Origin of the sequence: Brevibacillus composti (assembly GCF_016406105.1) — a bacterium.
Classification (GTDB): Bacteria; Bacillota; Bacilli; order Brevibacillales; family Brevibacillaceae; genus Brevibacillus; species Brevibacillus composti.
The window spans coordinates 2,777,501-2,890,538 of record NZ_CP066308.1 but is presented as its reverse complement, the minus strand read 5'-3'; the positions used below and the strand labels follow the sequence as shown (position 1 = coordinate 2,890,538).

Here is a 113,038-nt window from a genome sequence, read left to right as displayed (position 1 = left end):
CTCTCCTGTCTCAGATGCGGCCGCAAAGAAAAAGCCGCCCGTTATCTGCAAGAGGAAGGAAGCGTCTGCGAGTGCGGAGGCTTTCTGCGCCCGGATGTGGTGCTGTTTGGCGAATCGCTGCCGGAAGCGGCGTTTGAGCAGGCGGTGGCATGGACGGAGCCCGCGGAGCTGTTTCTTGTACTGGGATCGTCGCTGGCGGTAAGTCCGGCCAACTGGTTCCCGCAGCAGGCCAAAGAGCGCGGCGCAACCTTGGTGATCGTCAACAGGGAGCCCACGATGCTGGATCATCTGGCCGATTTGGTGATTCAAGACCGATTGATTGGAGATGTATTAAAAAATTTACCTCTTGATTTTTGATGGTGTTTTTACTAGAATATTTTTTGTAAAAGCGCCGATGATGGTTTTGACCTCATTCACAGCTTGCTTGCCCCTATAGTTAAACGGTATAACAGATCACTCGTAATGATCAGTTCGTGGTTCGATTCCGCGTGGGGGCATCGTAATTGCGTTGTATCAACGTTTTCAGCCGTTTGGCCCTCGTTGAATGTAGCGTACACTTTGCCGGAAATGTACGGTGTGATCAGGCGGATGGTCCGAGAATGATCCGTACACAATGCGTCTCTATTCGTTGTTACTGCGGCAACGGAAAGGGGCGTTTTTGTTTTGGCGTTAAAGGGAAAACGAAAGCTGTTACGTACGTTCGCGGATACTGCTCGCGTCTCGTATTCATGGGACGAGCTGTATCGACTCTACCGGAGGGCAAAAGAGGCGGAGGGGCTGGCAGAGCGAACGCTTGCCCTGCGCGACAAGTATCATCGTTACTTTCTCGAATTTCTCGACTTGAAATATCCGGGGCTTTCACCGCAAGAGGTGACGGCGGATGTCATTCGCGGATGGGTTCGCTACATGCAATCAGAGCGGAGACAGTACGAGGGGAACGAGCGAATACCGGACCGGATGAAAACAGTGGGGCTCTCGCCTGGCGCGATCAACACCTATTTACGCCACCATAAGGTATTCTTTAGTTTCATGGTTTCGGAGGGGTATATCTCCGAGAACCCGTTCAAAAAGGTTCGGCTCGTCAAAGAAGAAAAGGACACGGTTGAATCGTTTACGGTCGAACAAATTGAAAAGCTATTGAAACAACCGGACAAGCGGACGTACAACGGATTCAGGGACTACTGCGCGATGCTCACGTTTTTGGATACCGGTATTAGACTCGTCGAACTTATCAACCTACGCATAGAGGACGTAGATTTCACGAACTGCTCACTATATATTCGCGCCTCAAACTCTAAGAACAACGTCGGCCGGACTGTTCCGTTCTCGGCCCGTACCAAAAAGGAGCTGCAAAGCCTGCTGGCGGAGGTACGCGAGCTCAATGCGGAGTATTTGTTTACGACCGTCTACGGGAATAAGCTTGATCCCACGCGCATAAGGGCGGCCATTAAGGAGTACGGGCGGACTGGGAATATCGCAACCGTTCGCGTTACGCCGCATACTTTCCGGCATACCTTCGCCAAGTTTTACATTTTGAACGGCGGTGATCCGTACTCATTGCAAAAACTGCTCGGTCATCACGATATGACGATGGTTCGCCGGTATGTTCAAATGAACGACATGGACATACGGAGACAGCACGATAAATATAGTCCGATCAATTTCCTACGCTAGTCCTTCGGGGGCTGGCGTTTTCTTTTGTTATAACGCTTTAGTCCGATAAAGCGCGGGAGGCCTGCGCGATCCCGTCCGGACGAGAGAGCGCGAGTATATTCGTGGTTTAACGTGGTAAAGTAACGGTGAGCGACCGTCTGCCTGGTGAACGAATCCGGACGGTATAGGCGATTTCATCCGCTGCACGCTCGCGGCGCGTACACCCTCCGAAAACTCAGGGGGTCCCGTATCATAAACGTTTATTTGCGAAACGATCCGACCAAATGTTACGCCAGCATAACATATCGCGCCTGCTGTCGTTTCATAACTCGTTATCATATTCAACGTTTCATAATAACGTAATTGACCGTTTGTGATACGATTGGTATAATATGGTCATACGACAATGAAACGGAGTGAACCGGTATGAAGCTCGGCTATGCTCGTGTATCAACGCAGGACCAATCGCTCGACCTACAGATCGACGCGCTAAAGGCCGCTGGCTGCGACGAGATTTACCGCGAGAAGGTTAGCGGAATGAAAGATGACCGGCCGGAATTGGAACGCCTGTTGGCCTACGCGCGCCCAGGTGATACGCTCGTCATCTACAAGCTGGATCGGTTGGGCCGGAGCACCAAACGGCTGCTTGAGTTGGCGGAGGAACTGGATCGGCGCGGCATAGAACTCGTATCTATTCGCGATCAGATCGACACGTCTACAGCGGTCGGAAAGGCCATGTTTCGGATGCTCATGGTATTGGCGGAGATGGAACGGGACATCATCGTAGAGCGCACGAGAGCGGGCCTGGAGGCGGCGAGAGCACGTGGCAGGAAGGGCGGTCGACCGGTTAAGTACGGCGAGGGGAACGCGAAGCTGGCGCACGCTATCGAGTTGTACCGCGCCAAGGAAAAGACCGTGCCGGATATCGAGCGGATAACTGGCGTTAGCAAGGCAACGTTATATCGCGCGTTGAAGAAGGCGGGGGCGTCCCAATGAGGGCGCTCTTTTTCGTGACCCGGCATCCCCCCACGGCACCCCCTCGAAACACCGTCGGCAGGCCCCCGAAAAATCCGCGCAATATTTTTAAACTCGGGGCTCGGTCGGCTTAACACTAGATGACGACACACTAGTGAAGCTGATACGGCTCGCGCAGATGATCAGTAAAGGAAAGACCGTGGACATGTTGAATAAACCATTGAGGTGATTCTCATGTTCTGGAAACGTTTCTTGAATAAGAAACCGAAAGGCTATATAAGGTGTTTGGGACTGGAGGAATGGTGGCTGTCACTAACTGAGGAGCAGAGAGAGGATTGTCGTTGTGTTTTTGAATATGAAGTTAATGGTGGTAAGGAGAACGTTGATATTAGGGAGATCGCTGCAACTTCAATGACGAGGCAAGGCTTACTTAGAATTTTTGCGTCGGGGGTTATGAATCTCGAATTCAAACTCCAATTGTTAGATTTCGCGGAGCGAGAAGCGGTATCGGCCTCTGATATTGTCGAGCTTCATTACATTTACATGACTCGCTGGAAGTTGTACAAGAGACTTTGGTCGCAAAATTCGTCTTGGTTTGAACATTTAGAAACATACTTGAAAAAAGACATTTCCATTCACGATGATTTTTATGAGGGATTGAAAAAGGAAGGATGGAAGGCGCTTCCCAACTATCCAGCATTTAAGGAGTTGGCCTTGCTCTACGAGAGGACGGGTCGCTATCGGGAGGCAATAAAGAACGTTGAGGAGGCCATGGCAAAGAACGTAAAGGAAGAAACATCATTTGAGAGACGCTTGAAGAGATTAACGCGACTAGAAACCGGAGGGTGAAAACTTAAAATAGCCGTCCCATTTACAAGGGAGCGGCTTTATTTTTTGTCCGGAGTGTATTCGAAAAACTCTGCGGGGGTTATCTTCAAACCGTTACATATCGCGTCGAGGGTATCGTAGTCGATGCGCTTGGTCGCGGAGGATGCGAGAGACGTAATTGTATTCCTACTCACACCGGTAAGTTCAACGACTTCTTTATTGGAAAGACCGCGTTCCTTCATAATCTCGCCAAGACGGCACCGAATCGCCATAAAAATTTCCTCCCAAAACTTGCACAACATGTTGACATCATGTGCAGCGAGGGGTATTATAAAATCATGCACAAGATGTTGACATGGTGAAATGTTGAATTGTTAACACGATTATACCTCAAATCCCCCAAATTCTCAATGATTGAAGGAGGAATCCACACATGAAGCAAGGCCCGCAATGGATCACTACCTTTTCCGAACTCATCATCGCGATCTCCGCCCTGGTAGAATCGATAAGGAGCGTGATCCATCCGTGAGCGCGCCGCAACTCCCCGACATCTCCACGCTCTCAACCGTCGACGCCATCGCTTTTTACACGCGCCAGGTATCGGAAGTCTTCGCGATCCGCCCCGGCACTCCCGGTCGATCTGAAAGGCTGGCCGCGCTGTTCGAATGGAAACGTGCGCTTCACGAACGCATCGAACGCGAACGAGCCGAGAGGGGGACCGCCCTATGACGCAGTTCCCGCGAATCAAGCTCCGCCTGTCCGACGACTACGAGCGCGAGTTCGGCCCCGACCGTTTTCCCGGCTACCTCATCGCGCCAGACATCGCGGCCTATCTCGTTGACGGCGAGGAGCTTGCGTTCCTGACCGTCGACCCAACGAACGAGCCAGGCCTTTACATCGCCACCTCCGGCCATTCTTACGGAGGGTTGACGGATGACCCCGAAGACATTCCGCGCGTGGTGGGCAAGTTACGCTCGATGTCCGCCTGGGACTTTTACGAGCGGTTCTTTCTACGCACGGCCGAGGCCGCCGACTTCGATTTTATCGTGCTGATCCGATGAACCGGCCGCCCTAGCCGGGGAGGACCCGCGAGCAAATAATACGGAACATTCCGAAAAAGGGGAGGAAAAGTTATGCCATTTATCGCCTATAATTTCGCAAGACACAAACGGAGGGGGATCGTTGTCGACCGCGCCCTCAAATATCAAGTCATGTTTCAGCGCACAATCGTCGGCTGGCTGAACGTGTATTTCGTTGACCACCCGGACCGCCCCCGCGTCACGCTCTCGCCGCAGGAGTTTCACGCGATCCTGCCGGAAGTGAGTCCGCGCGTCACCACCGGATGCTGCGAAGTCGGCCTCGAAACGTTGCACGAGCTCGGTTTTTCGGTCGACGGGCTGGCGGAGGTGGCCGTATGAACGTCAAGGCTCGTTTGTGGCGTCAAATGCCGCTGCGCATGAAACTCCGCCTTATGCTGGCCGTCATTGTCGCGCAAGAATCGAAACAGGGGGTATCCCAATGAACGCTGTTGCACTTGACCAATTCACCGCCATGGAGCGCGCCCGCGCCTGGGCATCGCACCACAATCTGACCGTCTACAAAACCGCCTACAAGGTCGGCCAGTACGGCCCGTACCTCGAACTCCACTTCGTCACACCGCAGGTCGCCGAACGCCACTCGGCCCTCATCGCGCAACTGTCCGCCGAGATCGGCCTGCCCGTCACCTACGCGACCGAACCGAAGCCCACGCACATGTCCGAAATGCTCGCGTCGATCCTGCCACCAATCTGGAACGTGAGCAAATCGCACTCGTTGCATAAGGACGCAGGCCAGTTCGTCGTAAAAGCGTTCGGCGCCGCCAAAATTCCGCGCGAGGAGATCGAGGTCGTCCGGACCAAGTTCGCCGAGATGACCGGCTATACGCTTGTGATCCGTGAGGCGTAAGTGACGCCGCCCGATGATCCGGGTTCCGGCGCGCCAACGCCAGGAACGAACGCCAACGGGGAGGGCATTTCGGAGCCTCTCGTACCTTTGCCGGGCGCCAAACCGGTGAGGGAACGCCTTGCGAGGGGCTTCCGTTTTGTCTTACGCTTATTTATACGAACGTGCGTGCGGGAGGTTTCGGAAATTTTTTTTTCGGGGCTGGCGTTATTTTTTTTGCGGACAGATATATAAATTCGAAAAAAATAACGGGATGGTGTACCAGTTTTTTAATTCCAGGGAGTAATCAGTCTATAGAAACCGAAAAGCCCCTCAGGACAGCAGCCTGAGGAGCACCTCGACCAGTAGCGCCGCCCATACAGCACTATCGAGGCGGATGACAATCGTAGTTGTGTAGTTGTTTGTTTGTTTGTTTCATGGGCAATCCTCCTCTCCGCGCGTAACTTAGTCGTTACGGCCTTAGGCGCTGGCGGTAACCAAGTATCAGCGGGAAATTCGGACTATTCAAGATTTTACCATATGGAGGTGACCACGTAAATGACGGAATCGCTGTACGTCCTGTTTTTCCGTAACAAAATGAAGCGTACGTATCCAACTCGCAAGCAAGCGTTAATGGCCCGCGATAACATGGCGAAGGACTACGTTATATCCGAACTGCGCATCTTCCCGAGCCAGGCGGAGTTCGACGAGACGGTCCGGCGAGAGATCGCCAAATACGCAATTCGCGCGTACGTGCCGAAAGGGAGGGCGCAGTGTGACCGAACATAACCTCGTATCCATCGAAACGCAGTCGGAATATTCCGTCACAACCGGACGCCGTGAAACGCGCATCTTCGTCAAGATGTACGTGGACGCGGTACACTCCGGACTACTCGCGGACATTGGCGACGAGAACTGGCGGACGCTCTGCGTGATCGCGGCGTTCATGGACGAGCGCGGCGAGTGCTATCCGACGCAAGAGTTGATCGCGCACAGGCTCGGAGTATCCCTGCAGACAGCGGCGGCGCGGATCAAGTCGCTGCTCGCGTACAGGTGGCGGGGACGGCCGTTGGTGCACGCGACGAAGGGGAGGGAGGACGGGAGTCAGCGGTTCGATAACACGCGGTATACGGTGCTGCCGGTCAGTCAGCTAGCGATATTTAGTGGGGAGGCGGAAGCCATGTCAAGCGGAGCCGACACGGGTCGATCCGTATATGGCTCTCCTTGACACTAACAATAACCATCTTTAAACAAGAGCCATCTTTAAACTAGATAAAAGATATCGCTCACTGTCGTTCGCGAGGTCAGTCATTAATAAGGATACGATCACGCGACAAGATGTACGCGAAGAAAGGGGAGGTAATGATGGATGTGCAAGCCAAGCAGGAAGCCGCGCTCTCCAACGATCTACAAGTAATCACGGCTGAGATCAACGCCTACAAGAGAGTCGCGGGCGAGGCTATATTCGAGATTGGGAGGCGATTAAAGAAAGTCAGAGACGCCAAGACCGATTCTGACTGTATTGAGGATCGCATGCTCGCGCAGCAACGGGAGTCAACGGGCGGATGGATAAAATGGCTAGAGGAGCATGTCGATTTTGACAGAACACAGGCACATCGATTTATCGCGGTCTTCGAGGGGTTGGGCGATGTTGGCACGTACCAACACCACGGTCTCCGCGCCCTCTACGAGATCGCCACACTCTCACCAGAAGACCGCGAACGCCCGCACGTAATCCCGTCCACCGGCGAAGTCAAAACGGTCGACGAGATGACCGTCCGCGAGCTCCGCGAAGTCAAGGCGGAGTTGAAGCGCGAGAGGGAGGCGCGACAGAGGGCGGAAGAATCCGCGCAAGTCCTTCGCGATACTCTCGAATCGATAGCGGAACAGCCGCAGCCGATCCGCGAGGTGCGTACGGGAACGGAGATATGTCACTCTTCGGGATCATCACGGTGAATCGAATTGTACATGTTGAAGAAATCGGCCTCTTCGTACTCTACGAGCCTCATAATTTCAGAGATGTCTGTGATCCCTAATGCAGTAGCAATCCGCCCAATGTGGTCGAGGCTTACTCGTTCATTGTAGCCGCGGCATAGGTTTGTTATTGCGTTTGGTCGTAATCCAGTCATTTGAGCGAGTTCTTTTTGTTTTATTCCTCGACGTTTTAAAACGTCCTTTAGATAAATCTCGACAACGTAGATGGTCGGTTTGTCGTAAGGATCGGATTCCGTTGCGCTTTTTACTGCGTCAGCACCAATAGCTGAAAACAGGCTTATCTTACTCATGTTATCGCTCCATCCATTCCGTGTTTAAGAGTAGAATACATCAAACGTAAAAATATCGCAAATAAGATATTTACAAAAATATCGCTTATGCGTTATTATTGGTTTTGGAAAGAGATTCCCCATTTGGAGGCGATCAGCCATGTGAACGGAAGTGATCGGTCGGACGAGCTAAAGGCAAGCAAAAATAAACGATATGGGAGAGATGTTGAAATGAGTAGCCATAATCAAGCGAGTCCATTTTCACCTCTATTAAAAGCAATGCAACGCTTGGAGACCGAACGAAATTTCGTCACTGCCAGGGCAGAGCATTTGGGTTTAGATACAACGAGGTATGATACGTATGATCTGCTACTTACTACGATGATTGCGGCAGCGGCTCAATACACACACCAATTGATCGCGTTCAGGTGTATGGCTGAAATTAGCCCTGACGACGAAGATGCTTTTAGCAAAAGACTTCAAGAGTTCTATCGCGCATCTCACAACATCCAGCACAAGATGTTAATGATGAAGGAAATAGCCGAAAGGTTGACAGACTCCCGTTTAAAGAGGAGATTAATTTCCCGAGCGGACTCTTTCGATAAAGCCCAACTCGCCATTTTCCAAGTCGATGCTAAACTAAGGCAGGGGCGGAAAGCTAACTTAATGAGATTACTAACGAAAGCACAAAAGGCTTACGATGATTTTATTGACTTACGTCAGGAGTTGAACGAGAAATTGCAAGCGGAAAAAATAGAAATTCTTGCCTCGTAAAACGAAAAAAAACCACGCCGTAAGCTGGCGGGCTGGCGGCGTGCTCCTACGGTAAATAAACGATTGTACGACGATTATATCACGAATTAGGACGGAGGAGTTGCGGGAAATGGACGAACAAAAGGAAACGCGGATTTTCTATAAAACGTACGTTGACGCGATACATTCCGGACTCATCGCGGACATGGGCGCGGAGAGGTGGCAAACCCTCTGCGTCCTGGCCGCCTACATGGACGAAAATGGCGAGTGCTATCCGTCGATGGAGTCGATAGCGGCAAGGCTAGGGATCACGCGGGAAAGCGCTAGTCGCCGCGTCAGTCGACTTGTTAAATACAGGTGGAATGGAAAGCCGATAGTCAGCGTGCGGAGGCGGAGAGAACCGGGTCCCGGAACGTGGGCAAATAACGTGTATACCATCGCGCCCGAATCTGAGCTGCAATTCGGGAATAAGGAACGAAACAGTAGCTAAACGTCACGAGGTAAGCGTCACGTGGTTACTAGTCACGTTAACAAGAACCATCTTTAAACAAGAGCCATTATAACGAGAACCATAGCCATTATAACGAGAACCATACTGATATCGCTCATTACGGCATAAATGCCTTCACTCGCGAACGCTCCTCATAAATAAAAGAGTATACGCGAGAAAGGAATTGCGCGGTAAAGGATATACGATATGTTATTCGCGTAGAAGAATGAAACCAATAACCATGATAGCCGGGCGACGTCGGCGTCACATGGCTACGAAGGAGGTCGTGGCTTGAATAAACAAGCGATTCAACACGCAGGGCTCACCGCCATCGCCCGCCGGGGCTTCCCGAACCACAAGCGCGCACACTACCGCAAGCACTCGGAAACGCCGCTCGCCTCCCGCATCGGACTCGTCCGCCAGATAACGGATGACCTCGCCGGGGAAGAGTGGGCGCAGCTCGAACACGTTAAGGCAGAGGATCGGTGGGAACGAGTCACGGACAAGCCGCTTCTTGCGGTCAGCACGTCGGCTCATACGCTCATTGACGGTCGCCCCTCAGTCCCGTCCCTGCTCGACCACCTGGCGGACTACATACTGGCGGAGGATCACGCGCGCGGCCTCAAACAAACGAGGGTGCCGGACGAATACGCGGCGGAGGAGCGGCCGTACATCGGGTCAGGCGCCGCCGACTTTGTGGTCTTGCGCCATTACGGGCACTTACGGATCGGGCCGCGTAATCGCCGCCGGGTTAAGCGTTGCGAAGGCTGTGAATGGTTTTTCCTTGATAGAAGTCGGAACAATATGGGGAAAACGTGTAGCGATGAATGCGCCCGATACCGAGATAAGATACGGAAGCGAATCCAGCGAACGGGCGATCCGCGCACAAGGCGGGACCAGGAGCGCCATATGCTCGAATACCCGTTCTATAGTCCGGTGGAACTGCGGGAGATTCCGCACTATTCGGAAACGCCGACGAAGGACGCGAAGATGGAGCGCGGCAAGAGGAACGGGTGGCGGGCGCTGAAATGGGTTCCGGAGTCGGAGTACGAGGGCAAACGACATAGGCCGCGAGCCAGGGGGATGTGGCGGGAGGCGGAGGAGCCGGGCAAGATCGTAACGTACAATGTCCGGGACGTGACGGCGGAATGGATGCGGGCGCGGGAATGGCAGAACTATCGCAATCATCGCCACAGTCTGGACAACCATGCTATATAGGTGGGGAAGGGCTACACAGGCTATTTATTTTGCCTATGTAGTCGCAGAAAAAAGAAAAAATCAAGACGGAGGGAGAAGGATGGTTATTGACCGTGAAATTGTGATCAAGTTGCGGGCTTTAGAGAGAATGACGCAAGAACAGTTTGCGAGCAAGATCGGAGTGCATCACTCGATGATTAGCGGGATTGAGAGGAACAGGAAGGACGTCAGCCGTGGCCTGGCAATTCGGATAGTAGCCGCGTTTGGACTCACACCCGAGCGCATACGAGAAATCCGGGAACTTCCCGCTTAGTTTATTTTTGACTCAATTATAGTTTTTGGCAATAAAAACCCATCATCATTTTACGTCAAACGAGGTGAAAAAGTCAAGAGATGAACAACGCCCTTTGGCGCCTGGACCCGGACTATCTCGCTGCCTACACCGAAGACACCGGCATTATGGCGCGAATCCGCCGCTACTACAGCGACATTGAGCCAATGGCCCGGTATTACCGCGCAGGCAAGCGGATCGCGGTCCAGTATCGCGTACCAAATCAGAGGAAGCGGTCGATGCGCCGGATACTCGGCGTGGATGTTGCACGCGAATAGTCCGAAACGTATACGCAAACAAGCAATTTTGGCGGTTTAGAGGCGCGGGGATACGTTCCCTTTCCCGTCTATCGGATGCCTTCGGAAACGAGGCGGAAATAGGGCGAAATCGACGTTTTGCGTACCAAATACACACCTAAAAAGGAGAGGTTAGAGTGAGCCAGCAAGTAGCCGAACGAGCACCGTCGTTTGAGGAACGCGCCACCGGAAGGGTACGCGTATCGACGTGGGACCAACCGGACTACTTCCCGGAGATCGAGTCGACCGGATTCGTAAGTCCGCGCCATGAGCCGAAACAGCCGCCAGCCAACGGCCAGCGCTGCGGAAAGATGAAATGGTTCAACGACGCGAAGGGATTCGGCTTTACCGTATGTGGCGTATTCGTCCATGCGCGAAACGTAATCAGCGGAGAGCTCCGTTCCGGCTCGCGTATCTGCTTTGACGTGAAGGAAGGCGGCAAGAGTCCGGAAGCCGTCAACGTGAAGGTGATCCGATGAAGCAGGCGCGCGCACTACTAGCGGAGGCACAACGTCTATACACGATGGTTAACGATGACGAACGGTTACGCAACGAGTTCCCGCGTCAGTCCGGCATGATCGCGGATACCTTCCGTGATTACGAGGACGAGTTTCGCAAGCGCTGGCACCGTCTCAAACCGGCCAGGCCGGAGAGGAAGCCGGACGTCACCGGTCACATGCCGCGAGTTTCTTACGATGACTCCGGGAGCCGGGAACGGCTGCTTTGCGCCCGGTATCTCTCTATCGCAGCCGACCTCCGCATTGCAACGGTGATCCTGCGCGGGGCCGTCCGGTACGGTAACGATGTGACCATCGACATAAAGCGGGCGGAAATCCGCCAGGCCGTCCGCCAGTTGGCGGGGTTGATTCGCGATGGGATTTCGGGGCCGGTCGATGAGCCGGAGATGCGTACGGTTGTGGCGCTGATTTAATACTGAAACAAAATCAATTTTTGGAGGAGATTCTATATGGCAAAAACTATTCAACAAATTCGCTCGCACATTGATAAGGCACGTATCGCTGAATCGCTCACAGCCTCGGAGGCGTTGGAACGGAAAAGAAAGGTCCAAGCCGAAATGGGCGAAATTATGAGGAATCGCGAGTTGTCAGAAATTGGAAGAACTAAAGCCGTGGCCGCGTTAAAACAAAAACACGGGATCGAGTTTTTGCAGGACGCATACAAACTGAAACAAGTATATATGGAGGAGCTGAGAAAAGCTAAAGAAGGCGCTGACGCAATCGTATACGCAAAAGCTAAGAAGCCCGATGCCGTAAAGTTGGAGAGGTTCGAGGACGAGTTAAAGGCATTAAAGACCGAGCTGATGCTTACCAGTCGCGCAGAAACAGCCAAACAGAAAGTCGAAGCGTTTATTCAAAAACATGTGAAATCAGCAGACGATAGATATTTCGCATTTCGCGTTCGTGACGAGTTCCAGCAAATCGCCTCCCCTATCTTGGAATCGGCAGGAACAGAAAGTGCGAAATACAGGGCGATCCTCGGCGATATGTTTGAACGACTAGATCAAATTTCTCTGAGTGATGACGCGAGGGAAGCAAGACAAATTTTGGATCTCGCTGATTCGATGATCGAAAGGGGCTCTCTCTTTTCCGGATTAGTAGTTGAAAGCATGACGGAAACTCTGGGAAGGGAATACGCCAGCTATTTGAACAAGCCGGAAGAATTTTTCGCTGACAAACCGGATTTGAAGCCGGATGACTACGTTCATCCAGAAGATACTCCACAAGCTAAAGCAGCCAGAGCGGCGGAGGAGCAACGCGAAAAAGAGCAGCGCGAGTTTGCCGAAAGATGGCGTAGTATGACTCGCACTATCGAACAATTGAGAGCAGGAAGTCAGGCGTCGGAGTAATCCGGCGTCTTTATTCATTTCACTTTCCGAGGAGGAGAAACAGTGAGAATTTGTACGATTGATAATAAAACCTTTATTGATAGCGACACAGTAGTAGTAGAAATGACTACTGGAATTGACCTGGAGACTGTTTCTGTAGACGGCGAGAGGTTAAACGTCGGTCAATTAGCAGCGATGCACGATCAAGCATTAAAAACGAAGAATCCAGAGGACGCAGCCAGATACGTCAAAATGAAGCAAAGGTATCTCGATTATGTCCATATACGCGATGTACTCGGTAATCGATACGAATAGGTCTGAGCGTCGTCCAAACGGGCGGCGCTTTACTTTTTTACGGAGGCGAACGAATGGAAATCGCACTGATACCGGCCGCATTCTTCGCGGGCATGATGGCCGGATTTTTAATGGCGGCCACCGTGGGCGTGACGTTATGGAACCGACTGAGGGAGGGTGAATGATGGCGTTCGAATCAATCGAAGATATTCGGGCTAGGACGGAGGAACTGAGGCAACGGGTCGCGGCCGCTCGGATCGCGGAAGGGAAGCCGCCGGAGCCTCCGGAGAATTTCGTACCCATTCCGCTCGGCATCATCCTGGCCGAAGAGTTGGCCCCGTTCTACAAGATCGCGGTGCAGTATGCGGCCGTTATCGCTGCCGGATCGCTAGTTCGCGTGGACACTTCAAGATTAGAGAAGTACCGGGAGACGGCGAAGCTGGCGAGCATGAGCGTCGGGGTTAACGTCGGGCTGATCGGTAGTAGCGTGAAGAGAGCCCTGCATACGATGGACAAAATCAACGAGGCTATCGAGGAAGGACGCGAGGATGAGATCGACACCAGGCGGGAAATGCGGATGCTTAACCACTTTGTCCGGAATATAAACCGGTCGCCGTGGAAGGACGGAATCAACCACAAGAGCGAGGAGCCACCATACGTCCAAGAAGCCGCGATAAAAGCGGAGGTCGAACGCTTAAAAAACGATCCCGAAGCGTACCAAGCGTTACTAGACGCCGCATGGCGTCGTTACCGCGAGATTGAACACCTGATATAAGGAGAGATGGGTATGACAAAACGACGATCCGACGTGGGGCGTGGACTAACCGACCAGCAACGGCGGGCGGCGCAGTTGCTCGTAGCGAATGAGTTTTGCGAACTGTCCGAGGGCAAAAAAATGACCAAAGACCAACTAGCCGAAGAAATTGGCATCGCAAAATCGACGCTGTACGAGTGGATGAAGAACCCGGAGTTCAATGAATACCACCGCATGGTATCGCGCGATAAGCTCCACGCCTATAGCAGCGAAGTCGATTCGGCTCTGCTGAAACTCATCCGTATGCCGGAACCCAGGATCAAAGCTATCGAGTTGTGGTACAAGCTCCAAGGCGAAATTACCGAGCGCCATCTGTACGAAAATGAGAGCGAATCGAAGTTACCGCGTAAGTCCGACGCGGAGATCGCGGCCGAGATTCGGAAATTGGCCGAAATGGTGAACGGGGAGGAGTGACGGTGAGTGCCGATATCAACCAACTCATCGCGGCTGCAAGTGCGGAGCTCGACCGCCTAGACAGCTCTTTGAACGGAATGGCGGAGTTTCAGCCGTCGGACTTCCGAAATCTCCGCAAGCTGGCGGCCTACCTAAAACGCCAGGATGACGAAAACCTTTCGCTATATGGGCAGAAGCTAGCCGAAGTCTATCGAGGAGCCGAACGGCTGGCAGCATTGCGGAAACAGTACCCGGAGCATGCTCGGCCTGTACGGAAGGTTCGCGAGTCGATATTGAAGGCGTTGCTTGCGATTGGCCGGGCGGACGAGCGGATTGAAGCGGATGTCTATCGAAAGGCAGGTGAAAAATATGGCATACGATTTAACGGCCCGGCTAAAGTTGATCGATAACATGACCGCGCCGACGAAACGTGCAACTTCACAAATAAACAAAATGGATCAATCTTTAAGCCAGTTGAGTAGGATGCTTGCAAAGACTACGGATATTCAAGACCTTACTGGAAAATCTACGGAAGCTCTGAAAAAGTCATTTCTAACTACAGACAATACTGTGGGCCTCTTGAAGCGTTCAATGACAGCTTTCCGTGATACCACCGGTAGCTTACGAGGGGAGTTCAACCGGTTCTCATCAGCGAATAGGAACGTAAGCAATTCATTTGACGGGATCGCGGGTGGCGCGGCAAGGGCTAAAGGGGCCGTCCTCGGGCTGAAATCGGCCATCGGCGGGGTTGTCGGATTGGCGGCGGGCTACGGGCTGTATCGCGCGACTGATTCTTTCCTGACGGCCACTATCGGCGGGGCCGCCCGTATGGAGACCGATAAAATCACGCTAGAGGCGCTTGTTAACGATCAGAAAAAAGCGGCCGACCTCTTCGATATGCTCTACAAGAAGGGGCTGGCGAGTACCTTGTCGGAATCCGACTACCTTACGATGGGGAAAGCGTACTTGCCGCTGACAAAGGACCTCAAGCATATCGATAAACTCACCGATATTTCCGAACGACTGGCGCTTTCAAAACCGTTGCAGGGCGCAGAAGGGGCGGCCTATGCCTTAAGGGAAGCCCTCTCTGACGACCTTGTGAGTATCCAGGACCGTTTCGATATCCCTCGCAATTTGTTAAAGAAAGCCTTCAAGGGAGCTGACACGCTAGAGAAAAAGATCACTGCGCTCGATAAAGTCCTCAATGACATGGGGTATACGCAACAATTTGTGACACGAGTCAATAAGACTGCGAATGCTCAATGGGACATGTTCAAAAGCAACGTCTCTGCTTCTCTCGCCAAGATGGGAACGGGAGCCCTGGAGGAAATCAAGACGTTACTTATTGACGCGAACAAGTGGCTGGAAGGGCCGGGATTCAGGTCCTTTACTGAACGTGGCGCGAGACTATTGGCAGGAGGATTTGACGGATTACTAACGTCCGCAGAGAAAGCCTGGGACTACCTTGACCGTCACTTCTTCTCCAATTCCACGTTTAACAGTCTGCCGGATATTCATGCTAAAGTGGCCTTTATCATCGAAGACCTTACGAAGTCCTTCTCGGAGTGGTACGACCGGAAGGGTAACGAGCAACTCGAAAAAGCGACGGGACGAGTTACGAAGACAATCCTCGACGGACTGGAAACAGTGGCTCCGGAAATGGGAAAAGCCGGACTCAGAATTGGCAGTCAGATTGCATCGTCGATGATCTCCGGATTTCTCGACGGCATGAAGGAAAATCCAATCGGTCAAGCGATTCTGCACGGGATGCCAGCGCTTAATTCGGTCGCATTGACGAAGGATTACGTGAGCGAAGGCTACAAGAAGGCGTATGACTTCCTCAACAAGCAGAAGCCGGTCATGCACGGCCCGCCGATGCCTGCGAAGTTTGGCGCGTTACTCGTACCCGCTCCGCTCACGTTGTCGGTTCCGGACGAAGAAGGGCCAGAAAAACCGTTCTACCATGGGATTGAGTATGTGCCTAGGGATGGCGTAAAAGCGAGACTTCACAAAGGCGAACGCGTCTTGACCGCGCAAGAAAACCGGGAGTATTCGGGCGGCGGTGGTCGTGGCGGTGCTCCCACTGTTAACGTTACGGTGAACGGCTTGACCGTTAGAGAAGAAGCGGACATCCAGCGTATTGCGTACCGACTGGCCCGCGAACTCCAAGGAGCGCTCGCATGACAGGGAGGATGAGTAGGATGACACGACTCGAAGGCAGCGGGGTTAGCCAACTGAAACAAATGATCGCCAGGATCGGATACAACAGATTTGACCGCCTGGAACTCGCCACCGTCGTCTCCCCGCCGCCCGACCTCCGCATCCGTATCGACAACATGGCGCTAGACCTCGAAGCGGACGATCTCGTAGTGGCCGAACACCTGACGCGGCACAAACGCATCGTAACGATCACGCATGAGGAACTGGCGGAGCGCGACCTCGGAGACAAGATCGAACGCGACGGACTCGATACGGACGATATGGTCGAGGGCAATCCGATCACGGAATACCGCCACGCCTACGTTGAACTCACGTTCGAGGACGTACTCAAGCCGGGCGACCGCGTGATCGTGGCGTCCATGAACGATGGGCAGGCGTACCTCATATTGGATCGCGTAGTGATGTACCGTCAGTAACAACGAACCCCGACCGGCTCAATGCTGGCGGGGTCTTTTTTTGTGCAAAAACGGATGGGCCACCGGTTGAATGATCGGTACATGTTCCGCTTGAATGTACGCTACACTTTGCGTAAAATGAACGTTGAGGAACGAAATAAATCGCGTAGTATCAACGTTTAGGTATCGTATTGTTAACGGGCATCACTCGTAATGATCAGTTCGTGGTTCGATTCCGCGTGGGGGCATCGTCTGGAAACCTTGAGAAATCAAGGTTTTTTGTCATTTCTGGAGAAGGAAAAGAGGTAGCGTTCCGATCAGAATCGAATGGAGTAGGGAACGCTTCGAGGGGTGGGACTGCGCTTGTGCCAATAATGAAAAACTCATTCGAACAGGGCTATTTCGATTGGAAGAGAAGAAAGAGCTAAGAGAAACAGGGGGGATACCTATGGACAGTATCCGTTACGTTGCATTTATTGATATTCTGGGATTCAAGGCTCTTGTAGAAAAATTTCAAGGCAGGTCGGACGAGTTGGGGCAAATGATGAAAGAGCTGTTTACGTCCGCCATTCTGGCCGCCATGACAGGAGAATCTGTACATATCCGGAAGCATCCCGACCCACGTACTTTGCCAACAGACGTGATGTATTACCAGTTCTCCGACTCTGTCATTTTCTATACCAGAGACGATACCTCCGCATCATTGGAGAAGATCGTCAAAGTTCTATGCCTGTTGTTTGCGCGGGCGAGCCTGATCGGATTCCCCTTGCGCGGCGGCCTGGTAAAAGGTGAGATCCACGCAGATCCCCCGATTATTCTGGGCAGAGCTGTCAACAAAGCCTACGAGCTGGAAGGCAAACAAAACTGGTCCGGGTTGATCGTCGATGACTCGTGCTTCGCCGGGCCGGAAGAACAACAAACAAAAAACGGGCTGCTCCAGCAAAAATGGATGGTGAAAACGACGGTCCCCATAAAGGGAGAACCATACGGAGCAGAGATGCATGTGATTAACTGGGCCGAGTTCGTAGGGTTGCGTCTCTCTTCTATGGAAGAGTTTCAAGCGAATTTGACGAAATACGTGGGCCACCCAAAAACAGAGGCAGAAAAAGAGAAGATTGCCAACACCATTTCGTTTCTCAAAGCCTATATCGGGTCCAGTCTATTGCCCTCCTTTCTCTTGCCCGCGATCCTGCGGGAACCGTAATCCGCCGACCCGCAAAACGTCCCATCTGCCATCTGCCCCCGCCACGCCGTGTCCCGGCGAGCGGAGGCTTTTTATTTTTACGCACACTGGACAGGGTGCCCATAATGGTAAAATTTTCGCGTTAGTGGTAATATTAGGGAAAAAGAAGGGGGACTTTCATCATGAAAAAGGGAACCGTCCTTTCTCTGGTATTCTTCTTCCTGCTGGCCGGCTGCGGCGGCAGCTATGAAACGGAAAAGAAGCTCGCGGTCGAGTACGTCAATGTGTTTCTGCGGGGCGATGATGCCGAAGCGAAAAAGGAATTCGTGGAGAAGCATGTGCAAGCCGAGATGCAGGCGTTTATGCACCTGGCGATTGGAATGAACGGCGACCTGTCATAGGTGATCAGCGATCCGGAAGCGGTGGCGGCAGAAAAAGTAAAAGAGGGCGTGGCAGTGCTGTTGCGCGGAAAAAATGGCGAGGGAACCGTCAGGGAGCAGATCGTTTTCTTCCTGGACGGCAAAGTCGTCGTAGCGCCGGGCGATGAGCCCGATAACGATTTGTTTACAGAACTGCGGGCGCATTTTGATTAATCGCCGGATGAAAACAGCGTCAATCAGTAACCATGGACAATCGTTTGCCCCCAAAAGCATCGTCAGAGAAACCCTTGCGGTCAATCGATGAGGCGGTTGGGGGTACTTTTTTCCCAAAAAAAAGCCTGACCGTATCAGGGGTCAGGTGAAAAATGAAAGAACGTCTATTTATGTATCGTCAATCCGCTAGGACTTTTTTACTTTTTCTTGCCCTTCTTTTTAACAAAAGAAAAACAATCAATAAAGATGAAAAAATCAAGAGGACGAGTTCCTATTTTTGATAGTCACTTCTGTTTTGTTCTTAAATTTTTGTATGATCAAGGATTCAATTCCAACATTTTCTATGCTACAATTCACTCATCCAATCATCCTATGTTTGGAGGTGTGATCATGACGTTAAAACAGCCGGCCCGCATGTCGCTGGCGGAACAGGTCGCCCATCAGATGGACAGCATGATCCGCACGGGCAAGTGGCCGGTCGGTACGCGCATCCCGCCTGAGCCGGAATTGGTCAATCAGTTGGGAGTCAGCCGCAACACGGTTCGCGAAGCCGTGCGGGCACTGGTGCATACAGGCATGCTGGAGACGAGGCAGGGGGACGGCACGTATGTCTCCTCGTCCAGCGACTTGGGGGCAGCTTTGCAGCGCAGATGCAAGCGCTCCAATATCGTCGAGACGTTGGAGGTCAGGTCTGCGCTGGAGCAGGAGGCCGCACGCCTGGCCGCGCTGAGGCGGACCGAAGAAGATGTGGAGGAGATGCTTCGCTGGCTGAGAGCGAGCGATGCGGCCGAGACAATCGAACAGTACATCGACGCGGACATGAAGCTGCACCAGTCGATTATCAGAGCGGCGGACAACAGCATTCTGACGGAACTCTACGAGCATATGACAGAAGCGATCCACCGATCCATCGGGGAGACTGTGGAGCGGATGATTTTTTCACCGGCTTCCGAGCGATTTGTGGCGCATAAGAAAATCCATAAAGAGATGGTCGAAGCGATCATCGACCGCGAGCCGGAAGCTGCGACGCAGGCCGTCCGGGCACATATCGAGGCCTCCCAGCAGGCCATGCTCCGGCAAGAGCAGGGGGGATCGGCATGAATCACTTGAAAGCGGCCGTCTATGCAAACGAGCGCGGGCGCGTATGGCTCTTGGTGCTGGGCATCTATCTCATGGCCGCCAATTTGCGGGCCCCGCTGACGGCCGTGGGGCCGATCGTGGGCCAGATTCGCGATGACACCGGCATCACCAATACGGTAGCCGGGATGCTGACGACTTTGCCCTTGCTGGCTTTTGCCCTGCTCTCGCCGATTGCCCCCAAGATATCGCGGCGCTTCGGCATCGAGCAGACGCTCTTTTTCAGTGCGCTGCTGCTGTTCACCGGGATTTTGCTCAGGGCCTTCCACCCGGTCTGGATGCTTTTCCTGGGCACGGCCATGCTGGGCTTTGCTATCGCGCTTGGAAATGTGCTGATCCCCAGCTTGATCAAGCGGGATTTTCCCTTAAAGGTCGGGCTGATGACGGGTGTTTACTCGATGTCGATGAACATGTGGGCGGCGATTGCATCCGGCGTCAGCATACCGATCGCGGAGAGCTTTTCACTCGGCTGGCGAGGCTCTCTCACCTTCTGGGCGGGCCTGAGCTTGATCGCGCTGCTGGTCTGGATACCGCAGCTTGCGGGAGGCAAAAAGGATGCCGGAGCCCCCGCGAACAGCCCTGCAGTCAGGCGGGGAGGCTCTCTGTGGAGATCCCCGCTGGCCTGGAAGGTCACGTTGTTTATGGGACTGCAATCGCTGGTCTTTTACGTCGGCATCACCTGGATTCCGCAAATTCTGCAATACATCGGCGTCAGTCCGTCTGCCTCCGGCTGGCTGCTCTTCCTGATGCAAATCTTCAGTGTGCCGGGCAGTTTTCTGGCCCCGGTGCTGGCTGGACGCTCTTCGGATCAGCGCATGCTCGTCGCGGTTACCACGGGCCTGATGTTTACCGGATATGCCGGGCTGCTCATGGGCAATACGGTGCTTTTGCCGCTGTGGATGATCTGCATCGGGATCTCGCTGGGCAGCGCGTTTTCACTTGCGGTCATGTTCTTTGCTTTGCGCACCCGGACCACGCATGAGGCGGCCGAACTGTCGGGCATGGCCCAGTCCATCGGGTATCTGCTGGCTGCTTTTGGGCCGACGTTCTTCGGTTTTATCCGCGACGTGACCCAAGGGTGGACGACGCCGATCCTGATCGTGCTGCTGGTCTCCGTAACCCTGATGATCGTTGGATGGAGTACCGGCAAGAATGTGTACGTTTCATCTGCTGAAGAAAAAAACGTCGCCAGCTAGCGGCGTCGTTGGACCCGTCGGCTCCCGCTTCTCTATGCGGTCAGCCGCCGCCGTGGAAAAAAAGAGCAGGGTTTCGCCTTTTAAACGCCCGAATCGCATGCGATGCGATCAGGTGCAACGGCGAGACCCTGCTTTTTCTGCAGGCCGCTTATTCCGGCAAAGGAATTGGCAGTTCCAGTCGTCGGCTGCCATCCTTGGCACTCACTTCGAACAGGACGAGGGTGAGCGTCGAGTTGGGCTGATCTTTCTTCACCTGGACCGTGAATTCAAAATGGCCCCATTCGGGAGCGCCAGCCGACGTGTTGACGACTCCCTGCGCCAGCTCATTATGGCCGTCTTCGACCACATACTGGAACACGGCTTCAAAGACGCGCGCTTTTCCTTTGACTGAATAGGTATCTTCCTTCTCTTTTTTAACCGTGACCTCCTGGAAAATCTCATTTCCGTACACGGAGGCGGGATCGCCCGGTTTTTCCGCGGACGGCTCCGCCGGCGCAGCGGGCTGTGCGTTTCCTGTTTGGGGGGGCTGCGGTGTTGGAGCCGGCTGCTCCGCGGCGGGCGGCTGTTCCGGCGTCGGCTGTGCGCCGTTCGACGGAGTTTCTGCAGGCGAAGAGCAGCCCTGCAGCCATACGGCCAAAAGCAGGATCGGAATAAATTTCTTCATCATGTACCTCCATTGTTGATCGGATTGAAAGTGCTGTTATAGAGAGGGACGATGCAGACAACCTCTGTGTTACAAAAGCGTGGTTCGCTTCTTTTTTCCAGGAGGCAGCCGATCGCCTGCGTGGTGGCAAAAAATGGCTTCTGGGACATAAAAAAATAGCCCCCGCAGAGGGAGCCAATGACTTCGCCGTCCTCATTATAGCATAGCGTTCCGTCAGGGGAAATCAGACGGACCAGCATGTTCCGACTGTGAATATGCTGTTTTAGTTATCCGGCGTGCGATCCAGGAAAAGGCGGGTTACGCGCGTGGCGTCTCCCTTTTCGATTTCCGCCGGCGTTGCTTTTTCCTCCAGCGGGTCATGTGTATTCATGCCCGGAGCGATGGACGGTTTCTTCTCCTTCCGGTTCTCGGTTTGCATGAGCCAGGCTCCTTCCTTTTTCCTTAGAATGGCATGAACCGCACCGGGTTATGCGAGTATCGGCCCTCTCCCCCTTAGTAACCATCGGGATAGCGCCGGCCGTCCCCAATAAACAAAGTTCGCACCCAGACGTATAGCTGCAAGGGTATCGATGGAAAGACGATGGCCAGCGTCCCTTCCTTCAGGCCGGGCAGATCGAGCGGGGATTGGATGATGTAGGGAACCCCCGCTTGATCCAGTAGATGTTTGTACGCATGTGCGTCCGGCCAGCTCACTTCATAATAAAATGATTTTTCCATGTCGGCGGCTTTTTCCAAGAACCGACCCCCCTTTTGCAAATGTTCGCTTCTGACAGTGTAACGGACGGCATTGAGATAAAAATAGATCAACGCGCCCAATTTTGCGTTTTCAGGCGAATATGCTAAAAAGAAAGAAGGAATGAATTTTTCCGACAGGGAATTGTTTCGGGGAAATGTCGAGAAGGAGGGACGTATCCATGTCGCGGATCCATTTGCATTTTGATATGCACATCGGCCGACAGAAGCCGGAGAGCATTACCAATAGAGAGACATCCTGTCCCTTCTGCAAGCGGGATGAGCTGACGGGGATTCTCGAGAAGCGAGGGGAGATCATCTGGCTGAAGAACAAATATCCCGTCCTGCAGGCTGCCAGCCAGACGGTATTGATCGAAACAGATCAGTGCGACAGCGATCTCTCTGAATACCCGAAGGCTCATCTCCATTCGCTGTTTGCCTTTGGCTTTGAAAAATGGCTGGAGATGGAGAGGAGCGGCTCGTTTCGTTCCGTGATGTTTTTCAAAAATCATGGTCCGTATTCCGGAGGGAGTATCCGCCACCCGCATATGCAGATCGTCGGATTGGACCATGTGGATTGTCATCAGGATGTGAGAGCATCCGATTTCGAAGGGATCCTGATCGACCAGGCTGACGGAGTGGTCTGCAATCTGTCCACGAAGCCGCGTGTTGGTTTCTTTGAATACAATGTGATCATGCCGGAGGAAGGGAATCTGTCTCAACTGGCGGATTACACGCAGATCGTGACGCACTGGATCCTGAACCATGTCAATCGCCGCCATCAGAGCTACAATTTGTTCTTCTATCGCTGGGACGGGCAGATCATTGTCAAAATCGTCCCGCGCTTCGTCGCTTCTCCGCTCTATATCGGCTACGGCATCCCCCAGGTTGGCAATAATCTGGAGGAGGTCGTCCGGGAGTTTCGCCACCGTTATTTTTCATAAGAGAGGAAGATTCCGGCATGACGAGCTATACTTTTTTCTCGAGATCAGCGCTGACCGAAAAAGAACTGCGGGACATTCAAGAGTTGGCGAAAATATGCAATGAACACGAGCAAATCGACTTGAAGCTGAATCTGGACATGCTGACAGACCGTCCGGGAAAGGATGCGGACGATTTCCTCTGCTATGCCGGGGACAAACTGGTGGGCTTTGGCGCTCTCTTCGTCTTTCATCGGGAAGAGGCGGAGGTGAGCGGCATGGTGCACCCGGAGTACCGCCGGCAAGGGATATTTCGCCGCTTGCAAGCCATGATGGAGGAGGAGTGCCGCTCCCGCAACATACCGCAGCTCTTGTTTATCGTGCAGCGCGGTGCCGTTTCCGGCAAAAACTACATGGAATGCATCCGCGCTACCTACCGTTTCTCGGAATACTGGATGGAGTGGACAGGGGAGGCCGAGGCGTCTGTGCAGCCGACCGACGGAGTGCGGATCCGCCCAGCGGTCCCGGAGGACAAAGAGAGATTGATCCAATTGGATGTGGAAGGCTTTGGCCTGGAGGAGGCGCGTGTGCGGGAAATGTTCCCGCGCCTGGAGCAGGAGCCCGGACGGACCACGTATCTGATCGAAACAGACGGCCTTCCCCCCATCGGCAAAATGAGCCTGTCGAGGCAAAAGGATCACGCATTCATCTACGGGTTTACGGTCGAACCGGCACAGCAGGGGAAAGGCTATGGCCGGGCGGCGCTGGGAAAGGCGATTCAGCTGCTCCGGCAGGAAGGCTATGCGCGGATCGTCTTGGAGGTGGCCACCGAAAACAGCAAGGCTCTCGGGCTGTATGAATCCTGCGGTTTTCGCGTCAAATCCGCCAATGACTACTACCAGCACCTCTTGTAAACCCTCCGTTGCACTCGCCGCATGGCATGCGAGAGGCGCACGTGCTACCATAGGGACATGTGAATCACTGATACAAGGAGGGAACCCAGATGAAACTGTTGTCCATCGAACCGACGCCCAGTCCCAATGTCATGAAGCTGAATGTGGACGAGCGTTTGCCTGATGGGGTTCAACGTGTTTACGACAAAAAGTCGGAGGGGCAGGTGCCGGAGCTGGTGAGACAGCTGCTGGCCATCGAAGGCGTGACTTCCATTTTTCATACGGCCGATTTTTACGCGCTGGAGCGAAAGCCCCAGGCAGATTGGCAGCAAATCCTGGCCCAGGCCAGCGAAGTGTTTGGAGAAGGAGCGGCGTCGGCTATCCCGGCTTGGGCAGGAGAAGGCGCGGAAGAAGGCTGGGGAGAGGCGCAGGTCTATCTCCAGATGTTCCGCGGCATCCCGATGCAGGTAAAAGTGACAATGGGCACGGAGCAGATTCGGGCTGCTTTGCCGGAGCGTTTTGGCGCAGCGGCGGTCAAAGCGGGCTCGGCCTCGCCCAATGTGATCATGGAGCGAAAATGGGTCGAGCAGGGCGTTCGCTACGGGGATCTGCGCGAAATTGGCGAGGAAGTGGCCAGTGAGGTAGACGCCGCTTATCCGCAGGATCGGCTGGAGGAGCTGATCGAGCAGGCGCTTCAGCTCCAGGTAGGGGAGGAGCCGGTACGCGAGGAGCGGACCCGCCAAGAGGTAACCCTGGAGATGCTGGATGAACCTGATTGGCAAAAGCGGTATGCCGCCCTGGAGAAAATGGAGCCGACCGAATCGGACCTGCCCGTCTTGAAAAAGGCGCTGCGCGATCAAAAGGGGTCGATTCGCCGCTTGGCGGTCGTGTACCTGGGGATGGTCGGCGGGGATGAGGTGTTTCCGCTCCTGTACGAGGCACTCCGCGACCCCTCGGTATCGGTGCGGCGAACGGCCGGGGACACCCTGTCCGATCTGGGAGATCCGCGAGCCATCGGGGCGATGTGCGAAGCGTTGAAGGACAGCAATAAGCTGGTTCGTTGGAGAGCGGCCCGCTTCCTCTACGAGGTGGGGGATGAGACCGCGCTGGAAGCCCTCCGAAACGCGCAGGATGACCCCGAGTTCGAGGTGAGGCTGCAGATCCAGATGGCCATCGAGCGGATCGAGCGCGGCGAAGCGGCGAGTGGCACGGTCTGGCAGCAGATGACGAGGAGAAACGAAAAAAGAGACGGGTAAACCCGTCGGATGACGGGGCAGGGCCCCTGTTCATGATCGGAGCTTCCGGTGATGGGCAGGGGTTTTGTCATGCTGTCTCGGGCCATAATAACAGTAGCTTTCTGGAAACAGATTGAAGCAGACTCAGCGTCCAAACAGAAGCAGGGGAAGGCAAAAATTGGTAGTATGGGTATAAAAATAGACAGAGTTCAATAATGGTTGACTTCTACCTTGTCCATCCCTTATCCTATAGGATGATTCAAGCGATTACACGTGAGTACACATTGGAATACGTAAGGGAGATTGTTATGACATCGAACCATTTTGACGTCGTCATCGTCGGCGGGGGGCTCGCTGGTCTGTCTGCCGCAGCCTATCTGTCGGCTCATGGAAAAAAGGTAGCCGTGCTTGAGCGTGGAGCCCTCGGCGGCCGCGCCGTTACGCTGAAAATCAAGGGCTTTCACTTCAACTTTGGTGCGCATGCCATCTATGGACGAGACACCTCTGTCTTGAAAACCTTTGAAAAAGAGCTGGGTCTGCATATCGACTGGCAGGATTTCAATCCGAACAAGGCCCGCTATGATTTGGGCGATGATCTGACAGCGGTCCCCGCCAATGTACAGGGCTTGTTCCGCACCAAGCTGGTCAAGGGTTTTGACAAGGTGCTGTTTACCTTTGAGATTCTGAAAACCATGCTGAAGATGGAGACCGGCCATCCCCATCTGTCGATTCAAAAGTGGATGGAGAAGCAGAATATCAGCGAGGACGTCCAGGAAATGATGCTCACCCTCGCCTCTTCCAACTTCTTCACGCGTGAACCGGAACGGATTCCCTCCGATGTCTTTTTCGCCTACTATCGCCGGATTTTCACGACCAACAAGCCGGTGGCCTACATCGGGGGAGGCTGGCAAGCGCTGATCGACGAATTCGTCCGGGTCATCGAAGCCAATAACGGGACCGTCCTGACCAAGACCAAAGTAGAGTCGTTCCGCGTAGAGGATGCGAAAGTCGTGGCTGCCGTCACCGCAGAGGCCGAGTACACCGGCGATGAGTTCATCAGCTGCATCCCGCCCAAAGAGATGGTCAAAGCGTTTAAGGATACCAAACTGGAGCATGCGATTGCCCAGTACGCCAGCTATGATCCGACCGTGGTGGTCGTCTACGACGTCGGATTGAAAGAGCGTCTTGACGTTCCGTATACCTATATTTACGACAAGCATAACAATATTTTTATCACCGACATCTCCTATTACGACAAGAGCTGCGTGCCGGAAGGCGGTCAGCTGCTGCAGGCGACAGCCTATCTCCGTCAGTCCGAAGTAGGCGACAAGGAGATGATCGACAAGCGCAAAGAAGAAATCGAACAGCTGTATGACAAGCACTTTGCCGGTTGGCGGGAACAGCTGGTGGTGCCGCGGGTTTCCACGCGGGCGATCGTTCAGGAAATCAAATGGACGATGAACCAGGGGCCGATGCCGATCAGCCTGCCGGATTACCGCAATCTCTTCTTCGCAGGAGACTGGTGCGAGGGACAAGGCCAATTGTCCGAGCTCTCCTTCTCCAGCGCATACGAAGTGAGCAAGCTGGTTCTGAGCAAATAAATATCGGGACATCGGAGAGAACAAAGGCGCTTTTCCGCTCAGCGGGAAAGCGCCTGTTTACGCCGAAAAACCATTTTGACACATGGAGCGGAGGATGCTATGTTGAAAATGTCCGTAGCCTGAGAAAAGGAGCTGTCAACGTGGACATGCCACCCACTCGTCTGTCAAGGAACAAAAAAGCAGTATTGATCGGTTTGGGAATTCTCTGGTACGGTCTTTTCAACTACATAACGGATTACATACCGGTGGGTGACAGCAGCTTGCGCCCAGCCGTCGTTATCCTGACGGTATTCGGTGCGTATTTTGGTCCGTTTTCCGGCTTTTTGATCGGTTTGGCCGGTACGTTTCTAAGCGATCTCCTATCCGGTCAAGTTTGGTGGATCTGGATTTTGGCAAATGGCGTGATCGGCCTTTTTTCCGGGTTTATTTCCTGTCATGACGGATTTGATCTGGGCAGGGGTCAGGTAGCCCCGATCCATTACGTCTGGCTGGCAATCTGGGGGATCGCAGGCAACCTGCTGGGGCTCGTGATGGCAGCCGTGGTCGATCTGATCAGCGGAACGCCGGGCGTAACCCTCATGGGTTGGGCCATCATCCCGGCGGTGGTCAACTGCTTTTGGATTGTCAGCACGGGGATTCCGATCGTGGCCTTGATTGCAAAACGGCAGAAAGAAGCCGTTGAAAGGGAATGATCGAAAAGCCTGTCTCGCCGGACAGGCTTTTTTATGTTCATACCGATACCACTGCGAACATACTGCTGCTTATGTGCGTGCTTATTTGGCGTACCGCTCGTAGACCATCTTTCCGATTTGCGCCATCGCCTCATTGGCTGTCACGATCTCCAGCTCTCTCGACAGGAGGCAAATAGTCACGGCCCGATCGGCTACGTACAAGATCCCGGTGTCATGCGCCGTCCGGGTGACCGTACCTGTCTTGTTCGCCAGCTCCCATTTGGGCAGCATGCCGATCAAATCGCCGTCCGGGTCGGGCAGCAGGTACGGGATGCGGTCGCGATGCTGCTGCTTTTTGAGGATCCCCATCATCTGGAGGCAGCTGTTGTAGGAAATGATGCTGCCGCTGGCCAGAGCGCGGAGATGGCTGCCCATATCGGCGGCGGTCACTTCGTTGTATCCCTCCAAATCGGCGGGGACGATCATCAGTTTATTGTAGAACTGGCTGTTGCTCATGCCCGTCTTTTCCATCACCGTCCGGATCGCGTCGGTTCCGACCAATTCGATGAGGAGGTTCGTCGCCGTGTTGTCGCTCTGGATAATCATCAGTGTGGCCAGGTCGTAGACGCTCCACTCCGTGCCGGGGGTCATATGCTGCAAGATTCCGGATCCGCCGACCTGATCCTCATGCCGCAGGGGGATGCGCTCCTCCAGCGAGAATTTCCCCGCGTAGGCCTCGGCAAACACGGCCGTCATGATCGGCACCTTGATCAGACTGGCCGCAAAAAAACGCTGATCAGCATTGATTTCCAACACTTCCCTGGTCGTCAGGTCCTCCAGGTACACGCCCCATTGTCCGCCGCTTTTCGCCAGCAATGCCTCTATCGATTCTTTCAAAGATGCGAGCAAATGGCTCACTCCATTCCGCATGGATTTCAGTAGACAAAATTTTCCCAAGATAATATTATTTAATCATGCATCCAAGAATCAAGAAAAAAAGTTTCAAGAGGGGGGTTTTTATGAAAGCGCTTCACAAACTGTCGCTCTGTTTCGTCTTGCTCGGCAGCCTGTCCCTGGCTGGCTGCGGAGGGCAGCAAGCCAACCAGCCAACGGAGCAAAAACCGGCGGAAGCACCGGCCGCACCGCAGGAACAGGCTTCCAGTCAAGAGATGAGAATCAACCTGAATACAGGTGATCCGAGCACGCTCGATCCGGGTCTTGCCGAGGATATTCCATCCATGTCGATCGCTCGCGCCGCTTTTGACGGCCTCCTGCGACTAGATGTAGACGGCACGATCAAGGAGTCGGTTGCGGAAACATACGAAGTATCCGCTGACGGTTTGACCTACACCTTCCACCTTCGCGACACCAAATGGTCGAATGGCGACCCGGTCACGGCGCATGATTTCGAATATGCCTGGAAGCGCGTGCTGAACCCGGAGACGGCCTCCGGCTATGCTTATCAGCTGTACTTCCTCAAGAACGGTGAAGCATATAATGCCAACAAGGCAACGGCTGACGACGTCGGGGTGAAGGCGACTGACGACAAGACGCTGGTGGTAACGCTGGAAAATCCGGCTCCCTTCTTCCCGGAGCTGGTCTCTACGGTCACCTACTTCCCGGTGAACAAAAAAGTGGTGGAAGCCAACAAAGACTGGGCAAACAGCCCGGAGACCTACGTCGGCAACGGTCCGTTTGTGCTCAAAAAGTGGGAGCACAAATCGGGGATGGAGCTGGAGAAAAGCGATACCTATTGGGATAAAGACCGGGTGAAGCTCTCCAAGCTGATCGTCAACATGATCGAAGACGCCAATACCGAGCTGGCCATGTTTGAAAAGGGCGATCTGGACTGGGCGGGATCTCCGCTGGGCGATCTGCCGCTCGACGCGCTGGATTCCTTGAAAGATTCGGGCAAAATGCAATCAAAAGCGACGGCGGGCACGTACTGGTACATCTTCAATACGACCAAGCCGCCGTTTACCAACAAGCATATCCGTCAGGCCTTTGCCTACGCGGTCAACCGTCAGGAAATTGCCGACAGCGTCGTTCCGTTCAAGAGCACGCCGGCTTTTGGCATCCTGCCGCCGACCATGGCGCTCAATCCGGACGGCTATTACAAGGACAATGATGTCGAAAAGGCAAAAGAACTGCTTGCGCTCGGCATGAAAGAGCTGGGCATCACCAAACTGCCTGAGCTGACCATCGCCTACAATACGACGGAAGTGAACCAGCGTGTCGCCACCGTCATTCAGGATCAGTGGAGAAAGGCGTTCGGCATCGAAGTGAAGCTGGTGAACAAAGAGAACAAAGTACATCGCGAGCAGATGAAGGCGGGGAATTTCGAGATTGGCCGCGCCAGCTGGATCGGCGACTTTAACGACCCGATCAACTTCCTCGAGGTGTTCAAAGGCGGTCTGAACACGTCCAAATGGGAGAACCAGGAATTCCTCGACCTTTTGGCACAATCCTCCAAAGAAGGAGATGTCGCCAAGCGGAAAGAAATCCTCAAGAAGGCAGACGCCATCATCATGGATGAGATGCCTGCCCTGCCGATCTACTACTTCACCTACACCTGGGTGAAGCAGGACAGCGTCAAGGATGTCGTGATTGACGCGCTCGGCTTTATCGACTTCAAGTATGCATCCAACGAAAAGAATTAGCAGGGAGTGACTGACGTGCGTCCGATTATTGGCGTAGCAAGCACCAAGATGTACTTTCCGGGCAACACCCTGGACCAGTTTTTCTATGTCGGTTCCGGTTATGTGGACGGCGTGGCCCGCACTGGCGGTGTTCCATATATTTTGCCGCTTTTGACGGTAAAAGACGCCCCGTTTCGCGAGATGGTCGAAAGACTGGACGGCTTGATTCTGACCGGCGGGGACGATCCGGCGCCGCATCTGTACGGCGAGGAGCCGCTTCAGGGTCTGGGGGAAGTGGAGTACGAGAGGGATCTGGCGGAGTTGGAGGTAATCAAGCTGGCGATGGAGCTGAAAAAGCCCATCCTGGGTATCTGCCGCGGCATGCAAATCCTCAATGTGGCAGCGGGCGGCACGCTGATCCAGGATATCCCGAGCCAAGTGCCCGGAGCTCTCCAGCATGCGCAAAAAGGCTCGCGCCAGTACGGAGCGCACAAGGTCATGCTGCAGCCGGGGGTCGTCGCGGAGGCCCTGGGCAAAACCGAAATTCTCGTCAACACCTCCCATCACCAGGCTGTCAAGGACGTGGCCCCTGGCTACCGGGCTACCGGAATCGCTGCTGACGGGGTGATCGAGGCCATAGAGAGCCTCGACGGGCTGCACATCGGCTTGCAGTGGCATCCGGAGCGGATGTGGGCGCATGACGACAACATGCTGAAAATAGCGGAGATGTTCGTGAATAAATGCCGGCAGGCAAAGCATTCCGCGCGGTAATGTGAAAAACGATGACGGAGGACTGCTTCTCTTGGGAGGAGCAGTCTTTTTTTTTGTCGGCAGGCTTCGCAAAAAGCCGGGCGAAGCCATCGTTTTCTCGCTTCCATCAGGTATACTGGAGGCAACAGGAGGTGTTGGCCACCATGCTGACCGTCGGTACAAAAGCACCGCTGTTTATAGCGGATAGCACCAAGGGGCGGATCGATCTGCAGGAGCTGATCGGCCAGAAACAAGTCGTCTTGATCTTCTATCCGGGCGATGATACCCCGATCTGCACCAAACAGCTCTGCGCCATCCAGGAGAATTACCGCGAGCTTGCGGCCAAGGGGGCTTGTGTGCTGGGGGTGAATCCGGCCGGCCTTACGAGCCATCATGCCTTTTCAGGCAAATTCGGCTACGAGTTTCCCTTGATCGCAGACGAGCACGAAGCGATCAGAAAAGCCTACGATGTGGGCAAAATTCTCGGCTTTTTCGCCCAGCAGCGGATCGTCTACATCATCGGGCGAAACGGGGAGATCATCTACGCCCGAAAAGGGAATCCGCCCGTATCCGAGCTGCTTGCCGCTTTGCAAAAAAACGGATAACCGCGAGCAGAGACATCATGGAAATGGCCGGGGAGGACCGAACCTGCCGCCTTGCATCCGACGGGGGAACCCGTCATAATGAAAAAAGGAGAATGTATGTTTGGTGGTCGTTTTCGATGAAAAAAATCCTCCATGTAGATATCGATGCCTTTTACGCCAGTGTCGAGCAGCTGGACAGACCGGAATACCGGGGACTGCCGGTCATCGTCGGCGGCAGCAGCAATCGCGGAGTCGTCTCCACCTGCAGCTACGAAGCGAGAAAATTCGGCGTGCGCTCTGCCATGCCCGTCGCTCTCGCCAAAAAGAAATGTCCCCAGGGGATCTTTCTGCCGCCCCGATTTGACCGGTACGTAGAAAAATCAAAGGAAATCCGCCGCGTCTTTTCCGCCTATACCGATCGCTATCAAACCGTCGGCCTGGATGAAGCCTACCTGGATCTGTCCGATTACGAGAATGCCGTCCCGGTGGCAAAGGAGATCAAACGGCGGGTCCGCAAAGAAACCGGGCTGACCTGCAGCGTGGGTCTTTCCTATAACATGTCCCTGGCGAAAATCGCCAGCGATTTGAAGAAGCCGGATGCTTTTGTCGTCATCCGCCCCGAGCAGGCGATGGAGATTCTGCGCACACTGCCCGTCGGCACGCTGCACGGGGTCGGCAAAAAAACACAGGAGCTCCTCTCCAAAAAAGAGATCTATACCGTCGAGGACTTTTGGCGCCTCTCGCTGGAGGAAGCCGTGCAGATGCTGGGGAAAATGGGTCATGCCCTGTATGATCGGGCACGCGGCGAGGACGACCGGGAGATCGTGACAGAGCGTTCGCCCAAATCATCGAGCAGAGAGACGACGCTGCCCTATGACCTGTACCAGCGGGAAGCCGTCGCGCCGATCGCTTTCTCCTTGCTGCAGGAGGTGGAGCAGGATATCCGCGAGGAAGGCGTCATTCCCCAGACGATCACGCTGAAAATCAAGTATGCCGACTTTACGATGCGCAGCAAGCAGCGCAAGAACGAATACGGCGTGCCCTGGGGCGAGCTGTTGGAGGAATTGCTGGATGCTTTTGACTACAGTTCGGGCGTGCGGCTGGTCGGCGTCGGCTTTTCCAACTTCGCGCCCGCCGAGGGAGAGAGATACGAACAGCTCTCTCTTTTTTCCTGGCAATCGCCTTTCTATGGAGAGAGACAGGAGGATCAGTAGATGGAATCTCGGGGAAAAACCTATCATTGCTGTGCCACTTGCATCCATTTTCGCGTCGAAAAGAGGGAGAAAGGGGTCATCTATCGCTGCTCCAGGCTTCGCTATGAAACGAAGCCATCCTATCAATTTCATTGCTGGGAGCCAAAAGAGCAGGTGCGGCGATTGATGGAAAAGGAGACAGATCCTATCTTCTCTAAAAATATGCGGTTGATGCGGTAGAAATGTGGCTTCGGGTTCAGTCTGTTTGTAATAAGATGTACCATCCTTTGCAAGAAGGGAGGTACGCCAGATGAAAAGAAGCGCAAGCAACTATGTCGGTTGGCCCAAAAAAGGGAAAAAGACGATCGTGATCAAACAGACCGCGACAGCCAGTTCCGTATTTGGCAACGCAGCAGCTTTCAATCAGGCCGATGCCAGCATTATCAAAATCCGGGCTAACGGAACCAATGCAGTCTAAGGATGCGGACAGGGAAGGCGAGCTGGTACATCCATTCCCGAGGGAGGTGCTGATTCCATGCAGCAAAACAACGTCCGAACCTACAAGTACAGGGTGGGCAAAAACACGGTGATCGTCGTGAAGATCCAACAAGCCGCGACAGCCAATTCCCGTACAGGGAATGCGCTGGCTGCCAATCAGGCAGATGTCACCATCCTGGCCAAAAAACGTCGTAACAACCTGGCATAAGGCCAACCATCTGCAGAAGGGGAGGGGGCTTCATCCCCCCTCTTTTTCTTTTGCAAGGCCATGGCTGAATATGGTATAGTAAGTGCCGAAATCACGGTTCTTGTAAGTTGTTTCTGGAGGTGTCCCGTGTTTCTAGAAAAGCTGATGCCAGATCAGTACGTGGAGTCCATCCATCATATTGACATACATTTTTTGCGAGAGAAGAAGATCAAGGCGGTGATTACCGACCTGGACAACACCTTGGTCGAGTGGGACAGGCCTTATGCCACCCCCGAAGTGGAAAGCTGGCTGAAACAGTTACATAAAGAAGGCATCCAGGTGACGGTCGTATCCAATAATAACCGGGACCGAGTCGACAAATTTTGTACGCCGCTGGGAGTCCGGTTTATCTCTGCTGCCAGGAAACCGGGCAACCGGGCGTTTTTGCAAGCGGTTGCCGATATGAATGTGTCGATTGAAGAGACGGTCGTCGTCGGGGATCAGTTGTTTACCGATGTGCTCGGGGGCAACCGCCTGGGCTTTCATACGATCCTGGTAGTGCCCGTTACCCAGACAGACGGCTTTTGGACCCGCTTCAACCGCAGATTGGAGCGCTTGGCTCTGTACTGGATGCGCAAGAAAGGAATGATTACGTGGAAAACACAGGAGTAACAGAGCGGTTTGAAGGTGCCTGCGCGGGATGCGGCATCGCGATCCAGACCGAAGATGCGAAGCGGCCGGGCTATGCGCCGGCGTCCGCCCTGCAACGGGAAACGGTGATCTGCCAACGCTGCTTCCGCATCCGGCACTATAACGAAGTCGCTCCCATCAGTATGGGAGATGACGATTTTCTGCGGATTCTGGACGGAATCGGCTCCACCGACAGCCTGGTAGTCATGGTGGTCGATATTTTTGATTTTCATGGTTCCTGGCTGCGGGGATTGCCCCGTTTTGTCGGGAACAACCCGATTCTGCTGGTCGGAAACAAGGTGGACCTCTTGCCTCAGAATATCAATCTGAACCGCGTCCGTAACTGGATGCAGCATGAAGCCAAAGAAAGAGGCCTGAGACCGGCCGATGTCGTGCTGGTCAGCGCACACAAAGGGCTTCATATCGACGAGCTGCTTGCCCGGATCAGCCAGCTGCGCAAAGGGCGGGACGTATACATTGTCGGCGTGACCAACGTGGGGAAATCGACGCTGATTAACCGCATCCTGCACGATTACGGATCGGCCGAGCTGGAAATCACCACCTCGCCGTTTCCGGGAACGACCTTGGACAAAATCGAGATTCCGCTCGAGGACGGCCGCTCGATCTTTGATACGCCGGGGATCATCAACCGGGATCAGATCGGCCATATGATCACACCGCAAGACTTGCGGAAAATAACGCCAACCACTAGAATCAATCCCAAAGTATATCAGCTCAACGACGGACAGTCGCTCTTTCTCGGGGGACTGGCGCGGATTGATTTCGTACGCGGGCCCAGACAGCCATTCGTGGTGTACGTAAAGAATGATATGTACATCCACCGGACAAAGCTGGAAAATGCCGACGACGTCCTGCAGAAGCATCACGGGGAGATGCTCGCTCCTCCTACCGGACGAGAGGCTGCGGAAAAACTGCCCGCCTTTGTCAAGCATACCTTTAAAATCCGCCCGACAGGCACGACCGATCTGGTCATTTCGGGTCTCGGCTGGGTCAGCCTGCAGGGCAAGGAAGAAGCCAGCGTCGTGGTGCATGCGCCGAAAGGTGTCAGTGTAGGCATTCGAAAAGGGCTCATCTGATGCGGTCCGGTTGTCAAGCCAGATGCTGGGATGGGGAGAGCAGAGAGGAAGGAAGAGCTTCATGATTACGAGCAAAACACAACTTGTCGGTCTGTTTGGTCATCCGGTTGCGCATTCGCAATCGCCGCTGATGCACAATGCGGCATTTGCCGAGAAGGGCCTCGATTATGTGTATACCTCTTTTGACGTGGCTCCCGAGCGGCTCCCGGAGGCAGTCGCAGGCATTCGCGCGCTGGGGATCAAAGGGGTAAACGTGACCATCCCGCACAAGGTCGCCATCATGCCGCTGCTGGACGAGGTCGATCCGCTTGCGGCCCGCATCGGTGCGGTCAACACCGTCGTGAACCGCGACGGCTATTTGATCGGGTACAATACGGACGGCCTCGGGTACGTCCGCTCGCTCGTAGAAAAGACGGGCATCTCCCTGGAGCAGCAGACGGTGACCATGCTGGGCGCCGGGGGGGCCGCCAGGGCAGTCGCCTTTACGCTGGCCGAGCGGGGCGTGCGGGAGATTCGGATTCTCAACCGCTCCCGCGAGCGCGCGACGCTTTTGGCGGAGCACGTCGGGACGATCGTCCCCACCGTCGTTCTCAATCCGGCAGAGGGCGCGGAGGCGATCGCCGATGCCAGCCTGCTGATCAACACGACGTCCATCGGGATGCATCCGCATGTGGAGGAAATGCCTGTCCAGGAGGAGTGGCTCCATGCCAACCTGATCGTCAGCGATCTGATCTACAATCCCCTGGAGACGCGACTGTTGAAAGCGGCGGCCGCGAAAGGCGCGCAAATCCACTCGGGCATCGGCATGTTCGTCAATCAGGGCGCGCTGGCTTTTGAACTGTGGACGGGCGAAGACGCCCCGACCGAGACGATGCGCGAGGTCGTCTTGCAGCAGCTCGGCAAATAAATCGCAAACCCCGCCGGAAGGACATCTGCGCAACGGTATGAATCGCGCGCGCGGGGCAAAATGGAAGTAACACGCCGCTTTGAGCCGGCGGCGGTCATACGGAAAAATAGAGGCATACAAAAAAAGGAGATATGTGCATGCTGACAGGCAAGCAAAAACGTTTTTTACGCGCGGAGGCCCATCATCTGTCCCCCATTTTTCAGGTAGGCAAGGGCGGCGTCAACGAAAACATGATCACGCAAATTAAAGAGGCGCTGGAAGTTCGCGAATTGATCAAGGTATCGATTTTGCAAAACAATCTGGACGACAAAGAGGAAGTGGCGGAAGCTCTGGCGGCGGGAGCGGAAGCGGAGCTGGTGCAGCTGATCGGCCATACGGTCGTGCTGTACAAGGAGTCCAGGGAGAACAAGCGAATCGTCCTGCCGAAGTAATGGAAAAGCGAAAGAAACAGATCGGCATTATGGGAGGGACGTTTGATCCCATACACACCGGTCATCTTCTCGCCGCGGAACAAGCGAGGGAGCAGGCAGGACTGGATGAAATCTGGTTCATGCCCACCCATATCCCGCCGCACAAGGACCGGGTAGGACTGACGGAAGCCCGCCACCGGCTGCGGATGGTGGAGCTGGCCGTTGCCGATCACCCGGCTTTTCGGGCGTGCGATCTGGAACTGAGACGAGAAGGGCCTTCTTATACGGTCGATACTGTAGAGCTCCTCTTGCAGAACCATCCGGATTGTCAGTTTTCCTTTATTATCGGCGGGGATATGGTGAGCATCCTTCCCAAGTGGCATCGGATCGATGAGCTGGTCCGCATGATCCGCTTTATCGGTCTGACGCGTCCCGGCACGAAGCTGGACAAGAGCGCGTATGAGACGTATGTCCGCTTCGTGGAGATGCCCGCCTGGGATCTGTCGTCCACTCTCGTGCGGAAAAAGGCCGCACAGGGAAAAAGCATCCGCTACCTGGTGCATCCGTCAGTTGAGCGCTATATTAAGGAGTGGGGACTGTATGAACTGGCTAGAGAATCGGGAGGCACTTCTGGAGCGTGTCCGGGCGCAGATGCATGAAAAACGGTACCGGCACACGCTGGGCGTCGCGGAATCGGCCAGACAGCTGGCCGTCCAGTACGGGGAGGACCCGGACAAGGCGGAGCTGGCCGGATTCCTGCACGATTACTGCAAGTGCTGGCCGGTCGATGTGATGCGCGACATCCTCATCCGCCACGATCTGCCGGAAGACCTGCTCAGCGGCGAAAAAGAGCTGTGGCATGCCTTTGCCGGAGCGATCGTGATTCAGACCGAGATGAATATTACCGATCCCGGGATCATTCAAGCCGTCCGGTATCACACGACGGGAAGGCCGGGGATGACCCTGTTAGAAAAAATAGTTTGTGTGGCAGACTATATAGAACCAAACCGGGATTTCCCCGGCGTGAAAAAAATCCGCAAGCTGGCGGAGCAGGATTTGAATCAGGCGCTGGTGACCGCCATAGGCGGCACGATACAGGTGCTGATCGAGAAGAAGAAAACAGTGTATCCGTTGACGCTGTTGGCATACAACGATCTCGTATCCGGCTTGGATGCATGAGGAGGAGTTAAATGGTTAAAACAGTGGAAGCTTTGGCGCGCCTAGTGGCGAAAGCGGCAGAAGAGAAAAAGGCGGAGAATCTGGTGATCATGGACATCAGCAAGCTGTCTGTCATCGCCGATTACTTCATGATCTGTCACGGAAACAATGAGCGGCAAGTACAGGCGATCGTGAATGAAATCCGCGAGCAGGCTCACAAGAATGGATACCAGGTCCGGGGGATCGAGGGAGCGGACGAAGGACGCTGGGTGCTGGTCGATCTGGGCGATGTCGTGATCCACGTATTCCACCGCGAAGACCGCGAATTTTACAATTTGGAGCGCCTCTGGGCAGAAGCCCCGCTCGTCAGCTTTGGAGAGGAAGGCTGAGCGACATGGCATACGGGCACATGGCGACGGTCTACGACAGGCTGATGGCCGACTCCCCCTATGGAGAATGGCTGGACTTTGCCGAGGGCGTCTGGGCAAAAAAAGGGATGCCGCGCCGCGTGATTGATCTCGGCTGCGGGACGGGCAATATCGCCATCCCGCTTGCAAAGCGAGGGTATCAAGTGACAGGCGTCGATTTGTCTGCGGAGATGCTTGCCGTCGCCTACGACAAGATGAGGCGGGAGCAGGCTCAAGTCCTCTGGGTGGAACAAGATATGCGGGAGCTGGAGGTTCCTCAGGCAGACAGCGTCATTTCCTTTTGCGATTCCCTCAGCTACCTGACCGACGAGGAGGATGTGCAGCAGACCTTTTCACGCGTCTTTGCACATCTTCAGCCGGGAGGAACATTTTTGTTCGATGTGCACAGCCCGTACAAAATCTTGCATGGCTTTGGCAATCAGACCTTTGCCTTGACGGAAGAAGAAGTTTCGTATATTTGGCAATGTTTTTGCGATCCCGATCGGCTGGAGGTCGCCCACGAGCTGACCTTCTTCCTGCGGCAGGAAAACGGCCTGTACGAGCGTGTGGAGGAAGTCCACGAGCAGCGGGCCTATCAGCCCTACGAGATGGTGCGGTGGCTCCGGGAGGCCGGATTTGCGGAGATCGAATTGACCGCGGACTTCACCGGATTGCCCCCGGTCGCGACGAGCGAGCGTCTGTTTTTTTGCGCGCGGCGACCCTAGCGTTGACAGTGCTGTCTTGCATTGTCTATAATCGGAACTAGAAGCGCATGAGCTTAGCAGTGCAGAAGTGCATATCGACAAAGCGTTGAAGAGGAGCAGTACGAAAGTGAAACGGCACTAGAGAATTGACGGTCGGTGCAAGTCAATCCGTCCCTTTCCGAACTCGCCTCCAAGCACTCACCCTGAAGGCCGGCCTCATCGGTTTGGCTGCGTAAGGAGGAGCGTCTGACCCACGATACGGAGTTTCAAGCGGGTGAGCCGTATGTGCAGGCATCAGGACGCTTCTGTGCTCCACATGGAGACCGGAAGAGGCAGATGGCCGATTGCCAGTGTTCACCAATTTGGGTGGTACCGCGGGAGTATTCATGATCCTCTCGTCCCATTTCGTTCGCGATCTGGGGCGGGAGGTTTTTTACTATTTATCCAGCTCATTATTTTTTTATGAATCCAAGATAGGAGTGCAAAGCAATGGCTTTTAATCATCACGAAGTGGAAAAGAAGTGGCAGGCGTACTGGGAACAAAATAAAACCTTCAAAACGCTGGATGATCCGAGCAAGAAAAAGTTCTATGCGCTGGATATGTTTCCGTATCCATCCGGAGCCGGTCTTCACGTCGGCCATCCAGAGGGCTATACCGCGACGGACATCCTCTCCCGCATGAAGCGGATGCAAGGCTACAACGTCCTTCACCCGATGGGCTGGGACGCATTCGGACTGCCGGCGGAGCAGTACGCGCTGGATACCGGCAATGACCCGGCTGAATTTACCGAGCGCAATATCAATACATTCCGCCGCCAAATCAAGTCGCTGGGCTTTTCCTACGACTGGGATCGCGAAATCAATACGACCGATCCGGAGTACTACAAATGGACCCAGTGGATTTTTACCAAGCTGTATGAGCACGGCCTGGCCTATATCGACGAAGTGGCCGTGAACTGGTGCCCGGCTCTGGGAACCGTGCTGGCCAACGAAGAGGTCATCGACGGCAAGAGCGAACGCGGCGGCCACCCGGTCGAACGCCGTCCGATGAAGCAGTGGGTGCTGCGGATTACCAAATACGCGGACCGGCTGCTGGAGGATCTGGAGGAACTGGACTGGCCGGAGAGCATCAAGGAGATGCAGCGCAACTGGATCGGCCGTTCCGAAGGGGCCGAGGTCGTCTTTTCCATCGACGGACATGACGAGACGTTTACGGTCTTTACGACCCGTCCGGACACGCTGTACGGCGCTACGTTCGCGGTTCTCGCACCCGAGCACAAGCTGGTCGAAAAGATTACCACGCCGGAGCAGAAAGAGGCAGTAGAGGCCTACCTGGAGCAGACCAAGCACAAGAGCGACCTGGAGCGCACGGACCTGGCCAAGGACAAGACCGGCGTCTTTACCGGGGCGTATGCGATTAACCCGGTGAACGGCGAAAAGCTGCCGATCTGGATCGCCGACTACGTGCTGATCAGCTACGGCACCGGTTCGGTCATGGCGGTTCCGGCGCATGACGAGCGCGACTACGAATTTGCGAAAAAATTCGACCTGCCGATCAAAGAAGTCATTCGCGGCGGCGATGTGTCCAAGGAAGCGTATACCGGAGACGGCGAGCATATCAACTCCGGCATCCTGGACGGCTTGAACAAGGAACAGGCGATTGCCAAGATGATCGAGTGGCTGGAGCAAAATGGCAAAGGAACGCGGAAAGTGACGTTCCGCCTGCGCGACTGGCTGTTCAGCCGTCAGCGGTATTGGGGGGAACCGATCCCGATTCTGCATCTCGAGGACGGCACGATGAAGGTCGTTCCGGAAGAAGAGCTGCCGGTCGTCCTGCCGAAAACAAAGGAAATCAAGCCGTCCGGCACGGGAGAATCGCCGCTGGCCAACATCACCGACTGGGTCCATACCGTCGACAAGGAAACCGGCATGAAAGCGCGCCGCGAAACCAACACCATGCCGCAGTGGGCTGGCAGCTGCTGGTATTTCCTGCGCTTTATCGATCCGCATAACGACAAGGCCATGGCCGATCCGGAAAAACTGAAGGAATGGCTGCCGATCGACATTTACATCGGCGGTGCGGAGCACGCGGTGCTGCACTTGCTCTACGCGCGATTCTGGCATAAATTCCTGTACGACATCGGCGTGGTTCCGACGAAGGAGCCTTTCCAAAAGCTGTTCAACCAAGGAATGATCCTCGGAGAGAACAACGAAAAGATGAGCAAGTCCAAAGGAAACGTCGTCAACCCGGATGAAATCATCGACAGTCACGGTGCCGACACCCTGCGCTTGTACGAAATGTTCATGGGGCCGCTGGATGCGTCCATCGCCTGGTCTACCAAAGGGCTGGATGGGGCACGCCGCTTCCTCGACCGCGTCTGGAGACTGTTCGTCGAAGAGGACGGTTCACTGAACGCCAAAATTTCCGCGGATGCGGACGTAAAACCGCTAGAGCGCGTTTACCACCAGACGGTGAAAAAAGTGACGGAGGATTACGAAGGACTCCGCTTCAATACAGGCATTTCCCAGCTCATGGTCTTTGTCAACGAAGCGTATCGCGCAGAAGCACTGCCCAAATCCTACATGGAAGGCTTCGTGAAAATGCTCTCCCCGATCGCTCCTCACCTCGGCGAAGAGCTGTGGGAAAAACTGGGCCATACCGACACGATCGCCTACGAGCCATGGCCGGAGTACGATGAGACCAAGCTGGTGGACGACGAGGTGGAAATCGTTCTGCAGATCAACGGCAAGAACAGAGAAAAGATGATGATTGCCGCGGATGCAACCAAAGAACAAATGGAAGAGATGGCTGCCAGCAACGAGACCATCAAAGAACTGATTGACGGAAAAACCATCGTCAAAGTGATCGCTGTCCCAGGCAAACTGGTGAATATCGTCGTTCGCTAAAAGTTATTCGCAAAAAACGAAAAGACCGCAGACGCGTGCCGCCCTGCAAGCGAGAAAGCATGACAGCGCTTGGGGATGGCCGAGGAGCAAAAAGAGCGAAGCCTTAAAAGGGGCTTCGCTTCTTTTTTCGCTGCCTTTGCAGGATCTAGCTTTTGCCGCCAATTTCGTAAAACTGCTATCCGCAAGAGAAGCCGCTGCACCGTTTTGATTCTTCGGCGGCTGCGATCTGCATAGCCGCAGCCTCTGTCAGGTACCCGATCCGGCAGAGGAAGGGGAGGAGAGGCTGTCAGGCGGTACGGTTTGCAGCTGAATTTTAACCAATTCGAGGTCTTCTGCAAATTTTGCATGAGTCCGCTGATAGACCTGGCGGAACACGCCGGGAATGCCTTGCTGCAGGGCGATCAGACCTTCGCCGGTGACGCCGCCCGGTACGCATACCCGCTGTTCCAGAGAAGCGAGAGAGAACATCTCCTTTTTGAACAGCTCGCCCATCCCGATCACCATTTGCATGGCGAGATGGGAGGCCGCCTCCGCCGAGATGCCGGTTTCCTCAACGGCATCGTGGATCATGTTGCGCAGGATGTAGCTGAGAAACGCGGGGCCGCAGCTGCTGATGTCCGATGACACCCGCAGGTACTGCTCCGGCACTTCGATGGGGTGGCTGATCGCCGAAAACAGCGTGAGTATGCGCTCGCGCGACTCCGGCGTGATTCGCGAGCCGAATTGACACAGACTGACGCCGCTGCAGGCGGCATTTGTGATGCTCGGGACCACGCGCGCCACCGGGCAGGGGACGAGCGATTGCAGATGCTCCAATTGAATAGGGCTGGTGATCGTGATCAGGAGGTGCTCCGGAGTGAGCACTCTTTGGAGCTCCTGCAGTACATGGCTGTATTCCAACGGCTTGATGCACAGCAGGAGCCATTGCGCTTCCTGTGCCAGCTCGACATTGCTGGCCAGGGCGATCAGGCCGGGATGCCGTGCAGCCAGTGCTTCCGCTTTGGCATGGGTACGATTGGTCACGATAATCTGGCTGGGAGACAAGGCTTTGGAAGCAATCAGGGCATCGACCAGCATGCTGCCCATGCTGCCGGTGCCGATTATGCCGATCCTTTCCATAGAAAATTTCCTCCCTACACTCATTCTCCATTCATTGTATGTGGCGACCCAATCGTTCATGCCCGTTTACTGGATGCGGACGTGCTCCTTCATCCGCTCGTAGATCTTGTCCCCAATTCCGCTGATTCTCTTCAGCTCTTCGGGAGACCGGAATGCTCCTTTTTCGCTGCGGTATTGGATGATCGCGTGTGCCCGGGACTCGCCCACACCTGGCAGGGTCATCAGCTCCTGAAGACCGGCGGTGTTGATGTTGACCCCCTTGGCCGCCTTCTCGGCAGCAGGGTCTTTCGATGTCTGCGCAGGGGCGGCCTTTGCGGCGGACGGGGCCGATCCTGATACGCCTGCCGAGGGGATGACGGCGGAGACAATGCCCGACTGACCGGTAGAGGCTGCATCCCCTTTGGCAGGGACGATCAGCGCGCTGCCGTCCACAAGCGGCTCGGCCAGATTGATTCGCTCCGCGTCACCATCAGGGGAGATGCCGCCAGCCTTGGCGATTGCATCCGCTACCCGGGCTCCCGGCTGCAGGGCGTACAGCCCGGGCTGGTTTACCCTTCCTTTTACGTCCACGTACAACAGGGGAGCGGGATCGGCGGGGGAGTGGCCCGCTGCAGCTGCCGCCAGCCGGGCCGCCGGATTGCCAGGAGGATCAGCTGCGGCGGAAACGGCAGCCTGGCGCTCCGCTTGATGAACCGCGGCCTGGAGCTGAGCTTGCGTACCTCCGGCATAGGGCTGAGCCTGCGGACCTGCGGCCTGGGGATGAGCTTGCGAATCTGCGGCCTGACTGGCTGCGGACACCACGTCGCTGCCGGCTGCTGCCTTTGCGTCCGGAGCCGCCGCGGCAGCCGGAGCGGGAGCGGGAGCAGGCCCTCCACCCGCAGTACCGGATACGGCGAAATCCGAATCGGCATACTCTGCCTCGTAAAAGGGAAGTTCCGCATGCGAGCCCTCCGCGTCCGACTGATAGATCCAGACGCTTGCACCGACAAACAAGACCGCAAAGGCAGTCAAAATCAGCCGCTTATACCGCTCCCACAAATCAAACAGCATCGTAGACACCTCCAATAGCTCTAGCTATCTCTCTACCGGCATCCTACGAAATGACAGTGCGCTGGGCAAATATTTCCGTCCATGCCAAAAAGGCCCGCTCGTCATCGACGAAGCGAAGCCTTTTTTGCAGTCACTTTCAGTCTCTCGTATTCTTGCAGCAGGTCTGGCGGCTCAATCCGTCATCCGATCTGCTGCAGGGAATCCTTTTTTCTGCGAATCTCCACATTCGGGCTGACGTACGGGCCGAACTGGTGTTTTTGTTCGATAAAGATCTGATGCCACAGCATAAAGATCAGGATCGTCCAGATTTTGCGGCTGTAGTCGGCATTGCCCTCGCGGTGTTCGTCCAGCATGTAGAGGACGTACGCCTTGTTGATCAAATGATCGACATTGGATTCGAAGATGAGCTCCTTGGCCCATTTGTAGAACTCATTTTTCAGCCAGGTGCGGGTCGGAACCGGGAAGCCGAGCTTCTTCCTCGTCTTGATTTCAGCAGGCAAGAGATCCTTCATGGCCTCGCGCAGCACGTGCTTGGTCGTGCCGGCGGCGATCTTGTATTTGGTTGGAATGGTCGCTGCGAATTCAAACACTTTGGTGTCGATAAACGGCACGCGCAGCTCCAGCGAGTTGGCCATGGTCATTTTGTCTGCTTTCATCAGGATGTTGCCGCGCAGCCAAGTGTGAATGTCCAGATATTGCATCTTGGTCACATCGTCATAAGCTTGCGCCCGTTTGTAGATCTCTTCGGTCACCGACCAAGGCGTGCGGTAATGCTCCGAATGGAAAATATCCTCCGTCACGACCCGCGCCTTCATCTCTTCGCTGAAAATCAACGCGTTTCCAAAGAAACGCTCTTCTACCGTTTTGGAGCCGCGGATCAGGAAGTTTTTCCCTTTCACCTGATCGGGCATTCTCTCCGCCAGGAAGCGGACCGAGCTTCTCATCCAATCCGGCATGTGGGAAAACATCCGCAGCGAATGCGGTTCCCGGTAGATGTTATAGCCGCCGAAAAACTCATCTGCTCCTTCGCCAGAGAGCACCACGGTTACATGTTCGCTGGCCATCTGGGCGACGAAGTAGAGCAGAATCGCCGAGGGGTCTGCTACCGGTTCATCCTGATGCCAGATCAGCCGGGGCAGTTCGTCCATGTACTGCTGCGCATTGACGACCAGCTCGTGGTGTTCGGTGCCCAGCGAAGCCGCAGTCCGGCGGGCGTAGTCCAGCTCGCTGTAGCCGGGAATGTCGGAACCGACGGAAAAGGTCTTCACCTCTTCAAACGTGCGAAGCATGGCGACGATGCTGCTCGAGTCTACGCCGCTGGAGAGAAAAGCTCCGCGCGGCACTTCGCTGATGCGGTGTTTGTCCACCGACTCCAGCATGATGCTGCGAGTGCCTTCCACGAAATAGGAAAAAGGTTTGCTCTCATCCGGTTTGAATTCGACATCCCAATAGCGCTCCAACTGGATGCGGTCGTCCTGGATGACGAAGAAGTGTGCGGGCGGTATGCGGTAGATGCCCTGATACATCGTGGCGGGATCGGGCACGTATTGAAACGTTAAGTAGTGATAAAAAGAGGTGGGGTTTACTTCTCGCTTCAGACCAGGCAACTCCAAGAGGCTCTTGATCTCGCTGGCGACGGCGATCGCATCCTCCGTCTCTACATAGTAGAGCGGCTTGATCCCGAAGTGATCGCGCGCTCCAAACAGGCGTTTGTTTCGAGAATCGTAAATCGTAAAGCCGAACATGCCCCGCAGATGCTTGGGCGCGTCTGTTCCGACTTCTTCGTACAGATGCAGGATCGTCTCGATATCCGAATCCGTATGGAATACGTGTCCGCACTCCTTCAACCAGTGCTGCAATTCCTTGTAGTTGTAGATTTCTCCGTTGCCGATGATCCACATGTCCCGGTTCTCATTGCAAAGCGGCTGGTGGCCGCCTTCGACGTCGATGATGCTGAGCCGGCGGAAGCCGAGCGCGATGTTGTCTTCCAGATGAAAGCCGTCATCGTCCGGACCTCGGTGCAGGATGACACGGGTCATGGCGCCAATCGTCTCCTGTTGGACGGGCGCTTGACGTTTGTTGTAGAGTGATACGATTCCACACATATGAAATGACTCTTCCTCTCACTCAGATTGCTCTTGCTAACTCTATCACGGATTGCCGGTCAAATCAATCTTTCCAATTGCCCACCGGCCTTCCGGGCTTCCGGTTGGGAGGCGCGGCTCGCCCGGGTTTTGCGGTTCGTTACTGCAACCGGCAGGAAGCTCTCCTGCCCGGTTTTTTTGTCCCTACCAAAAGATGTACACTACCACTTTGAAATGCTGGATTGCGGAGGGATTGGAAGATGACCGCTTTTCGAGCCAGTCTGGCTGTACTCGGTGGAGTGCTTGCAGGCGCTTATATGCCGATGGCCGCGCTGTTTCTGGCTGCCGCGCTGCTCGCCGGCATTTGCGCATGGGGTCTGCAGAAAAAAAGGAGACCGCTTTTCCTGCTCGCCGTGGTTTTTCTCTTGGCCGGTTTTTATTTTCACGCCTATGAGGCGATGCATCAATCTTCTCTGCGCCCACCAGCCGAGGGCGGAGCCATCCTGCATCTGAGCGGAGAGATCGAGACACAGGTGAAAAGAGACGGCGATTCGGCGCGGTTCTTTTTCCTCGTTCGGCAAGCCGGTCCAAATCCGCAGCACATGCAGGAATTGCCCCGCACGGAGCGGATTGCCCTGCGGATCAAGCTCGCCCGCGAAGAGGAAGCCGCTCTCATCGGGATGTGGCAGCCGGGAGATCGGCTCCAGGGTCCGATCCGCCTGCAGTTGCCCCAAGGTCCGCGCAATCCGCACGCTTTTGATTATGCCCGCTATTTAAAATGGCAGGGGGTCTCGGTGACTGGCGACGCCGAATATGCCGCCCTTTCGCATACCGGAGGAAAAGGCGGACTCATGCGGTGGTTTCAGCGCAGGCAGAGCGAGGCGGCGGAGAGACTGGAGAGGATCTTTCGGGACCCGGAAGCGGCAGGCTATATGAGCTCTCTTTTGCTGGGCGTGACGGACGGGGTATCGCCCCGCACCCAGGAGATGTACGCAGACCTGGGACTCAGTCACGTACTGGCGATCTCCGGCCTGCATGTGACGCTAGTGTGCGGCATGTTTCTCTGGGGGGTGGAGCGGCTGGGAGTACCGAGAAAAATCGCCCTGATCGCCACAATGGCGTTTCTGGCGGGCTATGTCCTGATCGTCGGGGCGAGTGCTTCCGCGGTACGAGCCGGGATTATGGGGGGCCTCGGCCTGCTCTATCAGACACGGGCTCGCGGAAAGAATGGCACCGAGCTGTGGGGATGGGCCTTGATCGCGATGCTGGCGTCGGGTCCATACCAGCTTTGGCAGATCGGCTTTCAACTCTCGTTTGCCGTCACGCTTGGCCTTTTGCTCTATGTCCCGCTGTTTTTGGAGATGATGCCTTATGGCCCCCTCTGGGTTCGCTCCAGTTTGGCCGTTACATTTGCCGCACAGGCGATCTCCTTTCCTTTTTTGCTCTATCACTTTCATCAGTCTTCCTCTGTTTCCTGGCTGGTCAATTTGCTCGCGGTGCCAATACTCTCGCTCGTCGTGTTGCCGGCTGGCTATCTGGCGCTCTTGCTCAGCTTGCTCCATCCGGCGCTGGCTGCTCTTCCGGCGCTTGCAGCCACGCGAATTCTCGAATGGCTGCACGGCCCGCTGTTTCGACTGCATCAGACACCCCTCCCTTTTTCCCATTGGCCCCATCCCGATACGTGGTGGCTGATTCTCTACGGGGTCTTTTTTGGTCTTTTGCCCGTATTATGGAAGATAGGCTATCATCGCAGGAGGGATTTATGGCGCTATGCCGCGATCCTGTTCCTGCTCCTGGTCCTGGCCCGACAGCCTTTTTCCGGTGCTTCGGAAGTGCGCATCACCTTTCTCGATGTGGGTCAAGGGGATTCTATCGTTGTCGAGATTGGTAAAAAGAAGGTATACTTAATAGATGCGGGTGGGACCCCCGCATATCCCAACCGGGAGTCCTGGAGGGAAAAACGCGATCCGTTTGAGGTCGGGAAAGATGTCGTCGTTCCGTTTTTGCGGGCCCGCGGGATCGAACGGATCGACTATGTGGTGATGACGCACGGGGATCACGACCACATCGGTGGAATGAGTGCCATCCTTTCGCGCTTTTCGATCGGGGCGGTCCTGGTCAATGGCACCCCACCCCGTGAGAAAGAGGAAGAGCTGCTGGCCCAGATACGCGGGCGCGGAATCCCGGTTCTGTCCGGGCGGCCCGGCGGATCGTGGACAGATGCTCCCGGCGTGGAGTGGACCTGGCATCATCCGGAACGGGACGCAGCCTATACCGGCAATGACGCCTCCGTCGTCCTTTTGCTCAAAGCGTACGGCAAGACAGTCCTATTTACCGGCGATTTGGAAGAAAAAGGGGAACAAATGCTGTCTGCCAGACTTCCTACGTCTGTTGATGTATTGAAGGTAGCCCATCACGGCAGCAACACTTCCAGCACTGCTGATTTTTTGGCTGCTGTACAGCCGCATCATGCCGTCATTTCGGTCGGCCAGAACAACCGCTACGGGCATCCCTCGCCGGCGGTACTAACAAGATTACAGGAAGCGGGCGCAAAGCTGTTTCGAACAGATCTGCAGGGAGCGGTTACGCTGGTCCTTCGCAAAGGCTCCATCCATTGGGAAACGCAGATCCCTGATACATAAATCCTTGCAACCTTTTTAAATAGCGCCCCGTCTGTAGGAGGGAGAGGAGAATATGGGAGAAGCAGAGTTGATCAGGAAAGCGCAAGCCGGGGATCACGAAGCGCTTGTGGAATTGCTCCGCACAATTGAGAACTCTGTCTACCGTAGCGCCTTTTACATCCTTGGCAACGAACAGGACGCTCTCGATGCCGCTCAAGAAGCTCTCATCCGTATTTATCGCAAATTGCACACCTATCAGGAAAAAGCAAAATTTTCCACATGGGTCCAGCGGATCGTGAGCAATGTCTGTATGGATAAATTTCGCGCAAAGAAAGAAACGGTCTCGATTGACGAGCACGAGCTGATCATCCCTGATCGGAACAATGTGGAAGACGAAATCCTTCTCAGCAGTTTGTCACAAGATATTAGAGTGGCCATCGAAAAACTGCCCAAGCAATACCGCTTGGTGGTCGTCCTTCGCTATCTGGAGGACTTCTCCTATCAGGAGATTGCCGAGGCATTGGAGTTGCCGCTCAACACGGTCAAATCCTATCTGTTTCGGGCCAGGCAGCAGCTGCAGGAGCTGTTGTACGACTACCAGAAAGGGGGGATAGGGTAAATGTCCGACGAAGAAATTTGGGAATACATGCAGCGAGATCTGGACGGAGATCTTTCACCGGATGAAAAAAGTCAGCTGCACGAACTCCTGTTAAAAGAACCTGGCTTGCAGCTGATGTACAACCGGATGAAACATGTATCCCAGCAGTTGGATCAGCTGCCCCCAGTAACACCGCCGTTCAGCATTGTCGACTCCATCCTTCCGCAGCTGGAAGCGGAGAAGGCAAGGCCGGCCGCTGCGATCAGCGGGAGGCATGAAGAATTGCCAAAGCTGGAACCGAAGCACGCGGCAGCCCAATCAGCACCCGCCGAAGCACGTCCGAAGTGGAAGAAGGTGACACTCTGGACAGCCCGGATCGGAAGCGGAGTCGTCGCCGCCAGCCTGTTGATTGGACTGATGCTCACGGGGGGGCCGTTAAAACCGGAGCCGGCGGAAGACAACTACCAGCACGGTTCGATTATTACACCGCCCGAGCCTGAAGCGCCGCTCATCGTAGGGCCGCCGATTCCACCTGCCAGCAATCATCCATCTCCATCCGAAGAAGCGGTAGAGGAAAAAACAGAGCCCCCGGCCAAACCGCGAAAGCCGGTGGTCAATCAGACGCCCAAGGAAGCGAAGCCGTCAGGTACGGCCGTTCAGACTCCTACGCAGCCTCCGAAGCCGGATCCCAATTTGCCAAAGCCTCCAGTCAAACCGGTTGCGATCGAAGAAGAGCACAAGCCGGCTTTCCCCATCGGCATAGAGGTCCCTGACAAGGAAGAGAAGCAGAAGCAAAAGGAAAAGGAAAAAGAGGAAAAGGAAAAGGAAAAAGAAGAGAAGGATAAAAAGAAAGAAGACGATGATGATGACGCTGACGATCATCGTCAGAACAACGGCAATGGCAAGGAAAAACAGAAGGATGATAACGACGATAACTGATCGTCATCCCGACAGCCAAAAGCCGATGATCACAGATGTACTGGCACCGATCAGGGATGGGAAGCGTATAGTAAAGTATCAAGCACCCCCTGCTTACCGTTTTGGGAAGAAGTTACCCGGGGTTTCTTCCCTAACGTTTACATAGAGGTGCCAACGGACGTGAAACCGCAGCCGCACAGGTTGCGGTTTTTTCGTATATATCCGCCGCAGAGCGTACACCCTGCGGGCAAAGGCTGTGCTATAATGACACAGGAACAGGATGGAGGAGGGGAGAAGATGCCGCTTCATACGGCTATTCGGGAGATCAGACAAAAGCAGTTTGCGCCGATCTATGTCTTGTATGGACCCGAGTCCTTTCTCGCCGAGGAGTTCATGACGCTGGCGAAGAGAGAGATGATCGATCCGGCCTATGCGGATTTGAATCTGAGCGTATACGACTGCATGGAAACCCCGCTGGCGGAGATCCTGCAGGATGCGGAAACCCTGCCCTTTTTGGGCGAGCATCGCCTCGTCATCGCGAGACAAGCGTACTTTCTGACTGGCAGCAAGCCGCCGACAAAACTGGAGAACAGCGATACAAGCGGACTCCTTCCTTATCTGGAGGAGCCGCCGTCGTATACGACGCTGATCCTGTGCACGGAGGCCGACAAGCTGGACGAGCGCAAGAAGCTGGTAAAAAGTCTGCAGCAAAAAGCGAGAATGCTCGCGTTTCAGCCGCTGCGGGATGCCGAGCTGTACGCGTGGGTGGAGCGGCAGGCCGAAAAGTACCAGGCGAGCATACAGCGGCCGCAGGCGGCCAGACTGGTGGAGCGCGTCGGCGGGGAGCTTCGGCTATTGGACAAGGAGCTGGAAAAGCTGGCTTTGTACGCAGGGAGAGAAGGCGGCGTCATAACGGATGAAGTGATTGATAAGCTGGCCTCGCGCACACTGGAGCAGGACGTCTTTGCGCTGATCGAGTCAATCGCTGCCGGAAGGCTGGACAAGGCGCTTCGGATGCTGTACGACTGCCTGCAGACGGGAGAGGAGCCGATCCGCCTGCTGGCGCTGATGGCCCGTCAGTTCCGCCTGCTGCTGCACATCAGGCAGTGGGGGCCGCGAGGGTATTCCCAGCAGCAGTTGGCCGGTATGCTGAAGGTCCATCCGTATGCCGTGAAAAAAGCCGGAGAACAGGCTCGTCATTTCTCTGAGGCTTCGCTGCGCCGCCTTTTGGCCATCTTGGCCGAAGAGGACTTCCGGATGAAGTCGGGCCAGGTGGACAAGCGCCTGGCGCTGGAGCTCTTTATGACCCGTGTGTTTGAAGAGAGAGCCAAAACAAAAAACCCGTGAACGGGATGTTCGCGGGTTTTTCTGTGTCAACGTCACTTACGCTACAGGTGCAGCGAGTACATTGAGCTTTTTCATCAAGCGAGACTTTTGACGGTTTGCTGCGTTTTTATGAATGAGACCTTTCGTAGCGGCCTTGTCCAGCTTTTTCACAGCCACCAGAAGAGTGGATTTCGCCAAATCTACATCTTGAGCAGCGACCGCTTTCTCAAAGTTTTTCACTGCGGTACGCAGATCGGACTTTTGGGATGCACGTTGTGCGCGGCGCTTTTCGATTTGCTTGGTGCGTTTGATCGCGGATTTAATGTTTGGCATGTGTGTCACCTCCTTAGACGACCATGGGCGTGCAATACATACAACAAAACATATTCTAGCATGCGATCAGCCCATTTGCAAGAAAGGATTAAGAATAAAAAATGCGGTTTCAAGCAACCTAGTAGCAGGAACAAAATGGCGAAAGGGGCAGTGGCGGAGATGGTACACAATCTCGATTTATCCGGATATTCCATACGGACAGATTTGGCTCTGGAGGCGCATGAGCTGGTAACGGAGCAGGGAGCCGCTCCCGATTTGCTGTCGGGCGTAGAGCTGGTGACAGATGATGCGGAGCCGGGGATCAAAGTGACGCGGCTTCACGTGAAAAACGAAGAGGCAGGGCGAGCGATCGGAAAGCTGCCAGGCCGCTATTTGACCATCGAGGTGCCCAAGCTGAGGGACAACGACACCGCGATCGAGGAGCAGGTAGCCCGCAGGTTCACCAAGGAGTTTGCCGCGTTTCTCCAGGAGCTGGGGATTACGGAGGACAAAAAAGCGCTGGTCGTCGGGCTGGGCAACTGGAATGTGACGCCGGATGCGCTGGGGCCGATGGTCGTGGAAAATCTGCTGGTCACGCGCCATCTGTTCACGCTTGCTCCGGAGTCGGTAGAAGAGGGGTATCGCGAGGTAAGTGCCTTGTCGCCGGGCGTTCTCGGCATTACCGGGATTGAGACGAGTGAAATCGTGTTCGGCGTCGTGGAAAAGAGCAAACCGGACTTCGTGATCTGCATCGATGCCTTGGCATCCAGAGCGCTTCACCGCGTCAATACGACGATCCAGATCTCGGACACGGGGATCCATCCCGGCTCCGGCGTCGGCAACAAACGAAAAGCGATTGACCAGGAAACGATGGGGGTGCCGGTGATCGCCATCGGCGTGCCGACCGTCGTTTTCGCCTCCACGATCGTGAATGATGCGATTACCTATCTGCTCGGCCACTTTGGCCAATCGTTGAAAGAAAAGGACCGGGCCTTCAACAAGCTGGCGATGAGCGCCCTGCCGGAGAGAAAGGAGCCGTATACCGAGGAAGATCTGCCAGATCCCGAAGCGCGCAAAACTTTCATGGGGCTGGTCGGCTCTCTGCCCGAGCAGGAAAAGCTCCAGCTCATTCACGAGGTGCTGCGTCCGCTGGGGCAGGATCTGGTCGTCACGCCCAAAGAGGTCGATGATTTTATCGAGGGCGTGGCCAATGTTCTCGCCACGGGGCTGAATCGTGCGCTCCACAGGGCGGTCGACGGGAAAAACAGCGCAGCTTACACGCATTAGACCGGAAAACAGAATTTGAGAGAAAAGCTAGGAAGGGGTTCTATCGTCTCTAGCACGCTCATAAGCTAAAGCATAGACAAGCGGTTGACAACCACGTCAATCAGCCGTAGATCGAAGCCGCAGCATGAGGAGGAGACAGATGGCACCCCTGATTCAACGTCAATTTATCGTACTGTCAATCATAACCGCCATTCTCTTTGTAATGACCGGACTGATGGCCATGGGCGGAAACCGGATGATGATCGCGTCTTCTGCCGTTCAACGGGCAGCTTCTCATGTGTCAAGTCTGGCGATGCTAAAATGGATGGGACAGGAAATTCCCGCTTTGACCGATACGGTGCAGACCTCCACAGACAAGGGAACCAACAGCGTGACCGGCTTTGTTTTTCGGCTGGCGACCAGCATTCACCCCGGTGATCTGCGCAGTCTCTTGGGAAGGGAACTGCCCGGACTTTTGACCGAAGAGGACGCTCGGTTTGTCGTCGCCGGCCAAGGCTCGTCCCTTGCTGATCTGTACGTGGAGTATCCCGCTCTGCCGGGACAGGCGGATGACGTAGCCGCGCCTCAGGTGCCGGAGGAGGCGGCAGGCGAACAGACGGCACCGGAGGCGCGGGATGCCACAGAGGAGCCGAAGGCCAAGCCGACCACAGGCAACAAGAAAGTGGTCTACGTCTACCACAGTCACAACCGGGAGTCCTGGCTCAGCGAGACGAAGACGCGCGATGTAGACCACCCGGTGCGAAACATCTCGATGGTCGGGAAGCATCTCGCTGACAAATTGAATGAACTGGGAGTCGGATCGGAAGTCAATCAGGAAGACATCTACCAAAAGCTGCTGGATAAAGGCAGTTCCTATGCCTTCTCGTATGCGGAGTCATTGAAGGCCGTGCAGGCGGCTGTGGATCAGAACAGAGAGCTGCATTACTTCTTCGATCTGCACCGCGACACCGCTCCGCGCAGCAAAACGACGGTGACGATCAACGGGGAGAGCTACGCCCGCATCCTGTTCGTCATCGGGAAGCGGAACAAAAACTATCAGAAAAACGAGGCTTTCGCCAACGAGCTGCATCATCTCATGGAGAAAAAGTACCCGGGACTGTCGCGAGGCGTGATGGAAAAAGGGGATAAAACGGATCATGGCGAGTATAATCAGTCCATCTCACCGGGCAGTCTGTTAATAGAAGTAGGTTCCATCCACAATACGCTGCAGGAGTCGCTGCGGACGGCAGAGGCGATTGCGGAGGTTTTCGCGGAGTATTACTGGCAGGCGGAAAAGGTGACAAAGCCTGCTGCGGATGAGCCGGCGAAGAGGTGAGAGGATATGAATGTAACGGTGCGGCTGACAGGACTATTGGTTGTGCTGCTGATCGGAGTCGTGCTGGGACTGCAGACAGCGGAGCGAGGGATTCACAAGGTAAGCGGATTGCCGGAGCAGGAGACGCAGACCTTCTCGATTAAAAAAATAGATAACGGACAAATGGAAATTGCCGTGATGGGCAAAGAGGTGCAGGCGGCGCCGGGACAGATTGTCAACTATGTCAGCACGGCAGGGCAAACGATGGGGCAGGCAGTAAAAGAAGGCGCCAGAGCGGCCATTGACTGGATCGCTCGTCTGTTTGAGCCATAGAGTAGTTTATTGACAAACAGAATACACGAAAAGCCGGAAAAGCGGCAAAGGCCCGTCAATCGGGCTTTTTTTGTGCCGCTTCAAGAGTAAAAAATATTTTTGGTGTGAAACTCAGTTGGAATTTTCTAAATTTAATACGTTGCCAAAAAATTGGATCAATGTCATAATGTTGACAACTAATCATCTTATCCCAAGGAATATATCGGTAAGAGAGGGTGCACCTTCGTGACTCAACCTGTACTGGAAATCGAAAACCTGCAAACGCACTTTTTTACTGACCGCGGCCAGATACCTGCTGTAGATGGGGTCACGATCCGTGTAAACAAAGGGGAAGTGCTGGGCATCGTCGGTGAATCCGGATGTGGAAAAAGTGTCACCTCGCTTTCCGTGATGAGATTGGTTCCTCAGCCCCCCGGCAGGATCGTCGGCGGTTCGATCCGGTTTAAAGGAGAAGATCTGGTGGCAGCGAGCGAAAAGAGGATGAGGGAGATTCGCGGAAACGAGATCGCGATGATCTTTCAAGAGCCGATGACCTCGCTCAATCCCGTATACACGATTGGCGACCAGATCGGAGAAGCCATCCGCTTACATACCAAAACGAGCAAAAAGGAAGCGCTTCAGCGTTCCATAGACATGTTGAAAAAAGTAGGGATCCCGCGGGCAGAAGGGATCGTTCACGAATATCCCCATCAGCTCTCCGGCGGGATGCGCCAGCGCGTGATGATCGCCATGGCGATGGCCTGCAACCCCGAGCTGCTGATTGCCGACGAGCCGACGACAGCGCTGGACGTGACGATTCAGGCGCAGATTCTGGATCTGATGCGGCAGCTGAACCGCGAGTCCGGGACCGCTATCCTGCTGATCACGCATGATCTGGGCGTGGTGGCGGAAATGTGCCATCGCGTCGTGGTGATGTATGCGGGCAATGTGGTGGAGGAAGGAGATGTCCGGACCATCCTGAAAACGCCCAAGCACCCCTACACCATCGGTTTGCTCAACTCCCTGCCCAAGCTGGAGACAGAGCAGGAGAGACTCTACTCCATCCCGGGCAACGTGCCGCTTCCCGGTACGCTGACCGTCGGTTGCCGGTTTGCGCCGCGCTGTGAGCAGGCGACAGACCGCTGCCGGGCAGAGATGCCGGAGCTCAAGGCAGTGGGAGACAATCACCGCAGCCGTTGCTGGCTGACAGAATAACCCCCGAAAGGAGCATGCAGGTGGCTGAAGATCTGCTCATCGTCAAGAACCTAAAGAAATACTACCCGATCACAGGCGGCGTTTTCGGGAAAGAAATCGGAGTCGTCAAAGCGGTGGACGACGTCTCGTTTACGGTCAAGAGAGGAGAGACGTTCGGCTTGGTCGGGGAGAGCGGGTGCGGCAAGTCGACGACGGGCCGCTCGCTGCTTCGGCTGATCGAGCCCACCGAGGGCGAAGTGATCTTTGACGGCGTCGCGATCACCGCATTAAAAGCCGAAGAGATGCGCAGGATGCGCAGAGACATGCAGATTGTGTTCCAGGATCCGTTTGCTTCTCTCAATCCGCGCCACACGGTCGAAAAGATCCTGGAGGAGCCGCTGATCGTTCACGGCCTGGGGAACGAGGCGCAGCGAAAGCAAAAAGTGCGGGAGATGCTCGAGGTCGTAGGCCTCAGCAGCTACCACGCGACCCGCTATCCGCACCAGTTCAGCGGCGGACAGCGGCAGCGGATTGGCATCGCCAGAGCGCTGATGCTCCATCCCAAGCTGATCGTGGCCGATGAACCGGTATCCGCCCTGGATGTGTCGATCCAGTCCCAGGTCCTCAATCTGATGCAGGACTTGCAAAAAAGCCTCGGCTTGACGTATTTGTTCATCGCCCATGATTTGAGCGTGGTGCGCCATATCAGCGATCGCATCGGCGTGATGTATCTCGGCAGGCTGGTAGAGTTGACGGACAGCCGGACGCTGTATGAGAATCCGCTTCATCCGTACACGCGGGCGCTCCTGTCCGCGGTGCCTTCCCCTGATCCGGATGCGGCGCGGGAGCGGATTATTCTGCAGGGGGACGTACCAAGCCCCGCCAATCCGCCGAGCGGCTGCACGTTTCACACCCGCTGTCCGCACGTGACAGAGGAATGCCGGACGGCGCGCCCTCCCTTCAAGGAGGCCCGGCCCGGCCAGTTTGTGGCGTGCCATCTGTACTAGCAGGAAGCAGGGAGGATCGGATGAAAAAGGGGGGATGTGGAGCAGCGATTGTCAGAAGATTGCGCAAGTGGAACAAGGAAAACGGGAAAGCTAAGGGGGATCATGCATGAAGAAAAAAGTAATGTCTACCATCATGACCAGCTTGCTAGCGCTCTCTATGGTGCTCGCCGGCTGCAGCAGCAGCCAGACGACACAACAGCCTACAGATCAGGGAACACAAAACCAACCGGCTCCGCCGGCAGCCGAACCGGCGAAGAGCGGTCCGAAGCAGTTGATCTACGGACGCGGCGGAGACTCAGTCGGTCTCGATCCAATCGCGCAAACAGACGGGGAATCCTTCAAGGTCACCGAAAATATCATGGAAACACTGGTGAAGTACAAGGATGACAATACCGAGGTGGTTCCGGCTCTGGCGGAGAGCTGGGAAGTGTCCGACGACGGTCTTACCTACACCTTCAAGCTGAGGCAGGGGATCAAGTTCCACGACGGGACGGATTTCAATGCCGAAGCAGTCAAATACAATTTCGACCGCTGGATGGATAAAAACCATCCCGAGCACAACAAAGAGGGCTTTGAATACTACAATGACATGTTCGGCGGATATCTGGGCGACGAGAATCACGTGATCAAGTCCGTCGAGGCCGTCGATGCCAGCACGGTGAAGTTTACCCTGAATCGCCCGCTGGCTCCGTTCATTCAAAACATCGGCATGTCCTGCTTCGCCATCGCTTCTCCCACCGCTTTGAAGGAAAAAGGGCCGGAGAAGTTCAATGAAGAGCCGGTCGGCACCGGGCCATACATTTTCAAAGAGTGGAAGCGGAACGACACAATCACGCTGGAGAAAAACCCCAATTACTGGGTAAGCGGTCTGCCGAAAATTGACAAACTGGTATTCAAGGTGATCCCGGAAAATTCCGCGCGTCTGACTGCGCTCATTTCCGGGGAGATCGATGTCATGGACGGTCTCAATCCGGATGACGTGAACACCGTCGAGAGCAATGCGGATTTGCAACTGATCCTGCGTCCGTCCATGAACCTCGGCTATGTCGGCTTTAACGTGGAGAAAAAGCCGCTGGACAATCCAAAGGTTCGTGAGGCTTTGGCACACGCAATCAACAAGCCGGCGATCATCGAGGCTTTCTTCGCCGGACTGGGACAACCGGCGGTCAACCCGATGCCGCCGTCCATCTGGGGCCACAACAACGACATCAAGGACCGCGAGTTCAATCTGGACAAAGCCAAGCAGCTCTTGACCGAAGCCGGTTATCCAAACGGGTTCAAAATCCAGTTCTGGGCGATGCCTGTACCTCGCCCTTACATGCCGGATGGTGTAAAGATTGCCGAAGCGATCCAGCAGGATTTGAAAAAGATCGGTGTTGAGGCTGAGATTGTCACGATGGAATGGGCGACCTACCTGGAGAAAACCAAAAACGGGGAGCAGGAAATGTTCATGCTGGGTTGGACCGGCGACAATGGCGACCCTGACAACTTCCTGGCCACTCTCTTGGACAAAAACAACATCGGCGGGAACAACCGTCCGCGCTGGGCTAACGAAGAAGCGCACCAGCTGCTGATGAAAGCCCAGTCCGCGACCACCAAAGAAGAGCGCGAGAAGCTCTATCTGCAGGTGCAGGAAATTATCTTCAAAGAGGTGCCGATGGTGCCGCTCGCTCACTCGACACCGGCTCTCGCCGCGAAAAAGGGTGTGCTGAATTACAAGCCGCATCCGACTGGATCGGAAAGTCTGGAGAACGTCGATATCGAATAGAGGGCCGTTGCGCGTTCCGGCGAAAAGCAGGGAGCGCCCCGGCTAAAAAGGTAAGCAAAACCAGGCAAGGGCAAGAGGGGCGTACACCTCTTCTTGCCCTTGCTTCTTGTATTTTAGGAAAGCGAGGAGATGGCATTGCTAGCCTACAGCATTCGAAGATTCCTGATGCTCATCCCCGTTCTACTGGGCATGTCCATCGTTGTATTTTCCATTATTCGAGCCATCCCGGGCGATCCGGCCCTCACCATACTGGGGGAAAAAGCAAGTCCCAAAGCTGTGGAAGAACTGCGAGAAGTCCTGGGTCTGAACAACCCGTGGTATATGCAATACTTCGATTATTTGAAACAGATTTTATCTGGCGATCTGGGGAAATCGCTTCTCACCGGAGCGGATATTACCAAGGAAATGATGCCCTATCTGGCCGCTACGGCGGAATTGACCTTGGTGAGCATGCTGTTTGCTGTAATCATCGGGGTAAATGCGGGAATTTTATCCGCCTGGAAACAAAACTCCTGGTTTGATTACATGGCGATGCTGATCGCCTTGATCGGTGTGTCCATGCCGGTCTTTTGGCTGGGGCTGATGGAGCAATGGGTGTTTGCCCAGGAGCTCAAATGGCTGCCATCTGTTGGGCGAGACAATTCGCGTGATCCCGTGACGGCGATTACGCACTTCTATATATTGGATACGATATTGGCAGGACGCTGGGATCAGTGCTGGGACGTAATCAGGCATTTGATCTTGCCGGGTGTCGCGCTGGGGACGATCCCGATGGCGATTATCGCGCGGATCACCCGCTCCAGCATGCTTGAGGTGATGCGCTCTGACTACATCCGCACAGCGCGGGCAAAGGGCCTGGGTCAATTTTGGGTCGTGTACAAGCATGCCCTGAAAAATGCGCTGATCCCGGTACTGACCGTCATTGGCTTGCAGATCGGCCTTTTGCTCGGAGGTGCCGTACTGACAGAGACCATTTTCGGCTGGCCGGGCGTGGGCCGCTATATCTATACCGCGATCGGCAACCGCGATTACCCGGTCATTCAATCGGGTATTCTGGTGATCGCTACGATTTTTGTCCTGATTAATCTGCTGGTCGATCTCTTGTACGCAGCCATCGACCCGCGCATCAAGTACCGCTAGGAGGGCGAGAGTATGGCAGAAACACATGTGCAGACCGCACCGATCGAACAAGTGGACATGGCCGCCTCCTCTCCTTGGCGGGATGCATGGAAGATCTTGAGGAAGAACAAGCTGGCCATGGCCGGCCTCGCGATTATCACGTTTTTCGTCGCGGTGGCCTTATTTGCCCCGCTGATCGCACCGTATCCCTACGATCAGGGGGATCTGGTCATGAAGAACAAGCCGCCTTCAAAGGAGCATCTGTTTGGGACCGACTACAATGGGCGCGACATCTTGAGCCGCGTGGTGTACGGAGCGCGCATCTCCCTCTGGGTAGGGACGTTTGCAGTGATGGGGTCGATCATCGCCGGAACCATCCTCGGCTTGCTGGCGGGCTACTACGGACGCTGGATCGATATGCTGATCTCCCGCATTTTCGATGTGATGCTGGCGTTTCCCAGCATTTTGCTCGCCATCGCGATCGTGGCGATCCTGGGGCCATCGCTGCAAAACGCCTTATTGGCCATCGCCATAATCAATATTCCCACCTTTGGCCGCCTGGTACGCTCGCGGGTGCTCAGCCTGAAGGAAGAAGAGTTTGTCATGGCTGCCAGGGCGATCGGCATGAAGGACGCGCGGATCTTGTTTCACCACATCCTGCCCAACAGCTTGGCGCCCATTATCGTCACGGGCACGCTGGGCATTGCCACGGCGATTATTGAAGCGGCCGCGCTCGGCTTTTTGGGGTTGGGTGCACAAGCGCCGGAGCCGGAATGGGGGAAAATGCTCTCCGATTCCCGGCAATACATCCAAAAAGCGCCGTGGACCGTCATTTTTCCGGGTCTCTCCATCATGCTCACGGTTCTCGGTTTCAATCTGATCGGAGATGGACTGCGAGACGCACTCGACCCGCGCATGAAAAACTAGGAGCGCAAAGAAGGATGAAAAAGGCTGCCGAACCTTGGCAGCCTTCTTTGCTTACTTCTGTTCAGGCGGACGCGTCGACTCCGTTTGCCCGACGGCCGTTTCGGAAAAGAATTCGCGGCAGTATCGATCCACGGCTTCGGGGGTACGGGTGACGATTTGGTGTTTGACGCGGGGGACCAAAATCAGGCGGGAGTTGGGCAGCCGCTCTTTCATCAGCTTGGCGTAATCATGCATCTGCCTGTCCTTTTCGCCGAACAAGAGGAGTGTGGGCTGGTGGATGGAAGCCAGTTTGTCGGTGCAAGCGTAACGGTGCCCGGCATCAAACATACAGCGCAGGGTAGCGGGATCTGTCTTCCGTGCGTAAGCGATCCAGCGCTTCTGTTCCGCCGGATCATCCAGGTGGGAAGCGGCGGTAGAGCGGGCCAGCAGGGCACCCGCCCGAAGCGATACGGCCGCCTTCGCCATCAGAAAACGGGTGTGCATGTACAGGTCCCTGACCTCGGAGAAGCCGCTGACGAGAACCAGACCGGCGATGGTTTCCGGATGCCGCAGACACCATTCCATCGCGATCGACGCACCGAGGGAGTACCCGAGGACGATCGCCTTTTGATGCCCCAGCGTGCGTACGAACTCGTCCAGAACATCTGCCAGATCGGAAAATGTATAGGGCAGAGGGAGCGGCGTGCTCTCTCCATGGCCGGGCAAATCGGGGAGGATGAGGCGAAAAGTGTCGGCCAGCGCTCCCAGGTGGAGAAAATTCATCAGGCCGATGCCGGGGGCATGGATGCAGACAAGCGGCATGCCGGAGCCAAAAGCCTGGTATGACAGCGTGACGTTGGAGCGGGGCAGCGCAAGCAATTGAATGTCCAAGTTTGATCACCTCTTTTCCTTAGTAGGCTTCCCTCTTTACTGGAAAGCTTTTTCAACCTTCCCTTCTTTTTTGGCCGGGGACATGGTATTCTCGCAATAGGAATCCAGAGAAAGCAAGGTGATACACTTTGTATCAGGAACGTATCCAGCGCATTCTTTCGTACATGAAAAAAACAGGTATCGACGCGGCTTTGATCACACAGCCCAAGCATGTGTATTATTTGACAGGGTTTCTGACGAATCCGCATGAGCGATTTCTCGGACTGGTCATCCCGGCGGCGGGTGAGGCGGCACTGATCGTGCCGGCGCTTGACCGTGAAGCCGCGATGGAAGCGTCTTCTATCAAAAATATATGGACTCATTCGGACACGGATAATCCTTATGACGTCTTGAAACAAGCCCTGCCTGCCGGGCTGAAAACGCTCGGACTGGAAAAGGGGCACATGACCGTCGAACGCTTTGAAGCGATGGGAGCCGTCGTCGCGGCTGACAGCTACGTCGATGTGGAGGAGCCGCTCAGAGAAATGCGGCTGATCAAATCGGCAGATGAGGTGGCGCGGCTGAAGCGGGCCGTCAAGCTGGTGGAGGAAGCGCTGGAGGCCGTCGTCGGGGGAATTGTGCCCGGCGTTACCGAAGCGGAAGTGGTAGCCGAGATGGAATACCAGATGAAGCGGCTCGGGGCAGAAGGCCCTGCTTTCAGCACGATGGTGCTGGCGGGAGAAAAGTCTGCGCTGCCCCACGGCACTCCGGGCAGCCGTCAGGTTCGTCCGGGCGACCTTTTGCTGTTTGACATCGGCGTGCAAAATGACGGTTATGTCTCCGATATTACGCGGACATTTGCCGTCGGGGACATCAGCGAGCAGCTGAAAGAGATCTACGAAACAGTTCTGGCTGCCAATGAAGCGGCGATTGCCCAGGTGCGGCCGGGCGTTACCTTTGCCCATCTCGACCAGACAGCCCGCCGCGTCATCGCGGACAAAGGGTACGGCGAATACTTCATTCACCGCCTGGGACACGGTCTGGGCATGGACGTCCACGAATACCCTTCCATACACGGGCAAAACCAGGAAGTGCTGCGGCCGGGGATGGTCTTCACCATCGAGCCGGGCATCTACCTGCCGGGAGTAGGCGGGGTGCGGATCGAGGATGATGTGCTCGTCACCGAGGACGGCTGCGAAGTGCTGTCCCAATACCCCAAAGCATTGAGAGTCATCGGCCAGTAAGATTTCCCAAAACCGAATAATCAGTTCATGGTGTTATCCGGCCGACTTGTTTTCGTCCGGAAGCTTAATAGGGAAGTTCGGTGAAATTCCGACGCGGTCCCGCCACTGTGAAGGGGAGCGTCCTTGCGCAGAACCACTGTCTCGCCGCTAGCGAGACGGGAAGGAGCAAGGCGCGATGAACCCAAGCCAGGAGACCTGCCATGAACCTTTGCACGAAATAACCCACGCGGATGGGATACGTGTACCAGAGAGCATGAAACCGGACGGGATTCGTCTGTCCGAACCCTTGCTTCTGTGCGCACATGTTCATGTTGGCATCTTCCGCGTATGCGGGAGATGCTTTTTTTATCGGACCGCGTCGTCTATGTTTGCGGAGATAAGCGAGGAGGAAGTACGGATGCAAATCAGCTGGATGAATGATGGGAGGAACCCAGGAAAGAACCGGGGAAAGCACCCCGGGAAAGACTGGTGGATCAAACAATGGGGCAACCAGGGGCGCAACTTTTTGGCGATAGGGCTTTCCGCGATTCTGCTCCTCACCGGATGCGCAGGGGGAAAGCCGGCCTCTACAGCGGCCCCAACCGCTGATTCGTCGGCAAAGCCGCCGCAAACAGCGGAAAACCTGTCCCCTGTGCACGTGCAAAATGGCGAACATACGCTGACCTTTACCCAAGTGCCGGAAAGAGCGGTGACGCTGAACCAGCATGTGACCGAGATTCTGCTCGCCCTGGGTCTGGAGGACCGGATGGCGGGGATGGCCTACCTGGATGACCGGATCTTGCCCCAGTTTCAGCAAGCGTACGAAAAGATCCCGGTGCTGTCCGACCAATACCCCTCCAAGGAAGTGCTGCTCGCCGCTGAGCCTGATTTTGTCTACGCGGGTTGGAAGAGCGCTTTTACGGAGAAAGGGGTCGGTACCGTGCAAGAGCTGTCGAGCGTCGGCATACAGGCCTATCTCCACCAATCTTCCAACATGAGCGCCCCTGATCTGGAGGATGTGGCGGCGGATATCCGCAACATCGGCCGGATTTTTCGCATCGAGGACAGGGCCGACCGTCTGATCGGGCAGATGAAAGCGGAGATGGATGAGACAGTCAGGAGAATCGGAGAGGTGAAGCAGCCGCTCCGGGTCTTTGTCTACGACAGCGGGGAAGACCAGCCGCTGACGGCCGGCAGCAATTTTATGAGCCGGATGATTGCGATGGCGGGCGGCAAGAACATCTTTGACGATATTCCCAAAGGATGGACGAGCGTCAGCTGGGAGGAAGTGGTGTCGCGCCAACCCGAAGTGATTGTCGTCGTGGACTACGGTGACAGAACCGTCGAACAAAAAAAGAAGTACCTCCTCGCCAAAAAGGAACTGGCTGACCTGCCCGCGATCCAAAACAACCGGCTAATCGTACTGCCGCTATCCGCGGCTGCGGAGGGAATCCGTGCGCCTCATGCGCTGCAGACGCTGGCAGAGGGGTTTTATCCGGAAAAATTCGCGCAGGGACAATAGTGGGAGTCTTCCGTTCAAGGCTTGCTGATTATTGCAAAGGGGTGAAAAGATGGAACGAACTGCGCTCAAATACCCGCGAATACCGGAACGGCCCGATCGGGAGAGTCGTCTCGCCGCGGGAGGAGAGGCGAGGCAATCGGCCGCATGGTTTTCTGCCGTATTGCTGCTTCTCGCACTCAGCCTGGTAGCGAGCATGACGATCGCGGTTATGCTCGGCTCGGTGGCGGTGCAGCCGGGGACGGTCTGGAAAATCGCCTGGTCTCACCTGCCGGTGGCGGGAGAGTGGGTTCAGCCCGACTGGGCAAAAGCCGAGGAAACGATCATCTGGCAGATTCGCTTTCCGCGGGTGCTGCTGGCCGCAGTCGTAGGGGCGGGCTTGTCTGCGGTGGGGGTCACCCTGCAGGCGCTGGTGAAAAATTCGCTTGCGGACCCTTATTTGCTCGGAGTCTCATCCGGGGCATCCGTGGGGGCCACGCTGTCAATCCTTTTTGGTGCATTCAGCCTGTACGGGCAGTATTCCTTGAGCGCCGCCTCTTTTGCGGGATCGCTCATTTCCATGATGCTGGTCTTTGCCCTCTCCCGGCTGGGCGGGCAGCATTCGACGATTCGCCTGCTGATGTCCGGCATCGCTGTCTCTGCAGTGCTCTCGGCCGTGACCAGTCTGATTATTTTTGCCGCTCCGAATGAACACGGGATCCGTACCGTCTTGTTCTGGATGCAGGGCAGCCTGTCCGGAGCCAAGTGGGAATACCTCGGGATCCCCTCCCTCGCCGTCCTGCTCGGTCTGATCCTCCTGCTCAGTCACTACCGCTCGCTCAACGCGCTCATGATGGGAGAGGAGACCGCCCGTACGCTGGGGGTGGATACCGAGCGCTTCCGCAACATGCTTTTGCTGATCACCGCGCTGTTGACGGGCGTGATCGTCTCCATCAGCGGGGCCATCGGCTTTGTCGGATTGATGATCCCGCATATGGTGCGGCTCGTCGTCGGCTCGGACCATCGCCGCGTGTTGCCGGCCAGTGCCTTGTTCGGGGCGATTTTTCTGATCTGGGCCGATGTGCTGGCGCGGCTCGCCTTTGCCCCGGAGGAGCTGCCCATCGGGATTATCACGTCGCTGTGCGGCGGACCGTTTTTTATCTGGCTCATGTTGCGCAGCACCTATTCATTTGGGGGTGGGGACCGATGACGCTGCACACCAGTCAGGTGGCGGTGGAGATCGCCGGCCGGATGATTCTGGAGCAGATCGATTTGCAGGTAAAACCGGGCGCTTTTGTCGGGGTGATCGGACCCAATGGCAGCGGAAAGTCGACGTTGCTCAAAACCATTTACCGGGTCAGAAAGCCGGATGCGGGAGTGGTCACCCTGGATGGAGAAGACATCTATCGGCTGACACCCCGTGAGGCCGCCCAGAGAATGGCCGTCGTGCGCCAAGAGTCTGCGGCGGAATTTGACTTTAGCGTGCGGGAGATCGTCATGATGGGACGCACCGCACACAAGCGATTGTTTCAATCCGATACGGCACGAGACCGGGAGCTGGTCGAGACAGCACTCGCCCGTACGGGAATGCAGGATTTTGCCGAACGCAGCTTTCTTTCCCTCTCCGGCGGTGAGAAGCAGCGGGTGATGATCGCGAGGGCGCTGGCTCAGGAGGCCCGTCTGCTGGTCCTGGATGAGCCGACCAACCATCTCGATATTCGCTACCAGCTGCAGATCATGGAGATTTTAAAATCGCTCCGCTTGACGGTGCTGGCCGCTCTGCATGATCTGAACATCGCGGCGATGTACTGCGATCAACTGTACGTCCTATGCGAAGGGCGAATCGCAGCAGCAGGCGCGCCTCAGGATGTGCTTACGCCGAAGCTGATCCGCGAAGTCTTTGGCGTCGAGACGGAGGTCTTTGTCCATCCGCGCACGCAAAAAATGCATATCGTCTACCTGGCAGGGATTGACCAGCCTGCCAAGGAAAAGAAGGGAGAGATCCCGGCCGTGTAACAAAAATCCGGCGGCTGCATCTAACACAAGGAAGACAGAGGAAGGGAGGCACGCATCGTGGATAAGCTTCAGCAGACAGCCGAAGCTGTATTGGATCAGCTCATGCGCGAATACGGGACGCGTGTCCTTCGCCTGGTCACCTTGATGGTAAAAGACCGGAGCCTCGCCGAGGATATCACCCAGGATGTGTTTCTGAAAGTCTATCGGAATCTCTCCCGCTTTCGCGGCGAGAGCAGCATGCATACCTGGATATACCGGATTGCGGTGAACGAGTGCAAGGGGCATATGCGGTCGTGGGCGTTTCGCAATCTGCTGCCGCACGCATGGATCCAAAAGGCGGGCGAGACGACGACGGAAGGGATTGTGCTGGAGCGCGCCGCCAAGGATGAGCTGGTGCGGCTCGTCCTGAAGCTTCCCCCGCTGTATCGGCAGGTGGTGGCCCTTCATTACTATGCCGAGATGTCGATAGGAGAGGTAGCCGACGTGCTGGGCGTGTCCGAGGGGACGGTTCGGACGAGGCTGCATCGCGCCAGAGAGCGATTGAAAGAAGAATGGAGTACCGGGGAGGGCTTTGAATGGACCGAGACCAATGGCTAAATCACTTGAAAGAGCGGGCAGATCAGAGCATTTTTCACGATGTAGTCTTCTCCCCGGAGATGGAAGAAAAGGTGCGGCGTACAGTGGAACGGGAAAGACAGAAAAAAGCCTATTTCTCCGCAAAGAAGTGGCCGCTTTGGTCGGGGGTCACTGCCGCGGTGTTGCTCCTGGCCGTGCTCGGCACCGTATATCCCGCCATCTTTTCGGGAGAGCACGGATCGATGTCGCCGGAGCCCCCGACGGAGAAGCCGTGGCTGCCGGGCACGGTCGCGGCGCCTCCCGATCTGTGGAAGCCTTCTCCGCGTACCGAGGAGCGGCATGACAATCAGACGTTCAGCTATCTGGGAGAAAAGCCCGTTCGGATCATCACGGATGAAACCGGGCTGTACGAGGATCAAACACAAAAGGTGGTGTGGCTGCTGGACGGCTCCTTTGAGCGGGAGGTGGAGCTCGTCGCCTACAGTACGGACGGCAAGCGGCTCTCTCTGGGCAAATACGAAGTGGCCGGCCCGCTCTATGACGCCAAAGGGCACTTCCCCTCGGGCATCGTGTTGCCGGAGCCGGGCGTATGGAAAATACAGGTGCTATCCGGAGGAGAACATTTCGGTCAAGTCTTCGTCCAGGTGCAAAAAGGGATAGCTCCGGCCAATCGCGACTGGATTCTGTCGCTGGTGAAAAGCTATTTGCAGACAGCCGGAGGCGACCTGGCCTGGCTCGGAAGCGATCGGCAGGTGGAGGTAGAGCTGATCGGAGTAGAAGCGCCTGTCGCCGAACAGAGGCGTGTCTACGCCTGGGTGAAGATCACGGGAGGGGCGAATGAAGCCTCGCCGGGGCTGAGCTGCCCGATGGTGCTGGATATCCTCTACGGACCTGCGCCGAGCGGAGGAAGCGGTTATCGGGTAGTGGGCCACCGTATCCCCGCGGATGGGAAAATGTACCGAAGCAGTCTGGAAGAGATGTTTCCCGAGAAATACTTGCGCCGGCTGGACGAGATGCAGAAGCGCTAGCCAATCGCATCAAATGCCCGTATTGCTCCCGTTTCCACGCTTTGTTATAATAACCGTTAGTGTATTTTTTCGGAACGCGGTCTGAAGCTCGTATAGCAGGCGTCGTTCAGATGGCGTGGGAGGGAACTGACAACACATGGATCGCCGTGAAAGACAAAAACGCATTCGCAATTTTTCCATCATCGCGCATATTGACCATGGCAAATCAACCTTGGCGGACCGGATTCTGGAGCTGACCGGCGCCTTGTCCGAACGGGAGAAGGAAGCCCAATTCCTCGATTCGATGGATTTGGAAAAAGAGCGCGGAATTACAATCAAACTGAATGCTGTGCAGTTAAAGTATAAAGCAGACGACGGGGAAGAATATATTCTCCATCTGATCGACACCCCGGGACACGTCGACTTTACCTATGAAGTATCCCGCAGTCTGGCCGCTTGCGAAGGCGCCCTGCTGGTCGTGGACGCGGCCCAGGGGATCGAGGCGCAGACGCTGGCCAACGTCTATCTGGCTTTGGACAACGACCTGGAGATCATCCCGGTCATCAACAAGATCGACCTGCCCAGCGCCGAGCCGGAGCGCGTCAAGCAGGAGGTGGAGGATGTCATCGGGCTGGACGCCAGCGAAGCCTGTCTGACCTCCGCCAAAGCAGGGATCGGGATCAAGGACGTGCTGGAGGCCGTTGTGAAAAAGGTGCCGGCTCCCGAGGGCGACCCTGATGCGCCGCTGCAGGCATTGATTTTCGACTCCTATTTCGACCCGTACCGCGGCGTCATCGCCTCTGTGCGTATTGTCAACGGTACCTTGAAAAAGGGCATGAAGATCAAGATGATGGCAACAGGCAAAACCTTCGAGGTGACCGAAGTGGGCGCGTCCATGCCGCGCCAGCGTCCGGTCGACGAACTGACGGTCGGCGATGTCGGCTATGTGGCCGCTTCGATCAAGACGGTCGGCGACACGCGCGTCGGGGATACGATTACCGATGCGACTCGCCCTGCTGCCGAGCCGCTGCCCGGCTACCGCAAAATCAACCCGATGGTATTCTGTGGCCTCTATCCGATCGATACCAGCGATTACAACGATCTGCGCGAGGCGCTGGAGAAGCTCCAACTGAATGACGCTTCTCTCCAGTACGAGCCGGAGACATCGCAGGCTCTCGGATTCGGTTTCCGCTGCGGCTTCCTCGGACTGCTGCACATGGAGATCATCCAGGAGCGGATCGAGCGCGAATTCAACATCGACCTGATTACCACCGCACCAAGCGTGATTTACCGGGTCACGATGACCAATGGCACCGTGATCGAGATCGACAATCCGTCGAAAATGCCGGAAGTGCAAAAAATCGAGATGATCGAAGAGCCGTACGTAACCGCCACGGTGATGGTGCCGAAGGATTACGTCGGCGATGTCATGCAGCTGTGCCAGGGCAAGCGCGGCGAGTTTCTCGACATGCAGTACATGGGCGAGAACCGCGTGCAGCTCAAGTACGACATGCCGCTCTCCGAGATTGTCTACGACTTTTTCGACCTGCTCAAGTCCGGCACCAAAGGCTATGCTTCCTTTGACTATGAACTGGCAGGCTACAAGCCGTCCAAGCTGGTGAAGATGGATATCCTCCTCAACGGCGAGGTGGTGGATGCCTTGTCCTTTATCGTTCACAAAGACAGCGCGTACCAGCGCGGCCGCGTCATTTGCGAAAAGCTGAAAGAACTGATCCCGCGCCAGCAGTTCGAGGTGCCGATCCAGGCGACCATCGGACACAAGGTCGTGGCGAGGGAGACGATCAGCGCCCTGCGCAAAAATGTACTCGCCAAGTGCTACGGCGGGGACATCAGCCGGAAGCGGAAGCTCCTCGAGAAGCAAAAAGAGGGGAAAAAGCGGATGAAATCCGTCGGTTCCGTCGAGGTGCCGCAAGAGGCGTTCATGGCCGTCTTGCGCATGGATGACAGCAAATAAGCCGGGTGGGCCATCCGCACACCTGCCCGAACCGATTTGGAGATGCGCCCTCTGGCCGTTTGCCGCTTTGTTGTTTTGAGATTTATCAGACCTGACCTGTGCCGTCAGGTTTTTTCACTTTCTGCCCGATAAGGAGGGAAAAACGATATGGCCCCGCAATCCGTCTATATTCACATCCCCTTTTGCACCAATAAATGCTATTACTGCGACTTTAATTCCTTCGTCACCCAGAATCCGCAGCTGATCTGGGACTATCTGGAGGCGCTGGAGCGGGAGATGGCGCTCACTTTTGCCCAGTGGCCGGCCGAGCGGATCAAGACCATTTTCGTCGGCGGCGGGACGCCCACTTTCCTCGACCATGCCCAGATGAAGCGATTTCTGGAGATGGTCGAAAAACACCTGGGTCCGCATGTGACGCCCGATCTGGAATTTTCTATGGAGGCCAATCCGGGGACGACCGACAGGGAGAAGCTGCGGCTCATGCGCGAGCTGGGGGTGAACCGGCTCAGCTTTGGCGTGCAGTCCTTTGACTCCGCCCTGCTCAAGCGGCTGGGCCGCATCCATGACGTGGATGAGGTCTATCAAAGCATCGACAATGCCGTCGCTGTCGGCTTCGACAATATGACCATCGACCTGATGTTCGGTCTGCCGGATCAAACCATCGAGATCTTCCGGGATACCCTGCAAAAAGCGTTTCAGCTGCCGACGAAGCACTTCTCGGCGTACAGCCTGAAAGTCGAGGAGAACACCCTTTTCCACACCTTGTACCAGAAGGATCAGCTGCCGCTGCCCACAGAAGAAACCGAGCTGATGATGTACCTGATCCTGATCGAAGAGATGGAGAAGCACGGCTATCAGCAGTACGAGATCAGCAATTTTGCGAAACCGGGATTTGAGAGCCGGCATAATAAAACCTACTGGCTGAACGAGGAATACTACGGACTCGGAGCGGGCGCCCACGGCTACGTGGATCGCGAGCGGCACGTCAATGCCGGGCCGCTAGCCGTTTACCTGCAAAAATGCCGGGAAGGCTTGCCGCGCGTCGAGCAATTTTTCGTAGAAGAGAAAGAGGCCATGGAAGACCATATGATCATGGGCCTCCGCCTCAGAGAGGGCGTCGATGCCGACCGCTTCCAGCGCCGCTTTGGCATCTCCCTGATGGAGCAATTTGGGCGGATCATCGAGGAGGAGACGGCCAAAGGGATGCTGGAGTGGGAGGCGAGCCGCGTCCGTTTGACGCGCAAAGCATTGCCGCTGGGAAATGAAGTGTTTGCCCGGTTTTTGGGAGAATAAGTGCGGGGGAAAACATTGACAAATCCCTCGCATATTGATACCTTAATAAATAGATTTAGCACTCGATAGTAAAGAGTGCTAACAAACGGGGAGGCGAGGCAGCATGTTATCGGACCGGCAACGTTTAATTCTGAATGCGATCGTCGATAATTATATTCATTCGGCCGAACCTGTAGGCTCCCGTACCATCTCCAAGCGCGAGGATATCGGCTTCAGCTCGGCCACGATCCGCAATGATATGGCGGATTTGGAAGAGCTCGGATACTTGGAACAGCCACATACGTCAGCTGGGCGCGTACCCTCTACCAAAGGGTATCGCTTCTATGTCGACAACCTGATCCAGCCGCATCTTTTGAGCGAGACGGAGCTGGAAAAGCTGAAACTTCTGTTCGCCGAACGAATTCATCACTTCGAGCAAATGATTGAATACACCGCACAGATTCTCTCCCATGTCACAAACTACACAGCGATTGTGCTGGGGCCGGAAATCTTTGAACATCGGCTGAAACATATTCAAATTGTCCAAATAAACGCCGATCAGGCTGTTGCCATCATGGTAACGCACACCGGGCGCGTGGAGAACAAACTGATCGATCTGCCCAAGGGCATCCGCCCGGAGGAGATCGAAAAGCTGGTAAACATCCTCAACAGCAAGCTGTCCGAAGTTCCGCTGTGGCAGCTGCGCCAGCGGCTCTATCAGGAGATCGCCAGCGAGATGAGACGCCATGTGGAGCAATACGAAGAGATGCTGCAAATCCTGGAGCAATCGCTGAGCCAGGAAGAGTCGGAGCGCGTCTATTTGCGCGGGGCTACCAAAATCATGAACCAGCCCGAGTTTCGCGATGTGGATAAGGTAAAGGACATTCTGGAGCTTTTGGAGCGGAATGACCAGCTGATTCACTTGTTCGGAACGCCGTCGGCAGGGTTGAACGTCCGCATTGGACAGGAAAACGAACTCGCCGCGGTTCAGCAGTGCAGCATCATCACCACCTCCTATTCCCTGGGGGGCAAGCCCGTAGGGATGGTAGGGATTCTGGGACCGACGCGGATGGAGTACAGCAAAGTCATCACCGTGCTGAACTACCTGGCCGAAGGTCTGTCCAATATGCTGACCTCGGAATTTGAAAAATAGTAAAATGACGTCCCGGCCTAGCGCCTGACGGTCTTGGGAGGTATTTGAATCTTGAAGGATGAAAAGTTGACGCAGGATATTTCGCCGCAGCAAGCGGAGGAGAATATGGAAACCGCTGATCAGCAGGCGGAAGCTGCACAGGAGGAGACGGGACAGATCGATTGGCAGCAGGAAGCGGAGAACTACAAGGCACAGGCCGAGGAGCTCAACAACCGCCTTTTGCGCGCCATGGCCGACATGGACAACATGAGACGCCGCCTGAGAAAAGAGCAGGAAGATCTGGCCAAATACGCCTCGCAAAAAGTGGTGGAAGAGCTGCTCCCCGTCCTGGACAACTTCGAGCGGGCCTTGTCTGCGGACAAAGAGTCGATGACCGTCGATTCGCTCCTGACGGGAGTGGACATGGTTTACCGCCAGATGGTTCAGGTGTTTGAAAAGGAAGGATTGGCACCGATTCCAGCCAAAGGCCATCCCTTTGACCCCCATGTTCACCAGGCGGTCATGCAGGCCAGCGAACCGGATGTCGAGTCCGGCGTCGTCATCGAAGAGTTCCAAAAAGGCTACCTGTTCAAGGATCGTGTCATTCGACCTGCGATGGTCAAGGTAAACGCCTAACCACTTTGCAGCCTATGGCATACACTTAACTTGAAATTCAGTCGTCAAGCGTGAGGAGGATTTTTTAGGATGAGTCGTGTAATCGGAATTGACCTTGGGACAACTAACTCTTGCGTAGCAGTGATGGAGGGCGGGGAGCCTGTCGTCATCCCCAATCCGGAAGGCAACCGCACTACCCCTTCTGTCGTCGCCTTCAAAAACGGCGAGCGCATCGTGGGTGAGGCAGCGAAGCGTCAGGCGATCACCAACCCTGACAATACCGTCATGTCCGTCAAGCGCTACATGGGGACGAACCATAAAGTAACATTGGAAGGCAAAGAGTATACGCCGCAAGAAGTCTCCGCGATGATCCTGCAAAAACTGAAGGCCGACGCGGAAGCGTACCTGGGCCAGCCGGTCACCCAAGCAGTGATTACTGTTCCGGCCTACTTCAATGACAGTCAGCGCCAAGCGACCAAAGACGCAGGCAAAATCGCCGGTCTGGAAGTGCTGCGCATCGTGAACGAGCCGACTGCCGCAGCGCTGGCGTACGGCATGGAGAAGAGCGAAGACCAGACCGTTCTGGTTTACGACCTGGGCGGCGGTACTTTTGACGTATCCATCCTCGAACTCTCCGAAGGGTTCTTTGAAGTAAAAGCGACTTCCGGCGACAATCAGTTGGGCGGAGACGACTTCGACCAGGTGATCATCGACTACCTCGTCAGCGAGTTCAAAAAAGAGCACGGCATCGACCTGTCCAAAGACCGCATGGCGCAGCAGCGTCTGAAGGACGCGGCAGAAAAGGCGAAGAAAGACCTCTCCGGCGTGCTGACCACGACGATCTCGCTGCCGTTCATCACGGCCGATGCGACCGGTCCGAAGCACTTGGAGCTGAACCTGACTCGCGCCAAATTCGAAGAGCTGTCGGCGCATCTCGTCGAGCGCACCATGGGTCCTACCCGTCAAGCGCTGCAAGACGCCGGCCTCTCTCCGAACCAAATCGACCGCGTCATCCTGGTAGGGGGTTCCACACGGATTCCCGCTGTACAGGAAGCGATCAAAAAGTTTACCGGCAAAGAACCGCATAAAGGCGTGAACCCGGATGAAGTCGTCGCGCTGGGTGCTGCCGTACAAGCAGGCGTGCTGACCGGTGATGTAAAAGACGTCGTACTGCTCGACGTGACTCCGCTCTCTCTCGGTATCGAAACGCTGGGCGGCGTGTTCACCAAACTGATCGAGCGCAACACGACAATCCCGACCAGCAAATCGCAGGTGTTCTCGACTGCAGCCGACAACCAGACTTCCGTCGAAATCCACGTGCTCCAAGGGGAGCGTCAGATGGCAGCGGACAACAAGACGCTGGGCCGCTTCACGCTCTCTGACATCCCGCCGGCGCCGCGCGGCATTCCGCAAATCGAAGTCTCCTTCGACATCGACGCCAACGGTATTGTCAACGTTCGTGCGAAAGATCTGGGCACCGGCAAAGAGCAGCGCATCACGATCACGTCCAACTCCGGTCTGTCCGACGAAGAGATCGAGCGCATGGTAAAAGAAGCCGAGCTGAATGCAGAAGCCGACAAGAAGCGCAAGGAAGAGGTTGAACTGCGCAACGAAGCGGATCAGCTCGTATTCACAACCGAGAAAACCCTGAAGGAAGTAGAGGGCAAGGTTGACCAGGCCGACATCGACAAGGCGAACGAAGCCAAGGAGAAAGTGAAGAAGGCGCTGGAGGCAAACAACCTCGATGAGATCAAGGCAGCCAAGGACGAGTTGTCCGAGATCATCCAGAAAATCTCCGTGAAGCTGTACGAGCAGGCGGCACAAGCAGCGCAGGCAGCACAAGGCGCTGAAGCGGCTGGGGCCGGCGAAGCGAAAAAAGAGAATGTCGTTGACGCCGATTACGAAGTCGTCGACGAGAAGAAATAATCCAGATAGGACGAAAAAAGTCAAAGTCACGGAACACTGACTTTGACTTTTTTTCAAGTCTGTCACATGCTATGATAACAGTTGACTGTCATGGGAGTGATTCAGGGGATGAAACGGGATTATTACGAGGTGTTGGGCGTCTCCAAGGATGCGGATGCCGAAGAAATTAAAAAGGCGTACCGCAAATTGGCACGACAGTTCCACCCCGATGTAAATAAAGAGGCGGACGCCGAAGAGAAGTTCAAGGAAGTCAAAGAAGCGTACGATGTTCTGTCTGACCAGCAAAAGCGCGCCCAGTACGACCGGTTTGGCCATCAGGACCCGAATCAGGGCTTTGGCGGCGGCGGATTCGGCGGTTTTGACGCGTCCGGCATGGGCGGCTTCGGAGACATCTTCGACATGTTCTTTGGCGGCGGCCGCAGAGCGAATCCAAATGCACCCCGCAAAGGCGCGGATCTGCAGTTTGGGCTTTCCATTGACTTTATCGATGCCGTATTCGGAAAAGAGACGGATGTGGAGATACCCAAGGAAGCGGAGTGCGACACCTGTCACGGCTCGGGTGCCAAGCCCGGGACCGGCGTGGAAACCTGCCATACGTGCAAGGGCACGGGTCATCAGGAAGTGGTGGCCAACACGCCGTTTGGACGGATTGTCAACAAGCGTGTATGCCCCACCTGCGAAGGCAAAGGAAAGGTCGTCAAGGAAAAGTGCACCTCTTGCCGCGGCGCAGGCCGGGTAAAAATCCGCCGCAAAATCCATCTCAACATTCCTGCCGGTGTGGATGACGGCGCCCAGCTCCGCGTATCCGGCGAAGGGGAACCGGGCTTTAACGGCGGACCGCCGGGAGATTTGTACGTGGTTTTGCGCGTGAAATCGCATGAGTTTTTTGAGCGCGAAGGAAACGATATCTACTGCGAAGTTCCGATTACCTTTGCACAGGCCGCATTGGGCGACGAGATCGAGGTGCCGACTGTCGACGGACGGGTGAAGCTGAAGATTCCCGCCGGCACACAGACAGAGACGTACTTCCGTTTGCGCGGCAAGGGCGTGCCGTTCCTTCGAGGAAACGGGCGCGGCGACCAGCATGTAAAGGCACGTGTAGTCACACCGACAAAACTGACGGACAGACAAAAAGAGCTGCTTCGCGAGTTTGCCGAACTGTCGGGTGAAGCGCCGGGCCACTATGCCGCAGAGGACAACGAGAGTTTTTTTGATAGAATGAAGCGGGCGTTTCGAGGAGAGTAGCCTCGCCTGAGGACATGAGAGAATTGGGGAGTTGGTAGGTCATGAAATGGTCGGAAATTAGTATCCATACGACAGCGGAGGCAGTAGACGCAGTGTCCAATCTTTTTTATGAGATGGGAGCCAACGGGGTCGTGATCGAGGACCCGGAGGTACTGCATCGCGACTGGGATACCCCGTTTGGTGAAATCTACCAGCTATCCCCGGATGATTTTCCGGCCGAGGGCGTATTCGTCAAAGCGTATCTCGCCGCGGAGAGCAGCAGCTTGGGAGAGCTGCTGGAGGAGCTGAAGCAGCAGCTGGACCAATTGACTGGCTACGGTCTGGACATTGGGAAAGGCACCATTGCGGTAAATGACGTCCATGAAGACGAATGGGCCCACGCCTGGAAAAAGTACTACAAGCCGGTGCATGTTTCGGAGCGGATGACCATCAAGCCGGTATGGGAGGAGTACCAGCCCAAACGCGCGGATGAAGTGATCATCGAGATGGATCCGGGCATGGCCTTCGGGACAGGCACGCATCCGACGACGATTTTATGCCTCCGGGCTTTGGAGAAATACATGCAGCCGGGAGACCGGATCTACGATGTCGGCACGGGTACGGCCATCCTCAGCATTGCCGCAGTCAAGCTGGGGGCGGAGCATGTGCTGGCGATGGACCTGGATGAGGTGGCAGTCCGCTCCGCACAGGCAAATACCGAGCTGAATGGAGTAGACGAGAAGATTACGGTGCGGCAGAACAACCTCCTGGAAGGAATCGAGGAGACTGTCGATCTCGTCGTAGCCAATATTCTCGCCGAGATCATCGTCCGCTTTACCGATGACGTCTACCGCGTGCTGAAAGAGGATGGCACCTTTATCGCCTCCGGGATCATCGAAGCCAAGGCCGAAGAAGTGAAGAAAGCGATGGAAGCCTCCGGACTTGCCATCGTGGAAACCATTTTCATCGATGATTGGGTAGCTATTATCGCAAAAAAACGATAAAATAGTGAGGTTGGCGAGATGCAAAGATATTTTGTTGAGCCACACCTCTTTTCCATGCAAGAGATTACGATCACAGGCGACGACGTTCACCATATCGTAAACGTGATGAGAGCGAAGAGCGGCGAGGAAATCCTCGTCAGCGACGGGGCGGGACGCACGGCGCGCGCTCGGCTCGAATCCTTGTCTGGCAAGGAAGTGGTGGCCACCGTCCTGGAGCTTCTGGACGAGAAGCGGGAGCTGCCGATAAGAATCACGATCGGACAGGGACTGCCGAAAGGCGAAAAGATGGAGTGGATCCTGCAAAAGGGAACGGAAATGGGCGCGTTCGCTTTTTTTCCTTTTTCTTCAGACCGCACCATCGTCAAGCTGGATGAAAAAAAAGAATCCAAAAAGCTGGAGCGCTGGGGGCGTATCGTCAAGGAAGCAGCGGAACAGTCGCACCGCAGCGTGCTGCCCAAGCTGCTCGCGCCCGCCTCTTTTCGGCAGATGCTGACTGCAGCCTCCGATTATACGCGCGCGGTCATCGCCTATGAAAAAGAGGGCGGCACTACGCTGCACGAGGTGCTGCCAACCCTTTCGCCGGGCGACTCCCTTCTGGTCCTGATCGGCCCGGAAGGCGGATTTACGCTGGAGGAAGTGGCAGCGGCGGAAGCGGCAGGCATTCGGCCGGTATCGCTGGGGCCCCGCATTCTGCGCACAGAGACGGCCAGCCAATATGTTCTCGCTGCGGCATCGTACCAGTTTGAACGTTAGCGGCTGAGCCCGTCTGGGAAGCTGCCACCCGCCGCTTTCTTACGTGCTTCCGTGCATGTCATCGTTCTCAGCGAAAAGGAATACAAGATAGATGGGTTGAAAGGAGGAAGCAGAGTGTCAACGGTTGCTTTCCATACATTGGGATGTAAAGTAAACAGCTACGAAACGGAAGCGATCTGGCAGCTGTTTAAAAACAGCGGCTATGAACGCGTCGATTTTGAGCAGGACGAAGCTGACGTTTACGTCATTAATACATGCACAGTAACCAACACGGGCGACAAGAAGAGCCGTCAGGTGATTCGCCGGGCGATCCGCCGCAATCCAGACGCGATTGTCGCCGTGACCGGATGCTATGCGCAAACCTCGCCGGGTGAGATTGCCCAGATCCCCGGTGTTGATATTATCGTGGGTACGCAAGGGCGCGAGAAATTGATCGAGTACGTCGACCAGATCCGCAGAGAGCGCACTCCGATCAATGCGGTGGGGAATATTATGAAGGCCCGGGAATTCGAAGAGTTGGACGTGCCGAACTTTACGGACCGCACCCGCGCGTCTTTGAAAATCCAGGAGGGCTGCAACAACTTCTGTACCTTCTGCATCATTCCTTGGGCGCGCGGCCTGATGCGCTCCCGCAAGCCCGACAGTGTGCTCGAACAAGCCCGCCAGCTGGTGGAAGCCGGCTATCTGGAGATCGTGCTGACCGGTATCCACACGGGCGGCTACGGAGAAGACCTGGAAGATTACAATCTGGCCAAGCTGCTGGTGGATTTGCATCAGGTAGAAGGGTTGAAGCGCATCCGCATCAGCTCGATCGAGGCCAGCCAGATTACGGATGAGGTGATTGAGGTCATCAATTCCTCTGACCGCGTCGTCCGCCACTTGCACGTACCGCTTCAGGCAGGTGACGATGAGGTGCTGAAACGCATGCGCCGCAAGTACACCACAGCCGAATTTTATGAAAAAATGCTCAAGGTTCGCGAGGCGCTGCCGGGCGTGGCTTTGACCACAGACGTGATCGTCGGTTTCCCCGGCGAGACGGACGAGCAGTTCCGCAACGGCTACGAGTTTATCAAGAAAATCGGCTTTGCCGAGCTTCACGTATTCCCGTACTCGATGCGCACAGGCACGCCGGCAGCCCGGATGACGGATCAGATTCCGGAAGAGATCAAGCACGAGCGCGTGACCCAGCTGCTTGAGCTGAATCGCGAGCTGACTCTGCAGTATGCGAAGCAGTTCGTCGGCGACGTCTTGGAGGTCATTCCCGAGCGCCCCTACAAAGAAGCTCCCGAAAGCGGCCTCTTGATGGGCTATTCGGACAACTACCTCAATCTTGTCTTCCCTGGCGATGAATCGATGATCGGCAAAATCTGCAAGGTGCGGCTTGACGAGGCCGGCTCGGAATACTGCAAAGGCACCTTTGTCCGCGTGCTGGATCATGCCTACCCGATTCCGTTGAAGGAACAAGTGGGATGAAGGAAATATCCGCAGGTGGAGTCGTCTATCAAGCCACGGACAACAGCCTGATGATCATGCTGATTGAAGATCGCTATGGGAAAGTGACCCTCGCCAAGGGCAAGCAGGAACTGGGGGAAACGATTGAAGAAACAGCGCTCCGCGAGATACTGGAAGAGACGGGTGTGAGAGGGCGGCTGGGTGAAAAGCTGGACACCATCTACTACAACTATCATCATCCGGTAACAGGAGAGCTGGTTGATAAAGAGGTTCACTACTATCTGGTCGAAGCGTACTCCACGGAAGTCGTCGTACAGGAAGAAGAGATCAATGCCGTGCACTGGCATTCTCCGGAGGAAGCCTGGACGCTGCAGCAGGACAAGGGGTACCGCAACAACGATCATGTGCTTCGCTTGGCTTTGCACCAATTGGGGATTGAGGTGTAGGAGATGAATTTGAACAAGTATATTGATCACACCCTGCTCAAACCGGAAACGACCGCAGCGATGATCGACAAACTGTGCGCGGAGGCAAAAGAGCATGATTTCGCCTCCGTCTGTGTGAACCCGTACTGGGTAAAGCGCTGCGCAGAGCTACTCGCGGGCACGGATGTCAAGGTGTGCACGGTAGTCGGGTTCCCGCTGGGAGCGAGCACGACAGCCGTGAAAGTGGCCGAGACCCGCGACGCGATTGCAAACGGGGCGACGGAAGTGGACATGGTCCTGAATGTAGGAGCGCTGAAATCCGGCGATCTGGAGACCGTGAAGCGGGATGTCGCGGCGGTAAAGGAAGCGGCTGGAGAGGTACTCCTCAAAGTGATCCTGGAAACAGGACTGCTGACCGATGAAGAGAAAAAGACCGCTTGCGAGCTTTGTGTCCAAGCCGGAGCGGATTACGTGAAGACCTCTACCGGTTTTGGGCCGGGCGGTGCCACGGTGGAAGATATTGCGCTCATGCGCAAAGCAGTAGGCCCGGATGTAGGGGTAAAGGCGTCCGGCGGCGTGCGCGACCGCGCGGCGGCACTCGCCATGATCGAGGCAGGAGCCACCCGGATTGGGGCCAGCTCCGGAATCGCGATCGTAAGCGGGCAGGAAGCGTCGGGAAGCGGTTATTAATACAAGAAAGCCTGACCGGATATCGGTCGGGCTTTTTTTACCAAGCAGCAGAGAGAGACTGGGTGGATGAGGAGAGAGGAGAGAAAGACTGTGAAAATAATCAGGGGCATCATCGTGCTGCTCGCCTTTTACGGGGCCGGGGTGCTTTTGGCCAAATGGCTGCACATCCCACTGCCGGGCAATATCATCGGCATGCTGATGTTGACGCTCGCGCTCACGACCGGCGTGGTCAAATTGGACTGGGTCGAGCAGGCGAGCGAGCTGTTGATTCGCCATATGATGCTGTTTTTTGTCCCGATCCTGGTTGGGGTCGCCTCGTATTTGGGAATCATCGCCGAAAATCCGATCGGGCTTTTACTCGCGATGGTGCTGGGGACCGCTTGTGTGATGGTGGTAACAGGCCGCGTCATCCAGTGGTATCTGGACCGCCGAAGGGGAAAAGAGGCAACAGACACGATCGAGATGGAGAGGAGGACGCTCGATGCTTGATATCCTTCTGGCCATACTGGTCACGCTTGGCGCCTATCGCTTGGCCATCTATGCGGGGCGTCGCTCCCGCCATATACAGCCCGTCGTAGTGGCGACGATCTGCACCTGGGTGATCTGGTGGCTGATCAGCGGCGATTGGGAGTCCTACCAGATGGGCGGCGAATGGATCTCCTACTGGGTCGGACCGGCGACTGTGGCACTGGCTGTTCCCCTGGCGAAACAGATGCGGGTCTTTTCCGATATCTGGCGAGGGGTCCTGCTCGGGGTCGCAGCGGGCTGTCTGGTCGCGATCACGACCGTTCTGGGGATCGGCTGGCTGTTTGGTATGGACGAAGTGCTGACAAAAAGCATGCTGACCAAATCGGTCACCACGCCGATTGCCGTGGAGCTGACGAAAAATATCGGCGGGGTTCCCGCATTGGCCGCCTTCTTTGTGGCATTGACCGGGATCGCCGGGGTAGCGATGGCCAGACCGCTGTTGTCCCTGTTCGGGGTAAAGGATGACTGGGCTATCGGCATCGCGGTCGGCACCAGCGCCCACGCCATCGGCACAGCCAGCCTGAACCGCGTCTCGCAGGTCCAGACGGCTGCATCCAGCGTAGCGATGATCGTCGCCGGGATTGTGACCGCAATCTGCGTCATTCCGTTTTCGTTCTAACGGCGGGGACGATACGCCGCAGCTGCCTTCTACGACGGTTCACGTTTTTCTTCGGTCGGGAACGATCCACCGGATGACAGCGGCGATCTGATGGGCAAATGGCAGCGCGGCCACCGAGCAGACCACATTGAAAATCGTCTGCGAATGGGCAATTTGCATCGAAGGGCTGTCCGTCAAGGCGGCACTGATTGCAGCCAGCTGCGTCAAAAACGGCAAAAACAAGAGAGCGCCCGCTACATTGAAGAGCGTGTGGCACCAGGCCACTTGTCTGGATGCCGCATTGGTTCCGATGCTGGCGATCACGGCGGTAAAGCAGGTGCCGATATTGGCACCGAGGACGATGGCCAGCGCGGTTTCCATGCTGAGCACCTGATGGGACATCAGCCCCATCGTAATGGCGGTGGTGGCTGAACTGCTGTGGATCAAACCGGTAAAGACAGTCCCGGTGAGCAGTCCGAGCCATATCGAGTGGCGGCTCTCCAGGAACAGGGAGCGGAATGTTTCCGACTGCTGCAGCGGTTTGGCCATCACCTGCATCGTGTCGATTCCGAGAAAAATCAGTCCGAATCCAGCCACGACAAGACCTGTGCAGCGCGTCAGTCTGTTTGGCATGAGCCAGAGAGCTACCCCCGCCAGCAGCATCGGGACGGCGAACGTTTCGAGGCGAAGGGCAATCAGTTCGGTCGTGACCGTGGTCCCGACGTTGGTTCCGAGGATGATGCCTACGGTCTGGGCGAAATTGATCATTCCTGCGTGTGTCAGTCCGATCGTCAGAACCGTCACGGCGCTGGAGCTTTGCAGGACAAAGGTGGACAAGAGACCCACCCAAAAGCTGTGCATCGGCGTACGCGTGAAGCGGGCCAGCCAGTCGGCCATTTTTTTCCCGGCGAGGTTTTGAAAGCCGGTCCGCATGGCGTACATGCCCAAGAGAAAAAAGCTCAGTCCAAACGTAAACGGAGCGAGGACGGCACCTACCACGAAGCGATCCTCCTTCCCTGTGAGAATTCTTTATTACGCTATGCCCGAAGAGAGACGAGCATGACAGCCACTTCCGGCGTCCCTTGAATTTGAAAAGGGGATTGTGTATGCTGAAGGATGAATTGGCCCAGGGAGTAGAAGCGAACAGGGCACCCGCATACGATAGGGAGAGACTGAAAGAGAGACCGAAGACACGGGTAGGCTCTCTGCCCGCGCAGAGGCGAAAGGAGCAAAAGTTCATGGGGAACAAAATACGGCTGGGAATTATTTACGGAGGAAAGTCCTCGGAACATGAAGTTTCGCTGCGCACCGCCTATTCCATCATGAAGGCGGTAGATGCTGAAAAGTATGAAATCCTGCCCGTCTACGTTCAGTTGGACGGCAGTTGGATAAAGGGAGAGAAGCTGCAGGGACATCAGCTGGCCGGAGTGGAAACGCTGCGGCTTGCCGCCAAAGAGGAGCAGCCCATCGAGCCGGCGGATGCGGGAGCTTTGATTCCGGCCGCGCGTCCGGCTTCGGTATTTGCGATCGGCCAGGAAGTGGATGTAATGTTTCCGGTGATCCACGGACCAAACGGAGAGGACGGCACCATCCAGGGCTTGCTGGAGCTGGCTGATCTCCCGTACGTGGGAGCGGGCGTCATGGCATCTGCCGTCGGGATGGACAAATGGATGATGAAAAATGTCTTTGCCCAGGCGGGATTGCCTCAGGTCAAATACGTGGGCGTCCTCCGCACCGAGTGGGAGAAGCGGCAGGAAGAGATCATCAGCCGGATCGAGGGGGAGCTGGGCTACCCATGCTTCGTGAAGCCCGCCAATATGGGGTCCAGTGTCGGAGTGAGCAAGGCGAAGGATCGCGAACAGCTGATCGAAGCGATGACGCTGGCTGCCAGATTTGACCGCCGTCTGATCGTGGAGGAGTATGTCCGCGCCCGCGAACTGGAGATCGGTGTCCTGGGCAATGAAGAGGTGATCACCTCCGTCGTCGGAGAAGTGATTGCCGCCAAAGAATTCTACGATTACGAAGCCAAGTACAAAGGGGCGGGCACAGAGCTGCAGATTCCGGCGGAAGTGCCGCAGCAGGTCGCGGTGCAAATGACGGAGATGGCGATCACCGCCTTCCGGGCGCTCGACGGCAGCGGGCTGTCCCGGGTGGACTTTTTCTGGGATGAAGAAGAGGACCGCCTCTATATCAATGAAGTGAACACGATGCCCGGATTTACGCCTTTCAGCATGTATCCGATGCTGTTTCAAGCGTCGGGCGTCAGCTACAGCGAGCTGATCGACAGACTGGTGACGCTGGGGCTGGAAAGACATGCGGATAAACAGCGAAATATCGTCGCTGCCGAAGAACTGGAGTAGGAGAGCCTAGCTGCAATCGAAGCCGGGGCTGGCATGAAAAAGAAAAAGAGCGCGTTCAAGCGCTCTTTTTTCATATCCGCGAAACCGGCCCGATGAAGAATGGGGTTGCTCGCCCTCTTCATTGGCCCGCGTTTTTTTCCATCTCCTCCATCACGGTCCACAGCTCCATGCCCCGCGAAGCCTTGAACAAAAAGGCCCGGTCGGGTGTGCAAAGCTGGCTCAGGGTAGAAATCGCCTCTGCTTTGGTCGCGAAATAGCGCTTTTCCCCGTCATACGCATCGCACAGGGTGCGGGCATGATCACCGATGGCGACCAAGAGTTCAAACCGGTCCCGGAGCTTGCCGGCAAAGCGGCCCACCTGTGCATGCATCTCCAGACTGTCAGGCCCCAGTTCGAACATATCGCCCAGCACCAGTACCTTGGCCCGCTCCGGCAGAATCGAAGCAAATGTCGAGATGGCCGCTTCCATCGAGGAAGGGCTGGCGTTGTAAGCATCGTTGATATAGACTGCGCCTGTTTTCGAATCTGTGCGCTCGAACCGCATCGCGGACAGCTGGACAGCAGCCAGGGCCCGGGCGATCTCCTCATTGCTCATGCCAAAATGGCGTCCGATCGCCACTGCCGGAAGCGCATTTTGCACGTTGTGTTTGCCAAACAGCGGAAGGTAAGCGGAAAAGCGCTCGCCGCCAGGGAAACAGACATCAAATCGCATGCCGTCCTCCACGGCTCTGATCTCCTCCGCCCACACATCGGCGGGACCTTCGACCGAATAGGTGAGTACCCGTCCCGGATAGAGGTGAGTGATTTTTCGCAGATATTCATTGTCCCTGTTAAGCAGGACAAAGCCCGCAGGGTCGGTATGGGGCAAGAGCTCAGCTTTGGCCAGGGCGATTTTTTCGCGGGAGCCGAAAAACTCCAGATGCGATTCGCCGATATAGGTGATGACGCTGATCTGCGGTTGAACCAATGAGGCCAACAGGTCGATTTCCCCTGCGTGGTTCATCCCCAGCTCCAGCACGGCCGCCTCGTGCCTGTCCTCCAGCTGCGTCAGCGAATAGGGGACGCCCAGGTGGTTGTTCAGATTTTTGTACGTCTTGTACAGGGCTAACTTGCTCTCCAACACGTGCGAGACGATATCCTTTGTGGTGGTTTTCCCGATGCTTCCCGTAATCGCGATCATCGGCATGGTGAACTGCTGCCGGTACCGTTTGGCCAGCTTTTGGTAGGCGCGCAGCGTGTCGTTGACCAGGATGAGGCCAAAATCCGCGGGGAGGTCGGCCGGGAGCTTGGTCTGCTCGGAAACGATGGCGGCGCGGGCCCCCTTCTCGGCCGCTTGCAGGAGAAAGTCATGGCCGTCCCTTGCGCCCTGGATGGCGACGAACAAAGCGCCCGCCTCCAGCTGTCTGGTGTCAAAGTGAACAGAGTTGATCGGCAGATCCGCTTCTCCTGCCAAGATCAGACCTTCCGCCATGACGGCGATCTGTTCCAGTTTCATGGGCTTCATAGGCAAAATCTCCTTTATCCATACGATTTATGCTTTTTCTATAGTTGGCGACGAACACGCAATGGGCAGCGAATTTCGTCGACCGGATGTGCACGCGAAAAACTACGAAGCCATGCTATCACTCCTGCTGGTATTTGTCCATGGCTGCGCGAGAGAGCGGGACATTTTTTGCCGCGTTTTCTTACAGATAGATACGAAAATCGAGAACATCCTATGCGTTTGCAAAGGAAGAATGGCACTACAGAGGGGGGAAGGAAAAATTTAATAATTTCCTCGTTGCCGGGGAAAGAAAGGTTGACCTGCTTTGCTTTTCTGTCCTATAATGAAGTGTGACAGTCTGTAGGTAACAGGTGTCCCACGGTTTTAGCGGAGGGAGGGAAGACAGATGGCAGAAATTCGAGTCAAGAAAAACGAGTCTTTGGATAGCGCACTTCGCCGCTTTAAGCGTGAAAGCGCAAAATCTGGGGTGATGGCGGAACTGCGTAAACGTCGTCACTTTGAGAAGCCTAGCATCAAGCGGAAGAAAAAGTCCGAAGCAGCTCGTAAGCGCAAGTATTAATTAACGGAGGGCCCATCATGAGTGTAATGGAGCGACTCAATCAAGATATAAAGCAAGCGATGAAGGACAAAGCTGCGCTAAAACTCTCTGTTATTCGCATGGTGAAAGCTGCTTTCAAGAATGAAGAGATTAACAAAGGTAGACAGTTGTCTGAAGACGAAGAGCTGACCATCTTGACCCGTGAGTTAAAACAGCGCCGTGAATCCCTCCACGAGTTTGAAAAAGCCGGCCGTGATGACCTGGCTGAAAAAACGCGCGAAGAAATTGAGGTACTTACAGCCTATCTGCCCGAACAACTGAGTGAAGATGAAGTGCGTGTGATCGTCCGGGAAGCGATCGTTTCCACCGGAGCCTCCTCCAAAAAGGAAATGGGCAAGGTCATGGGCGCTATCATGCCTAAGGTAAAGGGAAAAGCTGACGGTACGATCGTGCAAAAGATTGTATCTGAGGAACTACCAACGTAAAAAGGAACTACCTCATATAGATACGACAGAAAAACTCAGTCCCGAATGCGACTGGGTTTTTCTTTATCTTTCCGTCCCGCCGCCCCTCCGATCAGCCGCTTTTTCAGGTTGATCTTTGGAAAAAATGTCGAAACTTGTGAAGGCGGCGAGAAAAAATGAAACGCTTCCGCGGATTTTCCGTATACCTTAGTAGCTGACATCCGATGATGGAGAAAGGAGGTATGCGAGATGGTTTCAGGATGGCATGCAGGACGGACATGGCGTCTCTGGCTGTCTGCGATCTGCGTCATGGTTGCGGTTCTGGGCTTGACTGCCGGTCATGCGGCCGGAGCCAAAAGCTATGAAAAGGTAGTCTGGGTCCCGGTTGAGCATCAGATTGAGCAAGGCTTGGAGAAGTTTCTCGAGCGGGCCTTTTCAGAAGCGGAAACTGCTGGTGCAGATCTGGTGATTCTTGATATCAACACGCCGGGCGGTGAGATTGGAGCAGCAGACGCGATTGGACAGCTGATCAGGCAGTCTCCGATCCATGTGGTTGCCTATATCGACAACCAGGCCTTCTCCGCAGGAACGTATATTGCACTGAATGCAAATGAGATTGTCATGACCCCCGGCAGCAGTATCGGAGCGGCTACGCCGATCGATTTGGCTGGCAATGCAGCCGATGTGAAGACGATTTCGGGCTGGTCGGAAAAAATGGCGCAAGCGGCAGCCCTCAATAATCGGAATACGGATATCGCCCGGGCGATGGTGGAGATCGACCGTGAATTCCCCGGCCTGAAGGAAAAAGGAACGGTGCTCTCGCTAGGAGCCGACCGGGCACAGGAGCTGGGGTATGCCGACCAGATCGTAGCCAATAAAAAGGAGTTGTACGCTTACCTCGGGGTGCAGGCAGACCGTGTGCAAGAGATCAATCCGACGATGGGAGAGCGGGTCGCCCGATTTGTCACCAGTCCGGTCGTGATGAGCATGCTTTTGATTATCGGCCTGCTCGGCATCGTCGTTGAGTTGTTCGCACCGGGATTTGGCATTGCCGGAACCGTGTCGCTCTGCGCGTTTGGCCTGTACTTCTTCGGTCACTACGTCGCCGGTTTTGCCAGCTGGCTTCATATTGGATTGTTTTTATTGGGGATATTGTTGATGATCATGGAGGTCTTTTTGCCGGGAGGAATTGTCGGCGCGATCGGATTTATCAGCATCGTCACCGGGTTGATCATGGCTGCCTACGACACGCAGCAGGGCCTGGCCTCCCTGGGGATAGCCGCGCTGATTACGGCGATCGTCACGTTCCTCCTCATCAAGAAATACGGCCTCAAAAAACTGTTCAACAAGTTTATCCTGGGTGATGTCCAGCGGAACGAAGCGGGGTATGTCGCGCCCAAGGACCAGCGAGACTTGCTGGAGAAGACAGGGGTTGCGCTGACGCCGCTGCGCCCCGCCGGGGTCGTGCGCATCGACGGCATGCGGATTGACGCGGTCAGCGTGGGCGCGTTCATCGCAGCCGGCACGTCTGTCAGGGTGGTACAGGTAGAAGGCACGCGAGTCGTGGTTCAGGAAATCGAATCAAAGGAGTAGATTGCGCATGTTGGAAAGCGGTTTGATCCCTCTCATATTTATGGTGGCAGTCGCCATCGTCGTATTATCGATCTTTTTCTCTTTTGTTCCCGTCATGCTGTGGATTTCGGCGCTGGCGTCCGGGGTGCGCATCGGTATCATCACCCTGGTGGCCATGCGACTGAGAAGAGTCATTCCGTCGCGGATCGTGAATCCGCTGATCAAGGCGAGAAAAGCAGGTCTGGAGCTGGACACCAATCAATTGGAGAGCCACTATCTGGCGGGCGGCAACGTAGACCGCGTCGTCGATGCTCTGGTAGCCGCCCAGCGCGCCGATATTCCGCTCGGCTTTGAGCGTGCGGCAGCGATTGACCTCGCTGGGCGCGACGTCTTGCAAGCCGTGCAGATGAGCGTAAACCCGAAAGTGATCGAAACGCCGATCGTCGCTGCCATGGCGAAAAACGGGATCGAAGTGAAAGCAAAAGCCAAAGTAACCGTACGGGCCAATATTGACCGCCTGGTCGGGGGTGCCGGGGAAGAGACGATTATCGCGCGCGTCGGCGAAGGGATCGTGACCACGATCGGTTCCTCGGAGGCGCATAAAGACGTATTGGAAAATCCGGACAGAATCTCGCAAACGGTATTGAACAAAGGCTTGGATGCGGGCACCGCTTTCGAAATCCTGTCCATTGATATCGCCGATGTCGACGTAGGGAAAAACATCGGAGCCCAGCTGCAGACGGATCAAGCCGAAGCGGACAAACGGATCGCCCAGGCCAAGGCTGAGGAACGCCGGGCGATGGCAGTAGCCACCGAACAAGAGATGAAAGCCCGTGTGGAAGAGATGAAAGCCAAGGTCGTCGAAGCCGAAGCGCAAGTGCCGCTTGCTTTGGCTGAGGCGCTGAAAACGGGCAAGATGGGCGTCATGGATTACTACAATCTGCAGAACATCACAGCGGATACACAAATGCGTCAAGCGTTCGGGCAAACGGGTGACCAACCCAAACCGACAACGCCGGATGAGAAGAAGTAGGGGCACAGACCATGGAGGATTTGCTCGATCTGCTGTTTGAGCTGCTGGCTTGGTTGTTTCCGCTGCTCGGCAAGTTCTGGTTTTTGATCCTGGGCTATCTCGGCTATGTGTTGTTTGGGAAACAAGGGCAGAGAAAGCAGGAAAGAAGGCCGGCTCCCCGTCCTGTACTGACTCCGGTGAACACGGGCGGCTGGCCGTGGGGACCAGAAGAAGAAGAAAGACGGACCGTCACGCCTCTGAATCGGCAGGAGGAGATTCCGGATGAACCGCATCCCTTTGAGGAATGGAACAGCCCGGAGGAGACGGAAGCCGATGTGCGGCGAGGAAAAGAGGAGGGATTTGCAGTGGAACCCTTGGAGTTTCCGGTGGAAGCCCCGGCTGTGCCTAAGCGCACGAAAGAGAGCCCAGGCCGCAAGACCGTGATGGACCCGCGGGAAGGCATGAAGTGGGCGATTATTTACGGGGCACCGCGCTCTCGCACTTCCCCGCTCCCATCGCGCAGAGGCTTATAAGAAAATGTACAGGAGCCGTCTGGCTAGCCTTGTCAAAAGGCTGGCGAGGCGGTTCTTTTTTTTGCGCGGCTTTCGCTATTGGATTTGGCAGCAAGCCCAGTTCTTTTAATTTGTCGAAAGATATCGAATAGATGTGCTTGTGTCGATAGTCCTCATCTCCTATGCTTAATTTAGGAAAGAAATGACAATTGTTAGATAAGGGGTAGTGTCAGATGAACCCACAGGCATTTGAAAAGATGAGCCGCTTTCGTCAGAAAGTGATCCGGTTGGTGATCATCGAAAAGAAATCGATCTACGAAACGGCTATTGCCTGCGGCTGCACGGCGGAAAAGGTACGGCGTGTATTGAAGAAATGGAGGTATGCTTCTCGGGCGGAATCATCGCGAATCACATAGACGGCTGAATGGACAAGCCTGTTGCTCCGATGTGAGCAGCGGGTTTTTTTTCGTTTTCTGCATGTTCTTCCACCCTCTCCGCATACGGTTATAAGAGAAGAGTTGCGGGCAGTTCAGCGTTGGCGTCAGACATTCTGGTTACCGAGATGCGCCAGGAGAGAGGGGGGCTTACTCATGAGGCGATGGAGCCGCCGGTTGCGAAATCTGGCAGTGGGCGTGCTGGATTTACCGCAGGATGTGGTTCTCGAAGTCCCGCGCATCACGATGATTGGCCACTTGCAGATGTATATCGAAAACCACCGCGGAGTTCTCCATTTCACTGAGAAAGAGCTCCGTTTGTTGTTAACCAACGGACAAATGATTGTGACAGGCGAGCAGCTCGTCATCCGCGCGATTCTACCCGAGGAAGTGCTGCTCGAAGGCAGGATCGGCGGGGTCAAATTCTTGGAAAAAGGGTAGCAGAGCCGATTCGACCCGCGGGATGGTAGCCACTGAAGGCGTGGTCTGCCACTCCCTTCCGGGGAGGGCTTTTGGAACAATACGCGAGGAAAGTGGGGACAAACATGCGGAGTGGACTGCGAGAATGGATGAGCGGACATGTCCGGATTACGGTCCGCGGCAAACGTTTTGAGAGATTTCTCAATATGGCGATACGGCAGGGGATACGCGTCTGGAATATTCGCAGGGTTGGCACGGAAACCTGCAGCTGCGATCTTTTGGTCCAGGACTTCTTCCGCCTTCGCCCGCTCTTGAAAGAGACGGGCTGTCGGGTGCATGTCCAAAAACGGGAAGGGCTTCCGTTTTTTCTGCTGTCCATGCGCAGGAGGGCGGGCTTCTACACCGGCGTGGCTTTGTTTTGTTTCGGATTGTACATGCTCTCCTCCTTCGTCTGGCAAGTGGAGGTAGTCGGGACGAAAAAACTGCATCCGCAGACGGTTGCCAAGGCGGCTGCACAACTGGGGATTAAAGAAGGGGTATGGAAGGTCAAACTAAGTGAGCCTGGACAAATTCAGCAGGAAATGCTGAAGTTGATACCGCAGGCCTCCTGGATTGGGGTCAGCATCCAAGGGACGAAGGCGGTCATCCAGGTGGTAGAAAAAGAGGAGCCGGAAAAACCTGTCCCTCTCGGACCCCGTCACCTCGTCGCGAAAAAGCGGGCGGTCGTGCACACCGTTTTACCGGAAGTGGGCAAAAAAATGGTCTCCGTCCACCAGGTGGTAGACAAAGGGCAGCTGCTGATCTCCGGCATCATCGGGAACGAAGAGCGGCAGAGAGCCGTAGCCGCCAAAGGGACGGTCAAGGGAGAGGTATGGTATATCAGCGAGGTCTCCGTGCCCACTGCCCGGGTCCATTACGAGCTGACTGGGGATAAGCAGCAGCTTCAGTATTTGCTCGTCGGGCCGTACGCGCTGCAGATCTGGCCGTGGAAGGTGGAGCCTTTTGTCCATGCCGAGACGTTTGAAGTGAGGAAGGCTCCGAAAATTGCCGACTACTCCCTGCCGCTGGGATGGAAAACGGTCACCCATGTCGAAACCAAGGCCGTGAAGCGTGAACTGAGCATGGAGGAAGCAGTCGCCCTCGGCAAACAGACCGCGCGCGAGGATATCCTGCGCAAGGCGGGGGGAGACGCCGTCATTCACGACGAAAAAGTTTTGCACGTCAAGAGAGAGAATGGTAAAGTTTACTTGAGCATTCATTTTTCTGTCATCGAAGAGATCACACAGGAACAGCCGATTGTGACATTGCCGCAGCCGTCTGCTCCCGTTCCCTAAACCTATTGCTTGATAACCGCTGCAAGGAGATGGAAGCCTGTTGCACGTAAAAGAAGAGGTAAAAATCCCATTTACTGATGCGTCTGAAGCACTTCTGCTGTTTGGACCCCATGATGCCTATCTGAAAATCATCGAGGAAAAAACCGATGCCAAGATCATTTCTCGCAGCGGCGAGGTGCTGATCTCCGGCGACAAACCGGAAGTGGATAAGCTGTCCCGCCTGTTTGCCGTCCTGCTGCAGCTCATCCGCAGAGGAATCCCGCTGTCCGAGCGCGATGTCTCGTATGCCCTGCAGTTTTTGGAAGAGGGCGAAGTCGAACAGCTTCTTCATGTCTACGAGGAAGAAGTGGCCCGCACGCAAAAGGGCAAGCTGATCCGGGCCAAGACGCTGGGCCAGCGACACTACCTGGCCGAGATCAAGCGTCATGACATCGTGTTTGGCATCGGCCCGGCCGGTACGGGAAAGACGTATCTGGCTGTCGTCATGGCCGTCACCGCCCTGAAAAATGGACGAGTCAAAAAGATTGTCCTGACCCGTCCTGCGGTGGAAGCGGGAGAAAGCCTCGGTTTTCTGCCAGGTGATTTGCAGGAGAAGGTAGACCCGTACCTCAGACCGCTGTATGACGCTTTATACGATATGCTGGGCGTGGAGCAGGTAGCAAAATTGATGGAGCGCGGACTGATTGAGGTGGCGCCGCTCGCCTATATGAGGGGGAGAACGCTGGAGGACAGCTTTGTCATCCTCGACGAGGCGCAGAATACCACTCCGGAGCAAATGAAAATGTTTTTAACCCGCCTGGGCTTTGGCTCCAAGATGGTGATCACGGGAGACGTGACGCAGATCGACTTGCCGAAGGGCAAGAAATCGGGACTGCGCGAAGCCGAGCGGATTCTCGGGCCGATTACAGATGTGGCCTTTGTACGCTTTCAGGAAGCGGATGTCGTCCGTCACAGCCTGGTCCAAAAAATCATCGAGGCCTATGCCAAGGACGAGATGGAGCAAAGCAACCGGTAAAGGAGATATGGATCCGTGCTATCTGTAGAAGTTCTGCATGAAGGAATCGAGCCGATCGGCGAAGAGATGGAGAAATTGATCATCCGCTGCCTGCACGCCGCCGCCGAGCGGGAAGAGGTGAGCGGGGAGGTCGTGGTGACGCTGGTCAACAATGAGCGGATCCACGAGCTGAACCGCGACTACAGGGGTGTTGACCGCCCTACGGACGTCCTCTCGTTCGCCATGAACGAGGAGGGCGAAGGCGAAATGGACATCTTCGTCGATGAAGACGAGCTGGACCAGTTTCCCAACATGCTGGGCGACATCATCATTTCTCTTCCCAAAGCGGAGGAACAGGCCAAGGACTACGGCCATTCGCTGGAGAGAGAGCTCGGCTTTCTCGCCGTACACGGGTTTCTCCACCTGCTGGGCTATGACCATGGGACCGAGCAGGAGGAAAAAGAGATGTTTTCCCGTCAAGAAGAGGTCTTGCAGCAAATTGGCTTGACGAGGTAGGCGATTTTCCTTGAAAGAATGGCGCCGCTTGGCCCGCAGCTTTTCGTATGCCCTCGCCGGCATTGCCCATACCGTAAAGACTGAGCGAAACATGCGCATCCATCTGGCCGCGGGGCTTCTGGCCCTGCTGGCGGCCTGGTGGCTGGAGATTTCCCGCGAAGATGTTTTGCTGGTCTTTTTTTCTATCGCCCTCGTCTTTTCCCTGGAGCTGGTCAATACCGCGATCGAGGAAGCGGTCGATCTGGCTTCGCCGGAAAAGCATGCGAAGGCAAAGGCGGCCAAGGACGCCGCCGCCGGCGCTGTTCTGGTAGCGGCCATCTTGTCCGTCATCATTGGACTCGTTGTATTCGGACCTCCTTTGCTGCAAAAACTGTCCGCATTGCTTCCCGTGTGAAAGGAGCCTGACAACTGTGTGGCAACGAGTATTCGCAGGATTTATCGTACTGCTTCCGCTGATCGTCACCGTCTACTTGTTGCAATTCGTCTTTTTCACGGCAGATACAGCGGTTGGACGCTGGTTGACGGAGCTGTTGCTGACGACTGGACTTGCCTCTCGGGAAGGGGAGGTTGTCTGGTTTCTTGGCGTCCCTTTTCATGATCATATCCCCGTCATCGGCGTCATCCTGCTGATTTTGATTCTGCTCTTGATCGGGGGGATTGCCCGCACCCCGGCAGGCCGGTTTCTCTTTGCCAAAATTGAGCGGCTGTTTGGGTTCATACCGGTCGCACGCGGGAGCACGCGGGATCTACTCTACGGTCCAGCAGGTATCGCAAGCGCTGGTCCATGAACGGACCAGCTTCAAACAGGTGGTCCTGGTGGAATACCCGCGGCCAGGGGTGTATACCGTCGGCTTTTTGACCGGCGAATCGCAGGGCGGGGTCCTGCGGTTTACCGGGGAGGAATACGTCAACGTCTTTCTGCCCAAATCGCCCAATCCGACCAACGGCTGGATGGCCCTGGTCCCTCGGCGAGAGGTGACCTTTCTGGACATGTCGATCGAGGATGGGCTGAAATTTGTCATCTCCGGCGGGGTCGTTCCACCCAGGATGGATGCGGCCGACCGGGAGCATAATCCAATATCAGGAAAAACGGTCCCCCGTTTTTCACAGAAGAGTGAGTGATGAATATGGATAAACAAGCGCTTGTCGCCAAAGCCATGGAAGCGAGAGACCGAGCTTATGTGCCCTACTCGCAATTTCCCGTCGGAGCGGCGCTCCTGACGGATGGCGGGACGGTCTATCTCGGCTGCAATATTGAGAATGCCTCGTACCCGCTGACCAACTGTGCAGAGAGAACGGCACTGTTCAAGGCATTGTCCGAAGGAGACAAACAATACCGGGCGATTGCAGTCGTCGCCGATACGCCGGATGCCGTCTCGCCCTGCGGCGCTTGCCGCCAGGTCATGGCCGAGCTCTGCCCGCCGGACATGCCGGTGATTTTGGCCAACCTGCAAGGCAAGGTCGTGGAGACAACTGTATCTGCCCTGTTGCCCGGGGCGTTCACCAAGGAGGATTTACGTGGATAATCGCAAGACCCATACAAAATTCAAATCGGGGTTTGTCTCCATCGTGGGGCGGCCCAATGTCGGAAAATCGACGCTGCTTAATCACGTCGTCGGCCAGAAGGTCGCGATCATGTCTAATAAACCGCAGACCACCCGCAACAAAATTACGGCGGTGTATACGACCGAGGAGGGTCAGGTGATCTTCCTCGATACCCCGGGGATTCACAAACCCAAGTCAAAGCTGGGCGACTACATGGTCTCTGTCGCCGAAAATACGCTCAATGAAGTAGATCTAGTGCTGTTTGTGATCGATGCCTCGGAAAAGCGGGGAGCCGGTGACGATTACATCATCGAGCGTCTCAAACAGGTTAAGACGCCGGTCTTTCTCGTCATCAACAAAATTGACAAGGTACACCCCGAAGAGCTGCTCCCGATCATCGACGAGTACCGCCAGCTCTACCCGTTCAAGCAGATCATCCCGATCTCGGCGATGGAGGGCAATAATACGAGCGCGCTGGTCCAGGCGATCTTTGCCGAGATGGAGGAAGGACCGATGTTTTACCCTGCCGACCAGGTGACCGATCACCCCGAGCGCTTCGTCATGGCAGAGCTGATCCGGGAGAAAGTGCTGCATTTGACCCGCGAAGAAGTTCCCCATTCGATCGCTGTGACGATCGAAGAGGTGAAGCGCGGCGAGAACGGAAAAACTCTGTATGTCTACGCAGCCATCTACGTGGAGCGGGACTCGCAGAAAGGGATTCTGATCGGCGAGAGAGGACAGATGCTCAAGGAGATCGGCAAGCGGGCGCGCACAGACATCGAGCGGTTGCTGGGGGAAAAGGTCTTCCTCGAATTGTGGATCAAAGTGAAAAAGGATTGGCGCAACCAGGAGCGCATGCTGCGCAACTTCGGCTTCTACAACGAAGAGTAGAAGGGAATTTTTCCAGGGCATAGAATAACGGGCGCAGGTGAATCTAAGAAGGAAGTGGATTTAGCCGACTACAGAAAGGATGATGCTCCTTGATCAAAGATTTTTCATGGAGTTATTTCGCCTCAACCGGTGATATCCATGCTTACCTCCTCTACAGAGAGCACCTTCAAACGTCGGGAGCCGGTGAGGAGGCCCCGTTTGAGTTCGCCCAGGAGGAATTGGGTGACACGCACGCATGCTTGTAAAATGGGAAGGAATTGTCATCCGCAGCGTGGACTATGGAGAGTCCAGCAAGGTGGTGACTCTGTTTACCCGGGAGAAGGGCAAGGTGGCGATGATGGCTCGCGGTGCAAAGCGGGCCAAAAGCCGTTTGGGCGCCGTCTCCCAACTTTTTACGCACGGCTATTACCTTTGCAAAACCGGACCGGGAAGCGGCATGGCCGATCTTTCGCAAGGGGAGATCGTCGATTCCTTTCGCGACCTTCGCCAGGATTTGATGGCGACGGCCTATGCCGCATACATAGCGGAGTTGTTGGATCGGCTGACCGAACAAGAGGAAGCCAACCCGTTCTTCTTTCAGCTGCTGCATCAACTGTTCCATTACATAGACGAAGGACGGGACGCGGAGATACTCTGCCGCATCTTCGAGACGAAAATGCTGCGCGTCGCCGGGATCTCGCCCCATTTGACAGATTGCTCCAGCTGCGGCCGGGAGCAAGAGCCGTATGTCATCAGCATCTCCCAAGGCGGGCTGCTCTGTCCCGCGTGCCGGGAGAGCGATCCGTATGCGATCGCGGTGACTCCCTCGGTCTGGAAGCTGCTCAGGCTGTTTCAGGTCTTTGATCTGGAGCGGCTGGGAGAGATTGAGCTGAAGCCCTCGACGCGCAGTCAGCTGAAGCATGTGCTGCGCCGCTACTACGATGAGCATCTGGATTTGTATCTGAAGAGTCGCTCCTTCCTGGATCAGATGGAGCGGATGAACCTCTCTGGGGGCGATTGACATCGTCCGTCTTTTTCGCTATGATAAATAGCAATTCACATACGTTGTGCTGAAGGAAAGGAGTAGTCAGCTACTGGTTGTATCGGGTATGCTTGCATCTGATTCATGTGCAGCCCGCCCGCCAAGCGAACCGGGGATAGTGAGAGCCTGGTAGCCACGCTGATGAACGGCATTCTGGAGCAACGCTTTATTCGGAAAGAGGACGATGCGTGCGGCGCGTCGTCAAGTAGGGTGGAACCGCGGGAGATCCTCTCGTCCCTACACTGTTGGGTAACAGTGTAGGCGGCGGGAGGTTTTTTGCATTTCGCCCCGCACGGTTGCCCCGAACAAAACAGGAGGTGGAATCCATGAGCATGACTTTTCAAGACATCATTTTGACCTTGCAGAATTATTGGGCGAAACAAAACTGTGCCGTCGTCCAGCCCTATGACGTGGAAAAAGGGGCAGGTACGCTCAATCCGATGACATTTCTGCGCTCCATCGGTCCCGAGCCGTGGAATGTAGCTTATGTAGAGCCATCCCGCCGTCCCGCTGACGGCCGTTATGGAGAAAACCCCAATCGCCTGTACCAGCATCATCAGTTTCAGGTAATCATGAAGCCGTCGCCGGACAACATCCAGGAGCTGTACCTGGAGAGCCTGCGCCTGCTCGGCATCGATCCGCTGGAGCACGACATCCGTTTCGTCGAGGACAACTGGGAGCATCCCGGCCTCGGGGCATGGGGACTGGGCTGGGAGGTCTGGCTGGACGGCATGGAAATCACCCAGTTCACCTACTTCCAGCAGGTCGGCGGACTGGAGTGCAAGCCGGTGGCGGTCGAGCTTACCTACGGACTGGAGCGGCTGGCCTCCTACATCCAGGAGAAGGAGAATGTATTCGACCTGGAGTACGTAAACGGCGTGACTTACGGCGACGTCTTCCTGCAGCCGGAGTACGAGCATTCGAAATATACGTTTGAGCTGTCTGACACGGAGATGCTCTTCAACCTGTACAACACCTACGAAGCCGAAGCGAAGCGGCTGATGAAAGAGCATCTGGTTTTTCCGGCCTATGATTATGTGCTGAAATGCTCGCATACCTTTAACCTGCTGGATGCCAGAGGGGCGATCAGCGTGACCGAACGGACAGGCTATATCGCGCGGGTCCGCAACCTCTCCCGCGAAGTGGCCCACACCTATCTGGCCGAGCGCGAACGACTGGGCTTCCCATTGCTGAAAAAGACGACAGACAGCCAGGAAGGAGTGGGCGCAGATGAGTAAACGAGATTTTCTGCTGGAGATTGGTACGGAAGAGATGCCAGCCCGCTTTATTACAGGAGCGGCTCTGCAATTGCGGGAAAAGGTGGAAAAGTGGCTGGAGGCGGAGAGAATTCCGTTTGACCGGATCGATTCCTATGAAACGCCCCGGCGCCTGGCGCTTTTGATTCACGGACTGGCTGAGAAACAGCCGGACAAAAACGAAGAGGCAAAAGGACCGGCGAAAAAAATCGCGCTGGACGAAGCAGGCAACTGGTCCAAAGCGGCGCAAGGCTTTGCCCGCAGCAACGGGGTGGATGTGGAGCAGCTCTACTTCAAGGAAGTAAACGGCGTCGAGTACGTCTACGCCCGCAAACAGGAGGCAGGAAAAGAGACCCGCACGCTGCTGCCAGCCCTGGCGGAAGTCATCGTCTCGATGAACTTCCCGAAAAATATGCGCTGGGGCGCTCATGAGCTGAAATTTGTCCGTCCGATTCGCTGGCTGGTTGCGCTGTTCGGCGATGAGCTGGTGGAGATGGAGATTGCGGGCGTCCGCACAGCGCGCATGACCAGAGGCCATCGCTTCCTGGGCAGTCAGGAGATCCAGCTGCAAGCGCCGGCGGAGTATGCTGCGAAATTGGCGGATCAGTACGTGATCGTCAGCTCCGAGGAACGGCGCAAGCTGATCGTGGAGCAAATCCGCCGCCTGGAGGCGGAAAACGGCTGGCGCATCCCGATCGACCAGGGACTCCTCGATGAAGTCGTCCACCTGGTGGAATACCCGACAGCCTTGTTTGGCACATTCGAACCGGCGTTTTTGCACATCCCGCGCGAGGTTCTCGTCACCTCGATGCGTGAGCACCAGCGCTACTTCCCGGTGGAGAACGAAAGCGGCCAATTGCTGAACCACTTTGTGACCGTGCGCAACGGGGATGCCCGCGCCCTGCAGAATGTTGCCAAAGGGAATGAAAAAGTGCTGCGCGCGCGTCTGTCCGACGCCCGCTTCTTCTACGAGGAAGACCAGAAGCTCTCGATCGACAGCTGCCTGAAGCGGCTGGAGACGATTGTTTTCCACGAGGAACTGGGCACGATCGGGGACAAGGTTCGCCGCGTTCGCAAGACGGCAGACTGGATCGCCGCGCAGCTGGGTGTCACCGCCGAAGCGGCCAAACAGGCGGACCGGATCGCGGAAATCGCCAAGTTCGACCTGGTGACCAACATGGTCGGCGAATTCCCGGAACTGCAAGGGGTCATGGGCGAAGATTACGCACGCAAAGCAGGCGAAAGCGAAACCGTCGCGCGCGGCGTATTCGAGCATTATCTGCCTCGCCACACCGGCGACCACCTGCCTGAATCCGACACGGGCGCGATCGTCAGCCTGGCTGACAAGCTGGATACGATCGCCGGCTGCTTCACCATCGGCATCGTGCCGACCGGCTCCCAGGACCCGTACGGGCTGCGCCGGATGGCCGCGGGGATCGTGAGCATTCTGCTCGACAAGGGCTGGACGCTGCCTCTGGAGAGCATGTGGGATGCTGCGCTGACTGCCTACCAAGAGCAAGGCGTCGCCAAGCGGACGAGCGAAGAGACGAAAAAGGATCTGCGTGACTTCTTTGCGCTCCGTTTGAAAAATGTTCTCCAAGAGGCAGAGGTTCGCTACGATGTGATCGACGCGGTGCTGTCGGCCGACTGGAATATCCTTCCGACGCTGGTGGCTAAGGCAAAATCTTTGATGGCTGCCGTACAGACCGATGAGTTTAAATTTACCGTGGAACAGTTTAACCGCGTAGCGAACCTGGCGCAAAAAGCAGAGTCCGACCTGATCGACGATGCGCTGTTTGCGGAAGATGTCGAACGGGCCCTTTATCAGGCTTATCTCTCCGTCCAACAGGAGATCAGCGGCATCGACGAGCAGGATCGGGTGCTGGCTGCGCTGGCAACTCTGCGCCAACCAATCCAGGCTTTCTTTGATAAAGTGATGGTAATGGCAGAGGATCAAGCAGTCCGGCAAAACCGTCTGGGCCTCTTGCTCCGGCTCTCCCGCCTGATCAACGGGTATGCTGATTTTGCCAAGCTGGTTTTCGCCTGATCGCCAAAAAAAGAAGGGACACATTCCTGATCATTGCCTCCGCTGCCGATGCGGAGGCTGCCTTTTTTACCCGGAAAGAAGGAAAATGTCGTCGAATAGAGTAATACTAGGGGTAGTAACCAGACAGAACCGGGGTGATTGGTCATCGAACTTACCAAGCGACAAGAGCATATTATCCAGATCGTGAAGGATGAAGGGCCGATTACCGGTGAGCAGATCGCGGAAAGGCTGAATCTGACCCGTGCTACACTTCGCCCGGACTTATCCATCCTGACGATGTCAGGTTATTTGGAAGCCAGACCTCGCGTCGGTTATTTTTATGCGGGTCGACCGGCTGGCTCCGTCATTAGTGAACGGCTTCACAAGCTTCTCGTCAAAGACTACAAAGCGATGCCCATCGTCGTGTCGGAGTCCGCTTCTGCCTACGATGCCATTGTGACGCTGTTCCTGGAGGACGTTGGCACTCTTTTTGTCGTCAATCAAAAAGGCTTTCTCGCCGGAGTTCTCTCCCGGAAAGACCTTTTGCGCGCGTCGCTGGGCAACAAGACGCTGGAGGACGTGCCTGTAGGAATCATCATGACCCGGATGCCCAACATCGTAACCTGCGGGCCTGAGGAAACCCTGTACTCCGCCGCGAAAAAACTGATTGACTTTCAGATTGATTCGCTGCCTGTCGTTCGGCCGGGACAAGGAGAGGACAGCAAGCAGTGGGAGCTGATGGGGCGTGTGACGAAGACGACAATCGCCAAGGCCTTTGTAGAATTGGGCAGCGAACCGAAAGTGTAGGAGGAGAAGCGATACTATGGATCAACAAAGACAGCTAATCTACGTGGTTTCAGACTCGATTGGCGAGACAGCGGAGCTGGTCGTTCGCGCTGTGGCCAGCCAGTTTGACCGCTTTTCCATCGACGTGCAGAAGTATCCATACATAGAAGACCGGGAGTCTATCGACGAAATCATCGCGTCGGCACGGGAAATGAGCGCGATGATCGTCTTTACGCTGGTCGTCCCCGAGCTGAAGGAGTACATCGTCGAACAGGCGAAAAAGCACAACATCCGCACGATCGATGTGATGGGCCCGCTGCTTACGACCTTGCAAGAGATCCTGCATGAGCCGCCGACAGGAAAGCCGGGACTGGTCCGCAGGCTGGACGAAGAGTATTTCCGCAAGGTAGACGCGATTGAATTCGCCGTCAAATACGATGACGGCCGGGACCCGCGCGGACTGCTGCGCGCCGATGTCGTCCTGATCGGCGTCTCCCGTACGTCCAAGACGCCGTTGTCGATGTATCTGGCCAACAAGCGGCTGAAGGTGGCCAATGTGCCGCTCGTGCCGGAGGTAGAACCGCCGGAAGAGCTGTTTCAGCTCCCGCCGGAGCGCTGCATCGGGCTGACGATCAACCCGGAGCAGCTCAACGGCATTCGCACCGAGAGGCTGAAGGCGCTCGGACTTACTGCTCAGGCCAATTACGCCAATCTCGACCGAATCAACGAAGAGTTGGCCTATTCCGAGAAAATCATGCAGAGGGTAGGCTGTCCCGTCATCGATGTCTCCAATAAAGCCGTGGAGGAGACAGCCAATATCATTCTGGAAATGATACGGAAAACCAATCTGCGCAAAGAAAATAAATAGGCCAAAGGGAGGGTTTTGCCTCTTTTTGTAGAATAAAATGAGATCACCCCCGATAGAGCGGGATGATCAAGCGTTTACCACGAATGAAAATGTGGAAAAGTAGAAAAGAAGAGCATTTCCAAGAAGGAATATGACGAATTTTGACGAACTAAATATCCTCATGCGTAATTTCATTCGCAGACCGGGCTATGGCTGGCAGACAGCAGGGCCGGGCGGCGAAACTCAAAAAAAGGTGGAAAGACATGGCTGGTGGCAATTCAGCTGATTTTGTTACCCAAGTCCGTGCCGCTACAGATATCGTAGATTTGATCGGAGAATATCTCCAGCTGCGAAAAAGCGGCCGAGCATATTTAGGCTTGTGTCCGTTCCACTCGGAAAAGACACCCTCCTTTAATGTCAATGCGGAGCGACAATTTTTTCATTGCTTTGGATGCGGGGCAGGTGGAGATGTCTTTTCCTTTTTAATGAGGATGGAGCAGTTAACCTTTCCGGAAGCTCTCCACAAGCTGGCCGAGAGGGCAGGCATAGCGCTTCCCCAGGCGCAGGAAGTGGAAGCGGATCCGGAACAGAAAGCCAAACAGCTCATGCTGGAAGCTCATCAGTTGGTCAGCAAGCTCTATCACTACGTCCTGACGGAGACGCCATACGGTCAGGAAGCGATGAAGTACCTGGTCAAGCGGGGATTAACGAGACAGACGATCGAGGAATTCCAGATCGGATTTGCCCCGGATTCCTGGAACTTTGTCACCTCCTTTCTGCAAAACCGGAAGTTTTCGCTGGACCAGATGGTGGAGGCGGGCTTGCTTGCCAAAAGCGAAGCCGGCAAGGTATTCGACCGGTTTCGCGGGCGCATCATCTTTCCCATTCACAATTCACAGGGAAACGTCATCGGTTTCGGTGGCAGGGCGATGGATGGTTCGGCACCTGCCAAATATCTGAACAGCCCGGAGAGTCCCCTTTTCAACAAGAGCACCACACTGTTCAATCTCCATCGTGCCCGTCCATTCATTCGCAAGCGGAAACAGGCATTGCTTTTCGAGGGATATGTGGACGTCATTTCTGCATGGCAAGCGGGCTTCCCGCAGGGGATTGCTACCCTGGGAACGGCTCTGACCGAACAGCAAGCCAGAATGATTCGCCGCAATACGGAATCCGTCATCCTCTGCTATGACGGCGATGCAGCGGGGCAGGAAGCGACTGCCAAAGCCATCCAGCTTCTTCAACAGGCTGGAGTGGTCGTCCGAGTAGCTCCTTTGCCTCAGGGAAGTGATCCCGACGATTATATCAGGCAGCACGGAGCGGATGCATTTTCCCAGCAGGTTTTACTGCAAGCCATGCCGGTTACGGCATTTCGCTTGAAACATTTGCGGGCCAGACACGTAATACAGGATGAGACCGACCAGAAGCAATTTATTGAAAAGGCAATCGAGATTGTCAACGAGCTGGATAGTCCGGTCGAGCGTGACTTGTACTTGCGGCAGCTGGCCGAAGAGCATTCCTTGACTCTGGATGCGATCAAATGGGAGTCACGGAGACTTTACAAACAGCAAAAAAGTGAGCGACAAAGGGATAAAGTAACGCCACCATGGAATAATAGTATAAATAATGGCAAAGTTACGCTCGCAAAAACGCTACCGCCCGCTCACTATACAGCCGAGCGCATGCTTCTGGGCTACATGATGCGCCATCGGCATATTGCTGATCGGGTACAGGCGGAGTGTACCGGTTCATTTCAAGTCGATGAACACGATGCATTAGCCGCTTATTTGTACGCATATTTTGCAGAAGGACTACCGGAAGATCCGGGACAGTTTATACATTACCTGCAAGACGAAGAGTTAAAGCAACTAGCCTCGGGATTGGCCATGATGGAATGCAGAGACGACGTATCTGATCAGGAGATCGGGGACTACATCAAGCAAGTCAATCACTACCCGCAGCGCGCCGAGCTGGAGCGGTTGCGTGAAGAACAGCGAAGCCTTCACATGCAAGCAGCCGCAGCAGACAGCGAGGAAGCGCGAAGAGAACTGGAAATTCAAGCTGCCGTCGTAGGGATGAAGATTCTTGAATTGGAAAATGCTTTAAAAGAAGGGTAGCATCAGATCATTCCCGGGGAAGGAGGGATAGTAGATGAACAAGCAAAACATCACTTCAGATATGGAAGCTGTGTCCATTGAACAGGTGAAGGAACAACTGGTTGAATTGGGAAAGAAACGCGGTGCGTTGTCCTATAAGGAAATTGTAGACCGCATCTCCGGGTTTGAACAGGATTCCGACCAGATGGATGAGTTTTTCGAGTATCTGGGTGATCAAGGCATCGAGGTCAACAATGACAGCGATGATGATGAAGAAGTGGACGATATGATCATGAAAGATGAGGAAAACGACAACGAGGAGTTCGACTTCGACGATCTCTCCGTACCGCCCGGAATCAAGATCAACGACCCTGTACGGATGTATTTGAAAGAAATCGGCCGCGTTCCTCTGCTCTCCGCTGAAGAGGAGATTAAACTGGCGAACCGAATCGAACAGGGAGATGAGGAAGCCAAGCGGCGTCTGGCCGAAGCCAACCTGCGACTGGTTGTATCGATTGCCAAGCGCTACGTGGGACGGGGAATGTTGTTCCTCGACTTGATTCAGGAAGGCAATATGGGCTTGATCAAAGCCGTTGAGAAGTTTGATTATCGGAAGGGATTCAAGTTCAGCACCTATGCCACTTGGTGGATTCGTCAGGCCATCACCCGCGCTATCGCCGACCAGGCCCGTACCATTCGGATTCCCGTGCATATGGTGGAGACGATTAATAAGCTGATTCGCGTATCCCGCCAATTGCTGCAGGAGCTGGGGCGCGAACCCACCCCGGAAGAGATCGCCGAGAAAATGGACCTCACTCCGGAAAAAGTGCGGGAAATCATGAAGATCGCACAGGAGCCCGTCTCGCTGGAAACCCCGATAGGGGAAGAAGACGACTCCCACCTGGGAGATTTTATCGAAGATCAAGATGCGCTGGAGCCCTCTGACGCAGCTGCATATGAGCTGTTGAAAGAGCAGCTGGAGGACGTGCTGGATACGTTGACGGATCGGGAAGAAAACGTGCTTCGCCTCCGCTTTGGACTGGACGACGGACGGACGCGGACACTGGAAGAAGTGGGGAAGGTGTTCGGCGTTACGCGTGAGCGGATCAGGCAGATCGAAGCCAAAGCGCTTCGCAAACTCCGCCATCCGAGCCGCAGCAAACGCTTAAAAGATTTTCTCGAATAACCGATATAAAAAATACATGGCCTACGTTCGCCGGCGTAGGTCTTTCTTTTTCCAATCTCAGGCGAACCATCCGTCACTGTAAAGGAGGGGCCCGCGTTGGATGACCAGCGCAAACGTATTATTATTGCCGAAATTGAAAATTGGCGCCGAAATCACTTGCTGCCTGAACATTACTGCATCTTCCTGTTAAATCTCTATACGGAAGGGGACCGGCCGGAAGGTTCCGCACCAGGCAAAAAAACAATGGGCGCGGTCGCAGGCCATAGCCAGGTGGCGGCTGCCAGATCAGGCGGAGCAAGCGGGATGAAAACAACGGCTCCGTATGTATCAGGCAATGCATCGGTCATCTCCGGGAAAATGATCCTCTCCTGGCTGTTTGGCGCCTGTTTGATCGCCGGATTGATCTTGCTTGCTTTTCATTTTACCCGTTTTACTCTTCCAATGCAAATTGCCATTTTTGGCTTTTTCTCTGTCATTTGTTATTTATCGGCATTTCTATTTCGCAAATCTTCGCCGCCGATTACCCATCTTCTCCTGGGCATTTCATTCGTGGTGCTGCTGCTGGGCGGGTTTTACATCTTGTATCAGACAGGCGCGCCACTGCCGATGATGCTTGCCTATTTGACAATGGTTTCCTTGTCATTATGCGCCAGCGCCTTTCTCTTTGGCTTTTCCTATCTGCTCTACTGCGGTCTGCTCGCACTCATGCTGGTATACGGGGTAGCGACGGTCGATCGGGTCGGAGCCGGATACTCCTGGTGGCGCGCTGAGCTGTACTGGGTACCGATCGCTTGCTTGATGATCGGACTCGGCTTTCTCGTTCACCAGAACAATCCCAAGTGGGCCGGCGTACTCTCCGCTTGCGGCATGGTTGCCTTTTTCGGCGCGGAAGTCCAGTCTCTCTACATACCGTCAGCCCGGCAGGAGCTGATCCAGCTCTTGTTGTTTATCAAGGTCTTCCTCAGCTCCCTGTTCTTCTTCTTCACGCGGGGGTACTGGTATCAGTGGCTCAGATTGTGACAGATTCCAGACTCCTGTGGCGGGGCTTTTCCTTTTTTCCCGCAATCTTGGTACAATGGACGCGGGAGTTCAAAGACTGGGGTGAGCGAATATGAATAAAAAAATGTGGGTGCTGATGGGAATCCTTCTGGCAGCAGCCTGTTTCGGTTTTGAAGGATTTGCCATCGTGATGAACATAGAAACAAACAATATTGGCTATGTTTTGGGAGCTCTTTCTTTTTTGGGAGCGGTCATCGTCGGAGCGCGCAATTAACTGGCGTGCTCTTTTTCTTGCGGGACGCTTTTGATTCATTTGCTTGATTTTTCAAAAAAGACTTACACAACAGGGGTGGATTTGGTGTATAATGGTGGTGGAAAACTGAGCAAACGCTCAGTCAGAATCATGCGTTCTTCGAAAGACTTGGGAAAAAGCGCTTACAAGGGGGCTGGTTGACGAATGAATTTTGATCTGACTACCGAACAGGCAATGCTCAAAAATATGGTTCGTTCATTTGCGGATGAAGTCGTGGCACCGGGAGCGGACGAACGAGACCGGACAAAAGCATTTCCGACCGATATTTTCCGGCAACTGGCGGAATTAAATATGATGGGGCTGCCTTTTGACGAAGAGTACGGCGGTGCCGGCGCGGACAGCATCAGCTTCGCCATCGTAGTCGAAGAGCTGAGCCGTGCCTGTGCCTCGACGGGCATCACCTATTCGGCCCATATCTCGCTGGGGGGAGCGCCGCTCGCCATGTTCGGCACGGAGGCGCAGAAGCGGGAGTACCTGACGAAGATTTGCAGCGGAGAAAGCATGGGCGCCTTCGGTCTGACGGAGCCCAATGCCGGATCGGATGCAGGAGGCACGCGGACGACAGCGGTCCTCGACGGAGACGAATGGGTGCTGAACGGATCCAAATGCTTTATTACCAACGCTTCCTATGCCAAGTTCGTCGCCTTGACCGCAGTGACGGACAAATCGGCGGGGACGCGGGGGATCACGGCTTTTATCGTCCCCACGGACACTCCCGGCTTCACGGTCATCGACAATTATGAAAAGCTCGGTCTTCACAGCTCCAACACGACCGAACTGGTACTCGACAACGTCCGCATCCCCAAGGACGCCGTGCTCGGAAAAGAAGGCGAGGGCTTCAAGCAGTTTTTGATCACGCTGGATGGCGGGCGGATCGGCATCGGTGCGATGGCAGTCGGCATTGCGCAGGCTGCGTATGACAAAGCGCTTCAATACGCGAGCGAGCGGAAAGCCTTCGGTCAGTCGCTCTCCCGTTTTCAGGCGATCCAGCATAAGCTGGCCGACATGGCGATGCAGATCGAGCTGGCCCGCAATATGGTTTACAAAGCGGCCTGGCTGAAGGACAACAAGCGAAAGTTCACCAAGGAAGCGGCTATGGCCAAACTGTACGCCTCCGAAATTGCGATGGCCGCCACGCATCAAGCGATCCAGATTCACGGCGGCTACGGTTATATGAAGGAATACCAGGTGGAGCGGTTCTTCCGCGATGCGCGTCTCTTGGAAATCGGCGAAGGGACCTCCGAGATCCTGCGCAACGTCATCGCGCGGGAAATCGGCTGTTAGGCGGTTGGAAAATTGCCTCGTCTTGACGAAAGACGGGGCTTTTTCGCGTTTTTTTGCATTGGGAAAATAGGGGGAAATAGGGTAAAATAGATGCATTGGAAGGGGAAAAGAACGTATGACATCGTGGATGATATCCAAGCGCCTGAAGACCATTGCCGATTTTTGCCCGGAGGGAGCCCGTGTGGCCGACATCGGTTCGGATCACGCGCTATTGGCTTCTTATTTCATTCAACAAAACATCGCGTCTTTCGTGGTAGCCGGGGAGTTGAATGAAGGGCCCTATCAGGCTGCTTTGAAGCAAGTACATACGATTGGGGCCGAGGACCGCATCTCTGTGCGCAGGGGAAACGGCCTCGCCGTGCTGCAAAAAGGAGAAGTGGACGTCATCTGTATCGCCGGGATGGGCGGTCAACTGATTGTGTCCATTTTGACGGAAGGAGCGGACAAGCTGGAGGGCGTCAGCCGCCTGGTGCTGCAGCCCAATGTCGGAGAAGAGCTGGTCCGCCGCTGGATGCTGGAAAACGGCTGGCAGCTGTCCAATGAAACCATATTGGAAGAGGACGGAATTATTTACGAGATCCTCGTGGCTGACCGGGGAGAGCCCATGCTTCCCTATCGGAACAAGGATCGTTCGCGGGAGGAACTGCTTCGCCTCGGCCCGTTTTTATGGGAGGAAAAGTCTCCCGTCTTGGCGCGCAAATGGATGCGGGAGCGCGAAAAGTGGCAAAAGGTGCTGAATCAGCTGCGCCGCTCGGAAAAAACGGAAGCGGCAAAGAGAGCCCGCGAGGTCGAGGCAGAACTGGAATGGATAGATGGGGTGATCACATGTTTGCACACGGACAAACCGTCATTTCGTACGTAGAAAAGCTGGCGCCGAAAGCGATGGCGCTGGAAGGGGATAAAATCGGACTTCACGTCGGAACCCTACAAAAACAGGTGAAGAAAGTGATGGTCGCACTGGATGTGCTGGAGTCGGTCGTCGACGAGGCGATCGCAGAGGGAGTCGATTTGATCGTCGCCCACCATGCCGTGATCTACCGGCCGCTGAAGAATCTGCGGACGGACAAGGCTGCAGGCAGGCTGTACGAAAAACTGCTGAAACACGATATCGCAGTCTATACCGCCCACACCAACCTGGATGTGGCGGACGGCGGCATGAATGACTGGCTGGCCGAAGCGATTGGCCTGGAACAAGTGGACATGCTGGATGTGAGCTACCGCGAGGCTTTGAAAAAGCTGGTGGTGTTCGTACCGGCCACACATCGGGATCAGGTGTTTCAGGCGATGGCCGGGGCGGGGGCGGGCTGGATCGGCAATTACAGCCACTGCTCCTTCCAATTAAGCGGCACGGGCACCTTCCTGCCGCGAGAGGGAGCTGACCCGCACATCGGGGAAACCGGCAAGCTGGAAAGCGTCGAAGAGGTGCGGATCGAGACGATTATCCCCGCCTCCAGACAGGGCGCGGTGGTCAAGGCGATGCTGGCTGCTCATCCCTATGAGGAGGTCGCCTACGATCTGATTCCACTGGAAAATACCGGCGCCGGGCTTGGGATTGGGCGGATCGGACAGCTCCCCGAGCCAGTCACGCTCCGCCAGCTCGCGCTTACGATCAAGGAGCGTTTTTCTCTCCAGGGACTGCGGGTCATCGGCGATCTGGAAGCGCCGGTTCGCAAGGTGGCCGTCGTCGGAGGAGACGGTAGCTCGTACGTGTCCAAGGCTGTGTTCCGCGGCGCGGACGTCTTCGTCACCGGAGACATCGGCTATCACACTGCCCATGATGCTCAGGCGGAAGGCTTGTTCATTATCGATGCCGGACACAATCTCGAGAAAATCATGAAAGAAAAGCTGGCTGCCTATCTGCGCGAGCGTTTGCAGGAAAACGGCTACGCAACAGCGGTCATTGCTTCCCGCGTACATACCGATCCGTATCAATTCTTATAGGAAAAAGGTTGGCCCATCGTGCCCGATCAAAGCGGTGGCTGGATCGATCACACCCGCAAAAGATGGCGCAGCGGCGATCACGTGGCTCGTGTCAGCCTATGCAAAAGCCAATTTGGTGTAGGAGGATTTACGTGCAAAAAAAGATACAAGCCTTGACATGCGCGCTGCTGGTCTGTAGCCTGCTTGCTCCGATGCATGCAAAAGCGGAGGAATACTACCTGCCCTATTCGGACATCAGCAAGCATTGGGCGAGCCATTCCATTTTAAAAGGGGCCTATTACGGCCTTTTTGCCACTGGCCGTTCAGTGACGAAGTTTTACCCAAACCGGGAGATGACCCGGGCCGAGTTTGTCGCCTTGATGGACCGTTTTTTCGAGCTGGGACAGATGCATCTCTATCCGCTTACCTTTCTTTCGGAGCGTGAGGCATTCGGCCGCGGGGAAGGCTTCGACGAGCCGTACCTGCCATACCGCGACGTCGATCGGCTGAATTGGATGTATGGAGCGACCTTGCGCGTCTCCGTTCTGCTGGAGCGGCTCTACGGTCCGGGGGCGATCCAGGAGATATTCCCCGGAGACCAGTTTCTCCCCAACAAACCGATCACCCGTGAGGAAGCGGCGAGACTTCTCGCCATCTACACGATGGAGCCCAGCCATTCCGAGGCGTGGAAGACCGTGACAGGCTGGGGATGGCTTGGCGGCAAACCGACTGACAAGCTCAAGCGGGGAGAGGCCGCGGAAGTCTTCGACAAGCTGATTGATTTTATGCAGACCGACACAATCCTGCCTCTGCTCGATTACGATGGTCAAAAGTTTCCGATGGTTCCGGAGATTCGCGAGATGTTTCCGCTGTTCAGCCCCTATACCGATCAGGTGCAGGGGGACGACAAGACCTATGTCGATGCAGTCGAAGCGATCCGCTACCACGAAGACGATGAAGAGACCTTTCACGATCTGCAAAAGCTGGCGGAAGCAGGCTTTGACAACAAGGTCGGCGTCCATTATTACCTGAGCTGGGACCCGAGCTCTCCGCTGGAAGATAATTTGGAGCAAGCCTATCTCGCGATTGACGCTTACTTTGCGGATAAGGTAATCCTGCCGGATACGCTCCGCCTGTTGACGGCCAATGTGTATGACATCGCTTTGCAAATGGAAGCGGATGATCCGGGCATCTACGAAAAAGTGCTGGCCAAGCTGAGCGCGTATGAGCAAAAAATCAAGCCGGGGACGACCGAGTGGGAAGCGCTCGCCGTCTATCAGGCAGCGATGAACGTTAAGGCAGGACAGCTCGAAGAGGCGCTGGAGCGGTACCGCAGCTTCGCGTCCCGCCATCCGGTCGCTTTGACCAATCTGGTCTTTTATCTCACGCAGACAGAGCGGCTTGAGGAAGCCAAAGCGTTTCTCGCCGGTCTTGAACCCAAACGTTCCGAAAAGGAGATGCAGCAGCTGATCCGGCTCCTTGCGCAAGAGCTGGCCACGCTGGAACAGCAGTCTGCTACGATTCGGCAGCTGAGCTTTGCGATGAATCGAATGGAGAACCTCCGGGGGTATCAGGTAGAGGGAGAAGCTGTTCTCAGCGGCTACCTGATGAAATACTCGCAAAAGATCGACAGACAGAGCGAGACGGTGCAGACGACAGGGTACTATCAATCGCCGCAAAAGCTGGTGCTGGAAAAGTGGGAAAGCTACACGGATCTGAAAAATGATCTGCAGTATGATTGGAACGAAGACCAGGGAAAATGGGAAAAATCACGCACGAGCTCGATGGAGTACATGCATGAGTACGTAGAGCAGCTCAGTTACGCGGAGCGCGCCCGTCTCCTCGGTGCCCGCTACTACAAACAGACGTTTGGCGAGTATGCGATTATCACAGAGTGGATCCCGGGCGACAGCATTGTGGCGGCCGGCAGTCAGACCTCTCTGGGACGGGGGAAGATCAAGCGAGTCCCCGTCTATATGAACAAGTACTACATCGATCGTGATTCCGATTTGATCCTGCGGCATACATGGCGCTATGAAGAAGTCTACGACAGCCAGGAATACGTCGCGTACGCAGGGACCGAAACCTATCAGACGCAAAAGGACGTTCGGGTATCCATCCCGCAAGCGGTAAAGGAGGCGGCAAGATGAGACCTGTTCAATCGGCGAAACCGGTGAAGGCTGGGAAGGTTTTGGAGGCTGTGAAGTCCGTGAAGTCCGTGAAGTCCGTGAAGTCCGTGAAGGCAATCCTTTCCTTGGCGATGGCTCTGTATCTCGCCGTTTCTCCCGCAGCTGTACCGGTTCAAGCGGCGGACGAACCTTTTGTCGCAACCGTTGAAGTCTTTCAGCAAGTGATGGACAATCACCTGAGCAAGCCCAGTGAGAAACAGCTGGTTCAGGGGGCACTGGAGAAGGTCAGCAAACTGGCCAGGGAGGCGAAGAACGTTTCCCTTGTCTACTCCCCCGAAGACGATACGCTGGACGAATTGACCCGGCGCCTGTCTGAGTGGAGTGCCAAGGCCAAGCTGAACGATGCAATTCTCAACCGTGCAGCGATTGAAGGCATGTTGTCCACTTTGGAAGATCCGCATACGATGTTTTTTACCAAAGATGAGCTGAAGCAGTTTCAGGACGGGGTCGAAAATCATTTAGTCGGTTTCGGCTTCCGTCTCCGCTTCCAAAACGGTTTGATGCTGATCAGAGAAATGATTCCGAACTCTCCCGCGGCGGCCTCCGAACTGAAAAAGGGAGACCAGCTGCAGGGCGTAAACGGGATTTCTTTGCGGGATAAAACGGCCGAAGAAGCATACGCCTTGCTTCGCGGCGAAGAAGGAACAGAAGCCGTCCTGCATGTTTATCGCCCGGCGGAAAAACGCGAGCTGCAGGTAAAGCTGAAGCGCGCCGCCATCACTGTGCCAGAAGTGGAAGGCCAGCTCTTTTCCGGCAGCAAAGTCGGCTACATCAGTCTGGAGACATTCGGCTCCGAAGCTGCCTTCCAGTTCCGGGACAAATTGTTCCAGCTGGAGCGGCAGTCGCCCCCGCTCAAGGGCTTGGTCGTCGATCTCCGCGACAACAGCGGCGGCTATCTGTCCACGGCGCGGGACATTGCCAGCTTGTTCATGGAGGAAGGCCTGCTCATGCACACCACCAACCGCAACGGAGTAGAGGTGCAGACTTGGGTCCGCAATGGCCGGGACATCGATTATCCCGTCCGCATTCTCGTAAATGAAGGAACGGCCTCGGCCTCGGAGCTTTTGGCGGGAGCTCTGCGCGATCACGGCATCGCACAGCTAATCGGGACCAAAACCTACGGAAAGGGCAGCGCCCAGCAAATTGTTCCGCTGTCCGACGGGGATGCCTTGAAGCTGACGCTGCATGAATATTTCACGCCTAAGCGTACCAAGGTGGATCATCTTGGACTTGCACCCGATATCCAGGAAGAGGATTACGCCGCACAGGCCGTCCGGGCGCTGCATTCGCTCGGGGTAGACAGGTTCCGGCTGGCAGCGGAAAACGGGGATACGGTCGTAAACGGGATTGCTTTTCCCGCCGTCGAACCGCTGTTTAAGCAAGACGAGGCTGGAAACTGGCTGATCCGCCGGGCTGTGCTGTCCAGTCTGATTGGAGAGACAAAGGCGGGTAGCGAAGAGTACGTGGCCGTTCATCCGTACCTGCAGACGCATCCGACGCTGCAGCTGGCGATCGAGCAGGAGTCGCCTGTATTGACGTACCAAGTCCGTTAAGATTTTCTTCCATCCTATGTATAGCGAGAGGCCTCCTTATAGTAGAAGGATGCCTCTTTCTTTTGCGAATAGCCCGTACCGAACGGCAAACAATAATACGTGCGACAACAACTCCATGGGAAAAAGGAATGCAGACGGATGA

The 113,038-nt window shown here is 55.4% G+C and carries 127 protein-coding genes, 1 tRNA gene, 1 riboswitch and 1 other annotated feature (2 of these 130 cut by a window edge); of the genes, 115 read left to right on the top strand and 13 right to left on the bottom strand.

Annotated features, from left to right (window positions below; genetic code table 11):
* The 5 genes from JD108_RS14790 to JD108_RS14770 all read left to right on the top strand — a co-directional run.
* A protein-coding gene (locus tag JD108_RS14790; RefSeq protein WP_198826804.1) for an NAD-dependent deacylase crosses the window boundary here: on the top strand, positions 1-357 show its 3' portion. It extends 363 nt beyond the left edge of the window; 357 of the gene's 720 nt are visible here — the last part of the coding sequence; the start codon falls outside the window, past its left edge; its stop codon occupies positions 355-357.
* Positions 358-426: 69 nt separating this feature from the next.
* Positions 427-497, top strand: a tRNA-Thr gene (locus tag JD108_RS14785).
* A gap of 166 nt (positions 498-663) precedes the next feature.
* The gene (locus JD108_RS14780; protein ID WP_198826803.1) at positions 664-1,674 is read left to right on the top strand and encodes a tyrosine-type recombinase/integrase; all 1,011 of its coding nucleotides are present in this window, start codon (positions 664-666) and stop codon (positions 1,672-1,674) included.
* Positions 1,675-2,079: 405 nt separating this feature from the next.
* Positions 2,080-2,649, top strand: a complete 570-nt coding sequence (locus JD108_RS14775) for a recombinase family protein (RefSeq protein ID WP_198826802.1) — start codon at positions 2,080-2,082, stop codon at positions 2,647-2,649.
* Positions 2,650-2,862: 213 nt separating this feature from the next.
* On the top strand, positions 2,863-3,477 hold the full coding sequence (locus JD108_RS14770; RefSeq protein WP_198826801.1) for a hypothetical protein: 615 nt from the start codon (positions 2,863-2,865) through the stop codon (positions 3,475-3,477).
* Between the two features lie 38 nt (positions 3,478-3,515).
* On the opposite strand, the gene JD108_RS14765 is transcribed toward JD108_RS14770, so the two are convergent.
* Positions 3,516-3,728 carry a helix-turn-helix domain-containing protein gene (locus JD108_RS14765; RefSeq protein ID WP_198826800.1) on the bottom strand — a complete coding sequence of 71 codons (213 nt, stop codon included), beginning with the start codon at positions 3,726-3,728 and terminating at the stop codon, positions 3,516-3,518.
* A 253-nt stretch (positions 3,729-3,981) separates the two neighbouring features.
* Here JD108_RS14765 and JD108_RS14760 point away from each other — a divergent pair, with 253 nt between their 5' ends.
* The 7 genes from JD108_RS14760 to JD108_RS14730 all read left to right on the top strand — a co-directional run bounded on the left by JD108_RS14760 (position 3,982) and on the right by JD108_RS14730 (position 7,332).
* A complete protein-coding gene (locus JD108_RS14760; protein WP_198826799.1) occupies positions 3,982-4,185 on the top strand; it encodes a hypothetical protein in 204 nt (67 codons plus the stop codon).
* Complete coding sequence (locus tag JD108_RS14755; RefSeq protein WP_198826798.1) at positions 4,182-4,517, top strand: hypothetical protein; 336 nt, start codon at positions 4,182-4,184, stop codon at positions 4,515-4,517. The genes JD108_RS14760 and JD108_RS14755 overlap by 4 nt, the downstream gene beginning before the upstream one ends.
* 72 nt (positions 4,518-4,589) lie before the next feature.
* Positions 4,590-4,874: a hypothetical protein gene (locus JD108_RS14750; RefSeq protein ID WP_198826797.1), complete on the top strand. Its 285-nt coding sequence runs from the start codon at positions 4,590-4,592 to the stop codon at positions 4,872-4,874.
* 100 nt (positions 4,875-4,974) lie between these two features.
* On the top strand, positions 4,975-5,400 hold the full coding sequence (locus JD108_RS14745) for a hypothetical protein (protein WP_198826796.1): 426 nt from the start codon (positions 4,975-4,977) through the stop codon (positions 5,398-5,400).
* 534 nt (positions 5,401-5,934) lie between these two features.
* On the top strand, positions 5,935-6,165 hold the full coding sequence (locus tag JD108_RS14740) for a hypothetical protein (protein ID WP_198826795.1): 231 nt from the start codon (positions 5,935-5,937) through the stop codon (positions 6,163-6,165).
* A complete protein-coding gene (locus tag JD108_RS14735) occupies positions 6,152-6,604 on the top strand; it encodes a helix-turn-helix domain-containing protein (RefSeq protein WP_198826794.1) in 453 nt (150 codons plus the stop codon). Before JD108_RS14740 ends, JD108_RS14735 begins: the two co-directional genes overlap by 14 nt.
* 134 nt (positions 6,605-6,738) lie before the next feature.
* On the top strand, positions 6,739-7,332 hold the full coding sequence (locus JD108_RS14730) for a DUF3102 domain-containing protein (protein ID WP_228728156.1): 594 nt from the start codon (positions 6,739-6,741) through the stop codon (positions 7,330-7,332).
* Here the strand turns inward: JD108_RS14730 and JD108_RS14725 are convergent.
* Positions 7,308-7,661: a helix-turn-helix domain-containing protein gene (locus tag JD108_RS14725; protein WP_198826793.1), complete on the bottom strand. Its 354-nt coding sequence runs from the start codon at positions 7,659-7,661 to the stop codon at positions 7,308-7,310. The genes JD108_RS14730 and JD108_RS14725 overlap by 25 nt on opposite strands.
* Positions 7,662-7,784: 123 nt before the next feature.
* Here JD108_RS14725 and JD108_RS14720 point away from each other — a divergent pair, with 123 nt between their 5' ends.
* The 19 genes from JD108_RS14720 (at position 7,785) to JD108_RS14630 (ending at position 20,778) form a co-directional block, all read left to right on the top strand.
* Entirely contained in the window at positions 7,785-8,414 is a 630-nt protein-coding gene (locus tag JD108_RS14720; RefSeq protein WP_198826792.1) for a hypothetical protein, read from the top strand.
* 109 nt (positions 8,415-8,523) lie between these two features.
* A complete protein-coding gene (locus tag JD108_RS14715; RefSeq protein WP_198826791.1) occupies positions 8,524-8,883 on the top strand; it encodes a helix-turn-helix domain-containing protein in 360 nt (119 codons plus the stop codon).
* A gap of 291 nt (positions 8,884-9,174) precedes the next feature.
* Positions 9,175-10,101 (top strand): CGNR zinc finger domain-containing protein, encoded by a 927-nt coding sequence (locus JD108_RS14710; protein WP_198826790.1) that lies wholly within the window; start codon positions 9,175-9,177, stop codon positions 10,099-10,101.
* Complete coding sequence (locus JD108_RS22845; protein ID WP_407649343.1) at positions 10,091-10,393, top strand: helix-turn-helix transcriptional regulator; 303 nt, start codon at positions 10,091-10,093, stop codon at positions 10,391-10,393. Before JD108_RS14710 ends, JD108_RS22845 begins: the two co-directional genes overlap by 11 nt.
* Before the next feature lie 80 nt (positions 10,394-10,473).
* Positions 10,474-10,689: a hypothetical protein gene (locus tag JD108_RS14700; RefSeq protein WP_198826788.1), complete on the top strand. Its 216-nt coding sequence runs from the start codon at positions 10,474-10,476 to the stop codon at positions 10,687-10,689.
* 329 nt (positions 10,690-11,018) lie between these two features.
* Positions 11,019-11,186: a cold-shock protein gene (locus tag JD108_RS14695; RefSeq protein WP_198830139.1), complete on the top strand. Its 168-nt coding sequence runs from the start codon at positions 11,019-11,021 to the stop codon at positions 11,184-11,186.
* A gap of 44 nt (positions 11,187-11,230) precedes the next feature.
* A complete protein-coding gene (locus JD108_RS14690; RefSeq protein WP_198826787.1) occupies positions 11,231-11,638 on the top strand; it encodes a hypothetical protein in 408 nt (135 codons plus the stop codon).
* A gap of 36 nt (positions 11,639-11,674) precedes the next feature.
* Positions 11,675-12,574 carry a hypothetical protein gene (locus tag JD108_RS14685; RefSeq protein WP_198826786.1) on the top strand — a complete coding sequence of 300 codons (900 nt, stop codon included), beginning with the start codon at positions 11,675-11,677 and terminating at the stop codon, positions 12,572-12,574.
* 42 nt (positions 12,575-12,616) lie between these two features.
* Complete coding sequence (locus tag JD108_RS14680; protein WP_198826785.1) at positions 12,617-12,868, top strand: hypothetical protein; 252 nt, start codon at positions 12,617-12,619, stop codon at positions 12,866-12,868.
* A gap of 160 nt (positions 12,869-13,028) precedes the next feature.
* Positions 13,029-13,622 carry a hypothetical protein gene (locus tag JD108_RS14675; protein ID WP_213086151.1) on the top strand — a complete coding sequence of 198 codons (594 nt, stop codon included), beginning with the start codon at positions 13,029-13,031 and terminating at the stop codon, positions 13,620-13,622.
* Between the two features lie 12 nt (positions 13,623-13,634).
* Positions 13,635-14,075, top strand: coding sequence for a phBC6A51 family helix-turn-helix protein (locus JD108_RS14670; RefSeq protein ID WP_198826783.1), 441 nt, complete (start codon positions 13,635-13,637; stop codon positions 14,073-14,075).
* Positions 14,076-14,077: 2 nt separating this feature from the next.
* Complete coding sequence (locus tag JD108_RS14665; protein ID WP_198826782.1) at positions 14,078-14,464, top strand: hypothetical protein; 387 nt, start codon at positions 14,078-14,080, stop codon at positions 14,462-14,464.
* Positions 14,424-16,238: a hypothetical protein gene (locus tag JD108_RS14660; RefSeq protein ID WP_198826781.1), complete on the top strand. Its 1,815-nt coding sequence runs from the start codon at positions 14,424-14,426 to the stop codon at positions 16,236-16,238. The genes JD108_RS14665 and JD108_RS14660 overlap by 41 nt, the downstream gene beginning before the upstream one ends.
* 17 nt (positions 16,239-16,255) lie before the next feature.
* On the top strand, positions 16,256-16,690 hold the full coding sequence (locus JD108_RS14655) for a DUF2577 domain-containing protein (protein WP_198826780.1): 435 nt from the start codon (positions 16,256-16,258) through the stop codon (positions 16,688-16,690).
* 427 nt (positions 16,691-17,117) lie between these two features.
* Positions 17,118-17,873, top strand: a complete 756-nt coding sequence (locus JD108_RS14650) for a hypothetical protein (protein ID WP_198826779.1) — start codon at positions 17,118-17,120, stop codon at positions 17,871-17,873.
* Between the two features lie 161 nt (positions 17,874-18,034).
* Positions 18,035-18,253, top strand: coding sequence for a hypothetical protein (locus JD108_RS14645; RefSeq protein ID WP_198826778.1), 219 nt, complete (start codon positions 18,035-18,037; stop codon positions 18,251-18,253).
* Positions 18,254-18,445: a hypothetical protein gene (locus JD108_RS14640; RefSeq protein WP_198826777.1), complete on the top strand. Its 192-nt coding sequence runs from the start codon at positions 18,254-18,256 to the stop codon at positions 18,443-18,445. It abuts the gene before it with no gap.
* Positions 18,446-18,835: 390 nt separating this feature from the next.
* On the top strand, positions 18,836-19,546 hold the full coding sequence (locus tag JD108_RS14635; protein WP_198826776.1) for a FadR/GntR family transcriptional regulator: 711 nt from the start codon (positions 18,836-18,838) through the stop codon (positions 19,544-19,546).
* Positions 19,543-20,778, top strand: a complete 1,236-nt coding sequence (locus JD108_RS14630) for a CynX/NimT family MFS transporter (RefSeq protein ID WP_198826775.1) — start codon at positions 19,543-19,545, stop codon at positions 20,776-20,778. Before JD108_RS14635 ends, JD108_RS14630 begins: the two co-directional genes overlap by 4 nt.
* A 148-nt stretch (positions 20,779-20,926) precedes the next feature.
* Here the strand turns inward: JD108_RS14630 and JD108_RS14625 are convergent, their stop codons facing one another.
* The 3 genes from JD108_RS14625 to JD108_RS14615 form a co-directional block, all read right to left on the bottom strand.
* A complete protein-coding gene (locus tag JD108_RS14625) occupies positions 20,927-21,445 on the bottom strand; it encodes a Gmad2 immunoglobulin-like domain-containing protein (RefSeq protein WP_228728155.1) in 519 nt (172 codons plus the stop codon).
* A 259-nt stretch (positions 21,446-21,704) separates the two neighbouring features.
* On the bottom strand, positions 21,705-21,860 hold the full coding sequence (locus JD108_RS14620) for a hypothetical protein (protein WP_198826773.1): 156 nt from the start codon (positions 21,858-21,860) through the stop codon (positions 21,705-21,707).
* A gap of 74 nt (positions 21,861-21,934) precedes the next feature.
* A complete protein-coding gene (locus JD108_RS14615) occupies positions 21,935-22,159 on the bottom strand; it encodes a hypothetical protein (protein ID WP_198830138.1) in 225 nt (74 codons plus the stop codon).
* A gap of 197 nt (positions 22,160-22,356) precedes the next feature.
* Between JD108_RS14615 and JD108_RS14610 the strand changes: the two genes are divergently transcribed.
* The 5 genes from JD108_RS14610 to JD108_RS14590 all read left to right on the top strand — a co-directional run bounded on the left by JD108_RS14610 (position 22,357) and on the right by JD108_RS14590 (position 27,515).
* Positions 22,357-23,118, top strand: a complete 762-nt coding sequence (locus tag JD108_RS14610; protein ID WP_198826772.1) for a DUF4931 domain-containing protein — start codon at positions 22,357-22,359, stop codon at positions 23,116-23,118.
* Positions 23,119-23,135: 17 nt separating this feature from the next.
* Positions 23,136-24,008, top strand: a complete 873-nt coding sequence (locus JD108_RS14605; RefSeq protein ID WP_198826771.1) for a GNAT family N-acetyltransferase — start codon at positions 23,136-23,138, stop codon at positions 24,006-24,008.
* Between the two features lie 89 nt (positions 24,009-24,097).
* On the top strand, positions 24,098-25,243 hold the full coding sequence (locus JD108_RS14600) for a conserved virulence factor C family protein (RefSeq protein ID WP_198826770.1): 1,146 nt from the start codon (positions 24,098-24,100) through the stop codon (positions 25,241-25,243).
* Positions 25,244-25,476: 233 nt separating this feature from the next.
* Entirely contained in the window at positions 25,477-26,823 is a 1,347-nt protein-coding gene (locus tag JD108_RS14595; protein WP_198830137.1) for a phytoene desaturase family protein, read from the top strand.
* A 146-nt stretch (positions 26,824-26,969) separates the two neighbouring features.
* Entirely contained in the window at positions 26,970-27,515 is a 546-nt protein-coding gene (locus JD108_RS14590; RefSeq protein ID WP_228728437.1) for an ECF transporter S component, read from the top strand.
* 81 nt (positions 27,516-27,596) lie between these two features.
* Here JD108_RS14590 and JD108_RS14585 read toward each other — a convergent pair whose 3' ends face one another.
* Entirely contained in the window at positions 27,597-28,412 is an 816-nt protein-coding gene (locus tag JD108_RS14585; protein ID WP_228728154.1) for a serine hydrolase, read from the bottom strand.
* Between the two features lie 101 nt (positions 28,413-28,513).
* On the opposite strand from JD108_RS14585, the gene JD108_RS14580 reads away from it, so the two are divergent.
* From JD108_RS14580 to leuS, 16 genes are all read left to right on the top strand, one after another.
* The gene (locus tag JD108_RS14580; RefSeq protein ID WP_198826767.1) at positions 28,514-30,154 is read left to right on the top strand and encodes a peptide ABC transporter substrate-binding protein; all 1,641 of its coding nucleotides are present in this window, start codon (positions 28,514-28,516) and stop codon (positions 30,152-30,154) included.
* A 15-nt stretch (positions 30,155-30,169) separates the two neighbouring features.
* Complete coding sequence (locus JD108_RS14575) at positions 30,170-30,904, top strand: gamma-glutamyl-gamma-aminobutyrate hydrolase family protein (protein ID WP_198826766.1); 735 nt, start codon at positions 30,170-30,172, stop codon at positions 30,902-30,904.
* Positions 30,905-31,047: 143 nt separating this feature from the next.
* Positions 31,048-31,488 carry a peroxiredoxin gene (locus JD108_RS14570; protein ID WP_198830136.1) on the top strand — a complete coding sequence of 147 codons (441 nt, stop codon included), beginning with the start codon at positions 31,048-31,050 and terminating at the stop codon, positions 31,486-31,488.
* Positions 31,489-31,604: 116 nt separating this feature from the next.
* On the top strand, positions 31,605-32,681 hold the full coding sequence (dinB, locus tag JD108_RS14565; RefSeq protein ID WP_198826765.1) for a DNA polymerase IV: 1,077 nt from the start codon (positions 31,605-31,607) through the stop codon (positions 32,679-32,681).
* Entirely contained in the window at positions 32,682-32,900 is a 219-nt protein-coding gene (locus JD108_RS14560; protein WP_198826764.1) for a hypothetical protein, read from the top strand. It abuts the gene before it with no gap.
* A 70-nt stretch (positions 32,901-32,970) separates the two neighbouring features.
* A complete protein-coding gene (locus tag JD108_RS14555; RefSeq protein WP_198826763.1) occupies positions 32,971-33,138 on the top strand; it encodes a hypothetical protein in 168 nt (55 codons plus the stop codon).
* 57 nt (positions 33,139-33,195) lie between these two features.
* Entirely contained in the window at positions 33,196-33,366 is a 171-nt protein-coding gene (locus JD108_RS14550; RefSeq protein ID WP_198826762.1) for a hypothetical protein, read from the top strand.
* A 126-nt stretch (positions 33,367-33,492) separates the two neighbouring features.
* Complete coding sequence (locus JD108_RS14545) at positions 33,493-34,017, top strand: YqeG family HAD IIIA-type phosphatase (RefSeq protein ID WP_198826761.1); 525 nt, start codon at positions 33,493-33,495, stop codon at positions 34,015-34,017.
* Positions 33,999-35,132: a ribosome biogenesis GTPase YqeH gene (gene yqeH, locus JD108_RS14540; RefSeq protein WP_198826760.1), complete on the top strand. Its 1,134-nt coding sequence runs from the start codon at positions 33,999-34,001 to the stop codon at positions 35,130-35,132. Before JD108_RS14545 ends, yqeH begins: the two co-directional genes overlap by 19 nt.
* Positions 35,133-35,193: 61 nt before the next feature.
* Positions 35,194-36,039, top strand: a complete 846-nt coding sequence (locus tag JD108_RS14535) for a shikimate dehydrogenase (RefSeq protein ID WP_198826759.1) — start codon at positions 35,194-35,196, stop codon at positions 36,037-36,039.
* Positions 36,040-36,176: 137 nt separating this feature from the next.
* Positions 36,177-36,470 carry a ribosome assembly RNA-binding protein YhbY gene (gene yhbY, locus JD108_RS14530; protein ID WP_198826758.1) on the top strand — a complete coding sequence of 98 codons (294 nt, stop codon included), beginning with the start codon at positions 36,177-36,179 and terminating at the stop codon, positions 36,468-36,470.
* On the top strand, positions 36,470-37,108 hold the full coding sequence (locus JD108_RS14525; protein WP_198826757.1) for a nicotinate-nucleotide adenylyltransferase: 639 nt from the start codon (positions 36,470-36,472) through the stop codon (positions 37,106-37,108). Before yhbY ends, JD108_RS14525 begins: the two co-directional genes overlap by 1 nt.
* The gene (yqeK, locus tag JD108_RS14520; protein WP_198826756.1) at positions 37,050-37,628 is read left to right on the top strand and encodes a bis(5'-nucleosyl)-tetraphosphatase (symmetrical) YqeK; all 579 of its coding nucleotides are present in this window, start codon (positions 37,050-37,052) and stop codon (positions 37,626-37,628) included. Before JD108_RS14525 ends, yqeK begins: the two co-directional genes overlap by 59 nt.
* An 11-nt stretch (positions 37,629-37,639) precedes the next feature.
* Positions 37,640-37,996 carry a ribosome silencing factor gene (gene rsfS / locus JD108_RS14515; protein ID WP_198826755.1) on the top strand — a complete coding sequence of 119 codons (357 nt, stop codon included), beginning with the start codon at positions 37,640-37,642 and terminating at the stop codon, positions 37,994-37,996.
* Between the two features lie 5 nt (positions 37,997-38,001).
* Positions 38,002-38,739: a class I SAM-dependent methyltransferase gene (locus JD108_RS14510; RefSeq protein ID WP_198826754.1), complete on the top strand. Its 738-nt coding sequence runs from the start codon at positions 38,002-38,004 to the stop codon at positions 38,737-38,739.
* Between the two features lie 76 nt (positions 38,740-38,815).
* Positions 38,816-39,124: a binding site (T-box leader), on the top strand.
* Positions 39,125-39,207: 83 nt separating this feature from the next.
* On the top strand, positions 39,208-41,625 hold the full coding sequence (gene leuS, locus JD108_RS14505; protein ID WP_198826753.1) for a leucine--tRNA ligase: 2,418 nt from the start codon (positions 39,208-39,210) through the stop codon (positions 41,623-41,625).
* Between the two features lie 246 nt (positions 41,626-41,871).
* Here leuS and comER read toward each other — a convergent pair whose 3' ends face one another.
* From comER to asnB, 3 genes are all read right to left on the bottom strand, one after another.
* The gene (gene comER / locus JD108_RS14500; protein ID WP_198826752.1) at positions 41,872-42,744 is read right to left on the bottom strand and encodes a late competence protein ComER; all 873 of its coding nucleotides are present in this window, start codon (positions 42,742-42,744) and stop codon (positions 41,872-41,874) included.
* Positions 42,745-42,810: 66 nt separating this feature from the next.
* Positions 42,811-43,794 (bottom strand): helix-hairpin-helix domain-containing protein, encoded by a 984-nt coding sequence (locus tag JD108_RS14495; protein ID WP_198826751.1) that lies wholly within the window; start codon positions 43,792-43,794, stop codon positions 42,811-42,813.
* Positions 43,795-43,973: 179 nt separating this feature from the next.
* Positions 43,974-45,899 carry an asparagine synthase (glutamine-hydrolyzing) gene (gene asnB, locus JD108_RS14490; protein ID WP_198826750.1) on the bottom strand — a complete coding sequence of 642 codons (1,926 nt, stop codon included), beginning with the start codon at positions 45,897-45,899 and terminating at the stop codon, positions 43,974-43,976.
* A gap of 239 nt (positions 45,900-46,138) precedes the next feature.
* On the opposite strand from asnB, the gene JD108_RS14485 reads away from it, so the two are divergent.
* From JD108_RS14485 to holA, 4 genes are all read left to right on the top strand, one after another.
* Positions 46,139-48,520: a DNA internalization-related competence protein ComEC/Rec2 gene (locus tag JD108_RS14485; protein ID WP_198826749.1), complete on the top strand. Its 2,382-nt coding sequence runs from the start codon at positions 46,139-46,141 to the stop codon at positions 48,518-48,520.
* Between the two features lie 52 nt (positions 48,521-48,572).
* On the top strand, positions 48,573-49,118 hold the full coding sequence (locus tag JD108_RS14480; protein WP_198826748.1) for an RNA polymerase sigma factor: 546 nt from the start codon (positions 48,573-48,575) through the stop codon (positions 49,116-49,118).
* Positions 49,119-50,036: an anti-sigma factor family protein gene (locus JD108_RS14475; protein WP_198826747.1), complete on the top strand. Its 918-nt coding sequence runs from the start codon at positions 49,119-49,121 to the stop codon at positions 50,034-50,036. It abuts the gene before it with no gap.
* Positions 50,037-50,312: 276 nt separating this feature from the next.
* A complete protein-coding gene (holA, locus tag JD108_RS14470; RefSeq protein ID WP_198826746.1) occupies positions 50,313-51,362 on the top strand; it encodes a DNA polymerase III subunit delta in 1,050 nt (349 codons plus the stop codon).
* 36 nt (positions 51,363-51,398) lie between these two features.
* Here holA and rpsT read toward each other — a convergent pair whose 3' ends face one another.
* Complete coding sequence (rpsT, locus tag JD108_RS14465) at positions 51,399-51,674, bottom strand: 30S ribosomal protein S20 (RefSeq protein ID WP_198826745.1); 276 nt, start codon at positions 51,672-51,674, stop codon at positions 51,399-51,401.
* 159 nt (positions 51,675-51,833) lie between these two features.
* Here rpsT and gpr point away from each other — a divergent pair, with 159 nt between their 5' ends.
* From gpr to JD108_RS14425, 8 genes are all read left to right on the top strand, one after another.
* Positions 51,834-52,940 (top strand): GPR endopeptidase, encoded by a 1,107-nt coding sequence (gpr, locus tag JD108_RS14460; RefSeq protein ID WP_198830135.1) that lies wholly within the window; start codon positions 51,834-51,836, stop codon positions 52,938-52,940.
* Between the two features lie 139 nt (positions 52,941-53,079).
* Positions 53,080-54,255, top strand: a complete 1,176-nt coding sequence (gene spoIIP / locus JD108_RS14455; RefSeq protein WP_198826744.1) for a stage II sporulation protein P — start codon at positions 53,080-53,082, stop codon at positions 54,253-54,255.
* 6 nt (positions 54,256-54,261) lie between these two features.
* Positions 54,262-54,567, top strand: a complete 306-nt coding sequence (locus tag JD108_RS14450) for a DUF3679 domain-containing protein (RefSeq protein WP_198826743.1) — start codon at positions 54,262-54,264, stop codon at positions 54,565-54,567.
* A 225-nt stretch (positions 54,568-54,792) separates the two neighbouring features.
* Positions 54,793-55,761 carry an ABC transporter ATP-binding protein gene (locus tag JD108_RS14445; RefSeq protein WP_198826742.1) on the top strand — a complete coding sequence of 323 codons (969 nt, stop codon included), beginning with the start codon at positions 54,793-54,795 and terminating at the stop codon, positions 55,759-55,761.
* A gap of 20 nt (positions 55,762-55,781) precedes the next feature.
* A complete protein-coding gene (locus JD108_RS14440) occupies positions 55,782-56,747 on the top strand; it encodes an ABC transporter ATP-binding protein (RefSeq protein ID WP_228728153.1) in 966 nt (321 codons plus the stop codon).
* Positions 56,748-56,853: 106 nt separating this feature from the next.
* Complete coding sequence (locus JD108_RS14435) at positions 56,854-58,515, top strand: ABC transporter substrate-binding protein (protein WP_198826740.1); 1,662 nt, start codon at positions 56,854-56,856, stop codon at positions 58,513-58,515.
* A gap of 129 nt (positions 58,516-58,644) precedes the next feature.
* Positions 58,645-59,655 (top strand): ABC transporter permease, encoded by a 1,011-nt coding sequence (locus tag JD108_RS14430; RefSeq protein ID WP_198826739.1) that lies wholly within the window; start codon positions 58,645-58,647, stop codon positions 59,653-59,655.
* A gap of 12 nt (positions 59,656-59,667) precedes the next feature.
* On the top strand, positions 59,668-60,561 hold the full coding sequence (locus tag JD108_RS14425; protein WP_198826738.1) for an ABC transporter permease: 894 nt from the start codon (positions 59,668-59,670) through the stop codon (positions 60,559-60,561).
* 51 nt (positions 60,562-60,612) lie between these two features.
* Here JD108_RS14425 and JD108_RS14420 read toward each other — a convergent pair whose 3' ends face one another.
* Complete coding sequence (locus JD108_RS14420; RefSeq protein ID WP_228728152.1) at positions 60,613-61,431, bottom strand: alpha/beta fold hydrolase; 819 nt, start codon at positions 61,429-61,431, stop codon at positions 60,613-60,615.
* A 128-nt stretch (positions 61,432-61,559) separates the two neighbouring features.
* On the opposite strand from JD108_RS14420, the gene JD108_RS14415 reads away from it, so the two are divergent.
* From JD108_RS14415 to JD108_RS14325, 19 genes are all read left to right on the top strand, one after another.
* Positions 61,560-62,654, top strand: a complete 1,095-nt coding sequence (locus tag JD108_RS14415) for a M24 family metallopeptidase (RefSeq protein WP_198826737.1) — start codon at positions 61,560-61,562, stop codon at positions 62,652-62,654.
* Positions 62,655-62,665: 11 nt separating this feature from the next.
* A riboswitch (cobalamin riboswitch) is annotated at positions 62,666-62,871 on the top strand.
* Positions 62,872-63,126: 255 nt separating this feature from the next.
* A complete protein-coding gene (locus JD108_RS14410; protein WP_456062008.1) occupies positions 63,127-64,155 on the top strand; it encodes an ABC transporter substrate-binding protein in 1,029 nt (342 codons plus the stop codon).
* Positions 64,156-64,204: 49 nt separating this feature from the next.
* Complete coding sequence (locus JD108_RS14405) at positions 64,205-65,341, top strand: FecCD family ABC transporter permease (RefSeq protein WP_198826736.1); 1,137 nt, start codon at positions 64,205-64,207, stop codon at positions 65,339-65,341.
* Positions 65,338-66,147: a heme ABC transporter ATP-binding protein gene (locus JD108_RS14400; protein WP_198826735.1), complete on the top strand. Its 810-nt coding sequence runs from the start codon at positions 65,338-65,340 to the stop codon at positions 66,145-66,147. The genes JD108_RS14405 and JD108_RS14400 overlap by 4 nt, the downstream gene beginning before the upstream one ends.
* A gap of 57 nt (positions 66,148-66,204) precedes the next feature.
* On the top strand, positions 66,205-66,744 hold the full coding sequence (locus JD108_RS14395; RefSeq protein WP_198826734.1) for a sigma-70 family RNA polymerase sigma factor: 540 nt from the start codon (positions 66,205-66,207) through the stop codon (positions 66,742-66,744).
* Positions 66,723-67,751 carry a hypothetical protein gene (locus JD108_RS14390; protein WP_198826733.1) on the top strand — a complete coding sequence of 343 codons (1,029 nt, stop codon included), beginning with the start codon at positions 66,723-66,725 and terminating at the stop codon, positions 67,749-67,751. Before JD108_RS14395 ends, JD108_RS14390 begins: the two co-directional genes overlap by 22 nt.
* A gap of 136 nt (positions 67,752-67,887) precedes the next feature.
* Positions 67,888-69,705: a translation elongation factor 4 gene (lepA, locus tag JD108_RS14385; RefSeq protein ID WP_198826732.1), complete on the top strand. Its 1,818-nt coding sequence runs from the start codon at positions 67,888-67,890 to the stop codon at positions 69,703-69,705.
* A 147-nt stretch (positions 69,706-69,852) separates the two neighbouring features.
* Entirely contained in the window at positions 69,853-70,998 is a 1,146-nt protein-coding gene (gene hemW, locus JD108_RS14380; RefSeq protein ID WP_198826731.1) for a radical SAM family heme chaperone HemW, read from the top strand.
* Positions 70,999-71,101: 103 nt separating this feature from the next.
* Positions 71,102-72,130 (top strand): heat-inducible transcriptional repressor HrcA, encoded by a 1,029-nt coding sequence (gene hrcA, locus JD108_RS14375; RefSeq protein ID WP_198826730.1) that lies wholly within the window; start codon positions 71,102-71,104, stop codon positions 72,128-72,130.
* A 51-nt stretch (positions 72,131-72,181) separates the two neighbouring features.
* A complete protein-coding gene (gene grpE / locus JD108_RS14370) occupies positions 72,182-72,745 on the top strand; it encodes a nucleotide exchange factor GrpE (RefSeq protein ID WP_198826729.1) in 564 nt (187 codons plus the stop codon).
* Positions 72,746-72,814: 69 nt separating this feature from the next.
* Positions 72,815-74,650, top strand: coding sequence for a molecular chaperone DnaK (gene dnaK, locus JD108_RS14365; protein ID WP_198826728.1), 1,836 nt, complete (start codon positions 72,815-72,817; stop codon positions 74,648-74,650).
* A 108-nt stretch (positions 74,651-74,758) separates the two neighbouring features.
* Positions 74,759-75,895, top strand: a complete 1,137-nt coding sequence (dnaJ, locus tag JD108_RS14360; RefSeq protein ID WP_198826727.1) for a molecular chaperone DnaJ — start codon at positions 74,759-74,761, stop codon at positions 75,893-75,895.
* Positions 75,896-75,936: 41 nt separating this feature from the next.
* Complete coding sequence (gene prmA, locus JD108_RS14355) at positions 75,937-76,878, top strand: 50S ribosomal protein L11 methyltransferase (protein WP_198826726.1); 942 nt, start codon at positions 75,937-75,939, stop codon at positions 76,876-76,878.
* An 18-nt stretch (positions 76,879-76,896) separates the two neighbouring features.
* Positions 76,897-77,631, top strand: a complete 735-nt coding sequence (locus tag JD108_RS14350) for a 16S rRNA (uracil(1498)-N(3))-methyltransferase (protein WP_198826725.1) — start codon at positions 76,897-76,899, stop codon at positions 77,629-77,631.
* A gap of 114 nt (positions 77,632-77,745) precedes the next feature.
* Positions 77,746-79,104, top strand: coding sequence for a tRNA (N(6)-L-threonylcarbamoyladenosine(37)-C(2))-methylthiotransferase MtaB (gene mtaB / locus JD108_RS14345; RefSeq protein WP_198826724.1), 1,359 nt, complete (start codon positions 77,746-77,748; stop codon positions 79,102-79,104).
* The gene (locus tag JD108_RS14340) at positions 79,101-79,529 is read left to right on the top strand and encodes an NUDIX hydrolase (RefSeq protein ID WP_198826723.1); all 429 of its coding nucleotides are present in this window, start codon (positions 79,101-79,103) and stop codon (positions 79,527-79,529) included. Before mtaB ends, JD108_RS14340 begins: the two co-directional genes overlap by 4 nt.
* Before the next feature lie 3 nt (positions 79,530-79,532).
* A complete protein-coding gene (gene deoC, locus JD108_RS14335; protein WP_198826722.1) occupies positions 79,533-80,198 on the top strand; it encodes a deoxyribose-phosphate aldolase in 666 nt (221 codons plus the stop codon).
* A 90-nt stretch (positions 80,199-80,288) separates the two neighbouring features.
* Complete coding sequence (locus JD108_RS14330; RefSeq protein WP_198826721.1) at positions 80,289-80,687, top strand: CidA/LrgA family protein; 399 nt, start codon at positions 80,289-80,291, stop codon at positions 80,685-80,687.
* Complete coding sequence (locus JD108_RS14325) at positions 80,680-81,345, top strand: LrgB family protein (RefSeq protein ID WP_198826720.1); 666 nt, start codon at positions 80,680-80,682, stop codon at positions 81,343-81,345. The genes JD108_RS14330 and JD108_RS14325 overlap by 8 nt, the downstream gene beginning before the upstream one ends.
* A gap of 39 nt (positions 81,346-81,384) precedes the next feature.
* Here JD108_RS14325 and JD108_RS14320 read toward each other — a convergent pair whose 3' ends face one another.
* A complete protein-coding gene (locus JD108_RS14320; RefSeq protein ID WP_198826719.1) occupies positions 81,385-82,323 on the bottom strand; it encodes a Na/Pi cotransporter family protein in 939 nt (312 codons plus the stop codon).
* A 239-nt stretch (positions 82,324-82,562) separates the two neighbouring features.
* Between JD108_RS14320 and JD108_RS14315 the strand changes: the two genes are divergently transcribed.
* A complete protein-coding gene (locus tag JD108_RS14315; RefSeq protein WP_198830132.1) occupies positions 82,563-83,684 on the top strand; it encodes a D-alanine--D-alanine ligase in 1,122 nt (373 codons plus the stop codon).
* A 118-nt stretch (positions 83,685-83,802) separates the two neighbouring features.
* On the opposite strand, the gene JD108_RS14310 is transcribed toward JD108_RS14315, so the two are convergent.
* Entirely contained in the window at positions 83,803-85,188 is a 1,386-nt protein-coding gene (locus JD108_RS14310; RefSeq protein WP_198826718.1) for a UDP-N-acetylmuramoyl-tripeptide--D-alanyl-D-alanine ligase, read from the bottom strand.
* A gap of 385 nt (positions 85,189-85,573) precedes the next feature.
* On the opposite strand from JD108_RS14310, the gene rpsU reads away from it, so the two are divergent.
* The 31 genes from rpsU to JD108_RS14160 all read left to right on the top strand — a co-directional run.
* Positions 85,574-85,747: a 30S ribosomal protein S21 gene (gene rpsU / locus JD108_RS14305; RefSeq protein WP_003390641.1), complete on the top strand. Its 174-nt coding sequence runs from the start codon at positions 85,574-85,576 to the stop codon at positions 85,745-85,747.
* Positions 85,748-85,764: 17 nt separating this feature from the next.
* On the top strand, positions 85,765-86,211 hold the full coding sequence (locus JD108_RS14300) for a GatB/YqeY domain-containing protein (protein ID WP_198826717.1): 447 nt from the start codon (positions 85,765-85,767) through the stop codon (positions 86,209-86,211).
* 288 nt (positions 86,212-86,499) lie between these two features.
* Positions 86,500-87,783 carry an NfeD family protein gene (locus tag JD108_RS14295; protein ID WP_323958424.1) on the top strand — a complete coding sequence of 428 codons (1,284 nt, stop codon included), beginning with the start codon at positions 86,500-86,502 and terminating at the stop codon, positions 87,781-87,783.
* A 7-nt stretch (positions 87,784-87,790) separates the two neighbouring features.
* A complete protein-coding gene (gene floA, locus JD108_RS14290; RefSeq protein ID WP_198826715.1) occupies positions 87,791-88,795 on the top strand; it encodes a flotillin-like protein FloA in 1,005 nt (334 codons plus the stop codon).
* Between the two features lie 11 nt (positions 88,796-88,806).
* The gene (locus JD108_RS14285; protein ID WP_198826714.1) at positions 88,807-89,307 is read left to right on the top strand and encodes a hypothetical protein; all 501 of its coding nucleotides are present in this window, start codon (positions 88,807-88,809) and stop codon (positions 89,305-89,307) included.
* Positions 89,308-89,519: 212 nt separating this feature from the next.
* Positions 89,520-89,702: a sigma-70 family RNA polymerase sigma factor gene (locus tag JD108_RS14280; RefSeq protein WP_198826713.1), complete on the top strand. Its 183-nt coding sequence runs from the start codon at positions 89,520-89,522 to the stop codon at positions 89,700-89,702.
* A 174-nt stretch (positions 89,703-89,876) separates the two neighbouring features.
* Complete coding sequence (gene yqfC, locus JD108_RS14275) at positions 89,877-90,161, top strand: sporulation protein YqfC (protein ID WP_198826712.1); 285 nt, start codon at positions 89,877-89,879, stop codon at positions 90,159-90,161.
* A gap of 104 nt (positions 90,162-90,265) precedes the next feature.
* Positions 90,266-91,474, top strand: coding sequence for a sporulation protein YqfD (gene yqfD / locus JD108_RS14270; RefSeq protein ID WP_198826711.1), 1,209 nt, complete (start codon positions 90,266-90,268; stop codon positions 91,472-91,474).
* A 40-nt stretch (positions 91,475-91,514) separates the two neighbouring features.
* Positions 91,515-92,489 (top strand): PhoH family protein, encoded by a 975-nt coding sequence (locus JD108_RS14265; protein ID WP_198826710.1) that lies wholly within the window; start codon positions 91,515-91,517, stop codon positions 92,487-92,489.
* A gap of 66 nt (positions 92,490-92,555) precedes the next feature.
* Positions 92,556-92,984, top strand: coding sequence for an rRNA maturation RNase YbeY (ybeY, locus tag JD108_RS14260; RefSeq protein WP_212138931.1), 429 nt, complete (start codon positions 92,556-92,558; stop codon positions 92,982-92,984).
* 10 nt (positions 92,985-92,994) lie between these two features.
* Positions 92,995-93,378, top strand: a complete 384-nt coding sequence (locus JD108_RS14255) for a diacylglycerol kinase family protein (RefSeq protein ID WP_198826708.1) — start codon at positions 92,995-92,997, stop codon at positions 93,376-93,378.
* 16 nt (positions 93,379-93,394) lie between these two features.
* Positions 93,395-93,772 carry a DUF502 domain-containing protein gene (locus JD108_RS22375; protein WP_228728150.1) on the top strand — a complete coding sequence of 126 codons (378 nt, stop codon included), beginning with the start codon at positions 93,395-93,397 and terminating at the stop codon, positions 93,770-93,772.
* On the top strand, positions 93,672-94,106 hold the full coding sequence (locus tag JD108_RS22370; RefSeq protein WP_323958423.1) for a DUF502 domain-containing protein: 435 nt from the start codon (positions 93,672-93,674) through the stop codon (positions 94,104-94,106). The genes JD108_RS22375 and JD108_RS22370 overlap by 101 nt, the downstream gene beginning before the upstream one ends.
* A gap of 5 nt (positions 94,107-94,111) precedes the next feature.
* Entirely contained in the window at positions 94,112-94,510 is a 399-nt protein-coding gene (locus JD108_RS14245; RefSeq protein ID WP_198830131.1) for a cytidine deaminase, read from the top strand.
* A complete protein-coding gene (gene era, locus JD108_RS14240; protein WP_198826707.1) occupies positions 94,503-95,420 on the top strand; it encodes a GTPase Era in 918 nt (305 codons plus the stop codon). The genes JD108_RS14245 and era overlap by 8 nt, the downstream gene beginning before the upstream one ends.
* A gap of 89 nt (positions 95,421-95,509) precedes the next feature.
* Positions 95,510-95,665: a YqzL family protein gene (locus tag JD108_RS14235; protein ID WP_198826706.1), complete on the top strand. Its 156-nt coding sequence runs from the start codon at positions 95,510-95,512 to the stop codon at positions 95,663-95,665.
* Positions 95,656-96,420, top strand: a complete 765-nt coding sequence (recO, locus tag JD108_RS14230; RefSeq protein ID WP_198826705.1) for a DNA repair protein RecO — start codon at positions 95,656-95,658, stop codon at positions 96,418-96,420. The genes JD108_RS14235 and recO overlap by 10 nt, the downstream gene beginning before the upstream one ends.
* 347 nt (positions 96,421-96,767) lie before the next feature.
* The gene (glyQ, locus tag JD108_RS14225; protein ID WP_198826704.1) at positions 96,768-97,679 is read left to right on the top strand and encodes a glycine--tRNA ligase subunit alpha; all 912 of its coding nucleotides are present in this window, start codon (positions 96,768-96,770) and stop codon (positions 97,677-97,679) included.
* Positions 97,672-99,744, top strand: a complete 2,073-nt coding sequence (glyS, locus tag JD108_RS14220) for a glycine--tRNA ligase subunit beta (protein WP_198826703.1) — start codon at positions 97,672-97,674, stop codon at positions 99,742-99,744. Before glyQ ends, glyS begins: the two co-directional genes overlap by 8 nt.
* Before the next feature lie 138 nt (positions 99,745-99,882).
* Positions 99,883-100,530, top strand: a complete 648-nt coding sequence (locus JD108_RS14215; RefSeq protein WP_198826702.1) for a transcriptional regulator CcpN — start codon at positions 99,883-99,885, stop codon at positions 100,528-100,530.
* 16 nt (positions 100,531-100,546) lie between these two features.
* Positions 100,547-101,377, top strand: a complete 831-nt coding sequence (locus JD108_RS14210) for a pyruvate, water dikinase regulatory protein (protein ID WP_198826701.1) — start codon at positions 100,547-100,549, stop codon at positions 101,375-101,377.
* Positions 101,378-101,619: 242 nt separating this feature from the next.
* Positions 101,620-103,473, top strand: a complete 1,854-nt coding sequence (gene dnaG, locus JD108_RS14205; RefSeq protein ID WP_198826700.1) for a DNA primase — start codon at positions 101,620-101,622, stop codon at positions 103,471-103,473.
* A gap of 34 nt (positions 103,474-103,507) precedes the next feature.
* Positions 103,508-104,638: an RNA polymerase sigma factor RpoD gene (gene rpoD, locus JD108_RS14200; protein ID WP_198826699.1), complete on the top strand. Its 1,131-nt coding sequence runs from the start codon at positions 103,508-103,510 to the stop codon at positions 104,636-104,638.
* Positions 104,639-104,734: 96 nt separating this feature from the next.
* Positions 104,735-105,658, top strand: a complete 924-nt coding sequence (locus JD108_RS14195; RefSeq protein ID WP_198826698.1) for a hypothetical protein — start codon at positions 104,735-104,737, stop codon at positions 105,656-105,658.
* A gap of 91 nt (positions 105,659-105,749) precedes the next feature.
* On the top strand, positions 105,750-105,911 hold the full coding sequence (locus tag JD108_RS14190) for a hypothetical protein (RefSeq protein WP_198826697.1): 162 nt from the start codon (positions 105,750-105,752) through the stop codon (positions 105,909-105,911).
* A gap of 183 nt (positions 105,912-106,094) precedes the next feature.
* On the top strand, positions 106,095-107,234 hold the full coding sequence (locus JD108_RS14185; RefSeq protein WP_198826696.1) for an acyl-CoA dehydrogenase: 1,140 nt from the start codon (positions 106,095-106,097) through the stop codon (positions 107,232-107,234).
* A gap of 115 nt (positions 107,235-107,349) precedes the next feature.
* Positions 107,350-108,096 (top strand): tRNA (adenine(22)-N(1))-methyltransferase, encoded by a 747-nt coding sequence (locus JD108_RS14180; RefSeq protein WP_198826695.1) that lies wholly within the window; start codon positions 107,350-107,352, stop codon positions 108,094-108,096.
* The gene (locus JD108_RS14175; RefSeq protein WP_198826694.1) at positions 108,060-109,175 is read left to right on the top strand and encodes a Nif3-like dinuclear metal center hexameric protein; all 1,116 of its coding nucleotides are present in this window, start codon (positions 108,060-108,062) and stop codon (positions 109,173-109,175) included. The genes JD108_RS14180 and JD108_RS14175 overlap by 37 nt, the downstream gene beginning before the upstream one ends.
* 131 nt (positions 109,176-109,306) lie before the next feature.
* Positions 109,307-111,304 (top strand): S-layer homology domain-containing protein, encoded by a 1,998-nt coding sequence (locus JD108_RS14170; protein ID WP_198826693.1) that lies wholly within the window; start codon positions 109,307-109,309, stop codon positions 111,302-111,304.
* Positions 111,301-112,896 carry a S41 family peptidase gene (locus JD108_RS14165; protein WP_228728148.1) on the top strand — a complete coding sequence of 532 codons (1,596 nt, stop codon included), beginning with the start codon at positions 111,301-111,303 and terminating at the stop codon, positions 112,894-112,896. The genes JD108_RS14170 and JD108_RS14165 overlap by 4 nt, the downstream gene beginning before the upstream one ends.
* Positions 112,897-113,034: 138 nt before the next feature.
* Positions 113,035-113,038, top strand: the 5' end (the start) of a protein-coding gene (locus tag JD108_RS14160; RefSeq protein ID WP_198826692.1) for an alkaline phosphatase family protein. The gene runs 1,475 nt beyond the window's last position; 4 of the gene's 1,479 nt are visible here — the first part of the coding sequence; the start codon lies at positions 113,035-113,037; its stop codon lies off the right edge, out of view.

Excerpts from the sequence above, each read along its gene's own strand:
- JD108_RS14175 (WP_198826694.1), top strand. The coding sequence starts at position 108,060 with ATGTTTGCACACGGACAAACCGTCATTTCGTACGTAGAAAAGCTGGCG.
- JD108_RS14700 (WP_198826788.1), top strand. The coding sequence starts at position 10,474 with ATGAACAACGCCCTTTGGCGCCTGGACCCGGACTATCTCGCTGCCTAC.
- JD108_RS14755 (WP_198826798.1), top strand. The coding sequence starts at position 4,182 with ATGACGCAGTTCCCGCGAATCAAGCTCCGCCTGTCCGACGACTACGAG.
- JD108_RS14610 (WP_198826772.1), top strand. The coding sequence starts at position 22,357 with ATGTCGCGGATCCATTTGCATTTTGATATGCACATCGGCCGACAGAAG.
- JD108_RS14285 (WP_198826714.1), top strand. The coding sequence starts at position 88,807 with ATGGAGGATTTGCTCGATCTGCTGTTTGAGCTGCTGGCTTGGTTGTTT.
- JD108_RS14400 (WP_198826735.1), top strand. The coding sequence starts at position 65,338 with ATGACGCTGCACACCAGTCAGGTGGCGGTGGAGATCGCCGGCCGGATG.
- prmA (WP_198826726.1), top strand. The coding sequence starts at position 75,937 with ATGAAATGGTCGGAAATTAGTATCCATACGACAGCGGAGGCAGTAGAC.
- JD108_RS14180 (WP_198826695.1), top strand. The coding sequence starts at position 107,350 with ATGACATCGTGGATGATATCCAAGCGCCTGAAGACCATTGCCGATTTT.
- recO (WP_198826705.1), top strand. The coding sequence starts at position 95,656 with ATGCTTGTAAAATGGGAAGGAATTGTCATCCGCAGCGTGGACTATGGA.
- JD108_RS14620 (WP_198826773.1), bottom strand. The coding sequence starts at position 21,860 with ATGCAAACCGAGAACCGGAAGGAGAAGAAACCGTCCATCGCTCCGGGC.
- JD108_RS14615 (WP_198830138.1), bottom strand. The coding sequence starts at position 22,159 with ATGGAAAAATCATTTTATTATGAAGTGAGCTGGCCGGACGCACATGCG.
- JD108_RS14675 (WP_213086151.1), top strand. The coding sequence starts at position 13,029 with ATGATGGCGTTCGAATCAATCGAAGATATTCGGGCTAGGACGGAGGAA.
- JD108_RS14510 (WP_198826754.1), top strand. The coding sequence starts at position 38,002 with ATGGCATACGGGCACATGGCGACGGTCTACGACAGGCTGATGGCCGAC.
- hemW (WP_198826731.1), top strand. The coding sequence starts at position 69,853 with ATGGCCCCGCAATCCGTCTATATTCACATCCCCTTTTGCACCAATAAA.
- JD108_RS14625 (WP_228728155.1), bottom strand. The coding sequence starts at position 21,445 with ATGATGAAGAAATTTATTCCGATCCTGCTTTTGGCCGTATGGCTGCAG.
- JD108_RS14310 (WP_198826718.1), bottom strand. The coding sequence starts at position 85,188 with ATGAAGCCCATGAAACTGGAACAGATCGCCGTCATGGCGGAAGGTCTG.
- JD108_RS14775 (WP_198826802.1), top strand. The coding sequence starts at position 2,080 with ATGAAGCTCGGCTATGCTCGTGTATCAACGCAGGACCAATCGCTCGAC.
- JD108_RS14715 (WP_198826791.1), top strand. The coding sequence starts at position 8,524 with ATGGACGAACAAAAGGAAACGCGGATTTTCTATAAAACGTACGTTGAC.
- spoIIP (WP_198826744.1), top strand. The coding sequence starts at position 53,080 with ATGGCACCCCTGATTCAACGTCAATTTATCGTACTGTCAATCATAACC.
- JD108_RS14685 (WP_198826786.1), top strand. The coding sequence starts at position 11,675 with ATGGCAAAAACTATTCAACAAATTCGCTCGCACATTGATAAGGCACGT.
- dnaK (WP_198826728.1), top strand. The coding sequence starts at position 72,815 with ATGAGTCGTGTAATCGGAATTGACCTTGGGACAACTAACTCTTGCGTA.
- JD108_RS14475 (WP_198826747.1), top strand. The coding sequence starts at position 49,119 with ATGTCCGACGAAGAAATTTGGGAATACATGCAGCGAGATCTGGACGGA.
- comER (WP_198826752.1), bottom strand. The coding sequence starts at position 42,744 with ATGGAAAGGATCGGCATAATCGGCACCGGCAGCATGGGCAGCATGCTG.
- JD108_RS14580 (WP_198826767.1), top strand. The coding sequence starts at position 28,514 with ATGAAAGCGCTTCACAAACTGTCGCTCTGTTTCGTCTTGCTCGGCAGC.
- JD108_RS14635 (WP_198826776.1), top strand. The coding sequence starts at position 18,836 with ATGACGTTAAAACAGCCGGCCCGCATGTCGCTGGCGGAACAGGTCGCC.
- JD108_RS14590 (WP_228728437.1), top strand. The coding sequence starts at position 26,970 with ATGCCACCCACTCGTCTGTCAAGGAACAAAAAAGCAGTATTGATCGGT.
- JD108_RS14645 (WP_198826778.1), top strand. The coding sequence starts at position 18,035 with ATGAAAAAGGGAACCGTCCTTTCTCTGGTATTCTTCTTCCTGCTGGCC.
- JD108_RS14555 (WP_198826763.1), top strand. The coding sequence starts at position 32,971 with ATGAAAAGAAGCGCAAGCAACTATGTCGGTTGGCCCAAAAAAGGGAAA.
- JD108_RS14765 (WP_198826800.1), bottom strand. The coding sequence starts at position 3,728 with ATGGCGATTCGGTGCCGTCTTGGCGAGATTATGAAGGAACGCGGTCTT.
- JD108_RS14450 (WP_198826743.1), top strand. The coding sequence starts at position 54,262 with ATGAATGTAACGGTGCGGCTGACAGGACTATTGGTTGTGCTGCTGATC.
- JD108_RS14745 (WP_198826796.1), top strand. The coding sequence starts at position 4,975 with ATGAACGCTGTTGCACTTGACCAATTCACCGCCATGGAGCGCGCCCGC.
- JD108_RS14695 (WP_198830139.1), top strand. The coding sequence starts at position 11,019 with ATGAAATGGTTCAACGACGCGAAGGGATTCGGCTTTACCGTATGTGGC.
- JD108_RS14525 (WP_198826757.1), top strand. The coding sequence starts at position 36,470 with ATGGAAAAGCGAAAGAAACAGATCGGCATTATGGGAGGGACGTTTGAT.
- rpoD (WP_198826699.1), top strand. The coding sequence starts at position 103,508 with ATGAACAAGCAAAACATCACTTCAGATATGGAAGCTGTGTCCATTGAA.
- JD108_RS14495 (WP_198826751.1), bottom strand. The coding sequence starts at position 43,794 with ATGCTGTTTGATTTGTGGGAGCGGTATAAGCGGCTGATTTTGACTGCC.
- JD108_RS14190 (WP_198826697.1), top strand. The coding sequence starts at position 105,750 with ATGAATAAAAAAATGTGGGTGCTGATGGGAATCCTTCTGGCAGCAGCC.
- glyQ (WP_198826704.1), top strand. The coding sequence starts at position 96,768 with ATGAGCATGACTTTTCAAGACATCATTTTGACCTTGCAGAATTATTGG.
- JD108_RS14670 (WP_198826783.1), top strand. The coding sequence starts at position 13,635 with ATGACAAAACGACGATCCGACGTGGGGCGTGGACTAACCGACCAGCAA.
- JD108_RS14210 (WP_198826701.1), top strand. The coding sequence starts at position 100,547 with ATGGATCAACAAAGACAGCTAATCTACGTGGTTTCAGACTCGATTGGC.
- JD108_RS14600 (WP_198826770.1), top strand. The coding sequence starts at position 24,098 with ATGAAACTGTTGTCCATCGAACCGACGCCCAGTCCCAATGTCATGAAG.
- JD108_RS14325 (WP_198826720.1), top strand. The coding sequence starts at position 80,680 with ATGCTTGATATCCTTCTGGCCATACTGGTCACGCTTGGCGCCTATCGC.
- JD108_RS14725 (WP_198826793.1), bottom strand. The coding sequence starts at position 7,661 with ATGAGTAAGATAAGCCTGTTTTCAGCTATTGGTGCTGACGCAGTAAAA.
- JD108_RS14340 (WP_198826723.1), top strand. The coding sequence starts at position 79,101 with ATGAAGGAAATATCCGCAGGTGGAGTCGTCTATCAAGCCACGGACAAC.
- JD108_RS14560 (WP_198826764.1), top strand. The coding sequence starts at position 32,682 with ATGGAATCTCGGGGAAAAACCTATCATTGCTGTGCCACTTGCATCCAT.
- yqeK (WP_198826756.1), top strand. The coding sequence starts at position 37,050 with ATGAACTGGCTAGAGAATCGGGAGGCACTTCTGGAGCGTGTCCGGGCG.
- glyS (WP_198826703.1), top strand. The coding sequence starts at position 97,672 with ATGAGTAAACGAGATTTTCTGCTGGAGATTGGTACGGAAGAGATGCCA.
- JD108_RS14350 (WP_198826725.1), top strand. The coding sequence starts at position 76,897 with ATGCAAAGATATTTTGTTGAGCCACACCTCTTTTCCATGCAAGAGATT.
- JD108_RS14650 (WP_198826779.1), top strand. The coding sequence starts at position 17,118 with ATGGACAGTATCCGTTACGTTGCATTTATTGATATTCTGGGATTCAAG.
- dinB (WP_198826765.1), top strand. The coding sequence starts at position 31,605 with ATGAAAAAAATCCTCCATGTAGATATCGATGCCTTTTACGCCAGTGTC.
- lepA (WP_198826732.1), top strand. The coding sequence starts at position 67,888 with ATGGATCGCCGTGAAAGACAAAAACGCATTCGCAATTTTTCCATCATC.
- JD108_RS14430 (WP_198826739.1), top strand. The coding sequence starts at position 58,645 with ATGGCATTGCTAGCCTACAGCATTCGAAGATTCCTGATGCTCATCCCC.
- JD108_RS14390 (WP_198826733.1), top strand. The coding sequence starts at position 66,723 with ATGGACCGAGACCAATGGCTAAATCACTTGAAAGAGCGGGCAGATCAG.
- JD108_RS14570 (WP_198830136.1), top strand. The coding sequence starts at position 31,048 with ATGCTGACCGTCGGTACAAAAGCACCGCTGTTTATAGCGGATAGCACC.
- JD108_RS14185 (WP_198826696.1), top strand. The coding sequence starts at position 106,095 with ATGAATTTTGATCTGACTACCGAACAGGCAATGCTCAAAAATATGGTT.
- JD108_RS14165 (WP_228728148.1), top strand. The coding sequence starts at position 111,301 with ATGAGACCTGTTCAATCGGCGAAACCGGTGAAGGCTGGGAAGGTTTTG.
- dnaJ (WP_198826727.1), top strand. The coding sequence starts at position 74,759 with ATGAAACGGGATTATTACGAGGTGTTGGGCGTCTCCAAGGATGCGGAT.
- floA (WP_198826715.1), top strand. The coding sequence starts at position 87,791 with ATGTTGGAAAGCGGTTTGATCCCTCTCATATTTATGGTGGCAGTCGCC.
- rpsT (WP_198826745.1), bottom strand. The coding sequence starts at position 51,674 with ATGCCAAACATTAAATCCGCGATCAAACGCACCAAGCAAATCGAAAAG.
- JD108_RS14435 (WP_198826740.1), top strand. The coding sequence starts at position 56,854 with ATGAAGAAAAAAGTAATGTCTACCATCATGACCAGCTTGCTAGCGCTC.
- rsfS (WP_198826755.1), top strand. The coding sequence starts at position 37,640 with ATGGTTAAAACAGTGGAAGCTTTGGCGCGCCTAGTGGCGAAAGCGGCA.
- JD108_RS22845 (WP_407649343.1), top strand. The coding sequence starts at position 10,091 with ATGCTATATAGGTGGGGAAGGGCTACACAGGCTATTTATTTTGCCTAT.
- holA (WP_198826746.1), top strand. The coding sequence starts at position 50,313 with ATGCCGCTTCATACGGCTATTCGGGAGATCAGACAAAAGCAGTTTGCG.
- JD108_RS14485 (WP_198826749.1), top strand. The coding sequence starts at position 46,139 with ATGACCGCTTTTCGAGCCAGTCTGGCTGTACTCGGTGGAGTGCTTGCA.
- dnaG (WP_198826700.1), top strand. The coding sequence starts at position 101,620 with ATGGCTGGTGGCAATTCAGCTGATTTTGTTACCCAAGTCCGTGCCGCT.
- JD108_RS14595 (WP_198830137.1), top strand. The coding sequence starts at position 25,477 with ATGATTCAAGCGATTACACGTGAGTACACATTGGAATACGTAAGGGAG.
- JD108_RS14425 (WP_198826738.1), top strand. The coding sequence starts at position 59,668 with ATGGCAGAAACACATGTGCAGACCGCACCGATCGAACAAGTGGACATG.
- gpr (WP_198830135.1), top strand. The coding sequence starts at position 51,834 with ATGGTACACAATCTCGATTTATCCGGATATTCCATACGGACAGATTTG.
- JD108_RS14245 (WP_198830131.1), top strand. The coding sequence starts at position 94,112 with ATGGATAAACAAGCGCTTGTCGCCAAAGCCATGGAAGCGAGAGACCGA.
- JD108_RS14405 (WP_198826736.1), top strand. The coding sequence starts at position 64,205 with ATGGAACGAACTGCGCTCAAATACCCGCGAATACCGGAACGGCCCGAT.
- rpsU (WP_003390641.1), top strand. The coding sequence starts at position 85,574 with ATGGCAGAAATTCGAGTCAAGAAAAACGAGTCTTTGGATAGCGCACTT.
- JD108_RS14750 (WP_198826797.1), top strand. The coding sequence starts at position 4,590 with ATGCCATTTATCGCCTATAATTTCGCAAGACACAAACGGAGGGGGATC.
- hrcA (WP_198826730.1), top strand. The coding sequence starts at position 71,102 with ATGTTATCGGACCGGCAACGTTTAATTCTGAATGCGATCGTCGATAAT.
- JD108_RS14660 (WP_198826781.1), top strand. The coding sequence starts at position 14,424 with ATGGCATACGATTTAACGGCCCGGCTAAAGTTGATCGATAACATGACC.
- JD108_RS14550 (WP_198826762.1), top strand. The coding sequence starts at position 33,196 with ATGCAGCAAAACAACGTCCGAACCTACAAGTACAGGGTGGGCAAAAAC.
- JD108_RS14535 (WP_198826759.1), top strand. The coding sequence starts at position 35,194 with ATGATTACGAGCAAAACACAACTTGTCGGTCTGTTTGGTCATCCGGTT.
- deoC (WP_198826722.1), top strand. The coding sequence starts at position 79,533 with ATGAATTTGAACAAGTATATTGATCACACCCTGCTCAAACCGGAAACG.
- JD108_RS14480 (WP_198826748.1), top strand. The coding sequence starts at position 48,573 with ATGGGAGAAGCAGAGTTGATCAGGAAAGCGCAAGCCGGGGATCACGAA.
- JD108_RS14690 (WP_198826787.1), top strand. The coding sequence starts at position 11,231 with ATGGTTAACGATGACGAACGGTTACGCAACGAGTTCCCGCGTCAGTCC.
- JD108_RS14280 (WP_198826713.1), top strand. The coding sequence starts at position 89,520 with ATGAACCCACAGGCATTTGAAAAGATGAGCCGCTTTCGTCAGAAAGTG.
- JD108_RS14300 (WP_198826717.1), top strand. The coding sequence starts at position 85,765 with ATGAGTGTAATGGAGCGACTCAATCAAGATATAAAGCAAGCGATGAAG.
- ybeY (WP_212138931.1), top strand. The coding sequence starts at position 92,556 with ATGGAGAAATTGATCATCCGCTGCCTGCACGCCGCCGCCGAGCGGGAA.
- yqfD (WP_198826711.1), top strand. The coding sequence starts at position 90,266 with ATGCGGAGTGGACTGCGAGAATGGATGAGCGGACATGTCCGGATTACG.
- asnB (WP_198826750.1), bottom strand. The coding sequence starts at position 45,899 with ATGTGTGGAATCGTATCACTCTACAACAAACGTCAAGCGCCCGTCCAA.
- JD108_RS14655 (WP_198826780.1), top strand. The coding sequence starts at position 16,256 with ATGACACGACTCGAAGGCAGCGGGGTTAGCCAACTGAAACAAATGATC.
- yqfC (WP_198826712.1), top strand. The coding sequence starts at position 89,877 with ATGAGGCGATGGAGCCGCCGGTTGCGAAATCTGGCAGTGGGCGTGCTG.
- JD108_RS14295 (WP_323958424.1), top strand. The coding sequence starts at position 86,500 with ATGGTTGCGGTTCTGGGCTTGACTGCCGGTCATGCGGCCGGAGCCAAA.
- JD108_RS14730 (WP_228728156.1), top strand. The coding sequence starts at position 6,739 with ATGATGGATGTGCAAGCCAAGCAGGAAGCCGCGCTCTCCAACGATCTA.
- yhbY (WP_198826758.1), top strand. The coding sequence starts at position 36,177 with ATGCTGACAGGCAAGCAAAAACGTTTTTTACGCGCGGAGGCCCATCAT.
- JD108_RS14740 (WP_198826795.1), top strand. The coding sequence starts at position 5,935 with ATGACGGAATCGCTGTACGTCCTGTTTTTCCGTAACAAAATGAAGCGT.
- JD108_RS14770 (WP_198826801.1), top strand. The coding sequence starts at position 2,863 with ATGTTCTGGAAACGTTTCTTGAATAAGAAACCGAAAGGCTATATAAGG.
- JD108_RS14630 (WP_198826775.1), top strand. The coding sequence starts at position 19,543 with ATGAATCACTTGAAAGCGGCCGTCTATGCAAACGAGCGCGGGCGCGTA.
- leuS (WP_198826753.1), top strand. The coding sequence starts at position 39,208 with ATGGCTTTTAATCATCACGAAGTGGAAAAGAAGTGGCAGGCGTACTGG.
- JD108_RS14605 (WP_198826771.1), top strand. The coding sequence starts at position 23,136 with ATGACGAGCTATACTTTTTTCTCGAGATCAGCGCTGACCGAAAAAGAA.
- JD108_RS14315 (WP_198830132.1), top strand. The coding sequence starts at position 82,563 with ATGGGGAACAAAATACGGCTGGGAATTATTTACGGAGGAAAGTCCTCG.